The organism is Paraburkholderia caledonica (assembly GCF_000383275.1).
Lineage (GTDB): Bacteria > Pseudomonadota > Gammaproteobacteria > Burkholderiales > Burkholderiaceae > Paraburkholderia > Paraburkholderia caledonica.
In genome coordinates this window covers 1-115,343 of record NZ_KB911039.1, presented here as the reverse complement: position 1 = coordinate 115,343, position 115,343 = coordinate 1, and the positions used below count along the sequence as shown (strand labels likewise).

The window sequence follows — 115,343 nt, the reverse complement described above, 5'->3', positions numbered from 1 at the left end:
GAATGCACGAGACGCACGCGCCGGTGAGCACGTTCGCCACGTCGAACATCAGTTCTTTCTGGCTCACAGCTTCGTAAGCGGAGCGCGAATACGGGTCGCTGACCAGCGCGCACAGGTCCTCCACGCTGTCGCTGCGGCAAATCACCAGCGCCTCGCCCTTGATGTCGGAACGAAAGCCCTGGCGGACCGCGCTGACCCGGTCTTCAATACCGGTCATTTCCCGGAGCGCTTGCGCGGCCTCGCTGACGGCCACCACCCTCACGCGCGGCACCGATAATTCGATAAACGAATCGAGCAGCCGCGCGAGACGTGTCGCGGCTTGACCCATCGCCAGATTGGCGACCTCTTGCAGCGCGTCGCGCTGATCTTCGGTGAGGACTGGCTCAGACATACAACCCGTACTCCTTGAGGATGGGCAGTACCGCCTCCGGCGTCACGGGCTTGGCGATGAACGCCGCGGCGCCGAGCGTGCGTACGCGCGCCTGGGCCATCGGCTGGATATCGGCCGAGACGACGATGACGAAGGTGTTCAGATCCTCATGCTGCAGCGCCTCGAGTACCTGATAGCCGTTCATTTCCGGCATGGTCAGGTCGAGGAACATCACCGAGGCTTTCCCTTGACGATACAGAGCGACGGCTTCGCGCCCGTTCGACGCGTACGACACATCGACGTCCCAGTCCGGCGGCAATGCCTTGGTGAGCACCTTGCGGGCAAGCAATGAATCATCGGCGATCACGATTGGCAAAGGCATGGCGGGTCGAAAGACGGAATAAGCTCGTACGGGTTAACGGCGGATAGCGGAATTCCTTTAGGGCGGAGTCTGGCAAGCCGCGAACTGTGCGTTGCCTAGGTGGAAGGCTGCTTGCGGCCGCGCGGGGAGGTGGCGCGGCGACGCGCGTCTGGCGAAACCATGGCGCGCGCAAGACTGCGTGCGCTGGACGACGGTTATGACCGGCATGTGAGCCTACCCCGTAGATGAGGCGCGGCTGGTTGGATCGGCTGGTCCCGTGCCGCGCGCTTGTTTTCCGCGAACGCCGGCACTCACGCGTAAACGCATGATCCGATGCCCTCGCGGCGTATGCGTCCGAACATAGCGGACGCACTTTTTCTCATTGCGTCGATTCTCAAAGCAAACCAGTCGAAATGCAATACACGGTATTTTCGTCCTGATAACAATATCTTCCTTACACGGGCGTTATTCGAAAAAATACGCCCCGCATAATAATCGTTTCAATCCCGTTTATACTTTTGTGTACGTTTGCGCTTCTCGATTCTTCACTGTTTTAAAAGGGCAATGAATAGGTGTCGAAATGTCTGGCGCCCTCAATTACGGTAACTTCTACCGCCATTCTGCGACTATGCTTCTCGTATCCGCCGTGCCTCCCAGCCCCGAAGACCTGAGCGCTTAACAAATGACCCAAAACCGGTTCGACCCGCATCGAGCGAGCCGCCTTTCCGCTGATGGGCAGGACGAGGCCGTGTTTCCTGCGGTGCCGGAGCAGAACTTCCAGATCCGGCGAATGACGTTGATCGCGCTGCTGGTCGCCGCGATCGTGCTGCCATGCCTCTACGTCGCAATCATGGCGTTCAGCGACCTGCGAACCCGCGAAGCCGATGCCACCAATATGACGCTGCGCACCGTGCGAGTCGCTGAGGAGCATGCGCTGAAGGTCTTCGACATGAACGAGACGCTAGACACGCGCATCGTCGATCTGACGGAAGGCCTGGACGACGACGGGATTCGCGCGCGCGAGGCCGCCATCCACCGAAAAGTGCGGACAATGGGCGGCGGCTATCCGCAAGTGGCCGCCGTATCGATTTTCGGCCGCGACGGCGCGCTTCTCGTGAGTAGCCGCGTTTATCCGGCACCGCCGGTTTCCATCGGCGAGCGCGAGGATTTCGTCGGCCTTCGCGACGGCCACGATCTCGAACACGTGTCGAAGGTAATGACGGGGCATGTCGCCGGCGAACAGGTGTTCAACACCGGCGTCGAACGGCGCGCGCCCGACGGTACTTTCGCCGGCGTGGTGTCGGTCGCGCTGCGCCCGAGCTATTTCGACGCGTTCTATCGCGAACTGCTCGGCGGCAACGACGGCGCGCCGATGACCATGAGCCTCGTGCGCTCAGACGGCGCGGTGCTCGCGCACTATCCGCGTCGCCCGCGCGAACCGGCGGCCGTCGCGCCAGATTCGCCGTTCGCCGAGGCCATGAACCAGGGACGCCGCGCCGGCGTCGCGCGCATGCGTTCGAATCTCGACGGCGACAACATGATCGTCGCGTTCCGGCACGTCGGCTCTTATCCGGTCTACGTCATGTGCGGCTATCGTGCATCGGCGATGTGGGCCGCCTGGTATCGGCACCTGGCCGTGTTGATCCTGTCGATATTCACGCCGTCCGTGGCGCTATGGTGCGTGATCTGGCTGTCACTGCGGAGGCTCAGCGCCGAGGAAGAGGCATGGGAACGCTGGCAGGCGGAAGCGTCGATGCGCCGTTCGATCGAATCCGCGTACCGCCAGTCGCGCAAGATGGAAGCGCTCGGCACGCTGGTGGGCAGCGTCGCACACGACTTCAACAATCTGCTCATGATTCTTGCCGCCAACGTTCAGATCGCACGGCGGCGCGGCGCGCCCGGGCTGGACCGGGAATTGTCAGCCATGGAGCGGGCGCTGAAGAGCGGCCAGTCGCTCACGCGGCAGTTGCTGGGCGTCGCGCGTAAGCAGCCGCTGCGCAATGAAACCGTTGCGCTCGAACGTTGGCTGCCCGCATGCCGCGACCTGCTGCGCGCGTCCCTCGGCGCCAAGGTTTCGCTGGTGATGGACATCGGGGCCGGCGTCTGGCCGATGCGCGTGGACGTTGCCGAGCTCGAGCTCGCGCTCATCAACATCGCCGTCAATGCGCGCGACGCCATGCCCAACGGCGGGCGCTTCACCGTGCGTGCGACCAACATCACGTTCCGTCACGAAGATGGCTTTCCGCTGACAGGCGACTTCGTCCAGGTGTCGCTTGAGGACACCGGTGCGGGGATGGCGCCCGAGGTGCTCGCGCGCGCCTTCGAGCCGCTCTTTACGACCAAGGCAAAGGGCATGGGAACGGGACTCGGCCTGCCGCAGGTGTTTGCCTTCTGCGAGCGATCTGGCGGGCTTGCGGCAATCGACAGCGCGGTGGGTGCCGGCACTTCGGTGCGGCTGTATCTGCCGCGTGCGTCCGAAGAGTCGGCCGTCGACACGCCGGACGAAACGGACGCAGAGCACCAGGGCGCGCTGCACGGGCTGCGCATCCTGCTCGTCGAGGACAACGAGGAAGTGGCGGCAGGTACCGAAGCGTTGTTGCAGATGATGGGCCACCAGGTCACATGCGTGTTCAATGCGGACATGGCGCTGCGTCTGCTGCGCGACGCTTACACGCAGCGGGCGCGCACTGGTGAGCCCGTGCCGTTCGAACTCGTGCTGTCCGACATTCATATGCCGGGCGCCCTTAACGGCATCGATCTGGCCGAGGCGATAAGAACGCTCGATGTCACACTACCCGTGATTCTCGTCACCGGCTATGCGGAAGAACTCGATCGGGCACGGCATGTGAACGTGCGCGTGCTCTCCAAACCCTTCGATATCGCGCTGCTCGAAAGTCTTCTGCAGGGCATCCAGCGCGAACTCGCCCAGACCGGGCTCGATCCGGCCACGCATCACGCGCAATAGATCGACCGCAGGCAGCGGCTTTCAGGCGCTCCCATTCCCGTTTTTTGCTCAATTTGCGCGGGATTGTAAAAAGCGCGGCGGGCACGCTGCCGCGTCGTCGACGTGAAGCGCTTCGCGCAGCCCAGCGGGGCGGGCCGTGTGGCGCATGAATCAAGACTCCGGCATGAAGGTTGCGGCACCTGTTGGATAGCCGGGATGGCGCGCGCCGCGCTATCCGTCCTACCCAAAAACGGGAGACAGCCATGCGACATACCGTGATTGGTTTGTTCAATACCTATCCTGAGGCCGAAACCGCTCGGGAGACACTAGTACAGACCGGTTTCGCACGCGAGACAATTGAGTTGCAGGCCAACGCCGAACCGTCAGTCGGCTCCGCCGCCGAGGTCGCGGGTTCGGGAGTGCTCGCAAACATAGAGCGCTTCCTGTCGAGCCTCTTTGCCAGCGGTCCACGGGCGCCGGAGACCGCGCGTTACACCGAAGCCGTGCGGCGCGGCGCTGTGCTAGTCGTAATCGACGCTGCCAGCGAATCGCACGCGGAACTCGCTCGCAACACGCTGACGAGGCTCGGCGCGACCGATATCGGCGAGCGTTCGCCGGACTGGAGCACGCAGTCGGCCACGGAGGATGCCCGCGAGCATTCGTTACTCGACGAACTGGGAATCGGTGCGGTCACGCCGGGAACACCGCGCGGCCCCGAACCAGGAATGACGACTTCGACGGTCCGTGAAACGCCGACATCCGTCAGAACCGAGACCGCAGCGCCAGGCGGCGTCGGAACACCTGCGTCGCCTGGTTTCACTGGTTCTACGACGGCTGATCCGCTGTACACGACCTCGCCTCGCAGCACCGACGCGGAGCCGTTCGTTCCGCCGCCGCTCACCCGAAGCCGCGCGGCCGATCCGCTGAACGAGCCTCTGCCGGACCCGCTCGCGGCCGACGCGGGACGTAGCGCGATTGCGGCCGGTTCCGCGCCGGGCTCAGGCGCTGTGATGCAGCCGTCCGAAGTGGTTTCCGGGTCGGCCCAACCGACGGCCGGGCTGAGCGGCCAGATTCCGAACGAATATCTCGAGTACGAAGAAGATTTCCGCACGCATTACGACGAGCAGTACGCCGCCGACGACGCGCGCTACGAAGACTACGTTCCGGCCTACCGCTATGGTGCGGAAATCGGCAAGGACGTGCGTTATCGGGACCGGGCGTGGGACGACGTCGAGCCGGAAGCACGACGCCATTGGGAGACGACGTCGCCTGACAGCACCTGGGAACGCTTCAAGCTTGCCGTGCGTCACGGCTGGGAGCGCGTGACCGGGCATCACCACGTGTAAGCGAAAAAACGCGCATAGCGGTAGCGGCGGCGCACCGGGAGGTGCGGCGGCGCCACCGCCTTCAGGACGGTCGGAGCTACACAGTGTCAGGCAGCGGTATGCCGCTTGACCCACGTAACGTAGCGGTCGACGAAAGTCTGCAGGAACTTGCGCGTCCCATCGTTCAGAATTTCGCCCTTCTCATTGATAACCGCGGGATCGTGCTTGATGAACACCTCGGGCTGACCGAGCACCGCGACGTCGAGATAAGCCAGCACATTGCGCAGATGTTGCTGCGCGAGGGCCGAGCCGGTCGCGCCGACCGAGGTGCCGATAACCGCACCCGGTTTATTACCCCACGAATTAGTGCCCCACGGACGCGAGCCCCAGTCGAGTGCGTTCTTCAGTACGCCCGGAATCGAGCGGTTGTATTCCGGCGTGACGAACAGCAGGCCATCGGCGGCCTCGATCCGCTGTTTGAGTTGCTTGCCCGCTTCGGGATAATCCGCGTCGTAGTCCTGGCTGTAGAGCGGCAGCGAGCCGATGTCGATGAACTCGAATGTAAAGTCGGACGGCGCCAACGAGATGACCGCTTGCGCCAACTGACGGTTGAACGACTCGCGACGCAAACTGCCGACGACAACTGCAATGTGTAGGGCCATGATTCGCTTCCTTGAATAAGGCGCTCGACGCGCAAAGGGTACGGACTGTCATCATAGGCAAAAAGCCGGGCGCAGGGCGCCAGCCCGCACCGCTTTGGACAAAGTGGCGGAAAAGTACGGCGGTTTTGCGCTGATGCGGTGGATAACGCGGCAGGTGCACAAGTTATCCACAGTTTTACTGAATAACCTTGTGGATAAGTGCTACTTTTGCCTTGTCAATCAAGCCTGCCTCCGGCCTACGCTATTTGGAGGCAGCGGCAGTTTCTCGGTGATCAGTCGTGAGTGGTGACGATGTGCGGTTTATCGCACGTTCGAGCAGTCGTGGCGCGGATTCGTGCTGTGACCGCGCTGGTGGAAAACGCGTGGTCAGAGCGCAGGGATGTGCGGGTGGCGTAGGCAGCGGCGTGGATTTGTAACGGGCATCCGGCCCGTGATTGGTTTCGTTCTGACGTTGCTACGAAAAAAGGGCACCCATCTGGGCGCCCTTTTTTTCGCTTCGGAAGTTCGTCTCCGCGATTTCCGCGGTCAGCCGCTGGTGCCTGCATGGGTGCAGGCGGCCCGGAGCGGAGCTTAGTTGCCGAAAAACACGTTGCAGTACGACGCCGGGCCATTGCATTGTGCCGGGGCAGCAGCCTCGGCTGCGCCGGAAGCGGCGGCGAACAAAGCGACGGAAGCGATCAGGGCGGACAGAATGCGTTTCATGGTGCTACTCCTCGTGGTGTTTGGCTGGCGATCTCGTGCGATCGATGGCCGAAGAATAGCGATTCAGTGCCCACCCAAAAATGGGCTAAGCCGGAAGACTTCTTTTCACTAACTGAAATAATGCAAACGCAACGAATGCTTCGCGAACCCACTCCTTGACTGGCGTGCCTTTGGCGGGCGAGGAACGCCAGGTGCACGCGCCATGAACGTTAATTTCGTTTTCCGCAATAGTCGATTTCTGTTTGTCACAAGATGCCCGCCCCGCGCGACTAACGCCCACAAATCCCCGCGTTGGAGACCGCGTATGTCCAATATCAATTCGCTTGCGCCGCAAGCTGCGGCAGAATGGCGCTCGTGCCAGAACCCCGTGCGAGACAAACTCTCCGTTTATGAGCGACAACCATTCAGACGACCGCGCGCACGCTTCGCGGCGCGTGCAGCGGAGCCTACCGTGACGCAGGCGAGCGCCGGGACCCTCGGCGACCCTGTTTATCTGGCTCAACTGCGTCGAGACCTCGTGCGCTTCGCCCGTTTGCAATTGCGCGATGCCGCGGCTGCCGAAGATGCTGTCCAGGAAGCGCTCGCCGCAGCCTGGACGCAAGCCGACCGGTTTGTCGGACAGTCGGAACATAAGACGTGGGTGTTCGGCATCCTGCGGCACAAGCTCGTGGATACGCTGCGTGCCCGGCAACGCACTGTGAACCTCTCCGCCCTCGAGTCAGAACTCGACGGCGAAGCGCTACTCGATCGCGAGTTGTTCAAGGACAACGGCCACTGGTCGCAACAGACCAAGCCGCGCCCGTGGCCGACGCCCGAAACGGCGTTGCGTCAGCAGCAATTCTGGGCACTCTTCGAGGCGTGCCTAGAGCACCTGCCCGAGCATATTGGGCGCGTTTTCATGATGCGCGAATTCCTCGACCTCGACACCGATGCGATCTGCGCGGAACTGCAACTGACGGCCAACCATTGCAGCGTGCTGATTTATCGCGCGCGTCTTCGCTTGCGCACCTGTCTGAGCGAGAAGGGCTTATCCAGCGAGGATGCAAATGGGGAAATGTAAGCACATCACCCGGCTGCTGTCCGACGCTTTGGACCGTCCGTTGACGACTGGCGAATGGGTTGCCATCCGGCTGCATCTGCCGACTTGCAGCGGCTGCCGCAACTATCGCAAACAGATTCGTCTGCTGCGTGACGCCGCTCATACCATGAGCGGCATCTCGACGTCGGACGCGATGAACGGCGACGATTGATGGTGCGGTGCCGGTGGGCTTGCGGTGCTTGCCGTATTGCTCTTGGCGGCGACGCGATATGCCCGAAACGTCACCGTTCGCTGGGTGGCGTCGTGCGATAGCGCTCGAGGAATTCGGAGTGCGAGGCTTCGTCGATAGCAACGGCGGTTCTCTCGCTTCGGGCCGGGTGCTTTGCTAACTGAGCACGCGTGCGTATCGGTCGATGTGCGAAATTTCCGCCGCAGTTAGGGCACACGTTGCGCAGAGTGGTTAACGCGCACACTTCGCAGAAAGTGCATTCGTAGGTGCAAATCATCGCGTCGGACGCATTCGGCGGCAGCGACTTTCCACATCCTTCACAAGATGGGCGTAGTTCAAGCATTCGGACTCCGTTTTGTGTTTGTGAACGGCTCGCGGGGTGTGACGCGTCTGTTCCTGCTGCGCTAGCGTAGATCGTGTCGTGTATCAGGAAGAGACAGGTCTGCGTTAATTACTGCCAGTGCGGTGAGTTTGTTGGGCGCGTCGCTGTCCGCGGAAGGTTGCGCGACGCACGGCGCGATTGCCAACGTCGGTTGAAAGGAGTCGACGCTAGGGCGTTGGCTTATTTCCACCGACGTCGACTCACAGCCTCGATGAACTGTCATTGCAATTAGTTGAGCCGGTGCAACGCATGCGAGTGTTCGTCGGTGCGAGCCTGTTGCCCGAACGCAGGGGATCGACTAGAGGTTGAGATGAAGTGCAAATCATGCCAACACAGTTGCGCAAGTATATGGCGCTGGCCGTGGGCGTCTCGCCTTCAGAGCACATTGCGTAGGAGCTATGCCTTGCACTTCATTGCTGCGCTTCGGTGTGATGCTCGACGAACAAGCTCGCCACATTCTCGGGTGGACGGCCGATCACAGCACGCCCGTTTCGCACGACGATCGGCCGTTGCAGAAGTATCGGATGCGCAGCTAATGCTTCGTATAACTGAGCGTCGCTTAACGTGGGCTCCGATAAGCCTAGTGACTCGTATTCGGGCTCGGTGTCGCGGATCATAGCGCGCACCGGACAAGCCAGCTGCATGTTCAGCTGCTGCAATTCGGCGACGGTGAGCGGATGATCCAGATATTCGATGACCTCAACAATCTCTTTGCCGTCGCTATAGTTGCTGGTAATCAGATCGCAGGTCGCACGGGATTTGGAGCAGCGAGGGTTGTGGTAGATGGTGATCATGACGCGTTTGGTGGTTAAGAGGACAGAGGCTGGTACGTCGGGGACGTTGTTGTCGGATTTTATCCGCTATCGGCGGATGGCTTTGCTGCCCCCTGCCAGCCAATGCCGTCCGCGGCTGCCTCGGCGAATGACTGACGGCGCGCGTGGTTGCCATGGTGACGGCGGAGCTTGGTCGCCATGTCGTGTGTTAGGAACGCGCGTTGTGTCTCAGTTGCCTGCGAAGCGGCAGGTTGTTGACGCGAATGCCTTCGATGCGTACGGCCCGTCGCACGGCTGGAGCGGGGATCGAGCGGCAGCTTTATTGGCAGTTCCCAAAGCGGCGACCGAACCATTCTGAGAAGGCAGCGCACCGATTTGCTCTCCGTCGGCCCTTCTAATCGGGGCGGAGGAGACAGCAACTTTATGCGCATAAAGCCGGCGAAGTTGGTCCGGCTGAGCTTCCCGCAACCGCGGCGCGGGAACGGCTGGACGGTGGGGTCTGTGCCGGTTCTCCAACCACCCGTCCTCTTAGCAACCCGCGATTGCCCGAGGTCAGTATTGCCACCCTGTGGCCGAAGTCGCGATCCACTTGCCCATGTGAAGCAGCGAACAAAAATGAGCTGGCTAGAGGCAACGGTGGTTTATGCGCATAAACCGGTGGACCGCATATCGCCGACAAGCAGGCAGGGCTCACGATCCAATCGACATCGCGTTCCAACTAGGTCAGCGCATCGGACTAAGAAGCAGGACGTGCGCACTCTGCTCTGCGGTCAATCCGTGAGGCGCCATAAAGTTGCCGGGGTAGCCGCCGCGACGCGACTGGCATTACGCCAAACTGACCCGCTCACAAGCGTCGATCATCCGCCCGGCTACGCATGTGCACCTATGTCTCCGCCACGCCTGACTTCGCGTCGCACGCACCGCACCGCACCACAGGTCACGTCACGTCACGTCACGTCACGTCACGGCACGGCACGGCACGGCACGGCACGGCACGGCACGGCACGGCACGGCACGCACGGCAATTATCTTTATGCGCATAAACCTGGCTGAACGGCTAATTCCATCGAGACTCAAAAGAAACGATTGAAATACGAATTCTTCCAGGTAAAATCCATCTGCGCTTAAAAAAGAGAGGTGAACATTGGCAGCTGAAATCATCGCGGTAACTCAGCAAAAAGGTGGAGTCGGGAAGAGCACAATCGCGATGCATCTCGGGGCGGCTTTTCACGAGAAAGGAAAGCGAGTCCTGGTCGTGGATGCCGACGGTCAGAACACATTGATCCACTGGGCCAGTGCATCCTCCGACGGTGACACCGGCATACCGTTCCCCGTCGTCAATCTTTCCGAAGCCGGCAGCCAGATTCACCGAGAGATCAAGAAGTTCGTTGGCGACTACGACATCATCGTCGTCGATTGCCCACCTTCCATTACGGAAAAAGTCTCGGGCGTCGTACTGCTCGCGGCGAGCGTTGCGGTCATCCCGACGTCGTCGTCGCCCGCTGATTATTGGTCGAGCATTGGCTTAGTCAAACTCGTCCAGCAAGCGCAAGTCATGAACGAAGACCTGCGCGCAGTCTTCCTGCTCAACAAGACGGAAGAAAAGCGCATGCTGACGCGCGAGCTCAAGCGTGCGTTAGAAGAGCTCGGATTTCCTCTCCTCAAGACCCAGATTCCTACCCGTGAAGCCTACAAGCAGGCAATGGCATTGGGTCAAACAGTGCTACAGATGAGCGATCGCGGCGCCAAGCTCGCCGCCATCGAAGTACGGGCGTGCGCGAATGAGATCGCCGCCTTGCTCCCGTAAATTTATGCGCATAAAGGACCCTGAATGAAACCCTCCCAATTTGCCAAAGGCTTTCAAGCACGTCCTGATACGACCAGTAGCGAGAAGCGAACGGCGTTAGATCGACTGAACGCGATTGATGGGCTGGTCAAAAACAATGCTTCGAAGGCCCCCGACGGTTCCGTGCGACCGCTTCCGGGCATAGTCCCGCAAACCGATTCGGGCCTCGACACCGTTGATGCCGAAAACGAGTCCGCCGCCTACCGTGCATGGAGAATTGAACACGGATATCGCCCGGGTCAGGTCATCGAGCTTGCGCTGAAAACGATCAAGCCGAGCCCCTTCAATCCGCGGCACTTCTACGTGAAGTCATCGATTGCCGAACTCGCCGTGAATCTGGCGAAGCAAGGGCAACAGCAGGCGATCCACGTCATTCCTGACTATGACAATCCCGGCACCTACTTCGTCAGCGACGGCGGTAGACGTGTGCGGGCGTTGAAGGAAGCAAACAAGGAATCAGTGAAGGCGATCGTTATCGATCTGCCAATTGGAATTCAGAGCTACAAGCTCGGCTACGATCTCAACGTCCAGCGAGATTCGCAGACAGTCTTCGACAATGCGGTGGTCTGGAAACGCTTTCTGGACGACCGCCATTTCCAAAGTCAGAAGGAACTGGCTGAGCATCTTGGTTTGGACGAGTCGACGGTGGCCGTGGCGTTGTCGATTGCCAAGTTACCCGAAGCAGTCATGCATGAGATGGTTGCGCGGCCTGACCGTTTCGGCTCCAACATGGCGTATCAGGTCGGCCGCTATCACGCGGCTCGCGGTGCCGACGCGACGCTGCGTTTGATCAACAAGATCCTCTCTGACGACCTCAGCACGCGGCAGGTCGCCGACATCGTCAAGGGCAGAGCGACTGCGCAGGAAAGCACCAAGCCGGCAGGTCGCCAGCGCTATGCACAGCGGCTGGAAGTAAAGCTCGACGGAGTGTCGGTCGGCGACCTGAAGACCTACGGAGAGGACCGCATCGAATTGCGCCTCAAAGGTCTCACGCGCGAAAAGCGTGACGACATTCTTCGACAGATCGAAAAGATGTTGAAGTAATAGTCGCTCAATAAGCGGTCTGGCGGCGGCCGCCGTCAGATGCGCCGCCTCGTCCAGAATTGCCGGCAGCGTGCCGACTGATCAGGCAGCGCGCGACTGATTAAGTGTGAAAGCGAGCAGATCGCCGTCGGTCGGCTCGCCCCACGTCTTGCGAGCCAGCCAATCGAAGAACGCCGTCTCGACGATCTTCGAGTCGAGTCCCCGGCGACGCCAGTCGTCGCGCATATGAGCGCCGAGCCCCGGCAACTCTTCTTCCTCAAACGACTGCCGTGCGATGTCCCGTTCGGACACACCCTGCTCGTCGTAGAGCTCGCGTGCCTCCCTGCGACGATACGCGGAATACTCGCCCAACAGGCGCGCCTTCAGATCGTCCGCGGGAGCCGCGACGGCCTTAGCGCTACCACCGGATGCCACGGTCTCCACAGGCGGTGCGTACCCTTTCTTCAGCGCGTCCTTGAACAGCGCCGGCGCACTGCGGACCGGTGGCAACGACGTGCTACGCATGCGTTGCTCGGTCATCTGCAAAGCCGCACGGATGCGATTTTCCTCGCTGTCCGCGTAGAGCGTTTGCGCCTCTTTCAGCGGAATGCCGATCTTGACCATCCGATCCACGAGCGTGCTGTCGAACACGTTCGGATGCTCGTCGAGAGCCAGCATCGGCTGCTTGCGCTCGGTCACGCGAAACTGGATCTCGGCGACACGCCGGCCCTCGCGGTGCTCGATCAGCTCCACGAAGATATTTGTGACTGCATTCACCTCGGCGATTGCCGGCCGCAAATAATCGCGCTTGAAGTATTTGTATTCGCGCTTTGCTTCGTCGCCCGCTTCCGTGTCCGGCGTGCCGGAGAGGATAGGGCGCCACCATTCCCACGACTCGCGCATCGTCAGATGGCTTGGATTGGTCAGATAGCGCACGCAGATTTCGTACAGCGCGAGGCCGGCGCTGCTGCGCAACTGGCTTTGGAACTGCAGGCTCAGACGCGCATACTGAACCGGATCGAGCAGCTTCTTCTTGATCTTCGGAGCGAACGAAAATTCCACCCAGACCCGGCGCGTGGTCGGATCCTCGAGAATTTCCGCATCTGCGATCAGCGTGGAGATGCCCCACTTCCGGCCCGGCTTCTGGCTGGAGGTGCCAGTGCTCCATTCGACCTGAACCGAAACCATCCGGCGCAGGTGCTCTTTGACGAGAGCGGTGTCGTTGGAATCAAACGCAGAGTTGGCGACGATGTCCGATAGTAACGCGCGATAGGTATCGCCCGATTCGTCGGCTTGCTGCGCGACAGCGAGCAGCACATTGAACAGCTTGCGTGTCAGCAGCGTGATCTTGCCGCTCTTCGGCTGAATAGCGATCGCCTCGACGGCCTTGCGCAATTCCGCCGAGCTGGGGCTGACTACATCGGTTTTCTTGGCGCGCTTCGTGGCCATGCGTATGGTCAAGGGGGGATTTGGCGAGAGCATACCGACTGTGGTGATACCCGTCTATAGCGTGATTCTCACCATTGCGGGTGAAGCGAGTTTACGCGACGCGACTCACCTCCGCAGACTCCCGAAAACTCTCACCTTTCTCTTTCGGCGCCAGGTTCGGCAATCCTTTTGGTGTCGCGGGCTGCGGAAAATCGGGAGGTTTGGAGCGTCGGCTCCACGGCGAGCGCGATATCCCGAACCTCCTCACCTCAATATTTTTTTCGCCCTTTTACCTTAACGTGCATGCAGATCACAACGGCTGTGATCCCCTCGCCATATAGAGAGACCGGGGTGTGCGTGACCATGTGCGTTGGGCATCTTCGACAGAATTGCCGCGCAGAGGGGCCGAAATAGCGTCGTCAATCGCAACCCGCTTCGCGAGTCCCCGAAAAAGCTCACCTTAGCATCGGTTCAATGCTCCAAACGGCGCGGCTTCCCCCGTGGCGAAGCGATAAAAGTGCTTCAAAATCGTCCCGAAAAGCCTCACCTTGGAACACGGCACCATGTCCGCAAGTCTTCCACATGCACCTCCCGAAAAGCCTCACCTTTGCAGGAATAGCGATATTTGTGCTTTGTTTTCAATGGGTTATATCGAACAAAAATGGGTTCAACGTTGAACTTTGCCGGCGTAGCGGCTCCCGTAAAATCTCACCTTTAGGCCAGATTGCAATTTCCCTCGATGTGCGATGGTGGCCTGGACGCTCCCGAAAACTCTCACCTTCGGCATCCCAACGCCACCGCTCAACTACCGGCCAAAGTCCGCAGGTAGGACTTTTCCAGCCGATGAGCAGCCTGTTGCCCCCGAATTCCCTCACCTTTACCGTTAAAACCGCCCGAAACGCGCCCCGAAAACTCTCACCTTTCACGTCATCTCGGTCGACTTTGGAGATGATTGGTCGCCATGGCGACCAACTCCCGGATTTGCTCACCTTTACATCGCCGCTGCCTGACAATTTCACTGTCATGCGAAAAAACATGCGCCGGAAGCGGGAACAGCTCCCGCAAAAGCTCACCTTGGGTTTCAAATGCCTAAAATAAAGGCAAAACGGCCAGCCAAGCCCCGTAAAGCCTCACCTTTCATCTGCGTTTTCTCCCGTCTTCGCTCACCACGAGGTTTTTCGCGGCTCGAACAGGGTCATAAAGAGGGCGTCGCAACCCTCCCGAAAGTGCTCACCTCGATCCTGACGGCTTCACGCGTCGCTGGCGAGGCCTGCCGGGCGCTCCCGACCGAAGCGCTCCCGCAAAAACTCACCTTGGCCTGACGTCTCATTCAGTGTGGTCCCCTGAACCCGCTCACGATACCTCCCGGACCTGCTCACCACGCTTCCCGAACCCCATCACTCCCAATTCCCGCATAACCTCACCAACTCTCCCGGAAAGCTTCACCTTGCTGCTCGGAAAGCCCCGCCAGGTAAGGCTTTGCTTTGGCGTTAACGTTTTTAACTTGGGTTCAAAGGTGTTTACTTTTATTACTCTCTAGCCAAAAACCACGAGAGCTCTCGGATAGAAACAATCGTCGATCGCTTGTAGTGATGCGTATCGTGAAACAGTGCGCTATCAAACCGCGGCTAACAAACCATCTTTATTTACAATAAGTTATGCGCGGTTCTTAGTTTTGTTTCACGAAGAATTGCTGCACACGTGACTCTATGTCTGCAAAATAAGCCCTCCTCGACTAAGAACGGCCACCACACAGACCAACCTCACAAAAACGTATCGTTTGCTACGTAAATTGTTATTATTCGTCCAGTCAGCACAACAGTGAGCCCAAATATGAACGTGGACGACGAACGTCAAGCCATCCGCGAAGAGCTTGACGCCATGCGATCTCGCGGCAGCCGCCGCCAGGAATTGTCGCTGCATGCATGCAAGCGACTATTTTTCGATCTGGGCGTACGGCCGTCCATGGCTGCTGTACGCGATCTCACTCAGACGGGCAGCGCGAGCGACATACCCAAGGACATCGACCACTTCTGGGAACGCATTCGTAATGTGTCGCGCGTCAAAGTCCGCGCGGGTGCCATCCCGAAAGCTCTGGAAGAGCGCGCCGGCGAATTGCTAGGCGCGCTTTTCGAAGAAGCCGTCGCCCACGCGCGCACCACATTGGACGCCGAGCGGGAAGAGTCGCGCTCACAAATTGCCGCGGCGGAACAGCGCGCACGCGAGGCGGAAATCCGTCGCGACGCCTCGGAAGACGCAATCAAGCGCAGTGAACAACGGGCGGAAGCTGCATGGGAACGCGTTCGCGCGCTGGAGGCGGAGTTGTCCACCGTCACTACGCACGGCACTGCCCACCATGAAGGTCTGCAAACAACGGTGCGCAGGCTCGAACACGAAAACGAAACGCTCCGCCAACGCCTGGACACGGAACAGGCCACGAACGCGACGCTGCGCGATCGCATCGACGCGCTTCACGTGGAATTGCGCCAAAGCACCGAACACTACGCGCAGCAGATCAAAGATGCCGTCGCCGAGGCCGAGCGCCGGGTGAAGCCGATGCTTGTCGAACTGGATTCGCTGCGCAGCATGGCCGCGACCTATCAGTCCGGCGTGCGCGACGCGAGTCGAAAGGAATTCGAGTTCATTCAGCAACTTGCGGCAGCGAAGGCACGGGGCGACCGGCTCGACGCACAACTACGCGAGCAGTCGGACGAGGTCGACGCGCTGACAAAAGAACTTGCGGCTTTGCGCGGCCAGCAGGGCATCGACCCGGAAATCGGCAGTTTGCTGTGCTCGCTAGTTGAAGGCGGCCGGCTCTCGAGCGATGAATTGCGAACTATTGGAACCGCAGCGGACGGCCACGTGCGCTTGCCGCTGCGCTGCCCGAAGTGCGACGAAGGTGAGCCCGAACTCTCGCAGGTCGATCACCGGTTCGAACTGCAGTGTCCGGAGTGCGAGCATTCTTCGGGGCTCGGCGATTCGCGACTGGAAGCGGTAAGCCGATTCTTATCTAGCAACTCGCTTTCTGCACAGGCATGAAACGAAGGCGCCGCCTACGTCAAAGGTGAGGAAATTCGGGAGGCCAAACGTGAGAGGTTTCAGGACTCCGCCGCACCCGGCGTCCTCGTGAAACGCCCGTTCATGCGAGGTTCTGGCAACAGCGGCGCGGCAGGATCCGGTTCGAGTATGGCGTCTGGATTCTGCTGTTTCGTCCATGTTTGCCAGGCTCGATAGAGACGATTCGCAGACACGGCCTGCACAAATCCGAGCCATTGTCCGACGAGTTCCGCCTCTACTCCGCTTTCGAACAGATCAGCAGCGAACGTGTTGCGCAAGGTTTGCGGACTGGCGCGCGATGTACGCGACGCCGCAATGCCTGCCGCTTCGACGAGCGCATCCACGGCACGAAGCATGGTTGCCTTGTGCATTGGCCTGCCTGAAGGCGACGCAGGAAAAATCAGATCGCCGGCGAGGTCCGCGAGGCGCCGCTCGGCGAGCCATGCTTCGAGTATCGCCGACGCGAAAGGCGCTAGCCGAGTGCGCCGCATGAGCGCGGGGTTTGCCGGGTCAATCGTCAACCACGGCGAGCCGGGTGCCGCGCAACTAACCGCCAAGGCGGCGGCCTCGCCGGTTTTCAGTCCACCGCCGAGAAACACTGCGATCAATGCGCGGTCGCGCCGTTCTTTCCAGCGCTGCGCTTTAGACAGTCCCTGTAGCGGCGAAAACAGATGCGCGATCAATGCAGCCCGTTCGGCATGATGGAGAAAACCGGTCGGCTCGTTCTCGCGTGCGTTGCGCCACGCGGCTTCGCCATCCTGGGCGATGAAGCGAGCCGGATTGGCCGACGATGCTTCGACTTCACGCACATGATCCAGCACGCGCTCAATCAAACGTAGGTAACGCACACGCTGAGGCTTGCGAATATCCAGGCCAGCGACAAAGTTGGCGATGCTCTGCGTATCGACGGTAACCAGCGTCTTTTGACGCGTGGACAACCACTCGAGAAAAAGTCCCCACTGCGCCTGATAAACCTGCGCTGACGAACGCCTGAAATGCTGCTTCGCAAGCCACGCGTCGAACGCGATTTGTGGATCGCGACGCCAGTCTTCGCGTTGCTGATCGAAAAGATCGGTGGATGGATCCGGGCGCGTAACCGGATCGGATAAATGAGGAGGCGACATGCGCGATCGTTCAGTTAGTTGCGCACATTGTAGACTCGCCTGACCAGGCTGACGGTCAGTCGCCCCAAGCTCTTGCCCGTTTATGTGCGGCAGGTTGAGATGCGCGCGTCGCGGCGTTGCGAGCCGCCTGCTCATAAGCGGAGACTGCAAATGCAAACACCGCGGGCAGCGCGGTGGAGGTGCCGAAGTCCACGCCCTCGTCGGTTTCCGGATAAGGAAGATCCGACGGACGCTGAAACAGACCGAGCATGATCGCGTCATGGCGGCTGGCAAATCCAAGATCAGCCAGCGCCTCCGCCTCGATCGCATGCAGCAGGCGCCAGGTGAGCGGCACTTGCTGCGCGATATAGCGCGCAGCAATATTGCGGACGATATATTCGAGATCGCGCGCCGCGGTTTGATAACGCAGCGCGGCCAGAGCGCGGTCAGTTGTCTCGGTCGTCAGGTCGTTCATTCATCGGCTCCAATCGATACCCTATACTGTACAAATATACAGTGTTCGACGCAACCTTTCACACTTCCCGACTCAGCCGGCAACCCCCTCACGGTTGAAAAGATTCTGACGGTGAGTCAGCCGCTCAGCCGTGGATCACCACCAGCAGCGCTTTTGCCTCGCCCTTGCCCACATTGCGGATCGCGTGCGGCTCGTCCGCCACATAGCGCGCAGTGTCCGCAGCTTTCAGGCGCCTGGCGGTGCCGGCTGCCTCGATTTCAATCGATCCCTGCAGCACCGTCAGATGTTCACGCGTGCCGGGCTCGTGCGCATTGGACACCAGCGCCCCGCCCGGTTGAAGCGTCAACTCGTACCACTCGAATTTGCCGGCCAATTCGATCGGCCCCCACACCCGCAGTTGATACTTCGCATCGTGCCCGCTCAACGTGGGTATTTCGTGCGGACCGGCAACGGCGATCGCTTCCGGCGTCTTTTGCGGCGCGAACAGCGAATCGAGGCTCACTCCCAGCGCGTTCGTCAACCGCCAGGCCACCGCGATTGTCGGATTGGCCTTGTCGCGTTCAATCTCCGAAAGCATCGACTTCGATACGCCGGCCGCACGCGACAGATCGTCGAGCGTCATGCGCCGCTCTGCGCGCAAGCGCTGAATTTGTTCCCCGACGCGCGGCGGCGCCGCGATCGCGGGAGCCGCGACTGCATGGGGAGCGGACGCCGCGCCTGCCGCCGCACGGCGATTACCCGAGCTTGCCATTTCCAGATCCATCGTTTAGAGTTGTTCGACATACCGGATTTTAGTTCGGAAAAACGAAAAAATCCGATAAAACTGACAGCCGACTATAGCAGGTCGCTTCGTGGCCGCCCATGTCGCGCGTGCCCAAAGCGGTGGAAGTCCCGCACTCGCCTATCACCCATTCAGGAGCCCGGTTCATGCGTGAACAATATCTCGCCCATCTGCGCGGCACTTTGGAGCAGATCCGCGCCGACGGTTTTTACAAGAGCGAGCGCGTGATCGCCAGCCCGCAATCGGCCGACATTCGTCTTGCCAACGGCACAGGCGTGCTGAATTTTTGCGCGAACAACTATCTGGGACTCGCCGACGACGCACGGCTCATCGAGGCGGCGAAGCAAGGCCTGGACAACGACGGCTTCGGCATGGCGTCGGTGCGTTTCATTTGCGGCACTCAGACCGTGCACAAGCAACTCGAAAGCGCGCTCGCCGAATTTCTGCAAACCGACGACTGCATTCTCTATTCGAGTTGTTTCGATGCCAACGGCGGTCTCTTCGAAACGCTGCTCGACGAAAACGACGCCATTATCAGCGACGAGTTGAATCACGCGAGCATCATCGACGGCGTGCGGCTTTCGAAGGCGAAGCGCTTCCGCTACAAGAACAACGATCTCGCCGATCTCGAAGCGAAACTACAAGAGGCAGACGCCGCAGGCGCGCGCTACAAGCTGATCGCCACCGACGGCGTGTTTTCAATGGACGGCATCATCGCCGACCTCGCCGGCATATGCGATCTCGCGGACCGTTACGGCGCGCTCGTGATGGTCGACGACTCGCACGCCGTTGGGTTTGTCGGTGAACACGGGCGCGGCACACCAGAGCATTGCGGAGTGCTGTCGCGCGTCGACATCATTACCGGCACGCTCGGCAAGGCACTCGGCGGCGCTTCGGGCGGTTATGTCGCCGCGCGCAAAGAAATTGTGGACTTGCTGCGGCAGCGTTCGCGCCCCTATCTGTTCTCCAACACGCTGACGCCGAGCATCGCGGCGGCATCGCTGAAAGTGCTCGAACTACTCGCAAGCGACGAAGGCGCACAGCTACGCGAGCGCGTGCGCAAGAACGGCGCACACTTTCGCGACAAGATGAGCGCGCTTGGATTCACGCTCGTGCCCGGGGAACACCCAATCATTCCAGTGATGCTCGGCGACGCGCAACTCGCTTCGAAAATGGCCGATGCGTTGCTGAACGAAGGCGTCTACGTGATCGGCTTTTCGTTCCCGGTCGTACCGAAGGGCCGCGCGCGCATCCGAACGCAAATGAGCGCCGCGCATACAACAGAACAGATCGACCGCGCGGTGGATGCATTCGCGCGCGTCGGCCGCGAACTTGGTGTCATCTGAAACGGGACGCATATGAAAGCATTGGCAAAACTCGAGCGCGCGCCCGGTCTCACGCTCACTGACGTCAAAGTGCCCGAAGTCGGCCATAACGACGTGATGATTCGTATCAAGCGCACCGCTATTTGCGGCACCGACATTCATATCTGGAAGTGGGACGACTGGGCGCAGAAAACCATTCCTGTGCCAATGCATGTCGGTCATGAGTACGTCGGCGAGATCGTCGAAATGGGCGCGGAAGTGCGCGGCTTTTCGATTGGTGACCGCGTGTCGGGCGAAGGCCACATTACCTGCGGGTTCTGCCGCAACTGTCGCGCCGGGCGTCGGCATCTGTGTCGTAACACGGTGGGAGTCGGCGTAAATCGCGAGGGCGCATTCGCCGAGTATCTGGTGATTCCGGCGTTCAACGCGTTCAAGATTCCGCCCGAGATCTCCGACGACCTCGCGGCGATCTTCGATCCGTTCGGCAATGCCACGCACACCGCGCTATCGTTCAATCTGGTCGGCGAAGACGTGCTGATCACGGGTGCCGGGCCGATCGGCATCATGGCCGTGGCGATTGCGAAGCACGTGGGAGCGCGCAACGTCGTGATTACCGATATCAACGATTATCGGCTCGGACTCGCTCGTAAGATGGGCGCGACGCGTGCCGTGAACGTCTCTCGTGAATCGTTGCGCGACGTGATGGCCGATTTGCACATGGCCGAAGGTTTCGACGTTGGCCTCGAAATGTCCGGCGTTCCAGGCGCGTTCACCGGCATGCTCGAAGCAATGAACCACGGCGGCAAGATCGCGCTGCTCGGTATTCCGCCCGCTCAAACAGCGATCGACTGGAACCAGGTGATCTTCAAAGGCCTTGAAATCAAGGGCATTTACGGACGTGAGATGTTCGAGACCTGGTACAAGATGGTCGCGATGCTGCAAAGCGGTCTCGACCTGTCGCCGATCCTCACGCACCATTTCAAGGTCGACGACTATCAGCAAGCGTTCGCGACCATGCTGTCCGGCGAAAGCGGCAAGGTCATTCTCGACTGGACCTCGGCATAGCACACACGTGGCGCCATGCGCGCCGCGTCAGACACGCCCGCAGCGTGCTCAAGCGCCTGCGGGCGTTTTGTCGAACTCGGCCTGAATGCGCACGTGAATGTCGTCGCCGACCGCTGGATACCACGTCGCGAGCCCAAACTTCGCGCGGCTGATATGCCCTTCTGCGGAAAAACCCAGCGTGTCTTTTTTCGTTAGCGGGTCGGGTGCAAAACCGTTGAAGGTGACGTCGAGCGTGACGGGTTGCGTTACGCCATGAATGGTCAGATCGCCCGTCAAGGTGCCGCGAGCTTCGCCGGTGCGCTCGAATTTCGTACTCACGAAACGGATCTCCGGATAGCGCTCCACGTCTAGCAGGCTCGGGCTTTTCACCATTTTGTCGAGCAGCGGCACATTCGTGTCAATGCTCGCGGCGTCGATCGTAACAGACACGCTACTCTGCTCCAGCCCGCCTTCTTTCCAGTCCAACTGCCCCGTCTTGCGATCAAAGCGCATCGTAAAGCGCGAATACTTGAAGTGTTCGACGTCGAATGTGATGCTGCAATGGTCATGGTCGAGATCGTAGCGACCAACCGGCACGCGCGCCTCATTCTGGCTGACGGAATGTGTGAGCACTTGCAATGGCGTGCAAGCCGTTGCAAAGAGAAAGCTTGCAGCGAGCAACGCGCGCACGACAAAGGCGCGGGCGACAAATGTCTTCATCAAATAGCTTCCGGTTGACTCATCCCGATCAAGATAACAGTTAGCGGTAGCCGCACGCAAAATGGGAAAAACTTGACGAGGGAGAATGATCGTTCTACTCTTCGCACATGGCTACTCATACTCATGTTGAAGAAGTGGCGGCGCCTGGCCCACGTGAGCGACTGCTGGACGCCGCGGAAGCGTTGATCTACGCCGGAGGCATACACGCAACCGGCGTGGATGCGATCGTCAAGCAGTCAGGAACCGCGCGTAAAAGCTTCTATACACATTTCGAATCGAAAGACGCGCTCGTCGCGGCCGCGCTGGAACGACGCGACGAACGCTGGATGAACTGGTTCATCGCAGGCACGCAGCAGCGCGGCGGCACGAGCGCGCGCAAACGCCTGCTTGGCATGTTCGATGTATTGCGCGAATGGTTCGCGTCGGAGAACTTTCACGGCTGTGCGTTTTTGAACGCGGCCGGCGAAATTGCTTCGGCAGAAGACCCGATCCGTGTCGTCGCGCGGGAACACAAGGAACGTTTGCTTGCATTTGTGCGAACGCAATGCGAGCAGTTCGTCGCGCAAGAGAACGTGGATGCAAGGCGCGCCGCGCGTTTGTCGCGGCAATGGCTGGTGTTGCTCGATGGTGCGATCGCTGTTGCACTCGTAAGCGGCGAGCCTGATGCCGCGCTCGACGCGCAAGCCGTCGCTCAAACTTTGCTAGTCGCTGAATCAGGCGGCGAGCCCAAGACGTCCTCAAGCAGGAAAGCCTCACCTCGATCTGCAAGTAAGTCCCCGCCTTCCAGGCGGACCGCAATCTCACCGCAATCTGACCATTAGCGAGGAATCTCATGGCCGATCAAATCGAAAGCCGCCCGCCGCTGCCGCCTTTCACGCGCGAAACCGCGATCCAGAAAGTACGCGCCGCTGAAGACGGCTGGAACACCCGCGATCCCGAACGCGTGTCGCTCGCGTACACGCCGGACAGCGTGTGGCGCAACCGCGCCGAGTTCACGCATGGCCGCGCGGAAATCGTCGGGCTGTTGCGCCGCAAGTGGGCGAAGGAGCTGGACTATCGTTTGATCAAGGAGTTGTGGGCATTCACCGACAACCGCATTGCCGTGCGCTTTGCCTACGAATGGCATGACGACTCGAACAACTGGTTCCGCTCGTACGGCAACGAGAATTGGGAGTTCGACGAAAACGGATTGATGGCGCGCCGTCACGCCAGCATCAATGATCTTCCGATTCGTGAAGCGGACCGGCTGTATCACTGGCCGCTTGGCCGCCGTCCCGACGATCATCCCGGTCTCTCAGATCTCGGGCTCTAGACATTTCCACGCAACGTGAAGGCGGGCGCGTCGCCTTCACCGCTTTGCCATCAGTCCTCCGTTATGGTTGTGCTGCCGCTTTCCGGCACGTCTTGTGCCCGCAAGCCTGAGTGCGTCTTCAACATCGCATGAGTGGCTTGCGGTACAGTGCGCGACGGGCGGCACGCACAAAAACCAAACAGCATCACGCCGGCGCTCGACCGGTGGTGGAGAGGACATGCATCTTCGGCAGATCAGTAAGGACATCCGCAAGCACATCAGCCACACATTCTTCGCGCTCGTCGCGGGCCTCGCCGGGACATCGGCAGCGCACGCGGGCAGCTGGTGCGACGGCGGCGTTTGGGTCGACGCCATGCTCGGCTCGTATCACATCAATCCCGACCCGGACAAGCATTTCGAGCAGTTCAATCCGGGGCTTGGCGTCGAATGCTGGCTCAACAATCAATGGGCGCTGACGGCGGGCGGCTTTCGCAATTCGCTGCGCCGGCCGTCGTATTACGGCGGCGGCGTCTGGTCACCCGATTTCCTGCATTGGGGCATTGTGCGAATCGCGGCGATGGGCGGCATCATCTCCGGCTATAACTACGGCAACTGGGGACTCGGCCGCGACCATACGATTGGGCCAGTGCTCGCCCCGCTCGTCATGGTCGAGTACAAGCGCGTCGGTGCGAACTTCATCGTCATCCCGCCGATTCCATCCGACGACCTTCCGTTCACTATCGGCTTCCAGGTGAAGGTGAAGTTCTAGCCGCGACTCGTGCGATGTGAGGCTAGTGGCCGCCTCTCGTTGCCGTATCGAAGAACTCGACAAAACGCGTCAGCAAGCCGTTTTTGAGTGTCATGACGTGAATCCACTCGCTTTCAACGGCTTCGCCCGTCGATCGGATCGTGCCCTTCACGAAGCCTAGTGTGACGACATCGTCCCCCGCGTCGATATATTCGCGCGGTTCGAATACTGCGATGTCGTCGCTTTCCGCGAGCGACTTGAAGAACGCGGAGACCTCGTTCTTGTTGCGGCATTCTCTTGGAAACGGCAGCGACGCGGGTCCAACGACACGCCATTCAACGTCGTCCGCGATGACCTCGAGTATCGCGGGAATGTCGCCCCGCTGAAACGCCTCGTATGCACCTTTGACGACTGAGAGATTCGTGCTCATTGCTGTCTCCTTCAAAAAATCATATGAGCGGACCGGGCTGTTGTTCAGGGCGATCTGCGCCTGCGCTCAACCGCCGGCGTCGGCCAAGGCTGTGCACTAGCGGTCTCGGATCAGGCGTGCGGAGCTTATGAAAAGTCTGTTTGAAGTGCGCCGCAACTGGTTGCGGATTCGCTGGTGGCTCTATGAAAAATAGGCAAAGTTGTCAGCGAAGTGAAGCCTTATTCGCAAGGCCTTGGTAAGCCTTCTTTTGATTAAATGCACCACACACGCACGCCTCGGCAAAGCTGTATGACGTGCACTTCCAAGCATTGTTTGAGCGTCACGCAGGCAGTGCAGGAATAATTCTTCAGTGGAAATTTTCGCCGTTCCCAGTGATCACGTCGCCGCGTTTGCCGGCAGACCGCAACTGCCGTGATGAGCGCAAGGACGCGCGGGCAGCGGGCAGTTCGTCTGTTTGACAAAACGGCGAACGTCGAACGACAAGCGGCCCTGGCGGTCCACTTGCCCACCATGACGAGGACCCGCCACGGCTCTCCAGTATGATTGCAACCTTCCCATCACCCTCACCGCCCTGGAGCTCTTGTGACCGCGCGTCTGTTTCGCTCCGCGAAAGCCGATCGTAACCGTTTCATCGTGCTGTACGTCAGCATGGCCATTGGCTTGCTGGTCGCCGCCGGCCTCTTCGTGTATGAAGCGAGGATCATCGTTGCCGACGGTTTGCGCGACGAAGAAGCGTTTGCCGTGCTCGGCGCAGCCAACCGCGTGCTGCACGATCTGGAGAACGCGGAGACCGGTCAGCGCGGCTATCTGCTGACAGGCGACGAAAGTTACCTCGTACCTTACCGCGAGGGCATTCGTGATCTCGACGACACCGTGCTGCGCTTGCAGCAGGTGGCGGGCGGCGACGAGAGATCTCTCGAACTCGTGCGCCGGGTCGAGCACGCGAAGACCGACAAGGTGACGGAACTTGCGCGCACCATCGAGCTGGCTCGCAGCGGCAATCGTATCGCTGCCGTCGCACTCGTGCAGACGAACGAAGGCAAGCTTTACATGGACGGTCTGCGCCAGGACCTTAGTCTGTTGCTGAACGACTGGCGTGAAAGACGAAGGGTGGCGACAGAAGACGCTCACCAGCGCCTGATGTTCGGAAGCGCTGCGCTAGTTGCTATCGCTGTGCTGGTGTGCTGTCTGATGGGTTATACGGTCTATATACAGCGCCGCGCGTTCGCGAGGGTGCATGCGTATTCGAACGCACTCAATCAGCAGGCGGCGCAGGACACTTTGACGGGACTGCCGAACCGGCGCCGGCTGCTTTCCACCATCGACGCACTTTCGAACGATGCGGCCGCCGCCAAGCGCATCGCGCTGCTGTACCTCGACATAGACGGCTTCAAGAATGTGAATGACGCGATGGGCCACAGCGCCGGCGACGTACTGCTGCGTCGGCTCGCCGAATCGCTGCGCGCGGCGACGCGACAGAACGACATGCTCGCTCGTGTTGGCGGCGACGAGTTCGTTCTACTGGCAACGGATTGCGGTGACGACGCGAAGTTGAGGGAACTCGCCGACCGCCTGCTTTCAAGCGTTCGCGCTGTCGGTGACAAAGAGTATGGCGGTCGTTTTGCGATTGGCGTGAGCATCGGCATCGCCACCTTTCCCGACCGGGTTCAGACCATCGCCGGACTGCTAGACGTTGCGGACGCCGCCATGTATGTGGCCAAGCGCAGCGGCCGCTCCACTTACAGCTTCGGTTCCTCGCCGGGACCGGGGCTTTCGAACGTCGTCAAGCTGACGAGATAACGCGTCGCACGGCGGCAGCCTGTGTTGGCATACCGCCGTCAAAGGTGAGCAATTCCAGGATGGTGAGGAATTCCAGGAGAAGGCATCACCTTTGACCTTCTGCACACAAAGGTGAGACGTTCCAGGAGACGATGCCATGTCCGCAATGGTGAGTCGTCCCAGGATTTACGCCGCACCGTTGAGCGCCCCACGCGGCGTTGTCACCTGGCGTCGCGCGCAAAGGTGAGGAGTTCCAGGAGGTTGCCGCAAAGGTGAGCGATTCCAGGAGGTACCTGACTATCAGACTCGCCTATGTCCGATAGGTGAGGTAGGCGCGCCGCTGTTCGCACCTTTAGCGATGTGGTGAGGATATTCGGGAGAGCCCCAGACTCGATCCCGCCTTCCGCCTTTCGGTTTGATAAATGTCGACACGCGAACGCAACGGACGCCACCCAACGGCATAGCCGCCGAAAACTTGAGAAATAAAAAGTGCGGCTCCGAATGCGAAGTTAAGTCTGTAGTCATCGCTTAGTAACACGGGTCGGCAATACTCGGCAGCGCTGCAAGCAAGATCTCATGTCGCATAAAAAACGCGCTGCTCCAAACGAGGGCAGACGCGAAGGCCAGAACCCGGGGTTCACATGACTATCCGTCATCGCATTACGCTATTGGTTGTTTTAATGTTCGTCGCGTTGTCGGCGATCGGCGGTTACGCCGTCTATCAAACGCGCGGCAGCGCAGCCGAAGTGCGCAAGGTCACCGAAGGCGTAGTGCCCAGCGCGCTGGCTTCCGCCGACCTCGTATCTCAGGTCAAGGACGTTCAGCTCGCCACCATGACGCTTGTCTACGCGCCCGACGGTGCCGTTGTCGCGCAGGCGCAGGACGAACTGAAGAAGAAAAGAATCGCGCTCCAACAGGCGCTCGCCTTGCAGGCGAAAGACGCCGCGAGCCACGCGCAAAAGGGTCTCGTTACGCAGGCCAGCGACAGTCTCGCCAACTACTTCTCCGCGATTGCCGAGACGGCGAAAATGAAAGCCGACGGCAAGAATGAACTCGCGCAGGCCTATCTTTTTGCGAACGTCGCACAGTATCGGGACGAACTCGAAGGTATTGTCGAAACGCTGCGCGTGGAGAAGAACCGCGAGAAAGACGAAGCGATCACGACGCTGAACGCGACACTGGCGACCACGACGACGGCGATTGCTTTCGTGACCGGCATCGCGATTATTCTGCTGACTTCGATCGGCGCTTTGCTCTACCGTCAGATCACGCGGCCGCTCAGCCGCATGCAGGCCATGATGAGCGAGATCGCGTCCAGCCAGGACTTCACGCGCCGCGTGCCGGTGGGGCGGCTCGATGAGATCGGCCATTCGATTGTCGCCTTCAACGGCATGATCGAGAAGATCCAGGAAAGCTCGGCGCAACTCAAACAGAAAACCGCCGACATCCAGGCGATGTTGCAGAACATGCAACAGGGCATCCTGACGGTGATCGACGGCGCCGTGATCCACGCGGAGTACTCGGCGTATCTGGAAGACATCTTCGAGACGAAGGACATTGCCGGGCGCGAACTCATGGACCTCGTGTTCGCAGATACCGATCTGGGCGCCGACGCGTTGTCGCAAGTCGACGCCGCCGCGCATGCGTGCCTTGGCGAAGACTGCATCAACTTCGCGTTCAATCAGCATTTGCTGGTCGGCGAGATTTCGAAGCGCATGCCCGATGGCCGCATGAAAATACTCGACCTGAGCTGGTCGGCAATTACCGACGAAGACGACACCGTTGTTCGCTTGATGCTTTGCGTGCGCGACGTGACCGAATTGCGCAAGCTTGCTGCGGAAGCCAGCGAACAGCGCAGGCGCCTCGACATGATCGGCGAAATCCTGGCGGTCAGCGAAGAGAAGTTCCATCACTTCATCGAGAGTTCGGCTGGTTTTATTAGCGAGAACGAGCGCATCATCCGCAAGCATTCGGAGGCCGACCACGCCGCGATTGCAGAGCTGTTCCGCAATATGCACACCATCAAGGGCAATGCGCGCACGTACAACCTGCAGCATCTGACCGATGTCGTTCACGAAACGGAGCAGAGCTACCACGAGTTGCGCCAGCCCGACGCGGATCGCTCGTGGGATCAGGAGCATCTGATGCGGGAGTTGACGCGTGTGCGCGAGGCTATCGAAAGTTACGCGACTATCAACGAGCAGAGCCTTGGCCGCAAGGGCAAGGCGCAGCGAAACGACGCGGGCAACGCGGGCCGCTATGTCATGGTCGACAAGGAAGAGATGCAGCGCATCGTGAGTCTGCTCGACGAGACGAATGCAAGCGAACTGCACGAACTTCAGGCGATGCAAAAGACACTGCGCCGCAATTTGCTCGCGCTCGGCAGCGAAAGCGTCCGCTATGCGCTGTCGGGCGTGCTGGGCTCGCTGCCGTCGCTCGCGAGCGAATTGGGCAAGCCTGCGCCGTCCGTGCATATCGCCGACAACGGCTACCGGCTGCGTGGCAAGTCGGCCGGCACGCTGAACAACGTCTTCATGCACTTGCTGCGCAACTCGATGGATCACGGCATTGAATCCGCCGAAGCCCGCGCCGCAAAAGGCAAGACGCCGGCTGGCGCGATCTCGATCGAGGTCGGCGTGGATGGCGGCGCATTGCAGATCACGCTCAGCGACGACGGTCGCGGCCTCGCGCTGGAACGCATTCGCGGCATTGCGATGGAGCGCGGCTGGATCGGTCCCGACGAAACGCCGGGCGACGAAGCCATCGCCGAGCTGATCTTCCGTCCGGGCTTTTCGACCGCGGACACCGTCACCGCAGTGTCGGGCCGCGGCGTCGGCATGGATGCCGTGCGCGATTTCCTGAAGCGCGAAAACGGCAGCATCGAACTGCGCTTCACCGACGATCATAAAGGCGCGGCGTTTCGCCAATTCCAAACGATTGTGTGTCTGCCGGACAGCGCCGCCGTCGACACACTCGGCACCGAGTCGCGCAACGAAGACGGCGAAGTTCGCGTCGACGCAGTGACGCGCTGAGCATTTTTGCGCCGCACGCCGCGGCGTCACTCAAGGAATGGTTGTGATTCAACAGTATCTATTGGCGGCGCTGGCGGGCAGCGCCGCGACCGCGTTGCTCGGGGTGGCCACGCATCGGCTGTACGTTACGCGGCTGACCGCAAGGCTGCGTGCGGACGCGCAAGCCCAGATCAATTCGCTCAGGGCCGGGCACGTCGCGCTCGACGCCGCGGCACACGAGCGCGAGCGGGCCGAGCATGAGCTGCAAACGCAGACCGCCCAATTGCGCGCCGAATTGATGGAACGATCGGCAAGCGTCGACGAATTGCGCGCGACGCTCAAAAGCATTACCGAAGACAGGGACCAGTTGGCGCAGCAGGCGCGACAACTTGCCAGCGAAGCCGCGCGCCTGAAAAGCCTGGGCGCTGCGTTCGAGCGTTGGCACGAGCAAATGATCTCGCTGATGACGCAGAACCACGACATGCACGCGAAGAATCAGGAGCTCTCATCCATCGTGCGGCATGTGGTGATCGTGTCGCTGAACGCGTCGATCGAAGCGGCACGCGCGGGTCCCGCCGGCCGCGGCTTTGCGGTGGTGGCGAGCGAAGTGCGCTCGCTCGCCGCGCGTTCCGAGGAATTGTCGAAGAGCTATCGCGACAGCCTGCATCGCAACGACTTGACCACGACTTCCACGTTTCAGGACATTCAGGCCGGCGGCAAGATGATTGCGGCGTCGCTTGCCAGTGTGGAGTCGATGGCCAGTCAGTTTCATTCGAAGCTGGACGAGGTGTCCGCGTGATTACGGCCCACGCCAAGGACAGCTTCGAGCGCATATTTCGCAAGGCCGCGCAGGCGCGCTTGCCGCTGAGTCCAGACGACCAGTGCGAGATCGTCCCGATCGCGCAAGCCGACACAGGCACGGCACACGGCACACAGGTCGTCGTACTGACCATTTCGTCGATCGTGTTCAGGCTGCTGCTGATTCTTCATTTCGACGAAAACGACAGCAACCGCGCGTACTACCTGAAGGAAGCCGACGAGCGGCCGTTTCAGGACGCGTTTCTGGAAATCTGCAATTTGTGTTGCGGCGCGATCAATCAGGAACTGCTGCGCTACTTCCCGGACCTCGGCATGTCGACACCGTATGTGCTGAGCGCGCATTGCCTGCCGCATCTGCATGAGTTGAAGCCGGGGCTGCTGTCTTCGTATTCGGTGATGCTCGGCGGCACCGCGCGGCTTGGGGCGACGCTATGCGTTTGCGCTTATGCGCCTCTCGACTTTGTTGCGGACACGAGCGCCATTGAAGAAACCAGCGGCGAGCTGGAACTGTTTTGATCTCTGACGGATTGATGAAGGGAAAGATATGTCGAAAATTCTGGTAGTGGACGACTCAGGCACGGTGCGCGACGAAGTGGCCGGCTTTCTGAAGAAGAATGGTCTCGATGTGGACACCGCGGTGGACGGCAAAGACGGCCTCGCGAAACTGAAGGCTAGTCCAGGCATCAAGCTCGTGATCAGCGACGTCAACATGCCGAACATGGACGGTCTCACTATGGTCGAGAAGATTCGCGGCGAACTCGCGAACAAGACGGTCAACGTCATCATGTTGACAACGGAAAGCAGTCCGGCGATGAAAGAGCGCGGCAAGGCGGCGGGTGTCAAAGGCTGGATCGTGAAGCCGTTCAAAGGCGACGCGGTTCTCGAGACGTTCCGCAAGCTTGCGAGTTGATGCACGAGCGCGACGGGAAAGGTGAGGCTTTTCGGGAGCGAGTCGGCGGCGGCTCGAAACGCTCGGCTAGCTCCGCTTCTTGCTGCAAAAACCGCAAAAATTCGCTAGACGTCCAGCCGACGCGGTAATGCAAGAGAGCTCTTCGTCGCGTGTCGCCCGCGCAAAGGTGAGGGAATTCGGGAGTAGTTGGGACGTTGCATCGACCGTGAGCGGCCGAACTCAAACCGCCTCACCGTTCATGTAGTCGCACGATTCGCTGCCGACGACTCCTTCTCTATCGAATCGGGTACCGCGCCGTCTTACCTGGGTATCCAGATTGTTCGCGCATCCGAAAGGTGAGAGTTTTCGGGAATCGTCTGTTTCGGGCAACCGGTGCCCCGCCCAGTATGGCTTTGCAGCCTGTCCCTTACTGCGAAAGGTGAGTGTTTTCGGGAGTTCGGAAAACGGCGACACCTGCGAAGTGTTGATCGCTTCGTACCGAAGGTGAGGTTTTTCGGGAGTGCGAGCTTCGCCTCCGAATCGTCGGCAAGCAGCGAAGCAACGGGCAAGAATCCTCGAATAAAGAGCGTGATTCGCGCGATGACCCCGTCGCCAAGCCACGGGAATCATCGCCCCATGCACGCAAAGGTGAGGTTTTTCGGGAGCGACGATGCGCGCTACACGTCAAGCCGACTTCGCGATTTCGCGAATGTCGGCCACTGGCGTTTCACCGAATGCATCGCTAAGTGCGTAGTCGAGCAACTGAGCCGCGCATTGCTCGGGCGTGGAAAGCTGACCGGTGCGCTTGAGGTCCTCGAACTTCTCACGCATGGGGAATTGTTCGACGCCGGTTCCGCGAATCTCCGCCTGCATGTTCGTATCGATCACACCTGGTGCAAGACTGCAGATCCGCAACGCGCGGTTCGCGTCGAGCGAGACAGCGCGCGCATGGTGATCGAGCGCCGCCTTCGTCGCGCAGTAGATGCTCCAGCCGGCGTAAGCGTTGCGCGCCGCGCCGCTCGAAATATGCACGATGCGCCGATCGCTCGCGTGCGGACTCGCGGCGGCGAGTGCGCTCGTCAGCATCAACGGCGTTGCCACGTTGAGGCTGACGGCAGTCGCGATGTCCACCACGTCCTGCCCCTCGATCGGACCGATTGGCTGCACCATGCCCGCGTTGTTGATCAGCAGGACAGTGTCTGCGCCGCTGACGAATGCGCGCAAAGCATCGGTCGTCAGCCATTCAGCAACGCATGCTGTATCGGCGAGTGCGAGTTCGGTTTCTTCTAGAAGCGTGGGAAAGCGCTGTTTGAGCGATGCATGACGCGAGCGCGATAGACCGAGCACCGCGATATCGCGTGCAAGCAGTTGTTCAGCGAGCGCCGCGCCAAGGCCGCGTGTGTGTCCAGTGACGATCGCGCGAATCGGAGAAGAGGGGTTCATGTCGTTCCTTGAGCGTTGGCTTGAGCAGAGCGTTATCTTCTCACGCATGATTTGCGCGCGCAGCGGCGCCGCTCATCGACGGTGATCAGGTGGCCCGAAAGCGCTCACGATATTGCATCGGCGTTGCGCCGATTCTTTTCATGAAGACGATCCGCATGCGCTCGGCCGTGCCGAAACCGCAATCGTAGGCGATCGTCTTTAGCGCAGCGCCGCTGCTTTCCAGCAGCTTGCGCGCTGCATCCACACGCGCGCGCTCGACAAACTCATGCGGCGTCACGCCCGTTTCCTGCACGAACACGCGCGCGAAATTACGGGCGCTCATTCCGGCGACGTCGGCGAGTTCTTTGACCGTAAAGCCTTCGTGGATGCGCTCCATGACATGCGCCTGGACTTTTGCGACCGGCGATGTTTCGTCGGCGGGTGCCGTGAGGTACGGGCTGAATTGCGACTGACCGCCTTGCCGCTGCGCGAAAACGACAAGCCGCTTCGCCACTGCGAGTGCAATGTGCGAACCATGGTCTTCGGCGACGAGTGCGAGCGACAGATCGATGCCCGCAGTCACGCCCGCCGACGTCACGAGTTGGCCATCGCGCAAATAAATGCGGTCGTAATCGACGCGCGCTTTCGGAAACTGGGTGGCGAGTTGGGCCGCGTGTTGCCAATGTGTCGTGACGTTGCGTGCATCGAGCAGGCCCGCATGTCCAAGCGCGAAAGCGCCGGTGCAAATGGAACCGTAACGCGCGCATCGAGGCGCGACGTCGGTCAACCAGTCGAGCAGCGGTGCAGCGGGCGGCTCGCCTTCGGGCAGTGCAGGGCCGCCCGCGACCAACGCGAGATCGAACGGCTCGCGAGCGTGATCGAACGTGGCGTCGGCGATTAACGTCATGCCGTTCGACGCGCGCAGCGGCGCTTGCTTTGCGCTCAGCAGTGTGACCTCGTAGCGCTCCTCTGGCGTGACGAAGCGGTTCGCTTCCGAGAACACATCGACAGGCCCGGCAACGTCGAGCGCCTGCACGCCGGGGAAAATCGCTATCGCGACGGTGGGCATCGAATGATTCCTTTGACGATGGGCGAACTGCGAGAGCCTTGGCAGCCGACGCCGTGCGGTTGGCCGCGTTCGACCGGTCGCGGCGCTTATCGCAACAAGCGCGTTGGTGAATACTGAGGCCGAGGGAACGACCATGAGGCCCCGCGGAATGACCGGCGATCCAGCATACCAAACGCGCTTTAGCGCTGCACGGCAAGCGGCTCTGTTGATTCGCACAATCACAGACCCGACTCATGGCCATGAATGTCCGCGTTGCCGCTGGGCGATCTCACCACGATAATTCAGGGCTCGGGCTGCGCGGCCGCATATGGGATGATTAGCACTAACCGAACTGCCGGCGCCGCGCCATGGTGATCAAGAACCTTCTTCGTAAGCTCGACCTTACGACCCTTCAGCTGTTCCTTGCCGTCTACGAGGAAGGCACGCTCACGCGCGCCGCGGAGCGCGAGGCGATTGCCGTTTCGGCAGCGAGCAAGCGCCTGCTCGAATTGGAGCAGGCGGTCGGCGCCACGCTGTTCCAGCGCAACGCGCGCGGCATGACGCTCACGCCGGCCGGCGAAACGCTGCTGCATCACGCACGGCGCGTGATGCGCGACATCGAAAACATCGGCATTGAACTCGCGGGACACGCGAGCGGCGTGCGTGGTTACGTGCGAATGATGGCGAACCTGTCGGCGATCGTCGAATTCTTGCCCGAAGATTTACGCGCGTTCCAGCTGGAGCACGAGCGTGTGAAGCTCGATCTGGAAGAGCGGCCGAGCGGTGGCGTGGTCGAAGCGGTGGATGACAGCCTGGCCGATCTCGGCATATGTTCCGGCGACGCCGACACGCGCGACTTGCACGTCGAGCACTATCGGCACGATTCGCTCGTGCTCGTGATGCGGGACGATCATCCGTTGGCTACGCGCAAAAGCGTCGCGTTCGATGAAACGCTCGACGGAGATCACGTCGGCTTGCACGCCGCGAGTTCCATCAACGCGCGCACGCATATGGCCGCGCGCCAGGCCGGCAAGCCATTGCGGCTGCGAATCCATGTGCCGGGTTTCGACGCGGTTTGCCGGATGGTACAGGCAGGCATGGGCGTCGGCGTATTGCCGCAAAAGGTTTATGAACTCATGGGCCGCCCGCTTGGACTGGTCGGTGCGCCACTCGAAGACGAGTGGTCGGAACGCAGCCTCGTGCTGGTCGTGCGCGACGTCGATGCATTGTCGCCGGTGAGCCGTCTGCTGTTCGAGCATCTGCGTTCGGTGGAAGCGAAGGACAACGCGCGAACCGCGGCGACTTAATCCGCGCCTCGCGGGAGCGTTCGCCGTTCGCGAACGGTCGTTGGCGAATTGCGGTTGGACGCCGCCGCGGCATGCCTGCAAGCTGTCTCTCAACAGAAAACTGCTATGGAGACAGCACATGAGTGGACCCCTTCAGGGTATCCGCGTCGTCGAGATCGGAACTCTCATTGCTGCGCCGTTCGCCGCGCGCCTCATGGGCGAGTTCGGCGCCGACGTGGTCAAGATCGAAGCGCCTGAAACGGGCGATCCGCTTCGCAAATGGCGCAAGCTGCACGAGGGCACATCGCTCTGGTGGTATCTTCAGTCGCGCAACAAAAAATCGGTTTGCGTGAATCTCAAATCGGCCGATGGTGTCGAGATCGTGAAGCGGCTCGCGGCCGAGGCCGATGTCATCATCGAAAATCTGCGTCCGGGCGCGCTCGAAAAGCTCGGCATCGGCTGGGACGTGCTGCACGCGATCAACCCCAAGCTGACGATGGTCCGTATCTCCGGCTATGGACAGTCTGGTCCGTATCGCGACAGGCCGGGCTTTGGCGCAATCGGCGAGGCGATGGGCGGCATCCGCTACACGACGGGCGAAGTGGACGGCGCGCCGGCGCGCGTCGGCGTGAGTCTCGGCGATTCGCTCGCGTCGCTGCACGGCGTGATCGGCGCGTTGATGTCCTTGCTTCGCGTGAAGACGGGACAGGGCGAGGGCCAGGTGGTCGATGTGTCGCTCGTCGAAAGCGTTTTCAATCTGATGGAAAGCCTCGTGCCCGAGTACGACCTGCTCGGTCACGTTCGCGAGCGCAGCGGCGGCGCCTTGCCCGGCATTGCGCCGTCCAACACGTATCCCACCGAAGACGACGGTTACGTGGTGATTGCAGGCAACAGCGATCCGATTTTCCGGCGGCTGATGCAGGCGATCGGCCGCGCCGATCTCGCCGACGATCCAGCATTAGCTCACAACGACGGCCGCGCCAGGCATTGCGCGATGCTGGACGAGGCCATCGCCGCATGGACCTCTCACCATTCCACCAACGACGTGCTGGCCGCGCTGGAACGCGCCGAAGTGCCTGCGGGACGCATCTATTCAGTCGCGGACATCATGTCCGATCCGCACTACCAGGCGCGTGACATGTTGTTGCAGGCGCAACTGCCTGGCGGTGCATCGGTGAAGATGCCGGGCATCGTGCCGAAGCTGTCGGACACGCCGGGGGAAGTGCGCTGGCAAGGTCCCACGCTTGGCGAACATACCGGCAGCGTGCTGAGCGAACTCGGATTTGCAACCGAAGAAATCGAGCGGCTTCGCCGCGAAGGAGCCGTGCAATGAGCCGAGCATCGAACGGTGTCATGGACACCAAAACTGCCGACAAACTGATTGTCCAGGAAGTCGCGCCGCGCGACGGCTTGCAGATCGAACCCACTTGGGTCGATACCGCCGACAAGATCGCGTTGATCAACGCGCTTTCGACGGCGGGCTTCACGCGGATCGAGGCCGGTTCGTTCGTATCGCCGAAAGCGATTCCGGCGTTGCGTGATGGCGAGGCGGTATTTCAGCAGATCGAGCGCCATGCGGGCGTGATCTATGTCGCGCTGGTGCCCAACCTCAAGGGCGCCGAGCGCGCGCTGGCTGCGAAGGCGGATGAACTGAACCTCGTGATGTCGGCAAGTCAGACGCACAACCGCGCGAATATGCGCATGAGTTGCGAGTCGTCGCTGACGGCGTTTGGGGACATCGTGCGTCATGTGAAAGATTCGGGCGTATTGCTCAACGCTTCCGTAGCGACTGCGTTCGGCTGTCCATTCGAAGGCACGATCGACGAGGACCGCGTGGTCGGCATTGTCGATACATATCGCGAGATGGGCATACAGGGCATCACGCTCGCGGATACGACCGGCATGGCGAATCCGCGCCAGGTGACGCGGCTCGTAACGCGGGTGCTTGAACGCGTGACGCCTTCCGCGCTCACGCTCCACTTTCACAATACGCGCGGACTTGGGCTCGCCAACGTGCTGGCTGCGTATGAAGCCGGCGCACGTCGTTTCGACGCCGCGTTGGGCGGCCTTGGCGGTTGTCCGTTCGCGCCGGGTGCATCCGGCAACATCTGTACGGAAGACCTCGTGAATCTGTGCGACGGAATGGGCATCCCGACCGGCATCGATCTTGAGAAGCTGCTCGCGTTGTCGCGGGCACTGCCGGATCTGCTCGGCCATGACGTGCCCGGGCAGGTGGCGAAGGCCGGACGCAACAGCGACCTGCATCCCGTGCCGGACTACGTGCTGCAAATCTAACTTTCCTTGATCCACTAAACGACCGGACGGCAGCGCCGAATCCGGCATTGGAGACGAGCATGAGTGACCTGGGCGCAATCGCAACCGGCGGCCGCGAGCAAAGCGCGGACGGCGCGGCGGCCATTATCCGCAAAGTGGCATGGCGGCTGATGCCGCTCATCATGATCTGCTATCTGTTTGCGTTCTTCGATCGCATTAATATCAGCTTCGCCAAGTTTCAGTTGCAAAGCGATCTCGGGTTATCCGACACCGCGTATGGTCTTGGCGCGAGCCTGTTCGTGATCGGCTACGTATTGTTCGAAGTGCCAAGCAATCTGTTCCTGTACAAGGTCGGTGCGCGGCGCTGGATTGCACGGATCATGATTTCGTGGGGACTCGCCACGGCGGCGATGGTTTTCGTCAATACCGAATGGCAGTTTTACGGACTGCGTTTTCTGATCGGGGCAATGGAAGCGGGCTTCGCTCCCGGCGTGCTGTATTACCTCACGCTGTGGTTTCCGCCGAGCTATCGTGGGCGTATTACGTCGATGCTGTTTCTCGCGTCGGCATTTTCGGGGCTGGTCGGTGCGCCGCTTGCCGGCCTGGTTATCGGGCATATGAACGGCGTGCTCGGTATGCCCGGATGGCACTGGCTGTTCCTGCTCGGTGGCCTACCGTGCGTGCTGCTCGGCTATCTCGTGCTGAAGCTATTGAAGGACCGCATTGAGGACGCGAACTGGTTGTCTCCCGCCGAGAAGTCGTATCTGTCTGAGCAGATCGCGCAGCAAAGCCGTCATCCCGACACCGGGCATTCGCTGCTCGGGGCGATCAGGACGCCAGGCTTTCTGACGCTGGGTCTCGTGTACTTTCTGATTCAGGTTGCGTCGTATGGATTGAATTTCTGGACGCCGCATCTGATCCGCGTGGCCGGCACGCACAATCCGACGCTGATTGGTTTGCTCACGGCGGTGCCCTATGTATGCGGCGCGATCTGCATGGTGGTGGTGGGGCGCCTGTCCGACGCAACCGGCGAGCGGCGCAAGTTCGTTTTCGGGCTGCTCGTGATGTCGGCAATCGGCTTCTTTGCCGCGGGTTTCTTCGACAAGCAGACGGGCTTTCTGATCGTCGCGTTGGCCGTGATGGGCGCAGGCGTGGTGGCATCCATCCCGGCGTTCTGGGCACTGCCGCCTAAACTGGTGACTGGGGCGGGCGCGGCTGGCGGCATCGCGTTGATCAATACGCTGGGTCAGCTCGGGGGGATCGTGAGTCCGATCATGGTTGGACGCGTGCGGGATCTGACCGGCAGCACGACGCCCGCGTTGTATGTGATCGGTACGATGAGTGTGATTTGTGCGTTGATCGTGCTGCGCGGGTTGCCGGAGTCGCTGCGGCGGAAGGATGGAGTACGGTGAGGGGCTGTTTCCCAGCGATGCCGTCTCCGGCTGACTGTTGCGGAGACGGCGCGGGATTGCAGTGTGCCATCAAGTACTTGGTGTGGGTTTGCTGAGGTTGTCCACAGGGTTTTGAACAAAAACTGGGGATAAGTTTTCGCTTTGGCTGGCGCAGCGCGATTGAGCGTAAGACGTTTGCCGTCCCACTTAGCGTCGAACCTGCTCACCCGTTGGATCGCTGGTCGGTTGCGTCCCATGGTGGGACCCACTGGCAGCAGCGGCGCGATGATGAGCGCTATGTGACGTTCCCGGCTTTTCCAGATAGTTGCTAATGCCCGCCGCGTGCGGGCGTTTTTTCGTGCCTTTCCCTATCTTGCGGACGATCTGGTTCTGTACAGCGTCAGTCAATCCATTAGATGGCTATGCGTTAAACCTATCCCGATTTTGTTTTACAAAACTGCGACAGTTTCCATCTGTACGCCGGTCGGGATCGATTTGATAATGCAGAGGCCCGAGTCCTCAATGGAAAAGGGGGGGCCTCGTCGAGACATTTAGTAGGATTCCAAAATGTCTGCACAGCCAGCGGCATATGAAACATAACTTTTGGAGGGGGCTGACAATGTCGTGGCTTATCCAGCCGCGTACGCCGGACATGACCGGCGATGCGCGGACGCAATGGGCGGACGAGCCGCTTCCGACTGTTCCCCGACCCGCTGAAGCGAGGCAAACATGACCCGGTGGACGACCCAAACGCGCTCCCTCACGTTCAGCGGTGCCGCGCTTCCCGAAATCATCGGCGTCGATTACCGCAGCCGGCAATGCATCGAAACCCGGGAGCCGATGCTGACGGTCCGCAGTCTGCGCTTGCGCGCCAGCGCATAACCCGCGTCGGCACGCAAGACACACCCTCAAGCCTTCAACCCCGACCCCGCCGCTTCCTCCGTCGACTGCACCTGCAAGACCGCATCGCGCTTATCAAGCAGATGTTGCCGAAGAATCTGACTAAGCCTTTTACCGTCCCGCGCCTCGAGTGCCTTCAACATTTCGTCGTGGTCATGAATGGCGCTGTCCCACTTCGGGATCTGAAAATTGGACCGGAAACGCAGTGCCTGCAAGCGCCGATTCACCGAGATATAAGTCTGCCGAAGCGCTGAGTTCCGCGCGGCCTCATTGATCTTGTCGTGGATCGCCTGATTCCGGCTGTAGTACCCAGCCAGATCGTTTTGCGCGCGACAAGCGAGCATTGCGTAATGCAACGCCTTGATGTCGGCAAGCTCCGCCGCCGTCATCCGCTCGGCTGCCAGTTCGCCCGAAAAAGCCTCGAGACCGCTCATCAACTCGAACGTCTCGCGCAACTCCGCCTCCGACATCTTCCACACCGACGCGCCCCGGTTCGGCGAAATCTCAATCAGCCCCTCAGCGGCCAACACCTTGAGCGCCTCACGCAACGGCGTGCGCGAAATGCCGAGGGTTTCGCACAATTCTCGCTCGTTCAGCTTCTTGCCCGGCTCAAGTACGCCTTCGACGATGAACCGGCGAATGTGCTCCACAACCGTGTCATGCAAGCGCTGACGCTCCACTTTCGGCAACACGGCCGCCGTGGGCAGACTTGCCTCAAATTCCGAATTTTGCATACAAACTTCCTTATCCACATTGGATTCGATTTTATCGGATCGCCGCGCACAGCGAAACAGCGCGGGTAAACACCTGTGCGCAAAGGCGATTTTGGTCTTTCGCCTGTCCGAACTCGTCTGATATAGTTTTTTGCATGCAAAATTCAATCGGAGGAGCGCAATGTTGAAGTTAGATTTTCATCCCGCCGGCCGCCACTTTCTGCAGATTCCGGGGCCGAGCCCCGTGCCCGATCGCATCCTCCGGGCGATGAGCTACCCGACCATCGACCACCGCGGCCCTGAGTTCGGCGAACTGGGTCTGAAAGTGCTCGACGGGATTAAGAAGATCTTCAAGACACAGCATCCCGTGGTGATCTATCCGGCGTCCGGCACCGGCGCGTGGGAGGCGGCGCTCTCGAACACGTTGAGCCCCGGCGATCATGTGCTGATGTTCGAGACCGGGCACTTCGCAACGCTCTGGAAAAAGATGGCCGAAAGCCTGGGGCTCAAGCCTGAGTTTCTTGGCTTGCCCGGCATCGAGGGTTGGCGCCGCGGCGTTCAACCGCAAATGATCGAAGCGCGTCTGCGCGAAGACACGCAGCACTCCATCAAGGCTGTGTGCGTCGTGCACAACGAAACGTCCACGGGCGTGACGTCAGATATCGCCGCCGTGCGGCGCGCAATCGACGCCGCAGGACATCCCGCGCTATTGCTCGTCGACACGATCTCGGGCCTTGCCTGCGCCGATTATCGCCACGACGAGTGGGGCGTCGACGTCACCGTTTCAGGCTCGCAGAAGGGCCTGATGCTACCGCCGGGCATCAGCTTCAACGCGATTTCGCCGAAAGCCGTGGCCGCGAGCAAGCATGCAAAGTTGCCCCGCAGCTTCTGGGATTGGAGCGAAATCGTCGAGATGAACAAGACGGGCTACTGGCCCTACACGCCGAACACGAACCTGCTGTACGGGCTTCATGAAGCGCTCGAAATGATTCTCGGCGAAGGGCTCGACAACGTGTTCGCGCGTCACGAGCGTCTTGCCGAGGCGACTCGCCGCGCGGTGCGCGCCTGGGGCCTGGAAATCCAGTGCGCCGATCCGGCTGTATATAGCCCCGTGCTGACGGGCGTGATGATGCCCGACGGCGTCGATGCCGACGCGGTTCGCAAGCTGATCTACGAACGCTTCGACATGTCGCTTGGCACGGGTCTCGGCAAGATGAAAGGGCGCATGTTCCGCATCGGTCATCTGGGCGATTGCAACGACCTGATGCTGCTCGCGACGCTCGCAGGTTGCGAAATGGGCTTGCGGCTCGCGGGCGTCCCACTCAAGGGAAGCGGCTTGCCTGCCGCTATGGAGTGGTTGAGCGAGCCGACGCAAGCGTCCGGTTTGAAGGCGGCAGCCTGAACGAAGCGGCAGAACAAGCTGTGCTGGCCACGTCGCAAAACCGGGCCCGCTCAACAAGCCGCAGCAACGCATCGAAAACAGCAGGCCGCAACGAAAGCAGGCATCAACGAAGTCAGTTCCATCACGAAGCCGCGCGCAGAACGCGGCCCTGAACAATGCGATGTCCCGGCGGCGCCTACCGCCGGGCGACGACCAGGCGGGTCATGTCAGGCGCGCCGTCGACACATGCAAATGGAGAGAGACGATGAAGCGGTTTCGTTTGACCAGTGCGACCAGTATCGTTCTAGTGATGCTCTGCATCATGTACTTCATCACCTACCTGGACCGCGTCAACGTCAGTACAGCGGCCGCGGGGTTCGGCAAGGAATTCCATCTTTCGCATACGGAAGTCGGTTTGGTGTTCTCCGCTTTCGCATATCCGTATCTGCTGTTTCAGATTATCGGCGGCTGGGTTAGCGATCGTTTTGGCGCAAGACGTACGCTGCTCGCGTGCGGCGCGATCTGGGGCATCGCCACGTTGCTGACCGGTTTCGCCGGCGGGCTGATTTCGCTGCTGGCCGCGCGCGTGCTGCTCGGTTTCGGTGAAGGCGCAACCTTTCCCGCCGCGACATCCGCAATGGCGCGCTGGGTCGCGAAAGAGAAACGCGGTTTTGCGCAGGGGATCACGCACGCTGCGTCGCGCATCGGCAATGCGGTTGCGCCCGGCCTCATCGTGCTCGTCATGGCAAATTGGGGATGGCGCGAATCGTTCTATATCTGCGGCGCCTTCAGCCTGTTGTGGGTTGTCGTGTGGGCATTGACGTTCACCGAGCATCCGAAAGACCACCCGCGTATCACGACTGAAGAGCTCGAAGTATTGCCCGCGCCCAAAGCAAAGTCGGCGGGCGTGCCTTGGGGCAAGCTGTTTCGCCGCATGGCGCCCGTTACGATTGTGTACTTCTGCTATGGCTGGACACTGTGGCTGTTCCTGAGCTGGATTCCGCAATACTTCCTGCACAGCTATCACCTGGAACTGAAGAAGTCGGCGATCTTCGCATCGGTCGTGTTCCTCGCCGGCGTGGTGGGCGATACGCTTGGCGGCGTCGTGACCGACTTCATCTATACGCGAACCGGGAGCCTGAAGCGCGCACGCAGCTGGATGGTGTCGGTGTGCATGATGTTCTGCCTGCTGTCGCTGATTCCGATTATGTTCACGCACAACGTGTATCTGTCGATGGCGTGTCTCGCGTCGGGCTTCTTCTTCGCCGAAATGACGATTGGACCGATGTGGGCCATTCCGATGGACATCGCGCCGGAAGCCTCGGGCACGGCGAGCGGCATGATGAACACGGGCTCGGCGCTCGCGGCAATCATCTCACCCGTGATGGGCGGCTTCCTGATCGACTACTTCGGCAGCTGGGAGTTGCCGTTCGTCGGCAGTATGCTGTTGATGGCGATTGGTGTCGTGCTCGCGTTCCGCATGCAGCCGGAGAGCAAGTTTGCAGGCGATCCCGCGGACAAGGGGCAGGTCTCGCCCCGCATGGGCGTGTAAGCGATGCTTAAGTCCTCTCGCGCCGACGCCATGAAGCTGACCACGTTGCCTCTGAGCCGCTTGCTCGCCGATGCGCGCCGCGATCATGCGACGCTCGACAATCTTCCGCCCAATCTCGCGCCGACCGACGCCAATGCGGCGTATGCGGTCCAGCATGAGATCCTGGCGATCGCCGGCGCGCGCATCGGCGGCTGGAAGATCGGCGCCAAGTCGGACAGCGGGCCGATCCAGGGCGCGCCGTTGCCGGACGTCGACCGGTATCCCGACGGCGCCACTGTGCCGCGCGGGGCCTTCGCGCCATTGGGCCTGGAGCTGGAGATCGCGTTTCGTTTCGGTCGCAGTTTCGAGCCCAGCACAACGCCTTATAGCGAGGCCGACGTGCATGCCGCAATCGGTTCATTCGGCGCGACGATCGAAATCGTCGCGAGCCGTTTCGCCGCGTGGCCGGACGTCGACAAGCTCGCGCAACTCGCGGACTTGCAGAACCACGGCGCGCTCGTCGTCGGCGAATTCATGCCGTACGACGAGAGCTTCCCGTTTGTCTCGCCCGCGCTGCGTTTCGATTTCAACGGACGCGATGTCGTGGAATTGACGCCCGCCAATCCCGCCGGCGATCCGCGCCGGTTGCTCACGTGGCTCGTCAATCACGCGACGTCGCGTGGCGTCACCGTGACGCCGGAAATGGTCGTGACAACCGGTTCGTACACCGGCATGTTCTTCCCGCGAAGCGCGGGCACGGCACACGGACGCATCGAAGGACTGCCATCGGTAAGCGTCACGTTGTATTGACCGTTCGGGCGCTCGCGCGGTTTGCCGCGCTGCGCTGCGATTTCTGCGTATTGCAACAACACCGACGTTATGACGAATCCCACCTCCGCTTTGCTGGTCAAGCCGATTCATCTCGTGCCGTCCACGGCGCGTCTGATGACGCCGCTCGCGCAACATCTGCGTAAATCGTTGCGTGGTGACGTGCTGTTCGATGCAGCAAGCCGGGGACGTTATGCGACCGATGCCTCGATCTATCAGATCATGCCCGTCGGCGTTGTCGTGCCGCGCGACCAGGACGATCTGCGCATCGCACTCGACATTGCGCGCAGCGAGAAAGTGCCGCTGCTCGCGCGCGGCGCGGGCACGAGTCAATGCGGACAAACGGTCGGTGAAGCGCTCGTGATCGACACGAGCAAATGGCTGAACAATATCGTCGATTTCAACCTGGAGGCGCGCACGGTGACGGTCGAGCCGGGCGTCGTGCTGGATCATCTGAATGCATGGCTCAAGCCGCACGGTCTCTGGTTTCCGGTGGATGTGTCGACAGCGGCGCAATGCACGATCGGCGGCATGGCGGGCAACAATTCGTGCGGTTCGCGCTCGATTGAATACGGCAACATGGTGCACAACGTCGAAGCCATCGACGCAATTCTCGCCGACGGCACCGAAGCGCGTTTCGCTTCGTTGCGCGATGCGCCGCAAGGCGCGCGTTTGCAGCAGATATTCGAAGGCGTCAGGCAGATCGCGCAACGCGAGCGCGACGAAATCGTGGCGCGCGTGCCGAAAGTGTTGCGCCGCGTGGCCGGCTACAACATCGACCTGTTCGACTGTCAGAATCCGCGCGCTTATACCGACGACGGCGTGGCGAACCTCGCGCATCTGCTGGTCGGCTCGGAAGGCACGCTCGCATTCAGCCGTCAGTTGACGCTGAAGCTCGCGCCGTTGCCCGCGCATAAAACGCTGGGCGTGGTCAACTTTCCGACGTTCTGGCAGTCGATGGATCTGACCCAGCACATCGTCAAGCTGAAGCCGGTCGCGGTGGAGCTGGTCGACCGCACCATGATCGATCTGGCCATGAGCAACCCTGCGTTTCGTCCGGTTGTCGAAAAGGCGCTGGTCGGCGAGCCGCAAGCGGTGCTGCTCGTGGAATTCGCGGGCGAGTCGCGCGACGCGCAACTCGAGTCGCTCAGGCAGCTCTCCGAATTGATGGCCGATCTCGGCTTGCCTGGCTCGGTTGTGGAAATGCCGGACGCGAATGCGCAAAAGGCGCTGTGGGAAGTGCGCAAGGCCGGCCTCAACATCATGATGAGCATGAAGGGCGACGGCAAGCCGGTGTCTTTCATCGAAGACTGCGCGGTGCCGCTCGAACATCTCGCCGAGTACACGAGCCAGTTGACGGAGGTGTTTCATCGGCATGGCACCGAGGGCACCTGGTATGCCCATGCGAGCGTCGGCACGCTGCACGTGCGGCCGATTCTCGACATGCGCCGCGACGGCGCGGTGAAAATGCGCGCGATTGCCGAGCAAGCCGCTGCATTAGTGCGCGAATACAAGGGAGCTTATTCCGGAGAGCACGGCGACGGTTTGTGCCGCGGCGAATGGGTCGCGTGGCAATACGGTCCCAAACTCAATCAGGCGTTCAGTGAGATCAAGGCGCTGTTCGATCCGGACAACCGCTTCAATCCCGACAAGATGGTGCGTCCGCCGAAAATGGACGACCCGCGCTATTTCCGTTTCGCGCCCGGCTATCAGGAACGGCCCATTGAACCGGCGCTCGACTGGTCCGCATGGAACGTCGAACGCGATCCGCTGACTGGCCGCGAAACCGCGCCGGGCAGCGGCAACGACCTCGCAGGCGGTCTCGCGAAGGCCGTCGAGATGTGCAATAACAACGGTCACTGCCGAAAATTCGATGCAGGCACGATGTGCCCGAGCTACCGCGTGACGAAAGACGAACAGCATGTCACGCGCGGGCGTGCGAACACCTTGCGTCTTGCAATCTCCGGTCAGCTAGGCGAGGCCGGCCTTGCGAGCGACGAAGTAAAGGACACGCTCGATCTCTGCGTGTCATGCAAGGGCTGCAAGCGCGACTGCCCGACGGGCGTCGATATGGCGAAGTTCAAGATCGAAGCGCGCGCCGCGCGCGTCAAGCGACATGGCTTGACGCTGCGCGACAAGCTCGTCGCCTTCATGCCGCGCTACGCTGCCGCCGCGAGCCGCATGCCAGGCTTGATCGCAGTTGCCGACAATGTGCCGCTCGTGTCGTCCTTGTTCAAGCGCGCGGTCGGTTTCGCGAGCGAGCGGAGCTTGCCGCGTTTCAGGAAGTCGTTTCTGTCGAGCGCAAGTCCCACGGTGAACGCGCATGGCGCGACGCTGAAGGAAGTGCTGTTATTCGTCGACACCTTCAATAACAGCATGGAGCCCGAGAACGCCAGGGCGGCGCAGAAGGTACTGGAGGCGGCGGGCTACACCGTGCACTTCAACATGCGCGAAGGCGAGCGCCCGGTTTGCTGCGGCCGCACGTTTCTCGCGGCGGGCCTGGTTGACGAAGCGAAGCACGAAGCGAGGCGAATGCTCGATCTGTTCAACCCTTTCGTGGAACGCGGCGTGCCCATTGTCGGTCTGGAGCCGTCGTGCCTGCTGTCGCTGCGTGACGAGTTTTTGCACTATGGCTTCGGCGACGAAGCACAGCAGCTCGCCAAACAGGCGTTCCTCTTCGAAGAATTCCTGGTGCGCGAGGAAAAAGCGGGTCGCTTAGAGCTTGCGTTGAAGCCCTTGGATACGCCGCAGGCGCTCGTGCATGGCCATTGTCATCAGAAGGCGTTCGACGCCTTTACGCCTGTGCAAACCGTTCTGAAATGGATTCCTGAGCTGAAGGTATCGACGGTGGAATCGTCGTGCTGCGGAATGGCCGGCAGCTTCGGCTACGAAGCGGAGCACTATGCGACGTCGCAGGCCATGGCCGAGTTGTCGCTATTGCCGGCGGTGCGCAAGATCGACGGCAATACCGTCATGGTCGCGGACGGCACGAGTTGCCGTCATCAGATTCACGATGGCGCCGGTGTGGAGGCCATTCATGTGGCCCGTGTACTTGCAATGGCGCTGCAATGATGCGCTTAAGCCGGGAGAGCCTGCCGGTACGCGGTAGGCGACACGCCCACGCCTTCGCGGAAACGGTGGCTAAAGTGGCTTGCGTTTGCATAGCCGCATAGCTCGGCAATCCGCAGAAGCGGCAGTGAGGTGGTGCGCAACAGCATGCGCGCGCGTTCGAGCCGTTGCTGCGCGATCCACGCAGCGGGCGGCAATCCAAACGACGTGCGGAACATCCGCGCAAGATGAAACTCCGACAGCGCCGCCACGCCTGCAAGTTCACCGATGGTGAGCGGCTCTGCGAGATGGCTCTCGATGTAATCGCGCAGTCGCCGTCTGGTCGCGACCGACAAACCGCCCTTCAGCGCCAGGCCGGTGCGGCGCACGCCTTGCGAGCGCAACAGCAGGCTCAGCACTTCATGCGCGGTTTCGTTCGTGCGCAGCAAACCGTCCGGGTCGTCCCAACGTTCGTTCGCGAGCGACTGACACAGACTGGCAATGCGCGGGTCTTCGAAATAGGTGCGGTCGGCAAGCGTCAACTCGCGCGGCTCGCGGTCCAGTTCCTGCACAGCGCGTTGCGTGAAGTGCTCAGGCAGGAAATAAAGGTGCATGAAATGCATATGGCCGCGCACCCACCAGCGCGACTCATGATCGCCGGGTAGTGCGCATAAGCGCGACGGTGCGCCATAACGCCCCGGCATTTTCTGCCGCTCGGTGCGATAACCGCCATCCAGGTAGCACGAGAGGGTGTGGTGGCCCGGCCGATCGTAGACGGTCTCGGCGACTTCTGTGTCGCGCGTCCACACGGCAATCGCCAGACCGTCGCCGAGCCACGCAAACCGGTCCAAGTTCGCGTTCGAGCTGCCGAGCGTGTGACACACCGACTGAATGCCAAACGGCGTTTCAGTGGCGTCATTCACAGCGACGGGCGGGCTCGGCTTCACGGGACTGGTGTCGTTCTTGCGGGATATGAGCGTAAGTATACGGCTGGCCGCGCCGCGGCACCTATGCGCTCGCGGTTTGCCGCCGAAAATGCGCAATCCTGGACAAGTCCTGGCGCCTGCGTTGCCGCATAGTCGCACTCCCGTATCCGCTGTGCAGGCTTGACCATGAATCTGTCGCTTTATGCTGTTACCGTTCTGATCTGGGGCACCACCTGGATCGCGATCAAATGGCAGTTGGGCGAAGTGCCGCCGCCGGTTTCTATCGCCTGGCGTTTCTGGATTGCCGCATTGGTGCTGTTCGCGCTGTTGCGCATCATGCGCCGGCCGATGTGGCCGCCTCGCGCCGCGTGGCGATTTTTGTTCGCGCAAGGGCTCGCGCTGTTTTGCGTGAATTTTCTGTGCTTCTACTACGCCGAACAGGTGGTGCCGAGCGGCCTCGTGGCAGTGGTGTTCTCCACGGCGCCGCTTCTTAATTCGATCAACGGACGGCTTTTCATGGGGCGTCCGCTGCAGCCATCGGCGATTGCGGGCGCGATGCTCGGTCTCGTCGGTATTGTGTGTCTCTTCGTTCAGCAGATGAGCGGACATCTCGGCGACCACGCCGCATGGCTCGGGCTTGGCATCGCGTTTCTCGGCACATTGTGCTTTTCGGCTGGCAATCTGCTGTCGAGCCGCATGCAGTCGATGGGATTGCATCCGTTCGCGACCAATAGCTGGGCGATGTTGATCGGCGCGAGCGTGTTGACCGTAGGAAGCGCGCTCGCCGGCTTCCCGTTCGCTATCGAATCGTCCACACGCTATCTCGGCGCACTGGCGTATCTCGCGGTGTTTGGCTCGGTGATCGGCTTTACCGCATACCTGATGCTGGTCGGGCGCATCGGGCCCGAGCGCGCCGCCTATTCGACCGTGCTGTTTCCGATCGTGGCGCTAGCTGTGTCGACGGTATTCGAAGGCTATCAGTGGTCGGCATTGGCAGTGGTTGGCTTGCTGCTGGTGGTAGCCGGCAATCTGGTTGCGTTCGATATGACCCGGCGCATTTTCGGGCGACGCAGCCACGCCTGATAAACGCGGAGTTTATGCGCACAAAGTGCGCCTTTGCTGGGATGGATTCACAAATAGATTTGAAGAAAACGATATTGGCGACCTATTGACGCATCGTGATGAGATTGACTGTTTTTGTCACATAACACCGCGAGACCGCAGAAGAATCGGCACGCCACGCACTCCTATGCAAGCGGTATATTTGTTTTCTAAAATATTTACGGTCAATTTTTTTATCAATTAATTCACCTGTTTTCTATGCGAGGATGAAAGCGTCACTTGCAAGGGAACATCGTTGTGAAACTCCTTTCGCGCCTCGGCGCGGCAATCTTTTTTTGCCACTGTCTTCTTCCGCTTACTGGCTATGCGCAGTCGCAGCTCACCTACACCACCTCGTGGATCGGCAATAGCTTCGGTTTTGGCGACGGCAAGTGGATGCAGCAGGATATCCAGGCAATCGCGGTGGGCGCCGACGGTACCGTTTTCACGAACGCGCCGTGGGACGAGAGCGGCAGTGAAATAGCCGCGTATCGCGGGGGCGACAAGATTGCCGTCGCCGGTTTCACGCACGGTTGGGGCGCTGCGGGCGGCGATGCCGTCGCGGTCAACCACACGTATCTGTACGCGGCAATGTCGATCGGTAACGAGAACAACAAACTGGTCGGCGCAGACTATCCACCGGCCGGACAGACGTGGTTTGGCATCACGCGCCGCACGTTGGCGAACCTCTCGGCCGGCGTGCCGTTTAGTGCGGGCGTCGGCAATAGCGCGAACGCAACGAAAAACAGTTTCCTGCCCGTCGATACAGTAACGACCGGTACCGACGCGGCCATCCGCGGACTTGCCGCCACCGACAGCGAACTGTACCTCTCGGACACCTACGCGAACCGCATCGTTGTTCTGAACGCCAATACGATGCAGCCATTGCGCTCGTGGAGCGTCAGGTCACCAGGACGTATCGCGATCGACACCGATTCGACGCTCTGGGTGATAAGCGGCATATCGTCCGGAAACCTAACTATTTTGCACTTCAGCGCAGACGGCACCGCGCTCGCCGGCACGTTGCCGTTGCCCGCCAGCGCAGTTCCGACCGACATCGCCGTTACGCCGGCTGGACAGATTCTCGTCGCGGACAACGGGCCGTCGCAGCAGATTCTCGTCTTCAACAAGGACGCCAATGGTCAACCGCGAGCGGCCTCACCGCTCGGCACGCGCAACGGTATTTTTCATGCGGTCAAGGGCGTGCCGGGCAACTGGCGCTTTAACGGCATGACGGGAATCGCGCTCGACCCGGCGGGCAATCTATATGTCGCGCAAAACGGTGAAGGGCCGCGGCCGGTTGGCTCTGCATCGGTCGGTCAAGGTGCGGTGCTGGAAAGCTATGTGTTCAGCTCGCATGCGTTGAACTGGCGGCTGTATGGGCTGACGTTCGTGGACAGCGCCGCATTCGATCCAGCCACGCCGTCTTCGGTGTACACCGGTTCGAAGCGCTTCACGCTCGACTACAACCAGCCTGTGGGCCGCGAATGGTCGTATGCGGGGTTCACGCTGAATCGCTTCGATTATCCCGACGATCCCACGTTTCATCAGCCGCGCGGCGTGCGCGGCGAGCCGATGGTGCGAAGAATCGACGGCCGGCCGTTTCTCTATACGCTCGATCCGGGCGCGCATTATCTGAACGTCTACCGTTTCGACGCCGCACATGGCGAGACGGCAATTCCGTCGGGGCTGCTCGCGCAAAATCCGCTGCCGGGCACGTGGCCTTCGGGCCAGCCGGGCTATGGCGAATGGCTGTGGCGCGATGTCAATGGTAATGGCGTTGTGGATGCCAGCGAAATCAGCAGCAATCCGTCGACCGGCAGCACCGTGGGCAACGGCTTCTGGTGGGTGGACGCGCCGGGCAACGTCTGGCTTGCCACACCGCTGAGCGGCATCCGCGAAATGCCTTTGCAGGGGCTGGACCAAGCGGGCAATCCGATCTACACCTACGCGAGTTCCAGAATGTTTGCGATGCCGCAGCCTTTCACGCGACTGGCACGGCTTGTCTACATCGCGGAATCCGACACCATGTATCTGTCCGGTTTTACGAGCGCCGTTCCGTGGGACGCGACCCATTGGAAAGAGGCCGGCCCGGTGCTCGCGCGTTATGACAACTGGAGTTCGGCCGCGCCTACCCAGCAGTACGCGGTCGCGCTGCCGTGGAACACGCAGAGCAATCCGCAGACGACCACCGTAGGCGTCGCGGTGGCCGGCGACTATGTCTTCGTGGCCGAGTTGTACACGGCGAAGGTCGATGTGTACGACGCGCGCACAGGTCAGCCGGTCGGCTATATGACGCCCGGCGCGAGCGTGGGCAACACGAGCGGTTGGGTGGACGTCTATCTCGGCATCAGCGCGGCGAAACGTGACAACGGCGAGTACGTGGTACTGGTAGAAGACGACGCGCGCGCAAAAATTCTGATGTATCGGTGGACACCTTAGTCCAGGTCGTGTTCGCGCCGATCACGAATAGACGGCAACCCGCGATCGGTATATAACAACGTGAAAGGATCGCTCGTTTACCGCTTCATACGGGGAGACGCTTCATCATGACGCAAGACGTAACGCCTACGCCGCCCACCGGCGACCGGCCCAATCTGGAAAACCTCGACGCAGCGCTCAGTCACGTGGATCAGCAGGTATCGTCCGGCAGCATTGCGTCAGGTGCTGCAAAGGGGATTCTGTACAGCCTGATCGAAACGCTCGGCACGTTCGTCGGCGATCCTGACTTGCCCGAACACGCGCGTTCGGGATATGAAGGGCTGCTGGAAGCTGCGCGGGAACTGCGCGCGAAGCTGGAACACTGAACGTTGGTTGGGCCTTGACGCTTGCCATCAGCAATTGGCGTTTAGCGTTTTGCGCCTGACTTTACGGCTAACCCTTAACGACAGCGATCCCTCCTCGCGCCTCGTCGCCAAGTCAAGTGCTGGCCGAGTCGCCGTCTGTGATAAAAAGGCGCACTGTTCTCAACATTGCGCCTTTTCCATGTTCTCTGCGTCCGCTACCGCGTTGTTGGCCGTCGGCATTATCGTCGTGCTGATTACGCCGGGTCCGACTAATACATTGCTTGCGTCGGCAGGTTTGCGCCAAGGCCTGCAGCGGTCGCTACCGCTTATCGCCGCTGAACTCGCCGGCTACCTGGTTTCTATTTCCGTCTGGGGACGGTTCCTGGCGCAAGCCGCGCATGCGCTGCCATGGCTGCCCGCGTTGCTGCGCGTGGCGGCGGGTTTGTACATCGCGTGGCTGGCCATCGATATGTGGCGCGCGGCAGTCGCGCTACCCGACTCGACGCCGCGCGCGAGCGGCATGCGCACGCTGTTCATTGCGACGCTGCTCAATCCCAAAGCCTTGCTGTTCGCGGGCACTATTTTTCCCGCCGCCGCTTTCGCGCATTGGCCCGCTTATCTCTCGGCCATGCTGATCTTCGTGTGCCTGCTCGTGCCGATTGCGCTCGCATGGATCGCTTTCGGCGCGGCGCTGGGCAGCGGCAAGCTGCGTTGGCTCGATCCGGCGAAAATCCAGCGCGGCGCGTCGATCCTGCTCGGCGTCTTTTCGCTCTCGCTTGCATGGTCGGCGCTGCATTGACTGCACAGGACGGCGGCGCGCTTACTCTTCGACGCACTCATCAACGCTCAATGCGTCCTCCCATTCCGGCGACGCCCATGTGATTTGCAATTGCGGCGTGCCGTGCCAATCCGCGCACCGTTGCAACGCGCGCCGCAGGTCGCCAGCGAGCCGGGCGCTCGGACGCACGCCCGCTTCCATATGCACGGACTTCAGTTCGAAAATGCCTTGCGCGCGGTGCGCCTTCGCATCGACGCGGCCTACCAGCCGCCCGCGGCTCAGTAGCGGCAGCACGAAGTAACCGTATTTGCGCTTCGCCGCCGGCGTATAACACTCGATTGCATAGTCGAAGTCGAACAGCGCGGCGGCGCGTTTGCGGTCCCACACCACAGGATCGAACGGCGAAAGTACGGTCGTCACCGTCGAGGCGAGTTTGCCGCTCGCGGCGTCGTCGAGCATGGGCGCGAGGTCGCGGTGCACGAACGTGTCCTGCTTCCAGCCGACCACTTGCACGGGAATCAATTCGCCGCGCTCCGCGAGCGCATGAAGCTCGTCGCGATACGGGCGGCGCGGCAGACGGTAATAATCCGCCACCCAGTCGGCCCGCGCGACGCCGAGCGCCCGGCAAGTGCGGCGCAGCAGTTCATCGGTGACGACATGCGACGGTGGCAGATCGCGTGCGTCGTTCCAGTCCGGCAAGACGCGTTCGGTGACGTCGTAGACGCGCTGAAAATTGCGCCGCTCTGCCACCATGAGTTGACCGATGGCGAAGAGCACTTCCAGATGGCGCTTCTCCGGCTTCCAGTCCCACCAACCGTTGCCCTTGCCCGACTCGCGAGCGAAATCCGCCGAGCGCACCGGTCCCGTGGCGCGAATGTGCGCCAGTAGTTTCTCAATGTCTTCGCGATGCTTGTTGTGCCAGTCGGCCGCGTACTTCCAGCCCATGCCGCTCGGGTCCAGCATGCGATGACGCAGCAGGCCGTAGTCTTCGATCGGCACGAAGCACGCTTCATGCGACCAGTACTCGAACAGCTTGCCTTCGGCGAGATGTTCGTCGAGCCATTGCTGCGCATACGCGCCGAGCCGGCTGAAGAGCACGAGATATGGGCTGCGCGCGACAACGTGAATCGTGTCGATCTGCAATTGCGCCATGCGGCGGATCGCGTCGAGCACGTCGGCTTTCACGGCCTTGCGGCGCGGCGGTGTCAGCAGACCTTGTGCGGCCAGATGCAGCGTGCGGGCGGCGGAAAGCGGAAGAGTCTTCACGCGGAGATTGTTCAGTGAGTGACTGCGATGAGAAGGCGCGAGCCTGACCTGAATCAGCAGACGCTACTGTAGCGTGAATGCAAAGCGGAGGTTGATGCCAGCGCGCTGCGCATCAAAGGTGGTGCAACGACGAAGCGGCAGATGAGTCGTGGACTGGCCGAGACTGAGCCCGAAGTGGCCGCCAACCAAGCGGCAGGTGGTCGAGGCGGACGCTGGCGATGGCAAGCGAGTCGCAGGAGAAACGTCAAATGGGCCACCTGAAACTGCCTATGTCGGTGCACGAACGGCCGCGCCCGGATGCGCCGCGTCGTCAGCACCACAAACAGCGCAGCCAGGGCTCCGCGGCACGCGCTCAAAGCCTACCAGCCGCGCCCGTGATGCTTGTCCCAGCCGCGATGACGGCCATGATCGTGATGCCAGCGGTGGCCCCGGTAATAGTCGTCGCGGTAGCCGTAACCGTAGACGGGCTGAGGCGCATAGACGACCGGCGGCGGGGCGTACATGACTGGCGGCGCGGCGTAGATTGGGCCCGGCGTGTTGACGAACACGCCCACGTCGACGCGAGCAGAAGCGGCAGTCGATGCGCAGGCGGCGGCAAGTCCGAAGGCGGCGAAGAAGATCGCGCGTTTGTTCATGCTTCTCTCCTGTGTCCCAGCAAGACGATTGCTGTTTCCAACGATCGGCCATTCACTGTCGAATGGCTGACATGGATCTTACGAGACAGAAAGAAAAGCAGGTGCAACGAGTTGAAGGCGTGTGTAACAGAGCATTACCCGGCAGCCTGGCCGGCAGCTTTTGCTTTGGACCGCCCGTGTACGTGCGGCGGTCCTCGCCGAAAGTGAAGCTCAAACTCAAACTCAAGCTCAAGCCACGGATGCGACTGCTTCGTCCGCTGAAACCGCCAGTATCTGGTGAATCTGCGCGACCACCGCCGCGCCTTCGCCGACCGCCGCCGCCACGCGCTTAGTCGAGCCCGCGCGCGCGTCGCCGATCGCGTACACGCCCTTCACGGTCGTTGCGAGATCGCATGCCGACACGCCGTCCGCGCTGGTGCCCGTCAGCACAAAGCCCTTTTCGTCGAGTTCGACGCCGCATGTGCGCAGCCAGTCGGTGTTCGGGTCCGCCCCGGTGAACAGGAACAGATGCCGCGTGTCGATGTGGTCGGTGCCATCGGGCAAGGGCTTTTTCAGAGCGACCGACGCAAGCCCGCTTTCGTCCGCGACAAGGCGGCCGATCTCCGAATTCGGATGCACGACGACGTTCGGCAGCGAGCGGATGCGGTCGATCAGATAGCGCGACATGGTGGCTTCGAAGCCGCTGCGCCGGATCAGCACGTGGACCTTCGCTGCATGCGTCGCCAGATAGACGATCGCCTGGCCGGCCGAATTGCCGCCGCCGACCAGCACGACTTCCTGGCGCTTGCACAGCTTCGCCTCGACAGGCGACGCCCAGTAGTAGACGCCGCGTCCGTCGAAACGGTCGAGCCCTTCGAGCGCGGGGCGCCGGTACACCGCACCGCTCGCGATCACGATCGTGCGCGCGCTGATATGACCGCCGCACTTCAGTTCGAGCCGGTACGGCGCCTCCCCGCAATGCAGCGCTTTTACGTGGACGGGAATCGCCACGTGCGCGCCGAATTTCTGCGCCTGCACGAACGCGCGTCCGGCCAACGCTTGACCCGAAATGCCGGTCGGAAAGCCGAGGTAGTTTTCGATTCGCGAGCTTGCACCGGCCTGGCCACCCGGCGCGCGGCTATCGAGCACGATGACCGAGAGTCCTTCGGACGCCGCATACACTGCAGTGGCGAGTCCGGCCGGTCCTGCGCCCACGATTGCGACGTCATAGACCAGCGAGGCGTCCAGATCTGGCAGCAGGCCGAGCGAGGTCGCCAGTTCCGGCATGCTCGGATGACGCAGCACCGAGCCGTCCGGACAGATGACGAGCGGCATGTCTTCCTGCTGCGCGCCGAATTGCTCGACGAGACGCAACGCGTCCTCGTCGCATTCGTCGATCGTGGAATGCGGATGACCGTTGCGCGACAGAAAGCCTTGCAACATCACGAGGCGCGCGTCGGTGCTGCTGCCGATCAGGATCGGGCCGCCCGCGCCTTTTTCGATCAACGACACGCGCCGCAGAATCAGCGCGCGCATGATGCGCTCGCCCAATTCGGCTTCGGCCACGAGCAGTGCGCGCAGCTTCTCCGGCGGAATGAGCAACGCTCGCACCGCGCTGAGCGCCATACCGTTGACGAGCGCGTGGCGTCCCGACAATTGGCCGACCTCGGCAAGGAAATGCCCCGGCCCGTGTTCGCCGATCACCACTTCACGGCCGATGCCGTCGCGTTGATAGACCTTCACGCGCCCTTCGAGCAGCACGAACATGCCTGGACCGGTGTGGCCGGTCTCGAACAGCAGTTCGCCGGCTTCCCAGTGGCTCGGTTCACCAAACCGGCGCACGCGATCGATCTCCGCTTCGGTGAGCGCGGGGAACATCTGATGCATGCGCGTGGACAGATTCGAAAACGGGGCGTCGGCGACTACCGCTTCCGATTGTGTTTCGGGTTCTGAAACGGAAAGCATTGAACCGCTCCTTCAGTGTTCATTGATTGACTGAACGAAGGCGCAACGGCGCGCACGCAAAAGCGCGCAAGCGGAAGCGCCGCGGCGTCAAACCGCTTTCGGCGCGATGTGCTCGACTGCGGCCTCGGGCGGCGGCATGCCGGGCAAGGCCTCGACGGGCCTGCCGGAGTCGCGCCAGGCTTCCATGCCGCCGCGCAACGGCAGCACGTCGTCGAAGCCTGCTTCGTTCAACTGCTTGGCCATCCATGCGGCCGAAATTTCATTGGGACACGAACAATAAATCACGAGCTTCTGGTCGCGCGGATACGTGGCGACGATCTGATCGAGCTGCCGCTCGTCGGCGAATTGCGAGCCCGGAATCACGAACGGATCGAGCTTGCGCTTCTCGTGCGAACGGATGTCGAACAGCACCGGCGTCTTGCCCGCCTCGACCAGCGTGGCGAGTTCGTCGACTTCAATGCGAGCCGACGCCAGCTTGTTGATCAACTGACGACGCCGAATCCAGCGATACGCCGCATACAACAGCAACAGCGCAATAGCGACGACGCCCGCGGTGCGGCCGAGGCGCCCGGCGGCAGCGAACACCATGTCGATCTGATGCGCGAACAACGCGCCGACGATAAGCCCCGTGCCCGACCACAACGCGGCACCGATGCTGTCGTAGGTGAGGAACGTGCGGTAACGGGTGCCCATTGCGCCCGCCATTGGAATAGACACGATCGACAGGCCAGGAACGAACTTGGCGACGGCCAGCACGCGCACGCCCCAGCGCCCGAAAAATCGCTCGGTTTTCTTCACGCACGTGTCACGCGACAGCGACAGGCGGCAGATGGTTTTCAGCGTGTTGCCGCCATACAGACGGCCGGCCAGATACCACGCGCTGTCGCCGATCAGCGTTGCAAAGATGGACAGCACGAGTACCGGCAGCAGTTGCGTGCCGACGGAGCCGGGATGCATGGCGGCCATTGCGCCAAACAACACGAGCGACGGCATAGCCGGTACCGGCAGGCCGATAGAGGCCGCCAGCACGTTGGCAAAAATGAGCGCCGGTCCGTATTGCTCGACGAGATCATGTAGCATCGACTTACATCCGCGGCCTTTTCAGGCACGGTGCGCAGTAGGGAAGCAAAGGAGAATGGAGCGATTATGGACCATTTTCAAGGCGTGCAAAGCCCTTGAAAAACCCCGGTTATTCGGGGTTGGAAGCGTTACCGCCGCGCCTTCGGTCCGCGCGCTGCGCGCGCTGTGAATGTCAACCAGCGCGAGCCGAACAAAATGAAAGACGATTGAATCTCGCGCAGCCTGAACAGAGGTGGCGCGCGAAGATGCCGGTAATGGTGCGCGGCGCCTGCAGTGCCGCGCTTTCTACTGCGCACGCGGCGATCACGCTGATGCGCTGCGCCGCGCGATTACGTTATTGACGATGATTGTGCTGCTCGCCCGGCAACTCGGCGCCGTGCGCGCGGATTGCCGCGATCAGCTCGGCCGGCGTGATTTCATAGCGTACTTCCCGATGTATGCCGGGCTTGCGCTCATCGACCTCGATCAGAAGGATGCCTTTGCCGTCTTCTGTCGACTCGAGGCGCAGCGAACGCAGTTCGCGCCCGGTTGCGTCGTCGTATTCGGTGAGCAGGGCCATTGACCCGGAGGACCCGGTAGTGCGCATCGAAGTTGTCCTTAATCCGTTGTTGATCGAACCATTGTACGGGCAGCATGACGCGCCGTCTGTCGCGCAATGTTCACGCTTTGGCGATTGACCGTTGCGTGCGCCTGCTTGCCCGAACGCCGCCGTGCACCTAAGCCCGCGGGCCGCGAGCCCGGTGCGTGCAGTGGCGTTCACCTGTGGCAATGAGTTTAACGCGACTCGTTGCGACGACGGGCGCATTTTTCGTGCCCCGTGGCGGTGCAGTTCTTCTCCTGCAATGTCATGCTGCTGACGCGCAGTGTGGTTATGCGTCGCGGGAGGTCAGCGAACAGGCGATCGGCAAAAACGCCCGAAGCAATGCTCGGTAGGTCGCGCTCGCCGGACCATAGGCAACGTCCGGCCGTCGCTCCACTACAACGGTCGGTTGTGAGATTCGCGCACGCGTTCCAGGTCCAGCATCTCGGAGGCGCGCAACGGCGCATCGCCGTCGAGAAAGAACTCGTCCAGTTGTGGCGGCGCCGCGTCGGAGCCGCTCAACATCGCATGAACCTGCCCGCGATGATGGATCTGATGCACGAAGAGATGAGGCAGCACCTTGCCGATGCTCTCCCGTTGAACGCCGACAGACGGACCGCGGTCGATCTCCACCTCACGGTTCAAGTCGCTGCCCGTCAGCGACTCGCAAAAGGCCAGCAGGTCGCTATCGCTTCGCGCCTGGGCGTCCCACAGTTGAGTGGCGCGTGGAAAGGGCAATTCGTCGTCGAAAATCGTGAGGCCCTGGCCGCCGCCGACAAGCGCGTCGTAGTAGTAACGGTCCACGAGCAAAACGTGATTCAACGTGAGTTGCAACGAAGGAAAGAAGCTCACCCTGCGCGCGGCGAATGCTTCGTCGGTCAAGCTCAGGCACGCGCGGTAAAGGCGCAGGTTCGACCATGCGTTGTTGCGCGCCATGGCAGTCAGATGCAAAGACAACGGATCGCGTGAAGCGGCGCCTCGCGAGTTGGACTCGATCATCTGTGTCTCCGTCAGTAGCAAGCGGCATGATTCTGCGCGCAGGAAGGCGCGCATCGACGTGCGCGCTCCATCAGCATAGATCGCGCGAAAAAAACGGCCCGTCTGTTTGGGACGGGCCGCTCAACGCCGTTGTTACTCGGGTCAGTCTGTCCATACATCCATTGGGCAGCGACGCTTGCACGGTACGGCGTCAATATCCCGCTGTCGAGGTAGGAGTAATGCCGATCTATCGGATCAATGCGGCCTCAATGCAACGTCGATGCGTCATCAATGAACAACCGGGACCGCCTCGTCATGCTCCGCGGGATGAGCATCGTGCTGTCCATGCGCAAGCGTGGCTGCTGATGCTAGCTCGTGCGCCGCATTGGCTGGCGCGCGCTGACGCGTGCGAGCAACAACGCGCGACGCAGGCGCCGTGTCCGCAACCGTGAACAGACGGACGGCCTCGCTTAGCACGTCCGCCTGCGCGGCGAGACGCTGCGCCGTGGACGCCGCCTGTTCGACGAGCGCGGCGTTTTGCTGGGTCGCGCCATCGAGATGCGAAACAGCCTGGTTCACCTGGCGAATGCCCTCGGCCTGTTCGCTGCTCGCGTTCGCTACTTCGACAATGATCGACGACACCCGCTCGACCGCTTCGTCGATTGCACGCATTTGAGAGGTGGTGCGCGCCACCAAGTCGGTGCCCGCCGCGACTTCCGCCGCGCTTGCCTCGACCACGGATTTGATCTCCTTCGACGACGCCGCGCAACGTTGCGCAAGCATCCGCACCTCGCCCGCGACCACGGCGAACGAGCGGCCTGCTTCGCCCGCGCGCGCCGCTTCGACGGCGGCGTTCAGCGCCAGAATGTTGGTCTGGAAAGCGATGCCGTCAATCACTCCGGTAATGTCGGCAATGCGCCGCGATGCGGCCGTAATGCCCGCCATGGTCTGCTCGACCTGGCCGGCGATCTTGCCGCCTTCGGCCGCCGCGGCCTGCGCGTCTTTCGCGAGGTCGAGCGCGCGCACGCTGGCGTCCGCGTTCGCTTGCACGGTGGTGGTCAGCTCTTCCATCGTGGCGGCGGTTTCTTCAAGCGACGCGGCCTGCAGTTCCGTACGGCGAGCGAGGTCCACGTTGCCGCTTGAAATCTCCCGCGCGTTATCGAGCATGCCGTTGATCTGCTCGCGCACGTCATAGACGATCGCGGCCAGGTTGGCCTTCAACTGATTCAATGCTTGCAGCACATCGCCCAGGTCGTCGTGACGCGCGATCTCCAGATCGACAGTCAGATCTCCTGCGGCGAGCCGGGTCGCGAATCCGCTCATGTCGCGCACCGGCGCAGCCACATGCCGCGCGAGCAGACGCCATGAAACCAGACTGACGGCACTGGCCACGCCGAACGCGATCCAGAACGGCGTTGGCGGCGCGCCTTGCCACGCCGCGAGGCCGGCCGCCGCGAGCGCGAGCGGCGTGAGCGCATAGCCGAAAGCGGCGCGCGTCGCCACGGGCAGGCGTGTCAGTGCTTGCAGCCGACCAGGCAAACCCGTGCGCACGATCATGCCGCGACGCAGCTTTATCCCGCGCGCCTCGCCTGCCCGCATGCGGGAGTACAACGCTTCGGCAGCGCGCACAGCGTCACGCGCCGGCTTCACGCGCACGCTGAGATAGCCCACCACGGCACCTTTCTTGACCACCGGCGTGACGTTCGCATGAACCCAATAGTGGTCGCCGTTCTTGCGGCGGTTCTTGACGAGCGCAGTCCACGGACGTCCGTCGCGAATCGTTGCCCACATGTCCGCGAACGCTTCGCGCGGCATGTCCGGATGGCGGATCAGATTGTGCGGCTGGCCGACGAGCTCTTCATGGGTATAGCCGGAAACGGCGATAAAAGCCGGATTGCAATATTCGATGCGGCCGGTCAGGTCGGTCGCGGAAACAAGCATTTGCGACGACGGGAATTCGTACTCTTGCCCGGTGACAGGCTGGTTATTGCGCATGACTTTCCTTGCTGATGCTCACCCCGCACAGTGCGCGGTCTTACAGTGTTGCAAGGAATAACGGCATGAAGTGCGGGTGCCTTGAGGGTTTCCCACTAATCCACTCAGGTTCAAGCCCGTGGCGCCGTTAACGCAGGGTTCGGGAACGCCTTGGCGGCAGACCGCGTTAAAAGTGCCGGATGCATCGCGCGACACCGTCAAAGCGACTACACTGCGCCGATACAGGCCAGCAGACGCAGTCCGCTAAAGACCGCAGTGGTCTGCCTGCGCGAACCGCACGCACGTGATCTGATGCAGAAAATCCTTGATCGAAGTCAAGAGTCGCTCGAATACGCGTTCGCATCGCTCGCGAAGACTGCGAAGCGCCAGCAACGGGTCTATCTCGCGACAATCGGCTCATTGATGCTGATGGTGGCTGTTTTTGCGCTGGTCATCGCGGTCGTGGCTGCGTTCAAGCAGCTGGAATATCGCCGCACGTTCACGTCGCAGAATGCAACCGATCTGTCGTTGCTGCTGCATCGAGAAGAGTCCTTCCTGCGGCGCGCCGAATTTACCCTCGACTACTACTACGGCGCAACGGACGTGCGGCGCGCGCCCGAGGCGGTCGAGCAATCCATCGCACAGACGGGCGCGGCGCGCGGCACGGTGGACAGAGTCGACGCGGAGTTCGACGTCGTCATTGGGCAGTCCACTCGCGCCGCCTGGGGCGCCCGACTCGGCGACAAACTGGGGCGGCTTTATGAGTCGGCGCAATCCACGCTTGTCACGCAACAGGCGTTCGAACTCGAACAGCGGGCGACGCTGATCGGCGTCGATGAAGACTACGCCGTGATTCTTCCTTCGCTGGCGGGCTCTGCCGCCGGGCCGAACAGCGGGGCGGCGCGCTTCGCCACGTCTGCTCAGCAAGCGGCGCTCGCAGGTGTGCTGAGGGAGACGATCGAGCGCGAGCTCAAGTCGCAAACCGGCAAGCGCGTGCCCGGCAAGGGTGAGCGCCTGTGGGTCGGACCGTATCGAGATCCTCTGCAAAACACGCCGGTGATCTCGGCGGTAAGCGCGTATTACGAGGGCGACAAACCTGTCACGCTCATCAGCGCGAGCATTCCGCTCAATGTGCTCGCCGCGCGCATTGCGCCGCCCGGCAGCGCGGGCGCCACATTGCTGATGGCGCCCGATCGCCGCATTCTGGTGTCTTCCGCTGCGCTCGACGCGCAAACCGGCGCGATGCTGCAACGCGCAGTGGCCGCGACTCCGCCCCACGTTTTTCACTATGAGCGCGAAGGCGCGATCTTCTACGAGCCGCTCATGCCGGGCTTCGGCTCGCTCGTCGGCTATGTGCCCTGGGGCGGGTTGGCCGCGGCGCTGGGCTGGCAACTGGCAGTAATCGGTAGCCTCGCGTTTCTGGTCATGTTGGCCATTGCGCTGACCGCGCGTTTGTTCGGTCTGCGGCTTTTGCGCAGTGCGTTTGCCGAGACTTCGCGCGCGCTGGAAAGCGACACCCTCAACCACATTCTGGTAAGCGCGACGCCGATTGGACTGTGCATCGTGCGGCGAAGCGACTATTCGATATTGACGGCAAACGCGCTCGCCGCCGAACTGCTGCAAATCGAGCCCGGCACAAGCCGGTTGCCGCCGCATATCGCTGCCGGGTTTCTCCCTCGGGCACCCGAGCAGACCTCGGCCGCCGCGTTTGCACGGATCGCCGCTTTTGTCGCGCCGGCGCAGCCGCCATCTCAGCCTGCGACGCTAGTGCCCGCGAATGCCCAGGCAACTGCGGCGCCGGAAGCCGGCGCCGCACCCGCGCAATTCCTGCAAATCACCTACGCACCCGCCCGCTATGCCGGCGAGCACGTGTTGTTCTGCGCGATTCTCGATGTGACCGCGCAGCACGCGCTCGAACAACAGTTGCGGGACGCGCAGCAAGCGTCTGACGCGATGATGCGCGCACGCACCAACTTCTTTGCCGCAATGAGCCACGAAATTCGCACGCCTCTGAATGCGCTGCTCGGCAATCTCGAACTCTTCGCGCGCACGCCGGGGCTTGAAGCGCACGCGCAGCGGCTCGCCGCCCTGAATGTGGCGGGTGATGCGCTGCGCCGCGTCGTCAACGATATTCTCGACTTCTCCAAGATCGATGCCGGCGAAATGCTTCTGGTGCGCGAACCGTTTCCTCTACTCGAGGCATTCGAGAGCATTGCGCTTTCCTATGCGGCGATGGCCGGCGATCGCCCTGTCCGTTTCTTTTCACTGCTTTCGCCGGCGCTCGACCGAACGGTTGTCGGCGACAGAATGCGGATCGCGCAGGTCATCAACAATCTGTTGAGCAACGCATTCAAGTTCACGTCGAGCGGCAAGATCATGCTGCAAGCCGACCTTATCGACGATGCGCAAGGCCGTCCGATCCTCAATTGCCGCGTGTCGGATTCCGGGCCGGGCATGACTCAGGAACTGGTCACGCGGCTTTTCAAGCCGTTCGTGCAAGGCGAGGCTGGTGCGTCGCGCGGCGCGGAAAGTACCGGTCTCGGACTCGTGATCTGTGCGCGCCTCTGCCAGTTGATGGGCGGCACGATTTCGGCCGAGAGCGTGGTGAGCGTCGGCAGCGTATTCAACGTGTCGATTCCGCTCGCTGCCCCGCCGGATGAGAAGCCGGCGAGGCCGGCGCCCGTGGTGGAAAAGCGCGGAATGCTGCTCGCGCTGTGTCAGGATTCGCAGGTCGCCGAACTGTTCCGCCGATGGCTCGAGCACTTCGGCTGGAGCGCGCACGTGGTACCCGCACTCGCGGCCGCGCGCGCGTGGTTGCAAGTGAACCGCCCGACGGCGCTGATTGTTTCGGGCGCGTACGACCTCGACGTCATCGCCTCGTTGCGGGCGTTGCAGCCGGTGCCTGCCGTCTGGGTAACTCGAGCCGGTCCGCAACGACCGCAAATGCGCGCGGAAGGCGTACTCGAAGTGACGGAGTTCAGCGGAACGGCAGTCCGGACTGCGATCGAGCTGGCCGTCGAGGGCAAGCCGGTTGCCGCGCCGTGCGAGGTGCCGGCGGCACCGCGAATGGATTCGGCGGCGGCGCCTGTGCTGACGACGCATCCCGCGCTGCAAGGCCTCACCATTCTCGTTGCGGAAGACAATCCGCTGATTCAAACCTTGATCGCGGAACAGCTTGCCACGCTCGGATGCGCGCCGACCATCGCCGGTGACGGCAGAATGGCGCTCGGCTTTTTCGAACGGACGCATTTCGACGTCGTACTGACCGACATCCACATGCCGGCCATGGACGGCTTCGAGTTCCTCGCCGCACTGCGCAAGCTGGACGCCGACGTGCCCGTGCTTGCCTTCAGCGCGGTGGCCGAAAATCAGGAAGCGCAAAGCTGGCATGAGCGTGGTTTCAGCGGTTACGTCTCGAAGCCTGCTTCGTTGGGCGAACTTCAGGCTGCACTGCTCGCTGTGGCGCCTGCCGTGCCGGAAAAGGCCGCACCGGGTGCCGCTCCTGCGTCCGTCGCCGCAACGGGCGCCAGACTCGCCGCAGACGAGAAAGCGCGTTACACCGCCATGCTCAAGGAGCACTTGAAAAACGATTTGCCGCGGCTACTCGCCATTGTCGATGAAGAAGACCGGCAGGCGTTGGCCGGCTGGGCGCATAGCGCGAGCGGCGCGTTCGTGATCGTGCAGGAGCCGAGGTTCGTTGAAGAGTGTAGGCAACTACAACGGCTGTGCAACGACAGCGAAAGCTGGACGACCGAAATGGACGAGCGCGCCGTGTCGTTGCACGAGGCGCTGTGCGATCACTACGGCATGGACGAGCCGTCGACGCATTGACTGCATTGACCCCGCATCGACCGCATTGACCACGCGCACCGTTGCCGCTCAGCCCGGCCGTCGTGCGATGAAGTCGATTTCCACCAGTGCGTCGCGCGCCAGCGCGGTCACGCCGATGCAAGTGCGCGACGGCAGCGCGTCGGCGGGAAAGTACACGCGGTAGATTTCGTTCATCGCGGCGTAATCGCGCTTGAACTCCGTCAGGAAAATGCGTGCGGCGACCACGTGTTGCAGGCCGAGATCGAGACCCTTGAGAACCAGCACGAGGTTGTCCATCACGCGACGGGTCTGCGCGACTACGCCTTCGGGAAGCGGTGCGGCGTCGTCGGTGGGGGAGGTCGGCATCTGACCCGTGAGGAAAACCCAGCCGTCGGCTTCAGTGGCGTGGGAAAACGGGCCGACCGGCGTAGGAGCGCCGGGAATCATCCAGAAAGCGGGGGTTGAGCTCATTGGGAATGCCGGTCATGGCTTCGAATGTCGGGCTGACAAGATAACCGATCAAAACTCACGATGCCGGCGAGGCGGCCGGCATCGTCCCCTGCAAGCCCGCGCTTAAACGAGCCCGGTCGTGTAATAAACGGCGATCACGAAGAAAACAGCCAGCGTCTTGATGACCGTCACCGCGAAGATGTCGCGATAGGACTGACGGTGCGTCAATCCGGTCACCGCCAGCAGCGTGATGACCGCGCCGTTATGCGGCAGCGTGTCCATGCCGCCGCTGGCCATTGCGACCACGCGGTGCAGCACTTCCATCGGAATATGCGCGGCCTCTGCGCCCTTGATGAACACATCCGACATGGCCGCAAGCGCGATGCTCATGCCGCCGGACGCAGAACCCGTAATGCCCGCCAGCGAGCTGACCGACACGGCTGCGTTGACGAGCGGGTTCGGAATGCTTTTCAGCGCGTCGCTCACCACGAGGAAACCCGGCAACGCGGCGATGACACCGCCGAAGCCATATTCGGAAGCGGTATTCAGCGACGCCAGCAGCGCGCCCGCCACTGCCGCCTTGGTGCCGACTGCAAAGCGCTCGCGCACCCGGCCGAACGCTGTCAGCACGACCATGACGATGCCGAGCAAGAGCGCGCCTTCGACAGCCCAGATCGCCACGACTGTCTTGATCGTCGTGGTAAGCGGCGCGTGGACGCCCGGCAGGATGTCCGGCGCGACGGTATATGAAACGCCGTACGCCGTGGGAATCCAGCGAGTCAGCACGAAGTTCGCGACGCCGACCAGCACCAGCGGCGCGACCGCGAGCAACGGATGCGGCAGCTGCTTCGACTCGACGCGTTCCGGTTCGTTGACGAGTTCCGTGCCATAGCCTTCGCCGGTTGCCATCGCGGCGCGGCGGCGCCACTCGAGATAGCTGAGGCCGACCACGATAATGAACAGCGAGCCGATCACGCCGAGCGCGGGCGCGGCCCACGAGGTCGTTTTGAAGAACGTCGTCGGAATGATGTTCTGGATTTGCGGCGTGCCGGGCAGCGAGTCCATCGTGAACGAGAACGCGCCCAGTGCAATGGCGCCAGGCATCAGGCGCTTTGGAATATTGCTCTGGCGATACAACTCAGCGGCGAACGGATAGACCGCGAACACCACCACGAACAGCGATACGCCGCCATAGGTAAGCAGCGCGCACACAGCGACGATCACGGCGTTCGCGCGTGAGCGGCCAATGTAGCGAATCGCGGCGGCCACGATCGACTCGGAGAAACCGGATAGTTCGATGACCTTGCCGAACACGGCGCCCAGCAGGAATACGGGGAAGTAGAGCTTGACGAAGCCGACCATCTTCTCCATGAAGATGCCGGTGAAAACCGGTGCAACGGCGGCCGGATCGACCAGAAGGACGGCGCCGAGAGCGGCGATCGGTGCGAAGAGAATGACGCTGTAGCCGCGATAGGCGGCGAACATCAGAAACGCCAGCGCGGCAAGGACGATGACAAAGGACATTGAGTCTCCAGAAGCTTGGTTTGTTCTACGTGAACGCCGTCTTGGCTAGACACGACACGGCGCCCGCGAATGCAGGTTCCATGCCATGCGCCCGGTAACGGCTCGCGCGCCGATGCGCGGGGCCGTAGCGGACAAAACCATGAGACGTGTTGCCGCAGATTGTACCTAAACGTCTCCAAACGGGGACGTGAATCGCTCCGTCTAGACTTGCGTCATGGCGGGACCGTTGTTGTACAGGCTTGTCGGCGATCTCTTCGATGAGATAAGCTTGTCCACGAATGGAGACAAGCGACTAATAGAACGATAGCCGGAGACAGCGACAACATGATGAACGACTGGGCGGGGCTTCCCGCCACCTATAGCGACGTCCTGCGCCGCGCGATGGATTCGCTATTCCGCACTTTCGAGAATTTCAGCGAAGGCACGTTCATTGTCGACGCCGAGGCGCGCGTCGTCTGGATCAACAAGCGTTATGCGGCGCGGTTCGGCTTTGCGGATCCCGAGCAGGCCATTGGCCGGGATTGCGAAGCAGTGATTCCAAACAGCCTGATGCGCGAAGTCGTGAAGACGGGCAAGCCGATTCTGCTCGACATTCTGGAAACGGATCGCGAGCCGCTCGTCGTCACGCGTCTGCCGCTGAAAGACGACGCAGGCGAAACCGTGGGCGCCGTCGGTTTCGCGCTGTTTGACGAACTGAAGGCGCTTACACCGCTCTTTTCGCACTATTCGCGCGTGCAGGAAGAGTTAATCGCGACGCGCCAGTCGCTTGCGCAGGCGCGCCGGGCTAAGTACACCTTCGGCAGCTTTGTCGGCACGAGCGCGGCCAGCCTGGAGGTCAAGCGCCAGGCGCGCCGTGCGGCGCAACTCGAATCGCCGGTTCTTCTGCTGGGGGAGACCGGCACCGGCAAGGAGCTGCTCGCGCATGCAATCCACGGCGGCTCGGCGCGCGCGAACCAGCCACTCGTGACGGTGAACGTGGCGGCGATTCCGGATACGTTGCTCGAAGTCGAGTTCTTCGGCGCGGCGCCCGGCGCGTACACCGGCGCGGATCGCAAGGGCCGCGTCGGCAAGTTCGAACTGGCGAACGGCGGCACGCTTTTCCTCGACGAAATCGGCGATATGCCGCTGCCGTTGCAGGGCAAGCTGCTGCGAGTTTTGCAGGACAAGGAGTTCGAGCCGCTCGGTTCGAACCGGATCGTGCGCGCCGACGTGCGGATCATCGCGGCGACCTCTGCCGATTTGCCCGCGCTCGTGGCGGCGGGACGTTTCCGCGCGGACTTGTTCTATCGGCTGAACGTATTGACGATCCACGCACCGCCTTTGCGCGAACGCGCTTCTGACATTGAAGCGCTCGCCTACGCAATGCTCGAAGACCTGTCGACGCAGGCGCGCGGCGGCAGTCACTACGAACTGCAGGACGATGCATTGCGCTTGCTGTGCGCCTACGCATGGCCGGGCAATGTGCGCGAACTGCGCAATACGCTTGAGCGGGCCGTGATGTTGTCCGACAGCGAGCGGATCGATGCGCGTGCGCTTGCGCCGTTCGTCGGTTCGGGGCAGGGCGGCGCACTCAGCGCGAGCGCGGTACAAGGCGCGCCGCACGCCCAGCCGCCGGCTGTGGCCGAAGCGGGGAATCCGGAGATCGAGCCGCCGTCGTGGAACGACGCAATGGCGGCGTTCGAGAAGCGCTTTCTCAGCGATGCACTGCGCGCCAACGGCGGGCGCGTGATCGACACCGCCGCGCAGATCGGCATGGGGCGGGCAACGCTTTACAAAAAGATTGCGGCGCACGGCATCGAGATTTGACAAAGCCGGCCTTCACCGGGGCACGCAGCGCAATTGGCGCGTGGCACAATCGTGTGATCCAAAAACAAGACGTGATCGGGGTTTCACATGAACCGCAGCTTCTCTTTCTTCGCGCGCCGTGCCTCTGTGTTGGCAGTCGTTGTTGCGAGCACGGTACTGGGCGGTTGCAGCAGCAGCGCGCCGCTGTTTTTGCCTGACGGCCGTGTCACCACACTCGTTGAATGTCCAGCTGGCTCCGACTCCTGCTCGCAGCAGGCCGCCGCAGGCTGCGGCGGCGCGTTCGACGCGGTTCGCCAGTCCACGAACAATGGCACGCTCAGCCTGATCTACGCCTGCCGCGCAAAGTAATAGCGCTGCGGCCGCGCCCTTGCGGGTGAGGACCGAAGGCAGTGTTCGACTGCCTTTGGTCCAATAGTCTTGCCGGGACTGTGCCGCCCAATTTGTACGCCGGCCCCGCATAACTCGCTATTCAAAATGCTTACGGCCTTCAGCGGCGAACTATTGCGCCGAGGGCGCGCTTTCAGAAGTGCACGAACGTCATAAATATATGCGTCTAATGCGTGGGAGACAAAACCGTGTCTATGCCACTCGCATATTAATCAGCGACGTTGGTTTTTATTCCTAATGGATCGACATCCATAAAAAGTCACGGTATTTTTTCGCACTGAAGCGAAGTCGGTGCGGCAGGTAACGGAACATGAAATCCCGCGGCAGTATTCTGTTTTCACAGGTTCGCCAGCGCATGCGACCAGCAGCTTTTGCCGAATAAATAGACCACGCGGCAAAAGCGAGGAAGAAGTTGCCGACTAACGGAAGTAGACGTTAGGAACGGCACAGTTGTGCTTTTTCATTGCGTTTCGAATTAAGTCAACGAGTATTCCGGGGAAAAGAATGAATCATCACCAACTCGAAAAAGACATCCAACATCTCGAACACGTCATTTCGCACATTTCCGCCGAAGACCGCATACCGCTGTCGTATTGGCGTAACCGCATCGATTCGGTTTCCGGCTCGGTTCGCATGCCGACACAGGCCAGTCGCATCAAACGTCTTAATGCCGCACTCGCGGCGTTGGAAGAGCGCCAGAAGGCCTGACCAGCACTGCGCGCTGCAAACTCGCTGCCATCTCGTTATCGTCTTTAGACGACGCTTAAGCCAGGACACACTATCGACATGCAAGCAGCTGGATTTTCGTCAGCTCGGCTGACAGCCCTGACGCGCACCTTGCAGGGTTACGTGGACCGGGGCGATGTCGCCGGTGCGGTGGCGCTCGTCTGGCGCCGCGGCGAAACCGGCTACTTCGAGGCGCTCGGTCTGCGCGACGAAGCCGCGCAGTTGCCGATGGAGCGCGACACGCTGTTTCGCATCGCGTCGATGACCAAGCCGGTGACGAGCGCCGCCATTCTCATGCTGATCGAAGAAGATCGGCTCGCGCTCGACGCGCCCATCGCGCAGTGGTTGCCCGAACTGTCGTCGCCGCGCGTGTTGCGCGATCCCGGCGGTCCGCTCGATGCGACCGATCCTGTGCGCACGCCGCTTACCGTGCTGGATCTGTTGACGCATCGCGCGGGCTTCGCCTACCACTTCACCGCGACCGGCCCGCTGGCACAGGCGTACGCGACGGCTTTCAACGGCGTCGATGGGCACGGCGACGTGAACGCGTGGCTCGAGCGCATCGCCCAATTGCCGCTGATGTTTCAGCCGGGCTCGCGCTGGCATTACGGCATCGCCACCGACGTGCTCGGCGCGCTGATCGCGAGAGTGAGCGGCATGCCGCTGGGGGAGTTTTTCCGCACGCGCATTTTCGAGCCGCTGGGCATGCGCGACACCGCGTTCTGGGTGCCCGAGCCGCAGCTCGCCCGTCTGGCTACCGCATATGGCGTCGATCCGGAAACGCGGCGGCGCGTGGTCGAGGATCATGCGTCTGCGAGCCGCTGGGCCAATCCGGCGCGTTTTCAGAGCGGCGGCGGCGGGCTCGTCTCCACCGCTCAGGACTATCTGCAGTTCGCGCAGTTGCTTTTGCGGCGTGGACGTGTCGACGATGTGCGCTTGCTGTCGCATCGCTCGGTCGATCTGATGCGCTCGAATTTTCTGACTCGCGATCAACGCCGCCTCCCGGCGTTCGGTCATGTGATGTGGGCGGGCCAGGGCTTCGGCCTCGGTTTGTCGATCGTCGACGATCCGGCGCAGCAACTTCCGCAAGGCTATCGCTCAACCGGCTCCTTCGGTTGGCCGGGCGCTTTCGGCACGAGCTGGTTCGCCGATCCGGTCGAGGACATGATCGGCATCATGCTGATCCAGCGCCGTTCGATCGAGCCGTTTCCCATGGCAGTCGACTTCGAGCGCCGCGTGTACGATGCAATTGACGATTGAGTGCGCATGCTTCGGCGATGACCGGCCGCACTTTTAGCGCCGGACAATGAAGGGCTCTCTATCCGGCGTTTTATTTGTCTGATAGCGTCCGCACTTCGGTTCGCCACAATCAATGGGAGCATTCGCGATGGCCTCATACAAACAGTTGACCGCTCAGCTCGAAAAGCTTCATAAGGAAGTTGCGGCGGCTCGTGACAAGGAAGTCGCGCAAGCGATCGCCGACATCAAACAGAAGATCGCCGAGTACGACCTGACCGCCGAAGAGCTCGGTTTCGCGAATACACGCACCGTTGCGCGAAAAGCCGCTTCGGTCGCCAAGTATCGCAACCCGAAAACCGGCGAGACCTGGAGCGGCCGCGGGCGCTCGCCTGCGTGGCTCGCGGGCAAGAATCGCGAGCGTTTTCTTATCGAAGCGTAGGGTGCGGTTAGCAGGCTTCGTGTCGTCCGCATTGCTGAAGTGATGCTGCGCCCGGTTTTTTCTGCACCGCTGCCAGGCCCCGAAAACGCTCACCTTTAGGTCGAAACCTGGAGTCCGCACACTCGACCGGCGCCTCCGGTCCACATACTTCGGTGAGCCTGGCTTCTTCACCGGGCGCACCCAATCCGAGGTGAGTGCGAAGTAGGGACCGCGCCTCACCGACATGTCCGAAACCCGCGCCAGCCTTTGCTGGCGGGCGTTCCCAGGCTGTACGAAGAATCGTTCGCAAAGATAAAAACGCGGCTCTGCGTTCGCTTCGTCGATGCCGACGCGCAAGCAACGCCGCGTCGTTGGTGCAAGAACCTCTTCGCGCGTGCTCACCTTTCGCCGTCGTGCACGGCGCGACGTCGCCAGTCCCGAAAACCCTCACCTATGCGTGCGTTCCGCTTTGCGCGAACACGCCGCTTTCTCTATGCGGTCCGGACAAACCCGGAGTTGAGTTCGCCTCATACCCCGGATCAAAACTCATCGATACATGGTCGCGGATGCCGAACGCCACAATCGGTCATCCACTCAACTTGACGGAAAGACCATGAGCGTATCGACGGACAAACAGCTTTTTATCGGCGAAGGATTCGAAGGACCGGGCGTCAACCTCGCGCATATCAACGTGCTGGTCGGCCCGCGTAACGGCCCGGCGGGCCAGGCGTTCGCCACCGCGTTGGCGACGCCTTCCACGGGTCACGCACCGTTCGTCGTGATCGCGCGTCCGGGCGTGCCGACCAAGCCTTTGACGCTCTACGTGAACAAGGCGCAGATCGGCAGCGACTTCCATGGCAACGCAACCTGGGGCGCGTCGCAAGCCGGTATCGCGAAGGCGGTGGCCGAGTCGTTGGAGAACGGCACGCTGCCTCCGGAAGCGGAGAACGATTGGGTTGTCGTGTCCGCAAACTGGGTCAATCCATCGACCGACGATCTCGACGCCGTCTTCGACAACAACTACCGCGCGTGCAGAAACGCGATCCTTGCCGCGATGAAAGGCTTGCCGCATCGCGACGAAGTGTTCGCCGCCGCGCGCGACGTCTCCAACCCGTTCTACACCCCCAAACAACGCTGATCGCGGCCTCGATCGAAAGCAGCCGCACCTGATCTGCAAGGAGACACCTTTCATGGAATACATTCGCCTCGGCCAATCCGGCCTGAAGGTTTCGCGTCTGTGCCTCGGCACGATGAACATGGGCACGCCCCAGTGGAAGCCCTGGATTTTCGACGAGGCGCGCAGCGAGCCGATCGTTCGCCATGCGCTGGAAGCCGGCGTCAATTTCATCGACCTCGCCGATTTCTATTCCACAGGCGTCGGCGAAGAAGTCGTCGGCCGCATTCTGAAGCGCCTTGCGCGCCGCGAGGAGATCGTCGTGACGACCAAAGTCGGCTACGACATGGGCGCATACCAGAACGCTGGTGGTCATTCGCGCAAGCACATCATGGACGGCATCGACGGGTCGCTCACGCGCCTTGGTATGGATTACGTCGACATCTACATGCTGCATTTCTTCGACGTGAACACGCCGGTCGAGGAAACCATGGGCGCGCTGAACGACATCGTGCGTGCGGGCAAGGCGCGCTATATCGGCGTCTCCACGATGTACACGTGGCAGTTCGCGAAGATCATGCAGGTTTGCGAACGCAACGGCTGGCATAAGCCGATCAACATGCAGTTGCAGCTGAACCTCGCGTATCGCGAGGAAGAGCGCGAGATGATCCCGTATTGCAGGGATCAGGGCGTCGGTGTCTCCGTATTCAGCCCGCTTGCGCGCGGGTTGCTAACAAGCGACGCCAACTCGACGCGCAATCAGACCGACTTCTTCACCGCGCAAATGTATGGCGATGACGTGTCGCGGCAGATTGCGTCGTCGGTGGCGCGCGTGGCCGCCCGTCGCGGCGTGTCCGCGGCGCAGATCGCGCAGGCGTGGGTGCTGAGGCACGAAGGTGTGGCGAGCATGCTGGTCGGCGCGGACACGCCGGCGCAGTTCGACAGCGCGATAGCCGCGCTCGGCACGGCGCTGTCAGACGAAGAGATCTTCGAACTCGAACGCAATTACACGCCGTGCGATCTGATCAACGACTACACCGCTGGCAAGCGCATCGCGCGCGAGCCGAGGCTTGCGCAAGACGCGTTCGCTGAGAAGCTGGAGGAAGCGGCATGAACGAATTTCTCCGGACAGGGCATTACATCGGCGGCGAGTGGTACGAAGGCGCAAGCACTTATCCCGTGCTCAATCCCGCGACAGGCGAAGTGATCGCGCAAGTGGCTAAGGGCGGCGCGGTGGAGGCGACGCAAGCCATTGCCGCCGCGGAACGGGCGTTTCCCGCGTGGCGCTCGTTGACGGCTAAAGAGCGCAGCGCGCGCGTCAAGCGTTGGGGCGAGTTGATGCTCGAGCATCGCGATGCGCTTGCTGCGCTATTGACCCGCGAACAAGGTAAGCCGCTCGCCGAAGCGCGTGGCGAAGTCGGCTACGCGGCGAGCTTCTTCGAATGGTTCGCCGAAGAAGCGAAGCGCGCATATGGCGACGTGATTCCGAGTCCGAATCCGAACGCGAAGATCATCGTGACGCGCGAACCGGTCGGCGTGGTCGCGGCCATCACGCCGTGGAATTTTCCGCTCGCGATGATCACGCGCAAGGCGGGCCCCGCGCTGGCGGCCGGTTGCACGATGGTCCTCAAGCCGTCCGAGGAAACGCCGCTGTCCGCGTTGGCGCTGGCCGTGCTCGCAGAGAAGGCGGGCATTCCGCCGGGGGTGTTCAACGTGGTCTCCGGCGATGCCGTCGCAATTGGCGGCGCGCTCACCGAATCCGACGTAGTGCGCAAGCTCTCGTTCACGGGCTCCACGCGCGTGGGCAAGCTGCTCGCGAAGCAATCGGCGGATACGTTGAAGAAGCTCTCGCTGGAGTTGGGCGGCAACGCGCCGTTCATCGTGTTCGACGACGCGGATCTCGACGCCGCCGTGCAAGGCGCGATGGCGTCCAAGTTCCGCAACACGGGACAAACCTGCGTGTGCGTGAATCGCTTTTACGTCCAGGACGGCATTTACGATGCGTTCACGCTGGCGCTCGCGCAGGCGGCGCGCAAGATGCGCGTGGGCAATGCGTTGCAAGGCGACGTCGAACAAGGGCCGCTGATCAATCAGGCCGCGCTGACGAAGGTGGAGGCGCATGTGGCCGACGCGTTGCAAAAGGGCGCGAAGGTGCTGACCGGCGCAAAGCCGCATGCGCTTGGCGGCACCTTTTATGAGCCGACGGTTCTCGTCGATGCATCCAGTTCGATGCTGATTGCGCAGGAAGAGACCTTCGGACCGGTCGCCGCGTGTTTTCGCTTCAAGACCGAAGACGAAGCCGTGGCCGCGGCCAACGCGACGCCGTTCGGGCTGTCCGCGTACTTCTATACGCGCGATCTGGCGCGTGCATGGCGCGTGGGCGAGGCGCTCGAAAGCGGCATGGTCGGCATTAACGAAGGGATTCTGTCCACCGAAGTCGCGCCGTTTGGCGGCGTCAAGCAATCGGGCCTCGGCCGCGAAGGATCGAAGTATGGGCTCGATGAATACACCGAACTCAAATACATGATGATGGGCGGGCTCGGACGCTGATCGTCAGACCTCATACGGGCGGGAGCGCATCGCGTTCGCCGCCCGAAAAAGCCAATAAATCAAGGAGACAGCGTGAGTAATCAGGATGTCCAGGCGAGCCCTCTCGGCCTCGCCCCCACTTTCCCGGCTGCGGCGCCGTCCGCGAACCGCCCCATTTCCATCGACGACGTGCCGTTGAACGCGTTCCACGTGAAGATCGCCGGCCTCACGTTCGGCGCGCATTTCACCGAAGGTTTCGCGCTCGGCACGATCGGCTACGCGCTGGCCGCGATGAATCGTCAAATGCCACTCGACGCATTCTGGATGGGCATGATCGGCAGTTCGGCGCTGATGGGTATTTTCTTTGGAAGCCTCGTGTTCGGTTGGCTGTCGGATCGGCTCGGGCGGCAAAAAATCTTTCTGTTGAGCTTTGTCATCATCACCGTGGCCGCGTTTGCGCAGTTCTATGTGCACTCGCCTTTCGAACTCTGCTTGCTGCGCGTATTGATCGGCTTCGGCATGGGCGGCGATTTTGCGGTGGGACATGCGATTCTCGCGGAATTCTCGCCGCGTAAGCATCGCGGAACATTGCTCGGGTCGTTCAGCGTCGTGTGGACGATTGGTTACGTCGTGGCGAACGTGCTCGGCATGCATTACGCCGACGCCTCGCCCGATGCATGGCGCTGGCTGCTCGCCTCGGCGGGCGTTCCGGCGCTGATCGTGCTGGTGTTGCGCATGGGCACGCCCGAGTCGCCGCGCTGGCTGCTCGGCAAAGGCAGGATTGCGGAGGCGAGGTCGGTCGTGCTCAAGCACTTCGGCGAGAACGTCACGCTCGACGGCGCTCACGACCAGCACGCGCAAACGGCTGGCGGATTCATGCGTCTCTTCGAGAAAGACCTGATTCGCCGGACTATCTTTAACTGCGCGTTTTTTGTGTGCCTCGTGATTCCGTACTTTGCGGTCTACACGTTTCTGCCGACAATCCTGAAGGCTATTCATCTGAACAACGATTCAGGCGCGGATTTGCTGCTGAACGGCTTTCTCGTGCTTGGCGCGCTGATCGGTATCTGGCTCACGATCAAACTGCCGCGGCGCGTTTTCCTGATCGGCTCGTTCGCGGTGACGTGCGTGTCGCTGATCGCGCTCAGCTTGCTGCCGGAATCGGCGACGCTCGCCATGATTGTCGCGTTCGGCATTTTCACGCTGACCATGTCGGCATTCTCAAACCTGGTCGGCGTGTTCCCGCCCGAGTGTTTTCCCACCGAAGTACGCGCCTGCGGTGTCGGACTGGCCATTGCTTGCAGCCGTCTCGGCTCCGCAGTGGGGACGTTTCTGTTGCCGCTCGGCATCGCCACGCTCGGCTTTCACATCACAATGTTCGTGCTCGCGGCCGTGCTGCTGGTCGGCATGATCGTTTCGATTGCCTGGGCGCCGGAGACTAAACATTTGACGTTGACCGAAGCGAGCGGCGGCTAGTAGGACACGAAGCGTGCGGCCCGGCGGCGGCGCGGTTACGGGCTAAAGGTAGCCGCTTCACCGCCCGGCGAACGTTTCTGACAGTAGCGCCGGCCGGCCGCCCCTTGCGGGCGGCTTTCCCACGTCCGCCGTCCCGGCGTGTATCATTCGTTCCCTGCGCTGTTCTGCGCTGGCGATTATCCGTATTGTCGAACGCTCGTTCCCGACCTGTTTTCCGACGCGGCCCGGTTGCCATAGTGATGCGGGTTCCCGACCCGACTCCCGCAGCTCGACGCCGCCGCGCCACGCGTGGCAGCCCGGAGGCCACAAGCTTCCGAAGACCGCCGAACCCCTATCCGTGACCGCCAGACCCGATGTCAGTCTCCGAACTCAAACGCCGCCGCACCTTTGCGGTCATTTCCCACCCGGACGCGGGCAAAACCACGCTGACCGAAAAGCTGCTGCTGTTTTCGGGCGCGATTCAGATTGCGGGCACCGTTAAGGGCCGCAAGAGCAATCGCTACGCGACTTCCGACTGGATGGAAATCGAAAAGCAGCGCGGCATTTCCGTCGCGAGTTCGGTGATGCAGTTCGAGTACGGCGACGCGGTTATTAATCTGCTCGACACGCCGGGCCACGAAGACTTCTCCGAAGACACGTATCGCGTGCTCACGGCGGTGGATGCGGCCGTGATGGTGATCGACGGCGCGAACGGTGTCGAAGCGCAGACGCTGAAGCTGCTCGAAGTGTGCCGCAGCCGCAAGACGCCGATCGTCACCTTCATCAACAAGCTCGACCGTGAGGTGCGCGAGCCGCTCGAACTGCTCGACGAGATCGAGCAGCATCTCGGCGTCGCGGCGGTGCCGTTCACGTGGCCGATCGGCATGGGCAAGGAATTCCAGGGCGTCTACGACATCCAGCGCGATCAGGTTCGTGTGTTCCGGGCCGGTCAGGACACGGCCGGCGGCGCGGTTGAAACGCTGCAAGCGTTGAGCGATGAAGAAGGCGAGCGCCGTTTCGGCCACAGCTGGACCAAGGCAAAGGAAGAGATCGACCTGATCACCGGCGCAACGCCCGATTTCGACCGCGAGCAGTTTCTTGCGGGTCAGCAATCGCCGGTGCTGTTCGGCTCGGCGATCAACAACTTCGGCGTGAAGGAAATTCTCGACGCGCTGGTCGACCTGGCGCCGCCGCCGTCGATGCGCATGACGGTGCAGCGTCCGGTGATGCCGGACGAGCCGAAGTTCACCGGCGTCGTTTTCAAGGTGCAGGCGAACATGGATCTGGCGCACCGCGACCGCGTGGCGTTCATTCGTGTGTGTTCGGGGCGTTTCGAGCGCGGCATGGCCGTGAAGGTGACGCGTTCGAACAAGACTTTTCGCGCGAATAACGTTGTGACGTTCCTGTCGCAGCGGCGCGAGACGGTGAGTGAGGCGTATCCGGGCGACATTATCGGTATTCCGAATCACGGCACGCTGAGCCTCGGCGATACGCTGACCGAAGGCGAGGCGCTGCAGTTCGTCGGACTACCGTTCTTCGCGCCGGAAATTTTCCAGACCGTCGAGGTCGTCGACCCTATGCGCGCAAAGCAACTCGGCGAGGCGCTCAAGCAGCTTGGCGAGGAAGGCGCGATCCAGGTGTTCCGTCCCGAAGTGGGCGGTTTGATGATTCTGGGCGCGGTTGGCCAACTGCAGTTCGAAGTCGTATCGCACCGTCTGTCGACCGAATACAAGGTCGACGTGCGCATGGCGCCCGCGCGTTACCGCATGTCCCGCTGGGTGACGTGCGACGACCCTGCGGAACTGCGCCGCTTCACCGACTCATACGCTGCACGCATCGCGCTCGACGCATCCGACGCGCCCACGTATCTGGCCTCGCATGTGTCGGAGATCGAAGTTGCGCAGAAGGCATGGCCGAAAATCGTGTTCAACGAGTTGCGCGAGCATTCGGGCGCGCCGTTCAAGAAGGCAATGTGACGAGTTGAGCCCGTCCGCCAGCGCATGTGGCTGGCGGAGCCTGTTCAGATCAGAGAAAGCCGCGTGTCATGCACGCGGCTTTTTTATTTGGAGGCGCGCCTTCGGCTCGCCATTAGACGGAATAGCCGTTAGCCCATGTTCAGTACTTGTTCGCGCAACCATCCCGCGAACGCCTGCACATATTCGAGGGCGGCGTGCTGAGGCGCGACGTCCAGCCAGTAGCCGAACGGGCCGGCCACTTCGACATCGGAGAACTGCGCGAGGCTGCCATCCGCCAGTTCCTCGACGATCATATTTCTGTCGACGATAGCGAGGCCCGCGCCCTTGCGCGCGGCGCGGATCGCCTGTTCCAGCGTCGAGAATTCAATGCCGTTGTCCGCGTAACGCGCGGGCAACCCTGCTGTGGCGAGCCAGTTCGGCCACAGGTCGAGCCTCGCGTCGTTGTGCAGCACGTGCAGCGCGGGCATGTGTTCAAGCAGCCTGTCGAGCGGCTCGCCGAGCAGCATCGGCGCGCCCACCAGTGCGTGGCGCTCGGTCATCAGCAATTCGGAATGTGCGTCGGGCAATGCATGACGGCCGAAGCGGATCGTGCAGTGGCAGTCGGCGGTCGGCTCGGTGCGAATCGACAATTCGACGTCGGGCATCTCATCAGCGAGCGAACCTAGCCGTGGCGAGAACCATTGCGTCGCGAAGGTAGGCGGTACGGCCACCACCAGACGGCGCCGGCCCTTTGCCGCGGTGATTTGCCGGAAACCGCGCTCAATGGTGTCGAACGCGTCGGACAGGCAAGGCAGGAATTGCAGTCCCACGGGCGTCAGGCGAATGCCTTTGTGATCGCGCTCGAACAGCTTCGCGCCGAGCGATTCCTCGAGCAGTTTGATTTGCCGGCTAACGGCGCCTTGCGTCACGCATAGCGCGCTCGCCGCGCGGTTAAAGCTCATGTGGCGCGCTGTTTCCTCGAAAAAGCGCAACGCGATGAGCGATGGCAAGCGTCGCATACATCACCTTCTGTCTCTTGGATCGTGCGGGGCAGTGCGGCCGATGTGAAGGCGCGCGGATCGCCTGCAATTGTCGCATTGAAGCACTGCATTTTGCCTGCGCGCGCTAAAAAAATCCCAATGCGCGGTCGCGCCGGTCAACCTCCGATTGCCAGGGCTGTGGCTGGTGCGCGAGAAGCGCCGCGCGATGGCCGCTCTTCGCCTATGCTGAGGAACACGCGCGCGTCGACGTCCGAGCGGCGCGCCATTTTCATCTGCGGAGCGCCTGTGACCGTTCGCAATCTCGACGCGTTGTTCCGACCCAAATCTGTCGCCGTGATCGGCGCCTCCGAGCGGCCGGGCAGCACCGGCGCGATGGTCTGGGCGCGCTTGCTGGAAGGCGGCTTCGAGGGCCCGCTGTGGCCGGTCAATCCGGGATACGAAACGCTGAGCGGGCACCCGGTAATCGGCGATGTCGGCGACTTGCCGCAAGCGCCCACCGTGGCACTCATCTGCACGCCGGCAGCTAGCTGGCCTTCCATCATTCACAAACTCGGCGGTTTAGGGACGCGCGCGGCGATCATTGTCGGCGAGATGCGTTGCGAAGACGACAGGCTCGCGCTGCGGCATGCGCTGGCGGCGGCGCGGCCGCATCTGTTGCGAATCGTTGGACCGGGCAGTCTCGGCGTAGTGACGCCGGCGCTGCGCGCGCATTTCGGCGCGCCGTCGTGCACTGTGAAGGCGGGCGGCGTCGCGTGGGTCTCGCAGTCGAACGCGCTGACCAACGCGGTGCTCGGCTGGGCGCATGCACGCGGCCTCGGTTTTTCGCACGCGATAGCGCTCGGCGGCGAGGCGGATGTAGACGCGGGCGACGTGCTCGACTATCTGGCGAGCGACCCGGGCACGCGCGCGATCCTGCTCGAACTGGACAGCGTGAAGGCGGCGCGCAAATTCATGTCGGCGGCTCGCGCGGCGGCGCGCAACAAGCCCGTGCTTGCTCTGCGCTCGGGCCGCGCCGATCCCGCCGACGGGCTTTATACCGCCGCGTTTCGCCGCGCCGGCATGGTACGCGTCGACGCGCTCGACGACCTGCTCGACGAAATCGAAACGCTTGGCGTGGGACGCGTCGCAGCGGGTGCGACCGCGACGCTGATCACTAGCGACCGTGGCCTCGCGACGCTTGCGTGCGACGCCTTCGCCGCCGCTGGCGATACGCTCGCGCCGTGGCCGGAGCAAGCGTCGCAGGCGCTGCAGGAGGCGCTGCCGCATGCGGTAGGCGGCAACCCGCTGCAACTCGGCGACGACGCTCGTCCCGAGCACTTCGGCACGGCGCTGAAGCTGCTTGCCGAGCATCGCGGCACCGGCACGGCATTCGTCGTGCATGCCTCGACACATGGCGCGCCGGTCGGCGACGTGGCGCAGGCGCTGATCGAAAATCAGCGGTACGCGTATCGCGGACTGCTCGCATGCTTTTTTGGCGGACTTGACGCTGCTACGCGCGACGCGTTGCATGCGCAAGGAATTCCGGTTCACACGACGCCGCAGCGGCTCGCCCGCGCATTCGCGCGTCTCGTCGATTACCGGATGGGGCGCGAATTGCTGATGCAGACGCCGGAGGGCTTGCCAGCCCAAGTCCCCGACGCGATCGACGCCGCGCAAGCGCAGGCTCGCGCCGCGCTTGCTGCGGGGGAGCGCGAATTAACGGGTGAAGCGGCAGCGGACTTGTTGAAACGTTTCGGGCTCGACATAGAAACGGTGCCGACAGCGAATGCAGCGGGCGTGGGCGAGCGTCCCGACGCGGCGCAAAGTTCGCGCGAATCGGACTGCGCGGGAACTGACGCTGCGTCTGAGCGCAAGCCGGTAGTCGACATCGCCGTGGAGCTTCATGACGACGACAACTTCGGTCCTGTGTTCCGCTTCACGGCGCCGTCCGCCGATGGTGTTTCCGAGCCGCTGCGACTCTATGGTCTGCCGCCGCTCAATCCGACGCTCGCCCGCGACATCGTCACGCGGTCGCCGTATGCGCGGCTGATCGCGCCGGAGCCTGCGTTAGCCGCGTTGACGGCGCTCTCGCAAGCCGTCTGCGACGTCAGGGAAATCGTTGGTCTTACGCTCACGCTGCGCGTGTACCGCGATCATGTGACGGTTGTCGCACCCACGCTCCGTATCGCGCCGACGCGCAGCCGCCTCGCGATCATGCCGTATCCGCGCCGCTTCGAGGAGACACTCGACTGGCAAGGTCTGCGTATTACGGTGCGGCCGATTCGCCCCGAAGACGAGGCCGCGCATCACGACTTCGTCGAAGCGATGACGCCCGAGGATTTGCGGCTGCGGTTTTTCGGTGCAGTAGGCAGCTTCGATCATTCGCAGCTCGCGCGTATGACGCAGATCGATTACGACCGTGAAATGGCGCTGATCGCGACAGTGCAAAGCGACGAGGGCCTGGCGCGCACGCTCGGGGTGGTGCGCGCGGTGGCGGACCCGGATAACGAAACGGCGGAATTCGCAGTTGCCATTCGCTCGGATCAGAAAGGGCGACGGCTTGGCCGGTTGCTGACAGACCGAATCATCCGGTATGCGCGTGCGCGCGGTATACATTGGCTTGTCGGCGAGGCGTTGCGGGAGAACACTGCGATGATCGCGCTCGCGAGAGCGAGCGGCTTCACGATCACGCCAACGGAAGACCCGAGTGTGGTGGGCTTCCGGATGGCGCTGGAGAAAGAGCCGGAGCAGGAGAAGAGCGCCGCGACGATGCGCGGCGCGCGTTGATTCGAAGGTGCGAGCACCTCCGCAACAGCAGGCGATCAGGCCGGCAGCTTCGCAGCCGCTTCATCGACCTGCGCTCGCGTCACGGCCAACTCGTCCAGCCACGCATCCGCATACATCGCACCGGTTTCGCGTTCCAGCCGCGCAATGGTTGCCGCGCAGCGGCTCGAATCCTTCGGCGTCGCGATAAACGACTTCACCGACTGCCCCGCCTTGAATGCATCGAACAGCGGCACGCGGATATCGTCCGGCAACTGACGCGTCGTCCATTGATACGGCTTGCCGTTGAACGTGAACGAGGGTGGCAGCACGCGTTCTTTCTTGGCGGCGGGAATCAGGCCGTACGTGCGTGCGGCTTCACCAATCTGCTCCGGTGAAAACAGTTCGTCAGGGCTGATGTCGAATTGCTGGATGAAAGTCTCGATGCTCTTCATCGCTGCCGCACGGTCGTCACGCCGCTTTTGCGCATGAGCGACGATGTCGCGGAGTTCGTCGGCTTCTGCAGGCGTGATCGTGAAGCTCGATTGCTTCTGCTGGAGTTCGGAAAAACGCTGGAATTCGGAATCGGTCAGAAGTTTCGCCATTGCTTATCGAAGGGCGCGCATGAACGGATTCATGCGGCGACATTTTTGAGAGGGTCGCCATTCTAAACCATGCGCGCGAGCGGTCTGCATCGAGTCAGGCGGCCGCGCGTCAGACAACCTTCTCACTGAACATGGACAGCGCCTGAACCGTCTCGCGCAGCAGCGTGGTCGCGGCTGCGAGCGTAGGCGCGACGTATTCGTCGATGCGCTTCAGATAAGGGCACGTGAGCGCCGCGATTGCCTGGCCGGACGGGCCCAGAATCGGAAACGTCACGTCCGTCACGCCGAACGTCTGCTGGCTGTCCTTCTGCGAGAAGCCCGCCGCGCGAATCCGTTCGCACGCTGCTTCGAGTGCGTCGCGGTCAATCGTCACTTCGCCCTTCACCTTGGTGTGCTCGGCGAGCATCTGCGCGCGTTGCTCGATCGTCTGGAATGCGAGCATTACGCGGCCCGAGCCAGTGTCGATCAGGCCGACCCGCGATCCGAGCCGCACCGACATGCCCCAGGTGCCCGGTCCGTCCACTTGCGCGATGACAAGCAGATTGCCGCGGTCATACACGGCAAGGTGACACGACTGTTCGGCGGCATCCGCGAAACGTTGCATGAGCGGCAACGCCTCGGAGATGAGACGGTTCATCGGCGGATGACGATGGGCGAGCGCATACAGCTTGAGGCTCAGCGAGTAACGATCGCCGCTCGCAGAACGCACCACGTATTGCCGGGCGACCAGACGTTCGAGCATCCGGTACATCTCGCTCGCGTTGCGTCCAAGCAGCTTGGTGATCTCGGCGCGCGTGAGGCCTTGCTTCTGCTCTGCAAGCAACTCCAGGATGTCGAGACCTTTGTCGAGCGCAGGAGCGCGATAACGGTCGGCATCGTCTTTGTCTTCTGCGTCCATCATGCGGTAATTCCGTGAGCTGTTCGTACCTGGCGCTTGAGTGTAAGTGCGGCGGCCGATTCCTGCGAGCGGATGCGTCCAGGGAAAACACGGACCATTGGTGCAGTGCACTTCCCTTGACTTCGAAAAGTGCATATATGAATAATGCGTTCATTGGTGAATTTAGCATGTCCGCTCGCAGCATGCGTCGCCACGGTCTAACGGAGAACTCATTTGACCAGTCGCCCGCAAACGGATCCGCGTCTGATCCTGCTCAGTCCCGAGGACAATTGCCTGATCGCGGCGGCGCGGCTCGACGCCGGCACGCAACTGGAGATCGAAGGGGAGAGCGTGACTCTCACGCAAACCATCGAACTCGGGCACAAGGTAGCGCGCCGCGATCTCGCGAAGGACGACAAGGTGCTGCGCTACGGCGCAGTGATCGGCCATGTGACGCAAGCGGTGCAGCGCGGGGCGCATCTGCATACGCACAACCTCGAAAGCGATTACCTGCCGACCTATACGCACGACGCCGGTCATCAATTCGTACATCACTGATTCGCGCATAACGACGCAGCTTCGCGCTGCGGTGGAACGACCATGACTGAGACTTTGGTAGCAACTGCCTCCGCGCAGCAGCCCATGTTGCAAGGGTATCCGCGCAGCGACGGCCGCAAAGGCATTCGCAATGTCGTCGCGGTCGCGTATCTGGTCGAGTGCGCGCATCATGTGGCGCGCGAGATCGTTACAGAGTTTCGCGAGCCGCTCGACGCGTTCGGCGACACGTTTGCCGACGGATCTGCCGGGCGCGAGCCGCCGGTTCATCTGATCGGCTTTCCCGGCTGCTATCCGAATGAGTACGCGGAGAAAATGCTCGAGCGGCTCACAACGCATCCGAACGTCGGCGCGGTGCTGTTCGTCTCGCTGGGATGCGAGAGCATGAACAAGCACTATCTCGTCGACGTGGTCCGCGCGAGTGGCCGCCCCGTCGAAGTGCTGACGATCCAGGAAAAGGGCGGCACGCGCAGCACGATCCAATATGGCGTCGACTGGGTTCGCGGCGCGCGCAAGCAACTCGCCGCACAAGAGAAAGTGCCAATGGCGCTCAGCGAGCTGGTGATCGGTACGATCTGCGGAGGCTCGGACGGCACGAGCGGCATCACCGCGAATCCGGCGGTTGGCCGCGCGTTCGATCATCTGATCGACGCGGGCGCGACCTGCATCTTCGAAGAGACCGGCGAGCTGGTAGGCTGCGAATTTCATATGAAGACCCGCGCCGCGCGGCCGGAACTGGGCGACGCGATTGTCGCGTGCGTCGCGAAAGCGGCGCGCTATTACTCGATTCTCGGCCACGGTAGTTTTGCGGTCGGCAACGCGGACGGCGGCCTCACCACGCAGGAAGAGAAATCGCTAGGCGCGTATGCGAAGAGCGGCGCGTCGCCGATTGCGGGCATCGTGAAGCCGGGCGACATTCCACCGACCGGCGGCCTCTATCTGCTCGATGTGGTGCCGGACGGCGAGCCACGGTTCGGCTTTCCGAACATCAGCGACAACGCGGAAATCGGCGAACTGATAGCGTGCGGCGCGCATGTCATTCTGTTCACGACCGGACGCGGTTCGGTGGTCGGCTCGGCAATTTCGCCGGTCATCAAGATATGCGCCAATCCCGCCACGTATCGCAACCTGGCTGGGGACATGGACGTGGACGCAGGCCGTATTCTGGAAGGCCGCGGCACGCTCGACGAAGTGGGACGCGAAGTGTTCGAGCAGACGGTGGCGGTGTCGCAGGGTGCGCCTTCCAAGTCGGAAATGCTGGGTCATCAGGAATTCATTCTTACGTACAAGACGTTCGAGCCGGTCGGGCCGGCATGCTTGCCGTCGAACACCGTCGCGCCTCGACGCGTGGTTACCGTGGCGCCGCACTGAGCGTTGCCTTGCCGTGTGATAAAAAGAGCATGCAACAGCAACCACTTGCATGCGACTGGAGCAAGAAGGAGACACGCTCAATGACTGCAACGAACGGTTCGAAAATCCAGCAACGCCGCCGCGTTGGCCGCAGCGCATTGCAAGTAACCGGATTGAGCCTCGGCACCGCGCCGCTCGGCGGCCTCTACCGCGATCTGTCCGAAGAGGAAGCACACGCCACCGTCGCGGCCGCCTGGAACGCCGGCGTGCGCTATTTCGACACCGCGCCGCATTACGGCCACACCAAAGCGGAGCATCGTCTTGGCGACGCTTTGCGCCGCTATCCACGCAGCGAATATGTGTTGTCGACGAAAGTGGGCCGCCGTTTCGTACCGCGCACCAACCCCTACGACGGCAGCGAAGGCTGGCAGGATCCGCTGCCCTTCGAAGCGATTTACGACTACACGCACGACGGTATTCTGCGTTCGTTCGAAGACAGCCAGCAGCGCCTCGGCATCGTCGATATCGACATTCTGTTGGTCCACGACATTGGGCGAGTCACGCACGGCGAGAACAATACTCACTACTGGCGGCAACTGACCGAAGGCGGTGGTTTTCGCGCGCTCGACGAACTGCGCTCGGGCGGCGCGGTCAAGGCCGTGGGCCTCGGCGTCAATGAAGGCGCTGTAATACTCGACGCGATGGCCGAGTTCGATATCGATTGCGCGTTGCTCGCGGGCCGTTATACGCTTCTCGAACAGGCGACTCTCGACGACCTCTTGCCGGCGTGCGAAAAGCGCGGCGTCAGCATCCTGTTAGGCGGCGCGTTCAACTCGGGCATTTTGGCGCGCGGCGTCGAAGGCGATCTGAAATTCAATTACGGCGAGGCGCCGCGCGAAGTCATCGAGCGAGTGGCGCGACTGGAGACGGTTTGCCGAAACCTCGGCGTGCCGCTCGCCGCCGCAGCCTTGCAGTTTCCGTATGCGCATCCGGCGGTCGCCACCGTGCTGACCGGCGCGCGCAGTGCCGACGAATTGCGTGAGAACGCTGCGTCGTTCGAGTTGCCGATTCCCGGGGCCTTGTGGTCCGCGTTGCGCGAGGAAGGCTTGCTCGACCCTCGCGCGCCCGCGCCACAGAAATGAATGTGAAGATGCATATCGACGCTCATCAGCACTATTGGGACCCCGCTCGCGGCGACTATGAATGGCTTACGCCGGAGCTCGAAATTCTGTACCGCCCTTTCGGTCCCGCAGATCTGAAACCGTTGCGAGAGAGGGCGGGCATCGAGAGAACGGTCGTGGTGCAGGCGGCGCCGACCATCGACGAAACGCGTTATCTGCTCGGCATTGCGCGCGAGGAGCCGTCCATTGCCGGCGTGGTCGGCTGGGTGCCGCTCCTGCTGCCTACCGCCCCGGCTTTGATCGGCGCGCTCGCGCAAGAGCCCAAGTTCAAGGGCGTGCGGCCCATGCTGCAAGACCTGCCCGACGATGCATGGATTGCGAATCCCGATCTCGCGCCTGCCGTCGAAGCGCTGATCGCGCACGACCTTGCCTTTGACGCGCTGATCTACGCACGGCATGTCGACCATGTGGAAACGTTCGCGCGGCGTTTTCCGTCGCTGCGCATCGTGGTCGATCACGGCGCCAAGCCGCCCATCCGCTACGGTCAGGCCGGCTGGCAAACATGGGCCGATGCGATCGCGCGGCTCGCGAAGCTGCCGGGCGTGCACTGCAAGCTGTCGGGGCTCGCAACCGAGGCATCGCCGGGCTGGACCGAAGAGACACTACGGCCCTACGTCGAGCACCTGCTTGCTACGTTCGGCCCCGCGCGGCTGATGTGGGGCAGCGACTGGCCCGTGCTCGAACTGAACGGCGATTATCTGCTGTGGCATTCGGTGGCCAACACGCTGCTTGCGTCGCTTGACGACGGCGAGCGCGAAGCGGTTTTCGGCGGCAACGCCGCCGCGTTTTATCGACTGTGACGTGACGAACACGTTTAGCCCATTCAACTGGAGTCGTAGATGACACAAAGACTGGCCGGCAAGACAGCATTGATCACCGCGGCGGGACAGGGCATCGGCCTCGCAACCGCCGAAATGTTCGCGCGCGAAGGCGCGCGCGTGATCGCCACCGACATCCGCATTGACGGGCTCGCGGGCAAGCCCGTCGAGGCGCGCAAGCTGGACGTGCTCGATGGCGAGGCCATCAAGGCGCTGGCCGCAGAAGTCGGCCCGATCGACGTGCTGTTCAATTGCGCAGGCTTCGTGCACGCGGGCTCGATCCTGGAATGCAGCGAGGAAGACTGGGACTTTGCGTTCGACCTCAATGCGAAGGCAATGTACCGGATGATTCGCGCATTCCTGCCCGCCATGCTGGAGCGCGGCGGCGGGTCGATCATCAATATGTCGTCGGCGGCGTCGAGCGTGAAGGGCGTGCCGAATCGCTTTGCGTACAGCGCGTCGAAGGCGGCGGTGATCGGGCTGACCAAGTCGGTTGCCGCGGATTTCGTCACGCGTGGTGTACGCTGTAACGCGATCTGCCCGGGCACAGTGTCGTCGCCGTCGCTCGAACAGCGGATCGCGGCGCAGGCCGCGGCGCAAGGTGCGACGCTCGAAGCCGTGCAGGCGGCGTTCGTCGCGCGCCAGCCAATGGGCCGAATCGGCAAGGCCGAAGAGATTGCTGCGCTGGCGCTCTATCTCGCGTCGGACGAATCGGCGTTCACCACGGGCCACGCACATGTGATCGACGGCGGCTGGTCGAACTGACGCATAGACACAGGGCGTCGCAAGCCGGCGCACTGACGTATCAACCGAACACCACTGAACCCAGAGGAAAGTGCAACGATGAAACTGCTTCGTTATGGGCCGAAAGGCCAGGAAAAGCCGGGCTTGCTCGACGCGCAAGGCAAGATCCGCGATCTGTCCGGCGTAGTTGCCGACATCGACGGTGCGGCGCTGACCGACGAGGGCCTTGCCCAACTGCGTGCGCTCGACCCGGCTTCGCTGCCGGTTGTTGACGGCAATCCGCGCATGGGCCCGTGCGTCGGCAAGATCGGCAAGTTCATCTGCATCGGTTTGAACTACGCGGATCACGCGGCCGAGTCGAATCTGCCCGTGCCCGCTGAGCCGGTCATCTTCAACAAGTGGACGAGCGCGATCTCCGGTCCGAATGACGACGTGGAAATTCCGCGCGGCTCAAAGAAGACCGATTGGGAAGTGGAACTTGGCGTGGTGATCGGCAAACCGGCCAAGTATGTGGACGAAGCGAACGCGCTCGATTACGTCGCAGGCTATTGCGTGATCAACGACGTGTCGGAACGCGAATGGCAGATCGAACGCGGTGGCACCTGGGACAAGGGCAAGGGCTTCGATACGTTCGGCCCGATCGGCCCGTGGATGGTCACGCGCGACGAAGTCGCCGATCCGCAGAACCTCAGCCTGTGGCTCGAAGTGGACGGACGCCGCTATCAGAACGGCAGCACGAAGACGATGGTGTTCGGTGTTGCCAAGCTGGTCTCGTATGTGTCGCAGTGCATGAGCCTGCAACCGGGCGACGTCATTTCCACGGGCACGCCGCCGGGCGTCGGCATGGGCGTCAAGCCGAATCCGGTGTATCTGAAGCCCGGCCAGACGATCCGTCTCGGCATTGAAGGTCTCGGCGAACAAACGCAGAAGACTTACGCAGCGGAGTAAGCCACTGGGAGCCGGCGGCGAGCGTTTGAAGCTTTTGCGTTAATTCGCCGGTTCGTGATCGCCGTTCTCGCCGATCCGGTTGACCGTGCCTTGCGCAACCGCGACGAGTCTTTCGCGGTTGCCGTCCATCACAAAGATGTTGCATTGGCAGGTCGCCTGATGGCGGCCCGCATACACCACCTTCGCCCGCGCGATCAGCGTGCCGTTCACCGCGGGGCGCAAATAATTGATCTTGTATTCCCCCGTCACGACCTTGGGCCCGAGCGATAGTGCGCCGGCAAAGGTCAGCGCGTTGTCGGCCAGATAGCTGACTACGCCGCCATGCACGAAGCCGTGCTGCTGCCGCAACTCGTCGCGGATCGGCAGGCTCAGCGTCAGTTCGTCGGTGCCCGTGTGCATCAGCTCTGCGCCTAACAGCATGCTGAACGGCTGGGCGTGCAGTGCGCCGCGCGCCCGGTCGAGTAGGTCGGTCATTGTGATTCCTTCGAGGAAGGCCTGCGGTGGCAGTGCGCACTGGCGTACGCGCGTCAGTCCCTACCCACTCTAGGAAGCGCCAACGCGCGCCGTCAAGGTGAATCGGAAATATCTGCCCCGCATTGTTGCTTGCGACGGTAGGAATGCAGACGTTGGCCGACGTAAACGCGACGTAAGGCGATCTTTGGAGTTTTTGACCTTAAGCAAAGAATGGTGCTGCCGTTAACCCTGAGGTACTCCCCGTCATTCTCTGCCTTCAGGTGTTCACGATGTTCAGCAAGATCAAGGTCGCATCCGGCCTGTTGTGTGTTCTGGCCGCATTCTGCGTTTTCCAGCTTGTCACGGTAGGTCTCGGTTTCTGGTCGCTCACGCGTACCCATGACGACGTTGGCGACCTTTCAAACATCGCGCTCAAACAAGTGGATGCCGTCAACGAAACCACGCAGCATCTGATGGACGCCCGCATCAACCTGTCCCGTGCCGGTACGCGCATGGTGCGCGGCGGCGCGGAGCCGACCGAAATCGTTCAGCACGCGCGCGAGCAGCTGACGGCCGCCGAGCAATCGTTCAACGCGTTCATGAGCGCCCCGAAAACGAGCGACGAAAACGGCGCCCGTGCCGCAGCCCTCGCCGAGCGCTACAAGAAGCTGCATGGCGCGCTCACGGAACTGGCGCAGTTTCTGGACGCAAACAACATTCAGGCGTTTCTCGACCAGCCGACGCAATCGTTCCAGGACGGCTATCTGACCGAGTTGCATAACTTCACGCAGTTCGGCAATGCGGCGAGCCGCGCGTCGCTCGATTCCATCGACGCGCGCATGGCCGCGTTCCGGGTCGTCAGCATTGTGATTCTGCTGGCGCTGGTCGGCGGGACGTTCGCGGTGCATATGGCATTGCGCCGTGGCGTAGTCGCACCGCTGGAGGAAGCGGGCCGTCACTTCGACCGGATCGCACAAGGGCGTCTCGATCAGCCAATCGCCGCCCGCGGCACCAACGAAATCGGCCGGCTGTTCTCAGGCCTCGCCAAGATGCAGGCGAGCGTCGCGCGCACCGTGCAGACCGTTCGCGAGTCGGCCGATTCCATTCACCTCGGCGCCGATGAAATCGCGACCGGCAACGCCGATCTTTCCGCACGCACTGAAAACCAGGCCGCATCGCTCGAAGAAACGGCGTCGAGCATGGAAGAATTGACTGCCACAGTGCGTCAGAACGCCGATCACGCGCGCGAAGCAAACGCGCTCGCCGAAACGGCCCTCGAGGCAACCTCGCGCGGCAGCGAAGTGGTCGACAAGGTAGTGGACAAGATGCGCGGCATTGCGCAGAGCTCGGACAAGATCGCCGAGATTATTTCGGTGATCGACGGCATTGCGTTCCAGACCAATATTCTCGCGCTGAATGCGGCCGTCGAGGCGGCGCGCGCAGGCGAACAGGGCCGCGGCTTTGCAGTCGTGGCAGGCGAGGTTCGCGGACTGGCCCAGCGCAGCGCGCAGTCGGCCAAGGAAATCAAGACGTTGATCAGCGAATCGGTCGCGGAGATCCAGGGCGGATCGGCGCTCGTCGAGCATGCCGGCGAAGCGATGAGCAACGTGTCCGCCTCGATCTCGCGCGTGACGCAGATGATGGCTGAAATCAGCGCGTCCTCGCTCGAGCAAAGCACGGGCATCGAGCAGGTGAACCAGGCGGTTGTGCAAATGGACGAGATGACGCAGCAAAACGCGGCGCTCGTCGAGCAGGCTGCGGCAGCGGCGGCTTCGCTGCATCAACAGACTCAGCAATTGAAGCAGGCGGTTTCCGTGTTCGAAATTTCGGCGGCTGTGTTGCGCACACAACAGATCGACGAAATGCCGGCGGAATTCGGGCAATTTGCGGTGTCGGGAATGCGCGCGATTTAAACGGTTCGCGCTCAAAAATCGGGCAGCCAGAAAAGAAAAATGGCCCGCGGAAGCGGGCCATTCTTGTATTAGGCGCAAGCGCCTACGCGTGCCTCAATGTACCGTTGGTACTTAGGCCGGCGTGATGTTCGCAGCTTGCTTGCCCTTCGGGCCCTGCTTCACTTCGAACGACACTTTCTGGTTTTCCTGCAGGGACTTAAAGCCGCTGCCTTGAACTTCCGAAAAGTGTGCAAACAGGTCTTCGCCGCCGTCGTCCGGCGTGATGAAACCAAAGCCCTTTGCATCGTTAAACCACTTCACAGTACCTGTTGCCATTTTTGATCCAGTAAATGTTGTGTATTGCATTCGCGACCGCTATTTCTCAAATCGAGATCGAGCGCGAAGTACGAGTTGTATCACGTCTTTATGATGGACGCCAATCAACCAGTATTCGGGTATTCCCCGGCTTCGGCCTTTTCGAGGCGTCGAGGGCACAAAAAAGGACGTGCCTCCAGGTAGGGTAAACTGCTTGTATTACTCTTCCAGGAAAAACATTGACACATTATTTGCAAGAAGAACTTACGTCGTTCTGGAGCCGTTTGACCCCCTATCTCGCGGTATTGGAGTCTAAATCACCTCAAGACGACGCCCCGGACCCCGTCGGCCGAATCACCGTGGACGCCGACGACCGCCAGGCTTTTGCCCTCCACACCACCGACCGCAAGCCGCAAGGCGGCACGTCCGACACGCCTACTGGCCAAAGCGCAACATATATGCGGACCAGATCGGCCGGCGCCGATTGGGGCCCTTGGCAGCGCGAAGAGTATTGAGCGACTGGGCGGCGGGAGTGAGTCGCGCCGCGGCGAATGTTTGGCGGATCTCGACTGAGGGCGAGGCCGCTAAAAAGAGCGTTCGCCTCGCTTGTACATCAGCCTGCCGTGTCAGGCCGGCAACGCGTTGAAAGCCGTTGCGAGGTGATAAGGCGTGGTCGACGGCATGTCGGCGCGCGCTACTTCACCCGTTGAAGTTTTGCATTCGAACCAGCCTTGCGGCCGCAAGAAACGTTGCTGGAACAGTTCGATTTGCCGCGGCAGATCGGCCCGCACGACGGCTTCGTCGTGGCTCGCTAGTGCTCGCAAATACTCCGTTTGCGCCCAGATGCGCTGAGTCGGATCTTTGATCCGCCCGTTTTCATCGAGCGACGCACAGACGCCGCCCGTTTCCTGATCCACACCATTGCGTTGCGCAAAATCGAACGCGCGCGTGAGTGTTTCCATCAGATCTGATCCCTCGAATAGCGCGCCTGCCCGCTTGGCCAGCCAGAACCATTCGAACTGATGCCCCGGCTCGAGGCGATTGTCGTCGGTGCCAATCGGCAATTCGGCGATGCAGCCCGACGGCGCATGCACGAAGTGACGAGCGACCGCGCCGGCCAGGCGCCTTAGTGCGGCGTCGAAAGCGTTGTCGCGCGTAGCTTCGCGGGCCGCGAGCCAAGCCTCCGTTAAATGCATCAACGGGTTCTGAACCGGTGTGCCGGTTACTCCGGTGAAGTCGGCCGTGAGTGCAGCATTGAAGAGATTGTCTTCAGCGGAAAAATGCGACTGAATCAGCGCGGACGTGCGATGCACGATCTCCAGCGCGTCGCGATTGCCGGAGCGTCGGCCATATTCCGCACAGGCGAAGACGACGAACGCATGTGTGTACAGGTCTTTCGCGGTGTCGAGCGGAGCGCCTTGCTCATCGACGCTGTAGAACCAACCGCCGTGTTCCGTGTCCTGAAAAGTGTGCGTAAGGGAGTCGAACAGGACTTGCGCGTAGGCTGCGTCGCCGGCTTCGGAGAACACAAAGAGTTGGCGCGCGCAGGCCATTGCCCGATAGCGTTGCGCGGGCTCTGGAAGGTGATGTTCCGCGCTGAGCGCTTCGTACGGCAGTTTGAGCGCTCCGTTGAAACCGGGCCCGCGCCACATCGGCAGGATCACGTTGTTGAAGTGCTCGCGCAGTCCCGCGGCGAGCGCGATGGCCGGGGCGGCGTCAGGGTTCTTGCTGGGCATAGTTATGTTTCAAACGCGATGTTTCAAACGCGGTGTTTCAATGCGCTCGTGTCAGCGAGCGTACGTCAAGCGGTAGTGCAATTGCCGGCCGCACCGGCACACGTGCTGAGGTTGCAGACGCGGGGCACGCATGGGACAAGCGTGGGGCAGCGGCGGCCTGCGGCTTAGCATAATGGAAACCGAACGCATCCGGCGCCCAAAATCGACGAGGAAAACGCTCAAATAATTTCAAGAAGGAGAGAACGCGATGCTGGGTAACCTCGAACTCGTCTCCCGTTTGGTGTTGGCCGCGGCGCTCGGCAGCGTCATCGGCTTCGAGCGCGAACGTCTTTCGTGGGCGGCCGGATTGCGCACGCATATGCTGGTATGCGTGGGTTCGGCGCTGATCATGATCGTATCGGCGTATAGTTTCGCCGAAGTGCTCACAGGCGAGCATGTCGTGCTGGATCCCTCGCGGATGGCGGCTCAGGTTGTTTCGGGCATTGGCTTTCTCGGCGCCGGTTCGATCCTGCTGCGCGGCGAAATCGTCCGCGGCTGACGACGGCTGCGAGCCTGTGGTCGGTCGCCGCGATCGGGCTGGCGGTCGGCGGCGGGCTCTACACGGCGTCGATCGCGGCGACCATCATCATTCTGATCATCCTCGCGGGCATCAAGCCCCTTGAGCGGCGGTTCATCACGGTCAAGCAGCGACGCCAGGTGACCATGCTCGTCGAGCGCGGCGCCATGACGTTTCACTCGCTGCATGACGAGCTTGGCGCAGCGAGCCCGCGCGTCAAACAGTTCGTCATGCAGCAAAGCGACGAAACACCCGGATGCGACGAGGTCATGATTACGCTGAATCGCGTGTCGAATGTGGAGTACGAGGCGATCTGCACGCGCTTGCGCCAACTGCGCGGTGTCAGGGAGTTCAGGCAGGACGACGCGTCTTCTTGAAACCGGAAAAACGTCGGCGAATGGCTTCGGTGGCGGAGGGCGCCATGCGACAATGCGGTCTCGAAAAATTCCAATGGCATTGACGAGCGGTGCCGGCGCCCGCTCCCCACGACGACCGCTCTTTTCTCTATGGCAGATTCCGCAGTATCCACGCAATCCCGGCCTCGGCGCGACGCTTCCACGAAGAAGCGGCGCGAGGCCACGGTCTCGACCGAAACCGAAAAAAAGCTGGCGCGCGCCGCGCGCTCGGCACAACGCCTTGCACAACTGAGCGACGTCTCGCGCGACGACAGCACGCTCGACCTGTTCCCCGACGATCCGACGCGTGCCACGCTGGAAGCGATGAACATCGACGTTCGCCAAGGCACGCTGCACGGCTTCGAACTGCCCGATGTCGTGCTGGCCGCCGTGGGCGCGCTCGATACGCCGAGCGACAGCACGTCAGCCGACGCAAAAGCGGCGCGCCGTGCGCCTCGAGCAGCCCGGGCCGATGAACCGGCCCGGATAGACGCGCAATTGAGCGGTCTCGAAACCGAGCCCTCGACAGTGACCGGGCCAGACGCCGCGCATCCAGTGCCGGCTGCCGGTTTGAATGACCAGAATGACGCAGTAGTATCGCCGCGCGAGGCTATTCCTCCGCTGTCCCCCGCGATGGCCGCCGCGACGGTGGCGCGCAGTGTCACCGCGCTGCGTCAGGCAGCCGAGCGGGAGGTCGAGACGGTGGGATCCGCGGTGGGCAACCGGTTGGAGGCTGGCGGCAAATCTTCGCAGCGTTCGGCTTCGGGCAGGAAGATGGGAGCGGCGGTTGCAGATCAGGCGGACTTAGCAGAAGGGTCCGCCGCGAGCGCACAGGGTGAAGTCAGTGCATCGGCATCCGCGCGCAACGCGAACGAATCGGCCGAGGTGGACCGCTCAACCCGTGAGACGCCGGCCACTGCTTCACCCGCCGACGTGGGCTCAGCGTTTGCCGCTCCCTGGCAAGAAGCGCAACGAGCGGAAGCCGCTGCGACTGCCGCTGCCGTGCAACGCGCAGCCCCGGAACTCGATCGTGCGCGGGCAACGGCCTTTGCCGACACCGTCGACGCGCTGTACGGCGTGATCTCCGACCAGCGCCGTGCAGCGACGGACCATTCGCGTCGGATGAAATGGATGCTGTCGATCGTGGTCGGCGCGCTGCTCATGACGGTCGCGATCGGCATTACGCAGACCATGCTGCTGATGCGCCTCACCCGCGAAACCACCGCGCAACAGCATCGGATCGAACAGATGTTGCAAAGCCAGCAGACCGCGATGGCCAGCGTGCTCGACACACAAATGGCGATGGCCAATGCAGCCGCCCATGCCGCCCCGCCCACGCTCACACCGGCGCCCGCACCGCAGCAGGCGCTCATGGCTCCGGAATCCGCGAACGGCCAGCGCGCCATGCACGCGCGGCACATCAGAAAGCCGAAAACGGCGAATTCGCACTGACAACCTGCGAACGGCTGCCTGCCGTGCCGGCGAAACGCCGGCCGCGGCGGCAGCTTCCATCCCCTCGCCCCACGCGGTCCGCAGTGAGAGGCGTCCGAGCGCCTCGGGAATCCTCAAGAGCGCGCTAGCCGGGCGCCACGTAGCCATCTCGAAGCCAAGCTCCGCCCGCGTCCATGTCCATCGCCGCCCACTGAAGCCGTCGATAGAAACAGGGATGTTGTAATGCTGCAACGCAATATCACTGTCCAAAGGCCGCGACAGCGCGTCGCATCGAATTAATGTTGCATTGCACTAGCTTTTGCCTAGGGAAAACCCTATAATTCATCTTAAGGGAAAACCCTAGCAACTGCAGTACTAACCGGGAGTCGCCATGAGCTTCATCTTTGCATTGTTCCAAAAGGTCAGCGACCTCTTTGCGTCGCCCCACTTGCCGCTTGACTCGGACTATTCGTACGCAGCGCGTTCGCGGGAAGCTGAGCGTCAGCGCAAGGCGCAAGCCACGCTGTTCGGCATCAAGCTGTCCGACTAATACAGGTCTGAAAGCCGGGCGCGGTCGTCGCGCCGGGTGCGCATGTCAATGCGCGTGCGTCATTCAAGCCACGGTCTGCGAAAGCGCGCCGTGGCTTTGTTTCATCTTGGCATTCGTTCGGGCGTCGATATATCTTTGGCGACGCTGTTTTCGCCCCCGAATATTTCCGGGCCGAAATGAATGTAACGGCGCCTCACGTATCGGCAACCCGCAAGCCGAACGAATGGCCGCGAAAGTCTTATGCGGACGGACGCCGGAACAGAAATAACGGTTCCCCAATCCGTCCCTTTCTTTGAAATGTGCGCTTACAAGTGCTCACGTCTTCATGCGAGTTGCGTCGCTAAAGTTGGTTTCAAGCGCAGGGCGTCCTTGACGGGCCGGAACTTCGAAGCCCGATCTGCAAGGCGCTGGCTCGATTCAACCTTGACGGGAGAGAACTATGAAAGCCTTCAACAAAACATCGCGTTCGATCATTGCAGCTTTGCTCGCGGGCGGCGCCTTGCTGGCAGCCGGCAGCGCGTCGGCACAAGAACGCGTGATCGTGGAACGCGGTCCGGGTCCGGTCGTGTATGGCGAGCCGCACATGATGCCGGTGGGCGTGTCGATCAACATCGGCTGGCATGGCGACCGCTATTACGACGGTCACCGCTATTGGGATCACGACGACTGGATGCGCCACCATCCGCGCGACTATGATCCGCGTCACCACGGTCGTGACGAACATCGTCCGCCCCCGCGCTACTAATTCGCACATGACCGCGCCGCTTTGTGCGGCGTGACCCCGGCAAAGCCGGCTCTTCCTCGCGGAAGGCCGGCTTTGTCGCATTCGGCATTGTCGGATTGCGTACTGCGCTATCCTTTAACGCTTTCGTCGATGTCAGCAAGGGAGCGGTCGTGAGCAAGGCAGCGAATGCAGTAATAGGAGTTGTTGGGACGGGATTGATGGGCGTCGGCATCGCCACGCAAAGTGCATTGCACGGATACCGGACTGTCGTGCACGACGTGGACGCGGCGCGTCTTGCGAGCGTCGCGCCGAAAGCGGAAGCGGTGCTCGACGAATTGATCGACGCCGGCCGCATCGACTCGAACGCGAAAGAGGCTGCGCTCGCTCTGATCGAGACTCACGCGGAACTGGACGTCATGCGGTCGGCGGATTTCGTCATCGAAGCGATCCCCGAGGTGCTCGAGTTGAAGCACCGTCTGTATGAGAAGCTGACTGTGCTTCTCGCCCCAAACGCTATTCTCGCCAGCAATACGAGCGGCTTCCCGCCGGATCAGCTCGTCGCTCCGCTGGTTGCAAAGGAGCGTTTCGTGATCGCGCATTTCTGGAATCCGCCGCACATGATTCCGCTCGTCGAAGTGGTGCCCGGAAGCGCGACCGCGCCCGACGTCACGGCGAAGACTGCAGAATTGATGAGCGCAATCGGCATGGAACCGGTGGTTCTCACAAAAGCGATTCCTGGATTCGTCGGCAACCGCTTGCAGTTCGCGGTGTTGCGCGAGGCGCTCAATATCGTGCGCTCGGGCGCCGCAACGCCGGACGTGGTGGATCGCGTCATGAAAGCGTCGCTGGGCCGCCGGTGGGGAATAGTCGGGCCGCTGGAAGCCGCGGACATGGGCGGGCTGGATACTTTCCTCGACATCTCCACGCATCTGATGCCCGAACTGGCGAAGGACGAAAACGTGCTCGACCTGTTGCGCCAGCAGGTGCAGGCGGGGCGTGTCGGCGTGCGCAGCGGCGCGGGCTTCTATGACTGGGACGACGCACACCTCGCGCAAGTCAAGGCAGGCCGCAAGCGCGTCATTGCTCAAGGGTAGCGAGCGAGGGCTCGGCACTTGCACAAATGCCACGAGAGGGCGGGTGGCTGCCGTGGCGTCGTACGGCAGTCATCGCGGGTTTTCGATCGGCCCACTGTGCCGCCCGTCAGTCTGCGGTATAAATACCCGTCGCCTTTTTCACGCTCTGCTCCCATGTCCCATTACTTTTACGACCCCGCCGCCGGCCACAACCTTGCGCATGACCCGTTCAAAGCCATCGTCGCGCCACGGCTGATTGGCTGGATCTCCTCACGCGACACCGAAGGCACGCTGAACCTCGCGCCTTACAGCTTCTTCGGCGCGTTCGCGAGCTCCCCGCCGATCATCGGTTTTTGCAGCGAGGGCCGCAAAGACAGCGTTGCCAACATCGAAGCGACCGGCGAGTTCGTCTGGAACCTGGCAACGAAACCGCTCGCCGAGCAGATGAACCGTTCGTCAGCGCCCGTTCCGCCGCACGTCGACGAATTCCAACTCGCCGGGCTCACGCCAGCGCCTGGGCGCAACGTGCAGGTGCCGCATGTCGCAGAATCGCCGGCCGCACTCGAATGCAAACTGCTGCAGGTGGTGCGGCTGCATAGTCTCGACGGCAAGCCGATGGACAACTATCTGTCGCTCGGCCAGGTGGTCGGCGTGCACATCAACGAGGCGTATTTGAAGGACGGTCTGTTCGACACGCACGCCGCGCAGCCCATCATGCGCGCCGGTTATCGCGGGGACTACGCCGAGATAGGCAACATGTTTCAGATGTTCCGCCCGACCGCATAAACGGCGCCGCGTCCAGACCGCGCGTGCGAGCGGGCTTTCACCGCGCTGCGGGCGGCCGTCGACGCGATGCCCGCGGCTTCGCGGCCGAAGCGGCAGCGCTGCTTTCCCCCGAATCCTGCGCATTTGGTACAACCACCGCTTTCGCATCCAACTGTTCGACGGAATCCACCGCGGACGCAACTGGCGCCGCGGCCGTGAGTTCGGCGGCAACGGCCGCGGCGGCGGGCACCGGCCGGATCGTACGCGCATGCGAACTCACCAGCACGGCGCGAGGTTCGTTGTCGTAAATCACGGCCCGCACTCGCGGATAAATCTGCCGCTCCCAGCGCTGTCCGTTGAACACGCCGTAATGCCCGACACCGGTCTGCACATGATGTGTCTTCAGGTAAGGCCGCAACTTGTCGCACATGTCCTGTGCGGCGAGCGTTTGCCCGACCGCGCAGATGTCGTCCTTTTCGCCTTCAACGGTAAGCAACGCAGTACGGCGTATTGCTGACGGATCGACCGGCCGGCCCATCACCGTGAGTTCGCCTAACGGCAGCGCGTGCCGTTGAAAAACCGTATCGACGGTTTCCAGATAAAAATCGGCGGTCAGGTCCATCGTCGCGAAGTATTCTTCGTAGAACGAGAAGATCGTGTCGGCTTTCGCCGGATCTCCTTTGGCCCGTTCGTAATGCATGGTTTCGAACGAGTCGAGATGCCGGGTCAGATTCATCGACATGAACGCGCTCAGCTGCACGAATCCCGGATAGACGCGCCGATGCGCGCCTGCAAAGCCGAACGGTACCGCGCTAATCAGGTTTCTCTCGAACCACTCGATCGGTTTGCTTTTCGCCAGTTCGTTGACCCGCGTCGGATTGATGCGCGTGTCGATCGGACCCGCCATCAACGTCATGCTGGCGGGTTGCGCGGGATTGTCGTCAGCGGCCATTAGCGCGACGGCGGCTAACGCCGCAACGGTCGGTTGACAAACGGCGAGCAGATGCGCGCCAGGTCCGATCGTTTCGGTGAAGTCGATCACGTGCTGCACGAATTCGTCGAACCCGAAGCGGCCCTGACTCAGCGGTACGTCGCGCGGGTTATGCCAGTCGGTGATGTAGACGTCGTGCTCGGCGAGCATGGTGCGCACGGTGCCGCGCAGCAGCGTCGCGAAATGGCCCGACATCGGCGCGATCACGAGCACGCGTGGCTGCGGCGCCGGCACCGTCGTCTGCTTGCGAAAGTGCAGCAGTGAGCAGAACGGAGTGTGCGCCGCGACTTCCTCGACGACCGGAACAGGCTTGCCGTCCATCATCACGTTGTCGATTTCGAACGGTGGCCTTACGGGCGTGAGGCCCGCGAGCGTCAGCAGATCGCAAGCCGCGCGAAGCGACCGTCCATGCGAAGTCGCGCCGAACTCGGGCCACGTGTCGAGCGAACGGTTCATCAGCGCCGCGCCGTGACGCATGGGCAGCATCATGTCCGCGAACGCTTGATAGGTTGGATAGGCGAACAGGTTCATGCATCCGCGCGCGAGCGTTGAAATGAAGGAGCCCGAATAGAAGGCAAGTCACATGCCATTGCGTTTGCACGCAACAGCTGCGGCGGCACATTGGCATAGCATTTGCGCGCGTCGTGAAAGCGGTCCGGATTTGCCGCGCTTTGGTGCAACGGCGCACGGCAGCGTGCATGTGTACCGTCGGGCGTCGGTTGAACGCCTCATCAGGAGGGGATACGTATGGCGAATACCACGCTCACCATCAGCAGCAAGAATTATTCGTCGTGGTCGCTACGCGGCTGGCTGCTGACGCGGTTCAGCGGCTTGCCGTTCGAAGAGATCGTGATGCCCATCGACGACCCGGCGGCGCGCGCCGAACTGCTACTTCTGTCTCCGTCGATTCTCGTGCCTTGCCTGTTTCACGACGGCATCAAGATCTGGGACACACTCGCCATCGCCGAATATCTGAACGAAGTCAGGCCTAAAGCAGTATTACTGCCGGAAGACATTCGCGCGCGAGCGCATTGCCGCTCGATTTGCGGCGAGATGCATTCGGGTTTTGCTTCGCTGCGCTCCGCGCTGCCAATGAACCTCAAGGCGCACTTCCCCGACTTCAAGGTCTGGGCGCGCGCGCAGTCGGATATCGACCGGATCGTGACTATCTGGAACGAGTGTCTGGAACAGTACGGCGGTCCGTTCCTGTTCGGCGAGCGCACTGCTGCGGATGCCATGTATGCGCCGGTCGTGACGCGTTTCGTGACATACGACGTGAAGCTCGAACCGCATATCGCGGAATACGGGCAGCGCATCATGGCTCTGCCCGACATGCAGCAATGGATCGCGGACGCGCAGCAGGAAGCCGACGAGATCGACGAACTGGATGTCGAATTCTGACGGCCGACGCTTCTGCAACCCGACCGCGATCCGCGGCGACTCAGTCCCGCCCGCTTTCCAGTTTGAAGACGCTGACCACTTGCGCAAGACGCGCGGCGTGATCCCGTAGTTCGGCAGCCGCGTCTTCCGCTTCGCCGACAATCGTCGCGTTCTGCTGTGTGGCTTCGCCGATCTGCGTGACCGCGAGGTTCACCTGCTCGATTCCGCCCGATTGTTCGCGCGACGCAACGCTGATCTCGCCCATGATCGCGCGGACCTGGCCGACTTGCTGAACGATGCCTTGCATCGTCGTGCTGGCCTGCTCGGCAATCTGGAAGCCGCTTTGCACGGTCGCCGTCGATTCGGCGATCAGACCTTCGATCTCCTTGACCGAAGCCGCGCTGCGCTGAGCGAGCGCGCGTACTTCGGAGGCGACCACCGCAAAGCCTTTGCCGTGCTCGCCCGCGCGGGCGGCTTCGACGGCTGCGTTCAGCGCAAGAATATTGGTCTGGAACGCAATGCCTTCGATCACGCTCGTGATCTCCGCAATCTTTTGCGACGAGCGGCTGATCTCGCCCATCGTCGACACAACGCGTTCCACTGCACGGCCACCTTCGAGCGCCGCGTCCGCAGCGCGCGTGACGAGGTTGTTCGCTTGTGCCGCGTGGTCGGCGTTCTGCTGCACCGTCGATGTGATCTGCTCCATGCTCGCTGCCGTTTCTTCAAGGCTGCTCGCTTGCGTGGCGATGCGCGACGCAATGTTGCCGCTGCCCGTGGCGATCTTCTCGGTGCCGTGCGACATATCGGTGGACGCGCTGCGCACTTGCGAAACAATGCGTGCAAGTCCTTCGCCGATGCCGTCGATCGAGCGCATCAGGCGGCCAATCTCGTCGGCGCGGCTGCTCGCGCTTTTCGCCACGCGTACGCTCAGATCGCCCGAGGCGAAGCGCTCAGATGCCTTCGCGGCTTCATCGAGCGGCCGGCTGACGAGGCGCCGCACCGCAAACAGGAACACGACCGCGAACACGCCAACCAGCACGAAGCCGAGTACCAGGAAGCGATTGCGCGTGGCGGTGATATCGGCCATTACTTCGTCGCGCGGCGCGATGCCGCCTACCAGCCATTGCCACTCCGGCACCGTGATGAACGAAACGAACTTGCTGCGCCCGCCTTTCTCGCCGAGCGTGGCGTCGGCGGAACTGTATTCCAGCCGGCCTTCCTTCATGTCGAGCATCTGCTGATACGGCGCGTTCGCATTGTCCGCGGCCTGGCCGGCGGCGGCCGGATGCACGATCAGCTTGCCCCGATCCGGGCCCTTCGACGCGTTGAGCACGAAGTAATACCCGCTGTCGCCGATCTTCAGGTTGCGAATGCCGTCTTCGACCTGCTGGATTTCCTGATCGACGTTCACGCCGACAAACAGCGCGCCGATCACACGGCCGCTTGCATCGGTAACCGGCCGGTATTGCGTGATCCAGCGCTTGCCGAACAGCGCTGCGAGCCCCGTATAAGGTTTGTTCGCGACGAGAAGCGCGTAAGCCGGCCCTTTGCGGTCGAGCAGCGTGCCGATCGCGCGCGAGCCGTCCTGTTTCTTCAGCGATGTAGTCACGCGCACGAAGTCGTCGCCGGTGCGCGCGAAGATGGTCGCGACTGCGCCGCTGCGTTCGAGAAACTGGTCGGGAATGCTGAAATCCATGTTCAGGACTTTGTCGCCGGCCTTGAACGTGGGCGTGGCCACACCGTTTACGTCGATCTTCTGCGTTTCGTCGAGCGTGTAGGTAGTGGGCAGGAAGCTCGCGAACATCGACGTCGAGCGGTCGACTTCGGTAGACAACGCCTTGTCGAACAACGTGATCATCGCGGCGATCGAGCGGTCCTTTTCGGCGATGCGCTCGAGCACCTGGTCGCTGACCTGCTTGCCGGCGCTGCGCGTGAGCGCCCAAGTGAAGGAGGCGAAAATCAACGCCACCAGCACGCATGACAGAACGGCGAGCCGGGCGCCGACGCTGGCGCGGCGCAAAGAGAGAAATTCCATGGGCGTATGCGGAGTAAAGAGGGACAAACGAGGCACGGCTAGTGCGGAGGCACTCTCCGGCAACGTGTCTGGTTTACGGCCGCAATCGACGCTTTCTTTAGGAAAGTGGAAGCCTTCTGTAATAGTGAGGCGCTCGTGGCGAGCGCCTTGGCGTCAAACCTTCGCCCGCCACGTGCGCAACAACAGCGCATTCGTGACGACGCTGACACTGGAGAACGCCATTGCCGCGCCGGCCAGCATCGGGTTCAACAAGCCGAAAGCGGCGAGCGGAATGCCGATCAGGTTGTACACGAACGCCCAGAACAGGTTCTGCTGGATCTTGCGCCAGGTTTTGCAAGAAATATCGATCGCGTCGGCGACGAGCGCCGGGTCGCCACGCATCAATGTGATGCCTGCTGCATGCATGGCGACGTCGGTGCCGGTCGCCATGGCGATGCCGATGTCGGCGGCGGCCAGTGCGGGCGCGTCGTTGATGCCGTCGCCGGCCATCGCGACGATGCCCGCGCTGCGCATTTTCAGGTCGCGGATCACGCGGGCCTTGTCGTCCGGCAGCACTTCCGCATGAAATTCGTCGATGCCGAGCGCTTTTGCAACGCTCGCCGCACTGCCCCGGTTGTCGCCGGTGACGAGCACGCTTTTGACGCCCATTGCCCGGAGCCTGTCGATTGCGGCGCGCGCCGTCGGCTTTACCGTGTCGCCGAATGCGATGAGCGCGAGCGCGACGCCCGATTGTGAATCGCGCTGCATGAGCCAGGACACGGTATTGCCCGCGGCTTCGAGTTCGCGGGCGCGCGCCTCGGCTTCCGGCGACAGGCCGATGCCAAGTTCGCGAAGCCAGCGCGCGCTGCCGAGCGCTAGCGCGCGGCCTTCGACGTCCGCTTCGACGCCGCGACCGGCAACGGCCCGTGCGGCGCTCGCAGTAAGCACTCGCGCACCGGGCGCCGCCGCTTCATGTGCCTTGACGACGGCTCGCGCCAACGGATGATCGCTTTGACGCTGCACAGCGGCGGCGAGCGCCAGTGCTTCATCGCGGCCGATGTTGCCGACCGGTTCGAACGCTGTCACCGACGGTTGGCCGATCGTCAGCGTGCCGGTTTTGTCGAACGCAACAACATTTACTCGATGCGCGGTTTCCAGCGCCTCGGCGTCTTTAATGAGCACGCCGTGGCGCGCCGCGACGCCGGTTCCGGCCATGATCGCCGCGGGCGTCGCGAGTCCGAGCGCACAGGGGCAGGCGATCACCAGCACGGCGACCGCGTTCAGGATCGCCGTTTCGCCGCCGGCGCCGGCCAACAGCCAGCCGATCAGCGTGAGCGCGGCAATGGCCAGGATCGCCGGCACGAAAATCTCGCTGACGCGGTCGACGAGCCGCTGGATCGGCGCCTTCTCCGCCTGCGCACTCTCGACGAGGCGAATGATCCGCGCGAGCGTCGTTTCGGCGCCGATCGCGGTGGTCGTGACGGCAATGGCGCCTTCGCCGTTGATGGAGCCGGCGGTCACCGCGTCGCCCGTCTGTTTGGCCACCGGCATGCTCTCGCCGGTAATCAGCGATTCGTCAATGTGGGTGCGGCCTTCCAGCACCGCGCCATCCACCGGGACCCGTTCGCCCGGCCGCACGATCACGACGGTACCCACCTTGACTTGCGCGAGTGGCACTTCGCGCTCGTCCGCGCCGACGCGAATGCGGGCCCGGTCGGGACGCAGCGCCTGCAGCGCGCGGATTGCGTCGGTGGTTTGGCGCTTGGCGCGCGCTTCGAGCCATTTGCCGAAGCGCACCAGCGTGATGACGACGGCCGACGCTTCGAAGTAAAGATGCATCGCGTCTTCCGGATGAGTGGCTAATTGATACACGCTGATGCCATAGGCCGCCGACGTGCCGAGCGCCACCAGCAGGTCCATGTTGCCGGCGCCGGCGCGCACGGCGCGGTAAGCCGCGCGATAGAAGCGCGCGCCGAACACGAACTGCACGATCGACGCGAGGCCGAATTGCAGCCACGGCGGGAGCATCGCGTGCACGCCGAACCATTCGCCCAGCATCGGCACGATGAGCGGCAACGTCAGCAACGCGCAGACGAGCACGGCTACCAGTTCGCGACGCGTCTGGCTGCGTTTGCGCTCGGCGGCGGTAGGGACGGCGGCGCCAGCGGTCGTTTCGGGAGCGCTCGCAACGTCGGCATCGGCCAGTTCCGGCGCTGCATCCGGCGCTGCGTCCGGCGGTGCGAGCAGCGCGGCTTCATAGCCGGCTTTCTTGACGGCGGCGATCAGCGCGTCCGACGCGGCTGCTGCGGCTGCAGTCAGATTGACGCTCGCGGTCTCGGTGGCCAGATTCACGGATGCGGAGGCGACGCCCGGCACCTTCGCCAGCGCCTTCTCGACGCGCATCGCGCAAGAGGCGCAGGTCATCCCGCCGATTTCGAGTTCGGCGGTACGAGTCGGGGTGGCGTCGGCGTCGTGTGGAGCAGTGGCAAGTTCGGTCATGGTGGGCAGGCTGGCGACGGCATTGAGCGGCATGATGAAGCCTAGTATCGACCTTCCCATGATGGGAAGGTCAAGCTCATGCCTGAAACGCGACTTCGAGACGTTCCGGAACAGGGGCGAGCCGTCGTTACCGGAAATCGCGCCGCACTTCGGAAACAAAATGCTATTCACGCCTTTGCGCTTGCCTGAGAAGCGCGGATACGATACAACGCGATGTTGTCGGCGATGCGACGCGGACTGGCTGCGCTGGGTTTTGGGAGACCGCGCGAGCACCGTTGCGCTCGCGCCGGCGTCTCCCTTTGGACAGCATGTTCCGCCCACTGAACGAATGATAAAAAATCGCCGAGCACTGTTTTCGAATTACTGGACCTGCGCATCCGTCGCAGGCCTCGCATTCCTCACCGGTTGCGCGTCGACGCCTTCCACGACGCAAAAATCCACTGGCTGGATCAAGGACGAAGTCGCCGACTCATACGTGTTCGGCTATCCGTTGGTATTGATGGGCGTCGCACGCGACGCGGCAGTCGGCACCGACCCCGGCCGGGCGCCGCTCAATACGCTGCGCCATGCGCAGGCGCTGCCGCCCATCGGCGCGGCCAATCCGATGCAGCCGAGCCTCGATACGCTGGATTCGACCGGCTGGCTGGATGTCGGCGCGGAACCCGTGATCATTGCGCTGCCTGATTCGCATGGCCGCTACGTCGACGCTCGTGTGCTCGACATGTGGACCAACGTGGTCTGGTCGACGAGCGATCAGTTCGCCACCCGCGCGGCTGGCATCAAGGCTCAAGCCATCGCCTTCGTCGGACCGGGTTGGCAGGGCGATCTGCCGAAAAACGTGAAGCGCGTCGATGTGCCGACCCGCAACGCATGGGTGAGCGTGCGCATCCAGTCGAACGGCACGCGTGATCTGACCGCGGTTCGCAAGCTGCAACGGGCGATCCGCGTCGCGCCGCTTTCCGTCTATGCGGGCGACGCGCGTTCGGCGTCGATTACGCCGCCGCGTAGCAGTGCCGATGCGGCCGCGTCCGCGAATGCATCGGGCACGCCTGCCGCGCAAGTCGCCGCGCTCGACGCGAACGGCTTCTTCAGCCGGCTCGCGCAGGCGCTGGCCGACAACCCGCCGGAGCCTGCCGATCCGCATGCGCTGAAAATCCTCTCCGACCTTGGTGTGACGCCGGACCAGCCCGTCAAGCTGCCTGGCGCATCGGAGGCAATTGCAGCCGGGCTCGCCGATGGTCACGAACGCGTGGTCACGCCGCCGTCGAACTTGCTGACCGGCAATGGCTGGAGCTGGTTCGGCGATGGCGTGGGCAACTACGGCCCCGACTACGCACTGCGCGCATACGCCGCCTACGCGCAGCCCGGCATCGGCACCAAAGACGACGAAGTGCGAGCGGTCGTCACTCAGGACAGCGACGGTCACGCACTCAACGGCGCGAATCGCTACGTCATTCACTTTGAGCCGAATCAGTTGCCGCCGGTGCGCGGCTTCTGGTCGATCACCGCTTACACGAAAGACGGCGCCCTCGGCGAAAGTGCGCCGGCGCGTATTGCGGTGGGCGATCGCAACGGCGCGCGCCGCAATCGCGACGGATCGCTCGACGTGACCGTGTCGTCCACACGCGGCAAGGGCGGCAACTGGCTGCCGGCGCCGCGCGCGGATCTGCAACTGGTGCTGCGTTTGTACGCGCCGAAGCCTCAAGCCACCGACGGCACCTGGCAACCGCCGGCCGTCGTGCGTCAGTAATTCGCACGAGTCTGCTGCACGCTGGTCCGGGAGATTCGAAGGCCGATCAGCGCGTCCGTCACGGCAGCATATGAGTGACGGACGCGCGGCTCTATCGCGCGAGCAATTGTGTAAGCTCAGCTTACATTTATATCCCACGAAAGATTCACGACTTATACTGCCGCTTGCGGGATTTTCGTTTAGCGGCGGGCTTGCCGCCGCATTACCCAAAACCGAGCATGGCAAGCATCAATAAAGCATCATTCGCCTCTTCCATGCGGACCATGCGCGACGTCGCGCAATCGCGGCGCACACGGCGCGTCATTACAGGTCTGCTGATCTTCATCGTATTGTTCGGTCTGCTGGGCTTTTTCGCGGCGCCGCCGCTGATTCGCCACATCGCCGAACAGCAACTCAGCAAGCAGCTCGACCGGCCCGCAACTATCGGCCGCATTGCGCTTAATCCCTACACGCTCAAACTGGAAGCCGACCGCGTACATATCGGCGAACGCGGCGGTGCCGGCAATTTCGTGGATATCGAGCGGCTCATCGTGCAGCCGTCGTGGAGTTCGCTGTTTCGCGCAGCGCCGATTATTGACGAAGTTCAGCTCGACTCGCCGCGCTTCCATGTGGTTCGCTACGACGCGCAGCGCTTTAATTTCACCGATCTGATCGAAAAATTTTCGAAGCAGCCGAGCACGCCAGATACCAAGCCGACGCTCTTTTCTGTATCGAACATTCGTCTCGAGAACGGCCAGATCACATTCGACGACAAACTGCTCGGCGCCACTCACGTAATCGATCAATGGAAGCTCGGCATTCCGTTTATCGCCACGTTGCCTTCCAAAACCGATATTTTTGTCGAGCCGTTGCTGCGCGCGCGGATCGACGGCAGTCCGCTTGCCATCGACGGCAAGACGAAGCCGTTCTCTGCGTCGCGTGAGTCGGAGGTGTCGTTGCGCTTCGACGGGCTAGACGTGCCGCGCCTGATCTCGTACGTGCCGACAAAGCTGCCTGTGATCGTGCAGTCGGGCAAGCTGTCTACCGATCTGAAACTGAACTTCGTCATGTCGAACGACGCGCCGACGCTGCGCGTTGCCGGCACCGTCGATCTGAACGACGTGAATGTGCAGGACCCGAGCAAGGTGCCGTTTTTTGCTGCGCGCGCCGTGCATGTCGCCGCGCGCACGCTCGAACCGCTGAAAAGCCTCTACCAGTTCGACGACATTCGTATCGACGCGCCAAGCGCGAATCTCGCGCGTGACAGAAGCGGCGTGCTGAGCGTGGAGCGGATGTTCGCACCCGCGCCGGCCGCTGCAAAAGCGGTAGCTGAGTCGGCGAGCGCGCCGGCGGCGGCATCGAGCGCAAGCGATGCGAACAGTGCCGCAAAGACCGACGCCACGAAAGACGCCACGAAGCCTGCACCGCCGCTCGATCTCTCGATCAAACGTTTTGTGCTCAATGACGGTACGGTGAACGTGCGAGACGAAGCCGCGTCGCGCCCCGTCGACGTCGGTCTGGAAAAGCTCGCTGTCACGCTGACCGATTTTTCCACGCTGGCCACCGCGCCCGCGCATTACACGCTGAATACCGACTTGAAGCGCAGCGGCGGGTCTCTCGGCGTGGCGGGTGCATTGAGCCTCGCCGCTAAGACCGCGAGCGCGAAGCTCGACGTCAAGTCACTGAATTTGCCGCTGCTGCAACCGTATCTCGACGCCGCGACCACAGCGCAGGTGACGGACGGCGCGCTTTCCACGACGGCGAATATCGGCGCGAACTGGTCAAAGTCGCCGGCTGCCGTGATGATCGCGGATACGCAACTCGACATGCGTTCGTTGAAAGTGGCGGCGCGCGGCGGTAGAGAGCCGCTCATCGCGCTCGCCCAAGGCAGCGTGAAGGTCAAGCAGGTGGACCTGAATGCCCGCACGGCCGACGTCACGAGTGTCGACACAACAGGCCTCGCAGTCGACGTGCAACGCCTTAAAGACGGCAGCATCAACCTTGCGTCGCTCGGGGCGGCTCATGAAGCCGAGCCGACGCGCACGGCGATTCATGCGGCGAAGAAAGCACAAGCCGAAGGACCGGCGTGGCGCTACAAGATCGGCGAACTGAATGTCAAGGACGCCACAGCCAATTTCACCGACAACACCACGCCGCAGCCGGTGAAACTTGGCATCACGCCGCTGCAGTTGAAAGTGCAGCAGATCAGCAACGACCTCGGCCGCCCGCTGCCGGTCGAACTGCAAGCCACGCTGAATGGGAAAGGCACGCTCGACATCAAGGGCGACGTTACCGCAACGCCGCCGAAGGTCGCCGTCAAGGTGAACGCGAACCGGCTCGACGCCGCGGCTTTCGAACCGTATTTCGGCAGCAGGTTGAACGCTGCAATCGCGAGCGCGCTGCTCAATGCCAGCGGCGATCTTGCGTTGAGCCAGGCGAAGTCGTTGAAGGCGAGTTATCGCGGCGACGTTGCGCTTGTCGACGTTCGGATGCTCGACAAGGCAACCTCGGACCCGTTCGCGGGATGGCGGTCGCTCGCGCTGTCGAAGCTGAAAGCGGATTACGACGAGCACGGCACGTCGGTGGACGCGGAACGCGTCACCTTCACAAGGTTCTATGGCCGCGTGCTGCTCGACGCACAAGGCAAGCTGAATCTCACCGACGTGGTCGCGCACGAAAGCGGCGCGGCGCAGTCGCTCACGCGCGACAAGAACAACAAGGGCGGTGCCGAACCGGTGCCGTTGACGCCGCCCACGGCGTCGGCTGTCGTCAACTCGTCGGCGCCGGTGGTGGCCTCCGCGTCTGCGCCGGCTTCGTCCGCCGCGCCCGCGACAGTGACGGCTGCGACACCTCCGCAAAATCCGGTCAGGCTGCATTTCGGCCAACTCGTCTTGCAGCAAGGCCGTGTAACGTACACCGATAACTTCATCAAGCCGAACTACACCGCGAACCTGGTCGGCATTCAAGGCACAGTAGGCGCGTTCGGTACACAGTCAACCACGTCTGCGCCTGTCGAGATCGCGGCGAAGCTGGCGGCCAACGGTCCGCTGTCCATTCGCGGCACGGTCAATCCGCTGATTGCGAAGCCGGCGCTCGATCTGACCGCAAGCGCGCACGACATCGAACTGACTAATCTCACGCCGTATTCCGCGAAATATGCCGGATATCCGATCACCAAGGGCAAGTTGAACGTCGATTTGCATTACAAGCTCGAGAACGATCAGCTGAACGCGGACAACCATTTGTTCATTGATCAGCTGACGTTCGGCGATCACGTCGAAAACGACACGGCGACCAAACTGCCGGTGCGGCTCGCCATTTCGCTGCTGAAGAATTCGCGCGGCGAAATCGATGTGAATCTACCCGTGTCAGGCTCGTTGTCGAATCCCGAGTTCAGCATTGGCGGGCTGATCTGGCATGCGGTGCTCAATCTGCTGCAAAAGGCGGTCACCGCGCCGTTCTCACTGATTGCCCATGCGTTCGGCGGAAGTGGCGAAGAGTTGGGCTATGTGGAATTCGAACCGGGCTCGGCGCAACTCACGGAAGACGACAACAAGAAGCTCGACACGATTGTGAAGGCGCTCGGCTCCAAACCGTCGATCAAAATGGACCTGATTGGCCGCGTGGATCCGAAACTCGACGAGCCCGCATTGCGCGCGCGCTATGTGGATCGCCTCGTCAAACAGCAGAAAATCAAGGACGTAGTGGGCAACGGCCAGAGCGTGGACTTGTCGGGCGTCACTGTCGATCCGAAGGAATACGACAAGTACCTGACCAAGGCTTATAAATCCGCGGACTTCAAGAAGCCGCGCAATTTCGTCGGCCTGACGAAGAGCATGCCCGACGACGACATGAAGAGCGCGCTCGCGGCCAACGCGCCGATCGACGAGGCCAGTTTGCGGCAGCTCGCGCAACAGCGGGCGCAGAGCGTGCAGCAGTATCTGGACGGCAAGATCGACAGCAGCCGCGTGTTTATCGTCGCGCCGAAGCTGGACGCAGACGGCATCAACGACAAAGGTGCGACGACGCGAGTCGACTTTGGGCTGAAGTAAGCGACGCCTTCGCGCGCTCCTCCTGCATCGCCCTCAGGCCGCGCGCGTCGGCTTCTTCAGCGCCGTCTGCTCGATCACGCGCGCGAGCGTGTCGAACGCAGGTCCGATCTTTTCGTTCGGCACGCACGCGTAGCCGAGCAGCAGTCCGCGCATGGCGGGCGGATCGCTGCTGTAGTAGCTCGCGAGCGGCCGCACGATCACGCCGGCGTCGAACGCTGCCGCCGTAACCGCGCGATCGTCGGCATGATCGGGCAGTCCGAGCACGAGATGCAAACCGGCCTCGTCGCCCATAACGGGCAGTTCGGTGCCGAACCGCGCCGTTATCGCATCGATCAGAATCTGCCGGCGCTCACCATATAACGCTCGCATTCGCCGGACATGCGAGGTGAGATGACCGTCCATGATGAAGTCTGTCATTACCGCCTGCTGCATCAACTGACCTTCGCGATAAAGCTCGGCGATGCCCATGCGGAATGTGTCGACGAGATGCTCCGGCGCGATCATGTAGCCCATGCGCAAGCCGGGAAACAGCATCTTGCCGAGACTGCCGACGTAGATCACCTGACCTGCGTCGTCGAGACCCTGCAGCGACGCTAGGGGCCTGCTGCCGTAGCGAAACTCGCTGTCGTAGTCGTCTTCGATGATCCACACGTTGTGCTGGCGCGCGTATTCGAGCAGCGTGCGGCGGCGCGCGAGGCTCATCACCATTCCAAGCGGATATTGATGCGACGGCGTGACCAGCGCGAGACGCGGCGGCTGCTGCAAATCCTGCTCGCGCGGATTGAGGCCTTCTTCGTCGACCGGCACCGGAACGAGTGTGATTCCCGACGACTGCAGCACGCTGCGCGCGCCCCAATAGCACGGCTCCTCGACCCACGCGCGGTCGCCGACGTCGGTCAGCAATCGAACCGCGAGATCGATGGATTGGTGAATACCCGTAGTGATGATGATCTGGTCCGGCGTGCAATTCACCGAACGCGCGACCCGCAAATAGTCGGACAACGCGCGGCGCAGCGGCCGGTAGCCGCCGCCCGGCGCATAGGTCAGCAGATCGGGATTGGCTTCTTTCCACAAGCGCGCTTGCAGGCGGCTCCAGGTTCGAGCCGGAAATTCGGCGACATCGGGCACGCCGGGCATGAACGCGCCCCACTGTTTTGCAGACACGCCCGCCTGACCGATCAGGCGCCGGCCGCGATTGGACAGATCGTTCAGATCGCGCTTCGCCGTCTTGCCCGGAACCGCGACCGGCTTGCCTTCCGAGTCCACCGCCGTGACCGCTGGCTTGCGCCGCGCGTTGACGGCGGCTGTGTCCGGCTGCGTGTCCGCGACATACGTCCCGCTGCCCGTGGTCGAGATCACATAGCCTTCGGCGGTCAGCTGGTCGTACACGTGCAGCACCGTATTGCGCGCGATACCGAGGTCTTCGGCAAGCGTGCGCGAGCTTGGCAGCTTGGTGCCCGGCGGCAACTGGCCGGCGAGGATCGCCTGCTGCATCAACCGCAAAGTCTGCCGGTAGATCGGCTCGGCGGCCGCGCGATCAAGCCTGGCGGCGAGCCAATCCGACAAGATGATCGTATCCAAGTGGTTCTATCCGGAATAATGAAATGGTTCCATATTGTAGAACCGTAACGGTCTATAGTGGGCCACGCAATCGATGCAAGCCCGCTGCTTATTGAAGGCAGCCGGCCGGACAGGCAGAGGAGACTACGGCGATGAAAACGGATGAAGTGATCGTCAGCTTTCGAGGCGTGCGCAAGACGTACGACGGCGAAACGCTGGTCGTCAAACAACTGGATCTGGACATCTATCAGGGCGAATTCCTGACGCTGCTTGGGCCGTCGGGTTCCGGCAAAACAACCTGCCTGATGATGCTCGCGGGTTTCGAATTTCCCACCGGCGGCGAGATCTGGCTCGACGGCACGTTGCTCAATACCGTGCCGCCCCACAAGCGCAACATCGGCATGGTGTTTCAGAACTATGCGTTGTTTCCGCATCTGACAGTCGAGCAGAACGTTGCGTATCCGCTGACGGTGCGCAAGCTATCGGCTGACGAGCGTGCTCATCGCACCAATAACGCGCTGAAGATGGTGCGCATGGAAAGCTTCGCGAAGCGATATCCGGCGCAGCTTTCTGGCGGGCAGCAGCAGCGCATCGCGCTCGCGCGGGCGCTCGTGTTCGAGCCCAAGCTCGTGCTGATGGATGAACCGCTCGGCGCGCTCGACAAGCAGCTGCGCGAGCACATGCAATACGAACTGAAGTCGCTGCACGAGAAGCTCGGCGTGACGTTCGTGTATGTCACCCACGATCAGGGCGAGGCGCTGACCATGTCCGATCGCGTCGCCGTGTTCGACAAAGGCATCGTGCAGCAACTCGACACCGTGGACCGTCTGTACGAATCGCCGTGCAACGAGTTCGTCGCGAACTTCATCGGCGACAGCAACAAGCTGCGCGGCACGATCGCAAACGTGGACGGAGAGTATTGCGAGTTTCACCTCGTCGACGGTACGCGGCTGACTGGCCGCAACATCGGCGGCGCGCGAGCGGGCACGCCGGCAGTCGCGTGCATCCGTCCTGAACGCATGAAGCTCGCGAGTCACGGCAACGGCGCGGCACGGGCGGGCGCCAATGCGCTCAGCGGCGAAGCGCGTGGACTCATCTATTTTGGCGACCACGTGCGCATGCGTTGCGGCTTGCCGCAACAGGACGAGTGCTTCGTCAAGGTGCCGCTCGGCACCGATGCACTCAATACGTTCGCACCTGGCTCGCCCGTCGCGCTCGAGTTTGCGCCCGAGCATCTGCGGGTATTCGCGGGGGCGTGATTGCGTGAAACGCGCGCATGATTGCATGAGAAGAGCGGTCAGCAGCACATAAAAAAGTCGCATGAATGATGCTTGAAACCACCACCAAAGGAGAGCAACACACCATGAACAAGATCGGGAAATCGCGCTGCGCCGTCGCTGTCGGTGCTGTGGCGCTCGCGCTCGGCGCGGCGCAGGTCAATGCGGCCGAACTGACGGTCGTGAATTTCGGCGGCGCGAACGGGGACGCACAAAAGGCGGCCTTCAACCAGCCGTTCGAATCGCAGAGCGGCAGCAAGGTGACCGCTGTCGAATACAACGGTGAGCAGGCCAAGGTCAAGGCGATGGTCGAGGCCAAGCACGTGAACTGGGACGTGGTGGAGGTCGAATCGGGCGACATCGGCCGAGGTTGTGACGAAGGTTTGTACGAGAAGCTCGACTGGTCGAAGATCGGCAAGAAATCGGATCTGATTCCGGAGGCGCCGCAAACTTGTGGCGTCGGCTTTTTCGTGTGGTCGACGGCGCTCGCGTATAACGCCGACAAGCTGAAGACTGCGCCGTCAGGCTGGGCCGACTTCTGGGACGTGAAGAAGATCCCCGGCAAGCGCGCGATGCGCAAGGGCGCGCGTTACAACCTCGAATTTGCGTTGATGGCCGACGGTGTTGCACCGAAAGACGTGTACAAGGTGCTGGCGACCAAGGAAGGTCAGGACCGCGCATTCAAGAAGCTCGACGAGTTGAAGCCGAACATCCAGTGGTGGGAAGCGGGCGCGCAGCCGCCGCAATTCCTCGTGGCCGGAGACGTGGTGATGTCGACGGCGTACAACGGCCGGATCGATGCCGCGCAGAAAGAAGGCAAGAACCTGAAGGTCGTGTGGAATGGCAGCATTTATGACCTCGACTATTGGGGGATTCCGAAGGGCTCGCCGAACAAGGCGCTCGCCGAGAAGTACATCGCCTTTACGATTTCGTCGAAGCCGCAGCAGGACTACGCGCACCACATCGCCTATGGTCCGGTGAACGTGGCGGCGATCAAGGCGCTCGACGCGAAGACGCTTGCGAACCTGCCGAACTCGCCGGCCAACGGCAAGAACGCTGTTCTGCAGAATTTGTCGTTCTGGACGGATCATGGCGACGAACTGGAGCAGCGTTTTTCGTCGTGGGCTTCGAAGTAGGAAGCGGGTCATGTGAAGAAGCGCGCGCAAGGGCGGGTTCGGCGCGCGTGGGTTTCGAGGCATGGGACGGCAGTAAGTGCTAAAGCGCTAACTGCCGTCGACAGCTTTGCATGGGACGGCAGTAAGCGCTAAAGCGCTAACTGCCGTCGACAGCT

94 protein-coding genes and 1 pseudogene (1 of these 95 running past the window's edge) are annotated in these 115,343 nt (G+C 62.0%); 60 read left to right on the top strand and 35 right to left on the bottom strand.

Annotated features, from left to right (window positions below; translation table 11 throughout):
* On the bottom strand, positions 1-391 hold the 5' portion of the coding sequence (locus H281_RS0118575) for a chemotaxis protein CheC (RefSeq protein ID WP_020068654.1). It extends 233 nt beyond the left edge of the window; the window shows 391 of its 624 coding nt (coding positions 1-391); its start codon is at positions 389-391; its stop codon lies off the left edge, out of view.
* Complete coding sequence (locus tag H281_RS0118570; protein WP_020068653.1) at positions 384-752, bottom strand: response regulator; 369 nt, start codon at positions 750-752, stop codon at positions 384-386. The genes H281_RS0118575 and H281_RS0118570 overlap by 8 nt, the downstream gene beginning before the upstream one ends.
* 661 nt (positions 753-1,413) lie before the next feature.
* Between H281_RS0118570 and H281_RS0118565 the strand changes: the two genes are divergently transcribed.
* Positions 1,414-3,696 carry a hybrid sensor histidine kinase/response regulator gene (locus H281_RS0118565; RefSeq protein WP_020068652.1) on the top strand — a complete coding sequence of 761 codons (2,283 nt, stop codon included), beginning with the start codon at positions 1,414-1,416 and terminating at the stop codon, positions 3,694-3,696.
* A gap of 242 nt (positions 3,697-3,938) precedes the next feature.
* Positions 3,939-5,021, top strand: a complete 1,083-nt coding sequence (locus tag H281_RS0118560) for a hypothetical protein (RefSeq protein ID WP_020068651.1) — start codon at positions 3,939-3,941, stop codon at positions 5,019-5,021.
* Positions 5,022-5,107: 86 nt separating this feature from the next.
* On the opposite strand, the gene H281_RS0118555 is transcribed toward H281_RS0118560, so the two are convergent.
* A complete protein-coding gene (locus tag H281_RS0118555) occupies positions 5,108-5,662 on the bottom strand; it encodes an NADPH-dependent FMN reductase (RefSeq protein ID WP_020068650.1) in 555 nt (184 codons plus the stop codon).
* A gap of 570 nt (positions 5,663-6,232) precedes the next feature.
* Positions 6,233-6,364, bottom strand: coding sequence for a hypothetical protein (locus tag H281_RS37495; protein ID WP_020068649.1), 132 nt, complete (start codon positions 6,362-6,364; stop codon positions 6,233-6,235).
* Between the two features lie 304 nt (positions 6,365-6,668).
* Between H281_RS37495 and H281_RS0118545 the strand changes: the two genes are divergently transcribed.
* Positions 6,669-7,424 (top strand): RNA polymerase factor sigma-70, encoded by a 756-nt coding sequence (locus H281_RS0118545; RefSeq protein ID WP_020068648.1) that lies wholly within the window; start codon positions 6,669-6,671, stop codon positions 7,422-7,424.
* Positions 7,405-7,614, top strand: a complete 210-nt coding sequence (locus H281_RS0118540) for a zf-HC2 domain-containing protein (protein ID WP_179214142.1) — start codon at positions 7,405-7,407, stop codon at positions 7,612-7,614. Before H281_RS0118545 ends, H281_RS0118540 begins: the two co-directional genes overlap by 20 nt.
* A 70-nt stretch (positions 7,615-7,684) precedes the next feature.
* Here the strand turns inward: H281_RS0118540 and H281_RS36045 are convergent, their stop codons facing one another.
* Both H281_RS36045 and arsC read right to left on the bottom strand, forming a co-directional pair.
* Entirely contained in the window at positions 7,685-7,975 is a 291-nt protein-coding gene (locus H281_RS36045; protein WP_027804738.1) for a DUF1272 domain-containing protein, read from the bottom strand.
* Between the two features lie 449 nt (positions 7,976-8,424).
* Positions 8,425-8,808 (bottom strand): arsenate reductase (glutaredoxin), encoded by a 384-nt coding sequence (gene arsC, locus H281_RS0118530; RefSeq protein WP_020068646.1) that lies wholly within the window; start codon positions 8,806-8,808, stop codon positions 8,425-8,427.
* Positions 8,809-9,931: 1,123 nt separating this feature from the next.
* On the opposite strand from arsC, the gene parA reads away from it, so the two are divergent.
* The gene (gene parA, locus H281_RS0118520) at positions 9,932-10,594 is read left to right on the top strand and encodes a ParA family partition ATPase (RefSeq protein ID WP_027779030.1); all 663 of its coding nucleotides are present in this window, start codon (positions 9,932-9,934) and stop codon (positions 10,592-10,594) included.
* 24 nt (positions 10,595-10,618) lie between these two features.
* The gene (locus H281_RS0118515) at positions 10,619-11,677 is read left to right on the top strand and encodes a ParB/RepB/Spo0J family partition protein (RefSeq protein ID WP_020068643.1); all 1,059 of its coding nucleotides are present in this window, start codon (positions 10,619-10,621) and stop codon (positions 11,675-11,677) included.
* A gap of 81 nt (positions 11,678-11,758) precedes the next feature.
* Here the strand turns inward: H281_RS0118515 and H281_RS0118510 are convergent, their stop codons facing one another.
* A complete protein-coding gene (locus H281_RS0118510; protein ID WP_020068642.1) occupies positions 11,759-13,105 on the bottom strand; it encodes a replication initiation protein in 1,347 nt (448 codons plus the stop codon).
* A gap of 1,812 nt (positions 13,106-14,917) precedes the next feature.
* Between H281_RS0118510 and H281_RS0118505 the strand changes: the two genes are divergently transcribed.
* Positions 14,918-16,123: a DNA-binding protein gene (locus H281_RS0118505; RefSeq protein ID WP_020068641.1), complete on the top strand. Its 1,206-nt coding sequence runs from the start codon at positions 14,918-14,920 to the stop codon at positions 16,121-16,123.
* A gap of 59 nt (positions 16,124-16,182) precedes the next feature.
* Here H281_RS0118505 and H281_RS0118500 read toward each other — a convergent pair whose 3' ends face one another.
* The 3 genes from H281_RS0118500 to H281_RS0118490 form a co-directional block, all read right to left on the bottom strand.
* Positions 16,183-17,265: a tyrosine-type recombinase/integrase gene (locus H281_RS0118500; RefSeq protein ID WP_020068640.1), complete on the bottom strand. Its 1,083-nt coding sequence runs from the start codon at positions 17,263-17,265 to the stop codon at positions 16,183-16,185.
* 55 nt (positions 17,266-17,320) lie between these two features.
* Positions 17,321-17,719, bottom strand: a complete 399-nt coding sequence (locus H281_RS0118495; protein ID WP_020068639.1) for a DUF2471 family protein — start codon at positions 17,717-17,719, stop codon at positions 17,321-17,323.
* A gap of 124 nt (positions 17,720-17,843) precedes the next feature.
* Positions 17,844-18,482 (bottom strand): helix-turn-helix domain-containing protein, encoded by a 639-nt coding sequence (locus H281_RS0118490; RefSeq protein ID WP_020068638.1) that lies wholly within the window; start codon positions 18,480-18,482, stop codon positions 17,844-17,846.
* 164 nt (positions 18,483-18,646) lie between these two features.
* Here H281_RS0118490 and H281_RS0118485 point away from each other — a divergent pair, with 164 nt between their 5' ends.
* Complete coding sequence (locus tag H281_RS0118485) at positions 18,647-19,846, top strand: glycine C-acetyltransferase (protein WP_020068637.1); 1,200 nt, start codon at positions 18,647-18,649, stop codon at positions 19,844-19,846.
* A 12-nt stretch (positions 19,847-19,858) separates the two neighbouring features.
* Positions 19,859-20,890: an L-threonine 3-dehydrogenase gene (gene tdh, locus H281_RS0118480; RefSeq protein WP_020068636.1), complete on the top strand. Its 1,032-nt coding sequence runs from the start codon at positions 19,859-19,861 to the stop codon at positions 20,888-20,890.
* Between the two features lie 48 nt (positions 20,891-20,938).
* Here tdh and H281_RS0118475 read toward each other — a convergent pair whose 3' ends face one another.
* Positions 20,939-21,589 (bottom strand): YceI family protein, encoded by a 651-nt coding sequence (locus H281_RS0118475; RefSeq protein WP_020068635.1) that lies wholly within the window; start codon positions 21,587-21,589, stop codon positions 20,939-20,941.
* 107 nt (positions 21,590-21,696) lie between these two features.
* Between H281_RS0118475 and H281_RS0118470 the strand changes: the two genes are divergently transcribed.
* From H281_RS0118470 to H281_RS0118460, 3 genes are all read left to right on the top strand, one after another.
* Positions 21,697-22,410, top strand: coding sequence for a TetR/AcrR family transcriptional regulator (locus tag H281_RS0118470; RefSeq protein WP_020068634.1), 714 nt, complete (start codon positions 21,697-21,699; stop codon positions 22,408-22,410).
* 11 nt (positions 22,411-22,421) lie between these two features.
* Complete coding sequence (locus H281_RS0118465) at positions 22,422-22,901, top strand: nuclear transport factor 2 family protein (RefSeq protein ID WP_020068633.1); 480 nt, start codon at positions 22,422-22,424, stop codon at positions 22,899-22,901.
* Positions 22,902-23,118: 217 nt separating this feature from the next.
* Positions 23,119-23,649 (top strand): hypothetical protein, encoded by a 531-nt coding sequence (locus H281_RS0118460; protein ID WP_020068632.1) that lies wholly within the window; start codon positions 23,119-23,121, stop codon positions 23,647-23,649.
* A 22-nt stretch (positions 23,650-23,671) separates the two neighbouring features.
* Here H281_RS0118460 and H281_RS0118455 read toward each other — a convergent pair whose 3' ends face one another.
* Positions 23,672-24,058 (bottom strand): nuclear transport factor 2 family protein, encoded by a 387-nt coding sequence (locus H281_RS0118455; protein WP_020068631.1) that lies wholly within the window; start codon positions 24,056-24,058, stop codon positions 23,672-23,674.
* A gap of 582 nt (positions 24,059-24,640) precedes the next feature.
* On the opposite strand from H281_RS0118455, the gene H281_RS0118445 reads away from it, so the two are divergent.
* From H281_RS0118445 to H281_RS0118425, 5 genes are all read left to right on the top strand, one after another.
* On the top strand, positions 24,641-25,858 hold the full coding sequence (locus H281_RS0118445) for a diguanylate cyclase domain-containing protein (protein ID WP_020068629.1): 1,218 nt from the start codon (positions 24,641-24,643) through the stop codon (positions 25,856-25,858).
* 620 nt (positions 25,859-26,478) lie between these two features.
* Positions 26,479-28,869: a HAMP domain-containing protein gene (locus H281_RS0118440; RefSeq protein WP_027804737.1), complete on the top strand. Its 2,391-nt coding sequence runs from the start codon at positions 26,479-26,481 to the stop codon at positions 28,867-28,869.
* 43 nt (positions 28,870-28,912) lie between these two features.
* Positions 28,913-29,647, top strand: a complete 735-nt coding sequence (locus tag H281_RS0118435; protein ID WP_027804736.1) for a methyl-accepting chemotaxis protein — start codon at positions 28,913-28,915, stop codon at positions 29,645-29,647.
* Positions 29,644-30,183: a hypothetical protein gene (locus H281_RS0118430; protein ID WP_020068626.1), complete on the top strand. Its 540-nt coding sequence runs from the start codon at positions 29,644-29,646 to the stop codon at positions 30,181-30,183. The genes H281_RS0118435 and H281_RS0118430 overlap by 4 nt, the downstream gene beginning before the upstream one ends.
* Before the next feature lie 28 nt (positions 30,184-30,211).
* Positions 30,212-30,577, top strand: a complete 366-nt coding sequence (locus H281_RS0118425) for a response regulator (RefSeq protein WP_020068625.1) — start codon at positions 30,212-30,214, stop codon at positions 30,575-30,577.
* Positions 30,578-31,240: 663 nt separating this feature from the next.
* Here the strand turns inward: H281_RS0118425 and H281_RS0118420 are convergent.
* Both H281_RS0118420 and H281_RS0118415 read right to left on the bottom strand, forming a co-directional pair.
* Positions 31,241-31,999, bottom strand: a complete 759-nt coding sequence (locus H281_RS0118420) for an SDR family oxidoreductase (protein WP_020068624.1) — start codon at positions 31,997-31,999, stop codon at positions 31,241-31,243.
* A gap of 85 nt (positions 32,000-32,084) precedes the next feature.
* Entirely contained in the window at positions 32,085-33,047 is a 963-nt protein-coding gene (locus tag H281_RS0118415) for a GlxA family transcriptional regulator (protein WP_020068623.1), read from the bottom strand.
* A 347-nt stretch (positions 33,048-33,394) separates the two neighbouring features.
* Here H281_RS0118415 and H281_RS0118405 point away from each other — a divergent pair, with 347 nt between their 5' ends.
* The 5 genes from H281_RS0118405 to H281_RS36895 all read left to right on the top strand — a co-directional run bounded on the left by H281_RS0118405 (position 33,395) and on the right by H281_RS36895 (position 38,859).
* Positions 33,395-34,333 carry a LysR family transcriptional regulator gene (locus H281_RS0118405; protein WP_020068621.1) on the top strand — a complete coding sequence of 313 codons (939 nt, stop codon included), beginning with the start codon at positions 33,395-33,397 and terminating at the stop codon, positions 34,331-34,333.
* Between the two features lie 118 nt (positions 34,334-34,451).
* Positions 34,452-35,645 carry a CaiB/BaiF CoA transferase family protein gene (locus H281_RS0118400; RefSeq protein ID WP_020068620.1) on the top strand — a complete coding sequence of 398 codons (1,194 nt, stop codon included), beginning with the start codon at positions 34,452-34,454 and terminating at the stop codon, positions 35,643-35,645.
* 20 nt (positions 35,646-35,665) lie between these two features.
* Entirely contained in the window at positions 35,666-36,607 is a 942-nt protein-coding gene (locus tag H281_RS0118395) for a hydroxymethylglutaryl-CoA lyase (RefSeq protein ID WP_033379619.1), read from the top strand.
* Between the two features lie 59 nt (positions 36,608-36,666).
* Complete coding sequence (locus H281_RS0118390) at positions 36,667-37,998, top strand: MFS transporter (protein WP_020068618.1); 1,332 nt, start codon at positions 36,667-36,669, stop codon at positions 37,996-37,998.
* 708 nt (positions 37,999-38,706) lie between these two features.
* A complete protein-coding gene (locus tag H281_RS36895) occupies positions 38,707-38,859 on the top strand; it encodes a hypothetical protein (protein WP_020068617.1) in 153 nt (50 codons plus the stop codon).
* Positions 38,860-38,885: 26 nt separating this feature from the next.
* Here the strand turns inward: H281_RS36895 and H281_RS0118380 are convergent, their stop codons facing one another.
* The gene (locus H281_RS0118380; protein ID WP_020068616.1) at positions 38,886-39,611 is read right to left on the bottom strand and encodes a GntR family transcriptional regulator; all 726 of its coding nucleotides are present in this window, start codon (positions 39,609-39,611) and stop codon (positions 38,886-38,888) included.
* Positions 39,612-39,771: 160 nt separating this feature from the next.
* Between H281_RS0118380 and H281_RS0118375 the strand changes: the two genes are divergently transcribed.
* From H281_RS0118375 to H281_RS0118360, 4 genes are all read left to right on the top strand, one after another.
* On the top strand, positions 39,772-40,992 hold the full coding sequence (locus tag H281_RS0118375) for a pyridoxal-phosphate-dependent aminotransferase family protein (protein WP_020068615.1): 1,221 nt from the start codon (positions 39,772-39,774) through the stop codon (positions 40,990-40,992).
* Positions 40,993-41,236: 244 nt separating this feature from the next.
* Positions 41,237-42,523: an MFS transporter gene (locus tag H281_RS0118370; protein ID WP_020068614.1), complete on the top strand. Its 1,287-nt coding sequence runs from the start codon at positions 41,237-41,239 to the stop codon at positions 42,521-42,523.
* A gap of 3 nt (positions 42,524-42,526) precedes the next feature.
* Entirely contained in the window at positions 42,527-43,312 is a 786-nt protein-coding gene (locus tag H281_RS0118365) for a 2-keto-4-pentenoate hydratase (RefSeq protein WP_051121012.1), read from the top strand.
* A 69-nt stretch (positions 43,313-43,381) separates the two neighbouring features.
* Positions 43,382-46,402, top strand: a complete 3,021-nt coding sequence (locus H281_RS0118360) for an FAD-binding and (Fe-S)-binding domain-containing protein (RefSeq protein ID WP_020068612.1) — start codon at positions 43,382-43,384, stop codon at positions 46,400-46,402.
* A gap of 5 nt (positions 46,403-46,407) precedes the next feature.
* On the opposite strand, the gene H281_RS0118355 is transcribed toward H281_RS0118360, so the two are convergent.
* Entirely contained in the window at positions 46,408-47,325 is a 918-nt protein-coding gene (locus H281_RS0118355; RefSeq protein ID WP_051121010.1) for an AraC family transcriptional regulator, read from the bottom strand.
* Between the two features lie 165 nt (positions 47,326-47,490).
* Between H281_RS0118355 and H281_RS0118350 the strand changes: the two genes are divergently transcribed.
* From H281_RS0118350 to H281_RS0118335, 4 genes are all read left to right on the top strand, one after another.
* Positions 47,491-48,387 carry a DMT family transporter gene (locus H281_RS0118350; RefSeq protein WP_020068610.1) on the top strand — a complete coding sequence of 299 codons (897 nt, stop codon included), beginning with the start codon at positions 47,491-47,493 and terminating at the stop codon, positions 48,385-48,387.
* 276 nt (positions 48,388-48,663) lie between these two features.
* Entirely contained in the window at positions 48,664-50,847 is a 2,184-nt protein-coding gene (locus H281_RS0118345; RefSeq protein WP_027804734.1) for an NHL repeat-containing protein, read from the top strand.
* 107 nt (positions 50,848-50,954) lie between these two features.
* Positions 50,955-51,212: a hypothetical protein gene (locus tag H281_RS0118340; protein ID WP_020068608.1), complete on the top strand. Its 258-nt coding sequence runs from the start codon at positions 50,955-50,957 to the stop codon at positions 51,210-51,212.
* A 178-nt stretch (positions 51,213-51,390) separates the two neighbouring features.
* Positions 51,391-51,990 carry a LysE family translocator gene (locus tag H281_RS0118335; protein ID WP_020068607.1) on the top strand — a complete coding sequence of 200 codons (600 nt, stop codon included), beginning with the start codon at positions 51,391-51,393 and terminating at the stop codon, positions 51,988-51,990.
* 21 nt (positions 51,991-52,011) lie between these two features.
* Here the strand turns inward: H281_RS0118335 and H281_RS0118330 are convergent, their stop codons facing one another.
* The 7 genes from H281_RS0118330 to H281_RS0118295 form a co-directional block, all read right to left on the bottom strand.
* Positions 52,012-53,235, bottom strand: a complete 1,224-nt coding sequence (locus H281_RS0118330; protein ID WP_020068606.1) for a winged helix-turn-helix domain-containing protein — start codon at positions 53,233-53,235, stop codon at positions 52,012-52,014.
* A gap of 359 nt (positions 53,236-53,594) precedes the next feature.
* Positions 53,595-53,870, bottom strand: coding sequence for a hypothetical protein (locus tag H281_RS0118325; RefSeq protein ID WP_020068605.1), 276 nt, complete (start codon positions 53,868-53,870; stop codon positions 53,595-53,597).
* A 228-nt stretch (positions 53,871-54,098) separates the two neighbouring features.
* Positions 54,099-55,814: an FAD-dependent oxidoreductase gene (locus H281_RS0118320; protein WP_020068604.1), complete on the bottom strand. Its 1,716-nt coding sequence runs from the start codon at positions 55,812-55,814 to the stop codon at positions 54,099-54,101.
* Positions 55,815-55,901: 87 nt separating this feature from the next.
* Entirely contained in the window at positions 55,902-56,894 is a 993-nt protein-coding gene (locus H281_RS0118315) for a DedA family protein/thiosulfate sulfurtransferase GlpE (RefSeq protein ID WP_020068603.1), read from the bottom strand.
* A gap of 334 nt (positions 56,895-57,228) precedes the next feature.
* Entirely contained in the window at positions 57,229-57,480 is a 252-nt protein-coding gene (locus H281_RS0118305; RefSeq protein ID WP_027804733.1) for a hypothetical protein, read from the bottom strand.
* 390 nt (positions 57,481-57,870) lie between these two features.
* Positions 57,871-58,473 carry a DinB family protein gene (locus H281_RS0118300; protein WP_020068600.1) on the bottom strand — a complete coding sequence of 201 codons (603 nt, stop codon included), beginning with the start codon at positions 58,471-58,473 and terminating at the stop codon, positions 57,871-57,873.
* 267 nt (positions 58,474-58,740) lie between these two features.
* Positions 58,741-60,447: a methyl-accepting chemotaxis protein gene (locus H281_RS0118295; RefSeq protein WP_020068599.1), complete on the bottom strand. Its 1,707-nt coding sequence runs from the start codon at positions 60,445-60,447 to the stop codon at positions 58,741-58,743.
* 291 nt (positions 60,448-60,738) lie between these two features.
* Here H281_RS0118295 and H281_RS0118290 point away from each other — a divergent pair, with 291 nt between their 5' ends.
* Positions 60,739-64,257, top strand: coding sequence for a response regulator (locus H281_RS0118290; RefSeq protein ID WP_027804732.1), 3,519 nt, complete (start codon positions 60,739-60,741; stop codon positions 64,255-64,257).
* A gap of 48 nt (positions 64,258-64,305) precedes the next feature.
* Here H281_RS0118290 and H281_RS0118285 read toward each other — a convergent pair whose 3' ends face one another.
* Positions 64,306-64,707, bottom strand: a complete 402-nt coding sequence (locus H281_RS0118285) for a RidA family protein (RefSeq protein ID WP_027804731.1) — start codon at positions 64,705-64,707, stop codon at positions 64,306-64,308.
* Positions 64,708-64,809: 102 nt separating this feature from the next.
* The gene (locus tag H281_RS0118280) at positions 64,810-66,210 is read right to left on the bottom strand and encodes a GntP family permease (protein ID WP_020068596.1); all 1,401 of its coding nucleotides are present in this window, start codon (positions 66,208-66,210) and stop codon (positions 64,810-64,812) included.
* 324 nt (positions 66,211-66,534) lie between these two features.
* Between H281_RS0118280 and H281_RS0118275 the strand changes: the two genes are divergently transcribed.
* From H281_RS0118275 to H281_RS0118230, 10 genes are all read left to right on the top strand, one after another.
* Positions 66,535-68,016: a sigma-54 interaction domain-containing protein gene (locus tag H281_RS0118275; protein WP_020068595.1), complete on the top strand. Its 1,482-nt coding sequence runs from the start codon at positions 66,535-66,537 to the stop codon at positions 68,014-68,016.
* Positions 68,017-68,103: 87 nt separating this feature from the next.
* Positions 68,104-68,364, top strand: coding sequence for a hypothetical protein (locus tag H281_RS37330; RefSeq protein WP_020068594.1), 261 nt, complete (start codon positions 68,104-68,106; stop codon positions 68,362-68,364).
* Positions 68,365-68,907: 543 nt separating this feature from the next.
* Positions 68,908-69,111 (top strand): hypothetical protein, encoded by a 204-nt coding sequence (locus tag H281_RS0118265; RefSeq protein WP_020068593.1) that lies wholly within the window; start codon positions 68,908-68,910, stop codon positions 69,109-69,111.
* A 78-nt stretch (positions 69,112-69,189) separates the two neighbouring features.
* The gene (locus H281_RS0118260) at positions 69,190-70,389 is read left to right on the top strand and encodes a serine hydrolase domain-containing protein (RefSeq protein WP_020068592.1); all 1,200 of its coding nucleotides are present in this window, start codon (positions 69,190-69,192) and stop codon (positions 70,387-70,389) included.
* 127 nt (positions 70,390-70,516) lie between these two features.
* A complete protein-coding gene (locus H281_RS0118255; protein WP_020068591.1) occupies positions 70,517-70,807 on the top strand; it encodes an H-NS histone family protein in 291 nt (96 codons plus the stop codon).
* A 592-nt stretch (positions 70,808-71,399) separates the two neighbouring features.
* The gene (gene fae / locus H281_RS0118250; RefSeq protein WP_020068590.1) at positions 71,400-71,924 is read left to right on the top strand and encodes a formaldehyde-activating enzyme; all 525 of its coding nucleotides are present in this window, start codon (positions 71,400-71,402) and stop codon (positions 71,922-71,924) included.
* 52 nt (positions 71,925-71,976) lie between these two features.
* Positions 71,977-73,014 carry an aldo/keto reductase gene (locus H281_RS0118245; RefSeq protein WP_020068589.1) on the top strand — a complete coding sequence of 346 codons (1,038 nt, stop codon included), beginning with the start codon at positions 71,977-71,979 and terminating at the stop codon, positions 73,012-73,014.
* Positions 73,011-74,450 (top strand): NAD-dependent succinate-semialdehyde dehydrogenase, encoded by a 1,440-nt coding sequence (locus tag H281_RS0118240; RefSeq protein ID WP_020068588.1) that lies wholly within the window; start codon positions 73,011-73,013, stop codon positions 74,448-74,450. Before H281_RS0118245 ends, H281_RS0118240 begins: the two co-directional genes overlap by 4 nt.
* A gap of 72 nt (positions 74,451-74,522) precedes the next feature.
* On the top strand, positions 74,523-75,905 hold the full coding sequence (locus H281_RS0118235) for an MFS transporter (protein ID WP_020068587.1): 1,383 nt from the start codon (positions 74,523-74,525) through the stop codon (positions 75,903-75,905).
* 353 nt (positions 75,906-76,258) lie between these two features.
* Positions 76,259-77,860, top strand: coding sequence for a peptide chain release factor 3 (locus tag H281_RS0118230; RefSeq protein ID WP_020068586.1), 1,602 nt, complete (start codon positions 76,259-76,261; stop codon positions 77,858-77,860).
* Positions 77,861-77,988: 128 nt separating this feature from the next.
* On the opposite strand, the gene H281_RS0118225 is transcribed toward H281_RS0118230, so the two are convergent.
* Complete coding sequence (locus H281_RS0118225; protein WP_027779974.1) at positions 77,989-78,858, bottom strand: LysR substrate-binding domain-containing protein; 870 nt, start codon at positions 78,856-78,858, stop codon at positions 77,989-77,991.
* A gap of 267 nt (positions 78,859-79,125) precedes the next feature.
* Here H281_RS0118225 and H281_RS0118220 point away from each other — a divergent pair, with 267 nt between their 5' ends.
* A complete protein-coding gene (locus tag H281_RS0118220) occupies positions 79,126-81,606 on the top strand; it encodes a bifunctional acetate--CoA ligase family protein/GNAT family N-acetyltransferase (protein WP_027804730.1) in 2,481 nt (826 codons plus the stop codon).
* A gap of 35 nt (positions 81,607-81,641) precedes the next feature.
* On the opposite strand, the gene H281_RS0118215 is transcribed toward H281_RS0118220, so the two are convergent.
* Positions 81,642-82,187: a hypothetical protein gene (locus H281_RS0118215; RefSeq protein WP_020068583.1), complete on the bottom strand. Its 546-nt coding sequence runs from the start codon at positions 82,185-82,187 to the stop codon at positions 81,642-81,644.
* 109 nt (positions 82,188-82,296) lie between these two features.
* Entirely contained in the window at positions 82,297-83,085 is a 789-nt protein-coding gene (locus H281_RS0118210; RefSeq protein ID WP_027804729.1) for an IclR family transcriptional regulator, read from the bottom strand.
* Positions 83,086-83,298: 213 nt separating this feature from the next.
* On the opposite strand from H281_RS0118210, the gene H281_RS0118205 reads away from it, so the two are divergent.
* From H281_RS0118205 to H281_RS0118180, 6 genes are all read left to right on the top strand, one after another.
* Positions 83,299-83,622, top strand: a complete 324-nt coding sequence (locus tag H281_RS0118205) for a UxaA family hydrolase (RefSeq protein ID WP_020068581.1) — start codon at positions 83,299-83,301, stop codon at positions 83,620-83,622.
* A gap of 42 nt (positions 83,623-83,664) precedes the next feature.
* Complete coding sequence (locus H281_RS0118200; protein ID WP_027804728.1) at positions 83,665-84,990, top strand: UxaA family hydrolase; 1,326 nt, start codon at positions 83,665-83,667, stop codon at positions 84,988-84,990.
* Positions 84,991-85,070: 80 nt separating this feature from the next.
* Complete coding sequence (locus H281_RS0118195; protein ID WP_020068579.1) at positions 85,071-86,111, top strand: aldo/keto reductase; 1,041 nt, start codon at positions 85,071-85,073, stop codon at positions 86,109-86,111.
* 8 nt (positions 86,112-86,119) lie between these two features.
* Positions 86,120-86,950: an amidohydrolase family protein gene (locus tag H281_RS0118190; protein ID WP_027804727.1), complete on the top strand. Its 831-nt coding sequence runs from the start codon at positions 86,120-86,122 to the stop codon at positions 86,948-86,950.
* A gap of 39 nt (positions 86,951-86,989) precedes the next feature.
* Complete coding sequence (locus tag H281_RS0118185; protein WP_020068577.1) at positions 86,990-87,733, top strand: SDR family oxidoreductase; 744 nt, start codon at positions 86,990-86,992, stop codon at positions 87,731-87,733.
* A 78-nt stretch (positions 87,734-87,811) separates the two neighbouring features.
* Positions 87,812-88,660, top strand: a complete 849-nt coding sequence (locus tag H281_RS0118180; RefSeq protein WP_020068576.1) for an ureidoglycolate lyase — start codon at positions 87,812-87,814, stop codon at positions 88,658-88,660.
* A gap of 39 nt (positions 88,661-88,699) precedes the next feature.
* Here the strand turns inward: H281_RS0118180 and H281_RS0118175 are convergent, their stop codons facing one another.
* Entirely contained in the window at positions 88,700-89,134 is a 435-nt protein-coding gene (locus H281_RS0118175; protein ID WP_020068575.1) for a PaaI family thioesterase, read from the bottom strand.
* Between the two features lie 269 nt (positions 89,135-89,403).
* On the opposite strand from H281_RS0118175, the gene H281_RS0118170 reads away from it, so the two are divergent.
* Positions 89,404-91,026, top strand: coding sequence for a methyl-accepting chemotaxis protein (locus H281_RS0118170; protein ID WP_027804726.1), 1,623 nt, complete (start codon positions 89,404-89,406; stop codon positions 91,024-91,026).
* Positions 91,027-91,137: 111 nt separating this feature from the next.
* Here the strand turns inward: H281_RS0118170 and H281_RS0118165 are convergent, their stop codons facing one another.
* Together H281_RS0118165 and H281_RS0118155 are read right to left on the bottom strand one after the other, a co-directional pair.
* Positions 91,138-91,341, bottom strand: coding sequence for a cold-shock protein (locus H281_RS0118165; RefSeq protein WP_006047528.1), 204 nt, complete (start codon positions 91,339-91,341; stop codon positions 91,138-91,140).
* A gap of 605 nt (positions 91,342-91,946) precedes the next feature.
* Positions 91,947-93,056 carry an AGE family epimerase/isomerase gene (locus H281_RS0118155; RefSeq protein WP_020068572.1) on the bottom strand — a complete coding sequence of 370 codons (1,110 nt, stop codon included), beginning with the start codon at positions 93,054-93,056 and terminating at the stop codon, positions 91,947-91,949.
* A gap of 247 nt (positions 93,057-93,303) precedes the next feature.
* Here H281_RS0118155 and H281_RS35435 point away from each other — a divergent pair.
* The 6 genes and pseudogenes from H281_RS35435 (at position 93,304) to H281_RS0118120 (ending at position 98,571) form a co-directional block, all read left to right on the top strand.
* A pseudogene (locus H281_RS35435) lies at positions 93,304-93,989 on the top strand (MgtC/SapB family protein).
* Positions 93,990-94,118: 129 nt separating this feature from the next.
* Complete coding sequence (locus H281_RS0118145; protein WP_020068570.1) at positions 94,119-95,459, top strand: hypothetical protein; 1,341 nt, start codon at positions 94,119-94,121, stop codon at positions 95,457-95,459.
* A gap of 370 nt (positions 95,460-95,829) precedes the next feature.
* Positions 95,830-95,988, top strand: a complete 159-nt coding sequence (locus H281_RS36890) for a hypothetical protein (protein WP_020068569.1) — start codon at positions 95,830-95,832, stop codon at positions 95,986-95,988.
* 439 nt (positions 95,989-96,427) lie between these two features.
* Positions 96,428-96,733 carry a hypothetical protein gene (locus tag H281_RS0118130; protein ID WP_020068568.1) on the top strand — a complete coding sequence of 102 codons (306 nt, stop codon included), beginning with the start codon at positions 96,428-96,430 and terminating at the stop codon, positions 96,731-96,733.
* Between the two features lie 149 nt (positions 96,734-96,882).
* A complete protein-coding gene (locus H281_RS0118125; protein ID WP_027804725.1) occupies positions 96,883-97,806 on the top strand; it encodes a 3-hydroxyacyl-CoA dehydrogenase family protein in 924 nt (307 codons plus the stop codon).
* 153 nt (positions 97,807-97,959) lie between these two features.
* Entirely contained in the window at positions 97,960-98,571 is a 612-nt protein-coding gene (locus H281_RS0118120; RefSeq protein WP_020068566.1) for a flavin reductase family protein, read from the top strand.
* A gap of 37 nt (positions 98,572-98,608) precedes the next feature.
* On the opposite strand, the gene H281_RS0118115 is transcribed toward H281_RS0118120, so the two are convergent.
* Positions 98,609-100,072: a polyhydroxyalkanoate depolymerase gene (locus H281_RS0118115; protein WP_020068565.1), complete on the bottom strand. Its 1,464-nt coding sequence runs from the start codon at positions 100,070-100,072 to the stop codon at positions 98,609-98,611.
* Between the two features lie 216 nt (positions 100,073-100,288).
* Between H281_RS0118115 and H281_RS0118110 the strand changes: the two genes are divergently transcribed.
* On the top strand, positions 100,289-100,942 hold the full coding sequence (locus H281_RS0118110; protein ID WP_020068564.1) for a glutathione S-transferase family protein: 654 nt from the start codon (positions 100,289-100,291) through the stop codon (positions 100,940-100,942).
* Positions 100,943-100,982: 40 nt separating this feature from the next.
* Here the strand turns inward: H281_RS0118110 and H281_RS0118105 are convergent, their stop codons facing one another.
* Both H281_RS0118105 and H281_RS0118100 read right to left on the bottom strand, forming a co-directional pair.
* Positions 100,983-102,956, bottom strand: a complete 1,974-nt coding sequence (locus H281_RS0118105; RefSeq protein ID WP_020068563.1) for a methyl-accepting chemotaxis protein — start codon at positions 102,954-102,956, stop codon at positions 100,983-100,985.
* Between the two features lie 153 nt (positions 102,957-103,109).
* Entirely contained in the window at positions 103,110-105,434 is a 2,325-nt protein-coding gene (locus H281_RS0118100; RefSeq protein WP_123282696.1) for a heavy metal translocating P-type ATPase, read from the bottom strand.
* Between the two features lie 328 nt (positions 105,435-105,762).
* Here H281_RS0118100 and H281_RS0118095 point away from each other — a divergent pair, with 328 nt between their 5' ends.
* Together H281_RS0118095 and H281_RS0118090 are read left to right on the top strand one after the other, a co-directional pair.
* The gene (locus H281_RS0118095; RefSeq protein ID WP_020068561.1) at positions 105,763-107,184 is read left to right on the top strand and encodes a DUF1254 domain-containing protein; all 1,422 of its coding nucleotides are present in this window, start codon (positions 105,763-105,765) and stop codon (positions 107,182-107,184) included.
* Between the two features lie 218 nt (positions 107,185-107,402).
* A complete protein-coding gene (locus H281_RS0118090; RefSeq protein WP_027804722.1) occupies positions 107,403-111,215 on the top strand; it encodes a DUF748 domain-containing protein in 3,813 nt (1,270 codons plus the stop codon).
* Between the two features lie 33 nt (positions 111,216-111,248).
* On the opposite strand, the gene pdxR is transcribed toward H281_RS0118090, so the two are convergent.
* Positions 111,249-112,796: a MocR-like pyridoxine biosynthesis transcription factor PdxR gene (pdxR, locus tag H281_RS0118085; RefSeq protein ID WP_020068559.1), complete on the bottom strand. Its 1,548-nt coding sequence runs from the start codon at positions 112,794-112,796 to the stop codon at positions 111,249-111,251.
* A gap of 131 nt (positions 112,797-112,927) precedes the next feature.
* Here pdxR and H281_RS0118080 point away from each other — a divergent pair, with 131 nt between their 5' ends.
* Positions 112,928-114,034 carry an ABC transporter ATP-binding protein gene (locus H281_RS0118080; RefSeq protein ID WP_020068558.1) on the top strand — a complete coding sequence of 369 codons (1,107 nt, stop codon included), beginning with the start codon at positions 112,928-112,930 and terminating at the stop codon, positions 114,032-114,034.
* A 104-nt stretch (positions 114,035-114,138) separates the two neighbouring features.
* Positions 114,139-115,188: an ABC transporter substrate-binding protein gene (locus H281_RS0118075; RefSeq protein WP_020068557.1), complete on the top strand. Its 1,050-nt coding sequence runs from the start codon at positions 114,139-114,141 to the stop codon at positions 115,186-115,188.
* Positions 115,189-115,343: the final 155 nt, after the last annotated feature.

Excerpts from the sequence above, each read along its gene's own strand:
- H281_RS0118570 (WP_020068653.1), bottom strand. The coding sequence starts at position 752 with ATGCCTTTGCCAATCGTGATCGCCGATGATTCATTGCTTGCCCGCAAG.
- H281_RS0118565 (WP_020068652.1), top strand. The coding sequence starts at position 1,414 with ATGACCCAAAACCGGTTCGACCCGCATCGAGCGAGCCGCCTTTCCGCT.
- H281_RS0118560 (WP_020068651.1), top strand. The coding sequence starts at position 3,939 with ATGCGACATACCGTGATTGGTTTGTTCAATACCTATCCTGAGGCCGAA.
- H281_RS0118555 (WP_020068650.1), bottom strand. The coding sequence starts at position 5,662 with ATGGCCCTACACATTGCAGTTGTCGTCGGCAGTTTGCGTCGCGAGTCG.
- H281_RS37495 (WP_020068649.1), bottom strand. The coding sequence starts at position 6,364 with ATGAAACGCATTCTGTCCGCCCTGATCGCTTCCGTCGCTTTGTTCGCC.
- H281_RS0118545 (WP_020068648.1), top strand. The coding sequence starts at position 6,669 with ATGTCCAATATCAATTCGCTTGCGCCGCAAGCTGCGGCAGAATGGCGC.
- H281_RS0118540 (WP_179214142.1), top strand. The coding sequence starts at position 7,405 with ATGCAAATGGGGAAATGTAAGCACATCACCCGGCTGCTGTCCGACGCT.
- H281_RS36045 (WP_027804738.1), bottom strand. The coding sequence starts at position 7,975 with ATGCTTGAACTACGCCCATCTTGTGAAGGATGTGGAAAGTCGCTGCCG.
- arsC (WP_020068646.1), bottom strand. The coding sequence starts at position 8,808 with ATGATCACCATCTACCACAACCCTCGCTGCTCCAAATCCCGTGCGACC.
- H281_RS0118515 (WP_020068643.1), top strand. The coding sequence starts at position 10,619 with ATGAAACCCTCCCAATTTGCCAAAGGCTTTCAAGCACGTCCTGATACG.
- H281_RS0118510 (WP_020068642.1), bottom strand. The coding sequence starts at position 13,105 with ATGGCCACGAAGCGCGCCAAGAAAACCGATGTAGTCAGCCCCAGCTCG.
- H281_RS0118505 (WP_020068641.1), top strand. The coding sequence starts at position 14,918 with ATGAACGTGGACGACGAACGTCAAGCCATCCGCGAAGAGCTTGACGCC.
- H281_RS0118500 (WP_020068640.1), bottom strand. The coding sequence starts at position 17,265 with ATGTCGCCTCCTCATTTATCCGATCCGGTTACGCGCCCGGATCCATCC.
- H281_RS0118495 (WP_020068639.1), bottom strand. The coding sequence starts at position 17,719 with ATGAACGACCTGACGACCGAGACAACTGACCGCGCTCTGGCCGCGCTG.
- H281_RS0118490 (WP_020068638.1), bottom strand. The coding sequence starts at position 18,482 with ATGGATCTGGAAATGGCAAGCTCGGGTAATCGCCGTGCGGCGGCAGGC.
- H281_RS0118485 (WP_020068637.1), top strand. The coding sequence starts at position 18,647 with ATGCGTGAACAATATCTCGCCCATCTGCGCGGCACTTTGGAGCAGATC.
- tdh (WP_020068636.1), top strand. The coding sequence starts at position 19,859 with ATGAAAGCATTGGCAAAACTCGAGCGCGCGCCCGGTCTCACGCTCACT.
- H281_RS0118475 (WP_020068635.1), bottom strand. The coding sequence starts at position 21,589 with ATGAAGACATTTGTCGCCCGCGCCTTTGTCGTGCGCGCGTTGCTCGCT.
- H281_RS0118470 (WP_020068634.1), top strand. The coding sequence starts at position 21,697 with ATGGCTACTCATACTCATGTTGAAGAAGTGGCGGCGCCTGGCCCACGT.
- H281_RS0118465 (WP_020068633.1), top strand. The coding sequence starts at position 22,422 with ATGGCCGATCAAATCGAAAGCCGCCCGCCGCTGCCGCCTTTCACGCGC.
- H281_RS0118460 (WP_020068632.1), top strand. The coding sequence starts at position 23,119 with ATGCATCTTCGGCAGATCAGTAAGGACATCCGCAAGCACATCAGCCAC.
- H281_RS0118455 (WP_020068631.1), bottom strand. The coding sequence starts at position 24,058 with ATGAGCACGAATCTCTCAGTCGTCAAAGGTGCATACGAGGCGTTTCAG.
- H281_RS0118440 (WP_027804737.1), top strand. The coding sequence starts at position 26,479 with ATGACTATCCGTCATCGCATTACGCTATTGGTTGTTTTAATGTTCGTC.
- H281_RS0118425 (WP_020068625.1), top strand. The coding sequence starts at position 30,212 with ATGTCGAAAATTCTGGTAGTGGACGACTCAGGCACGGTGCGCGACGAA.
- H281_RS0118420 (WP_020068624.1), bottom strand. The coding sequence starts at position 31,999 with ATGAACCCCTCTTCTCCGATTCGCGCGATCGTCACTGGACACACACGC.
- H281_RS0118415 (WP_020068623.1), bottom strand. The coding sequence starts at position 33,047 with ATGCCCACCGTCGCGATAGCGATTTTCCCCGGCGTGCAGGCGCTCGAC.
- H281_RS0118405 (WP_020068621.1), top strand. The coding sequence starts at position 33,395 with ATGGTGATCAAGAACCTTCTTCGTAAGCTCGACCTTACGACCCTTCAG.
- H281_RS0118400 (WP_020068620.1), top strand. The coding sequence starts at position 34,452 with ATGAGTGGACCCCTTCAGGGTATCCGCGTCGTCGAGATCGGAACTCTC.
- H281_RS0118395 (WP_033379619.1), top strand. The coding sequence starts at position 35,666 with ATGGACACCAAAACTGCCGACAAACTGATTGTCCAGGAAGTCGCGCCG.
- H281_RS0118390 (WP_020068618.1), top strand. The coding sequence starts at position 36,667 with ATGAGTGACCTGGGCGCAATCGCAACCGGCGGCCGCGAGCAAAGCGCG.
- H281_RS36895 (WP_020068617.1), top strand. The coding sequence starts at position 38,707 with ATGACCCGGTGGACGACCCAAACGCGCTCCCTCACGTTCAGCGGTGCC.
- H281_RS0118380 (WP_020068616.1), bottom strand. The coding sequence starts at position 39,611 with ATGCAAAATTCGGAATTTGAGGCAAGTCTGCCCACGGCGGCCGTGTTG.
- H281_RS0118375 (WP_020068615.1), top strand. The coding sequence starts at position 39,772 with ATGTTGAAGTTAGATTTTCATCCCGCCGGCCGCCACTTTCTGCAGATT.
- H281_RS0118370 (WP_020068614.1), top strand. The coding sequence starts at position 41,237 with ATGAAGCGGTTTCGTTTGACCAGTGCGACCAGTATCGTTCTAGTGATG.
- H281_RS0118365 (WP_051121012.1), top strand. The coding sequence starts at position 42,527 with ATGCTTAAGTCCTCTCGCGCCGACGCCATGAAGCTGACCACGTTGCCT.
- H281_RS0118360 (WP_020068612.1), top strand. The coding sequence starts at position 43,382 with ATGACGAATCCCACCTCCGCTTTGCTGGTCAAGCCGATTCATCTCGTG.
- H281_RS0118350 (WP_020068610.1), top strand. The coding sequence starts at position 47,491 with ATGAATCTGTCGCTTTATGCTGTTACCGTTCTGATCTGGGGCACCACC.
- H281_RS0118340 (WP_020068608.1), top strand. The coding sequence starts at position 50,955 with ATGACGCAAGACGTAACGCCTACGCCGCCCACCGGCGACCGGCCCAAT.
- H281_RS0118335 (WP_020068607.1), top strand. The coding sequence starts at position 51,391 with ATGTTCTCTGCGTCCGCTACCGCGTTGTTGGCCGTCGGCATTATCGTC.
- H281_RS0118325 (WP_020068605.1), bottom strand. The coding sequence starts at position 53,870 with ATGAACAAACGCGCGATCTTCTTCGCCGCCTTCGGACTTGCCGCCGCC.
- H281_RS0118320 (WP_020068604.1), bottom strand. The coding sequence starts at position 55,814 with ATGCTTTCCGTTTCAGAACCCGAAACACAATCGGAAGCGGTAGTCGCC.
- H281_RS0118315 (WP_020068603.1), bottom strand. The coding sequence starts at position 56,894 with ATGCTACATGATCTCGTCGAGCAATACGGACCGGCGCTCATTTTTGCC.
- H281_RS0118305 (WP_027804733.1), bottom strand. The coding sequence starts at position 57,480 with ATGCGCACTACCGGGTCCTCCGGGTCAATGGCCCTGCTCACCGAATAC.
- H281_RS0118300 (WP_020068600.1), bottom strand. The coding sequence starts at position 58,473 with ATGATCGAGTCCAACTCGCGAGGCGCCGCTTCACGCGATCCGTTGTCT.
- H281_RS0118295 (WP_020068599.1), bottom strand. The coding sequence starts at position 60,447 with ATGCGCAATAACCAGCCTGTCACCGGGCAAGAGTACGAATTCCCGTCG.
- H281_RS0118290 (WP_027804732.1), top strand. The coding sequence starts at position 60,739 with ATGCAGAAAATCCTTGATCGAAGTCAAGAGTCGCTCGAATACGCGTTC.
- H281_RS0118285 (WP_027804731.1), bottom strand. The coding sequence starts at position 64,707 with ATGAGCTCAACCCCCGCTTTCTGGATGATTCCCGGCGCTCCTACGCCG.
- H281_RS0118280 (WP_020068596.1), bottom strand. The coding sequence starts at position 66,210 with ATGTCCTTTGTCATCGTCCTTGCCGCGCTGGCGTTTCTGATGTTCGCC.
- H281_RS0118275 (WP_020068595.1), top strand. The coding sequence starts at position 66,535 with ATGATGAACGACTGGGCGGGGCTTCCCGCCACCTATAGCGACGTCCTG.
- H281_RS37330 (WP_020068594.1), top strand. The coding sequence starts at position 68,104 with ATGAACCGCAGCTTCTCTTTCTTCGCGCGCCGTGCCTCTGTGTTGGCA.
- H281_RS0118265 (WP_020068593.1), top strand. The coding sequence starts at position 68,908 with ATGAATCATCACCAACTCGAAAAAGACATCCAACATCTCGAACACGTC.
- H281_RS0118260 (WP_020068592.1), top strand. The coding sequence starts at position 69,190 with ATGCAAGCAGCTGGATTTTCGTCAGCTCGGCTGACAGCCCTGACGCGC.
- H281_RS0118255 (WP_020068591.1), top strand. The coding sequence starts at position 70,517 with ATGGCCTCATACAAACAGTTGACCGCTCAGCTCGAAAAGCTTCATAAG.
- fae (WP_020068590.1), top strand. The coding sequence starts at position 71,400 with ATGAGCGTATCGACGGACAAACAGCTTTTTATCGGCGAAGGATTCGAA.
- H281_RS0118245 (WP_020068589.1), top strand. The coding sequence starts at position 71,977 with ATGGAATACATTCGCCTCGGCCAATCCGGCCTGAAGGTTTCGCGTCTG.
- H281_RS0118240 (WP_020068588.1), top strand. The coding sequence starts at position 73,011 with ATGAACGAATTTCTCCGGACAGGGCATTACATCGGCGGCGAGTGGTAC.
- H281_RS0118230 (WP_020068586.1), top strand. The coding sequence starts at position 76,259 with ATGTCAGTCTCCGAACTCAAACGCCGCCGCACCTTTGCGGTCATTTCC.
- H281_RS0118225 (WP_027779974.1), bottom strand. The coding sequence starts at position 78,858 with ATGCGACGCTTGCCATCGCTCATCGCGTTGCGCTTTTTCGAGGAAACA.
- H281_RS0118215 (WP_020068583.1), bottom strand. The coding sequence starts at position 82,187 with ATGGCGAAACTTCTGACCGATTCCGAATTCCAGCGTTTTTCCGAACTC.
- H281_RS0118210 (WP_027804729.1), bottom strand. The coding sequence starts at position 83,085 with ATGGACGCAGAAGACAAAGACGATGCCGACCGTTATCGCGCTCCTGCG.
- H281_RS0118200 (WP_027804728.1), top strand. The coding sequence starts at position 83,665 with ATGACTGAGACTTTGGTAGCAACTGCCTCCGCGCAGCAGCCCATGTTG.
- H281_RS0118195 (WP_020068579.1), top strand. The coding sequence starts at position 85,071 with ATGACTGCAACGAACGGTTCGAAAATCCAGCAACGCCGCCGCGTTGGC.
- H281_RS0118190 (WP_027804727.1), top strand. The coding sequence starts at position 86,120 with ATGCATATCGACGCTCATCAGCACTATTGGGACCCCGCTCGCGGCGAC.
- H281_RS0118185 (WP_020068577.1), top strand. The coding sequence starts at position 86,990 with ATGACACAAAGACTGGCCGGCAAGACAGCATTGATCACCGCGGCGGGA.
- H281_RS0118180 (WP_020068576.1), top strand. The coding sequence starts at position 87,812 with ATGAAACTGCTTCGTTATGGGCCGAAAGGCCAGGAAAAGCCGGGCTTG.
- H281_RS0118175 (WP_020068575.1), bottom strand. The coding sequence starts at position 89,134 with ATGACCGACCTACTCGACCGGGCGCGCGGCGCACTGCACGCCCAGCCG.
- H281_RS0118170 (WP_027804726.1), top strand. The coding sequence starts at position 89,404 with ATGTTCAGCAAGATCAAGGTCGCATCCGGCCTGTTGTGTGTTCTGGCC.
- H281_RS0118165 (WP_006047528.1), bottom strand. The coding sequence starts at position 91,341 with ATGGCAACAGGTACTGTGAAGTGGTTTAACGATGCAAAGGGCTTTGGT.
- H281_RS0118155 (WP_020068572.1), bottom strand. The coding sequence starts at position 93,056 with ATGCCCAGCAAGAACCCTGACGCCGCCCCGGCCATCGCGCTCGCCGCG.
- H281_RS0118145 (WP_020068570.1), top strand. The coding sequence starts at position 94,119 with ATGGCAGATTCCGCAGTATCCACGCAATCCCGGCCTCGGCGCGACGCT.
- H281_RS36890 (WP_020068569.1), top strand. The coding sequence starts at position 95,830 with ATGAGCTTCATCTTTGCATTGTTCCAAAAGGTCAGCGACCTCTTTGCG.
- H281_RS0118130 (WP_020068568.1), top strand. The coding sequence starts at position 96,428 with ATGAAAGCCTTCAACAAAACATCGCGTTCGATCATTGCAGCTTTGCTC.
- H281_RS0118120 (WP_020068566.1), top strand. The coding sequence starts at position 97,960 with ATGTCCCATTACTTTTACGACCCCGCCGCCGGCCACAACCTTGCGCAT.
- H281_RS0118115 (WP_020068565.1), bottom strand. The coding sequence starts at position 100,072 with ATGAACCTGTTCGCCTATCCAACCTATCAAGCGTTCGCGGACATGATG.
- H281_RS0118110 (WP_020068564.1), top strand. The coding sequence starts at position 100,289 with ATGGCGAATACCACGCTCACCATCAGCAGCAAGAATTATTCGTCGTGG.
- H281_RS0118105 (WP_020068563.1), bottom strand. The coding sequence starts at position 102,956 with ATGGAATTTCTCTCTTTGCGCCGCGCCAGCGTCGGCGCCCGGCTCGCC.
- H281_RS0118100 (WP_123282696.1), bottom strand. The coding sequence starts at position 105,434 with ATGACCGAACTTGCCACTGCTCCACACGACGCCGACGCCACCCCGACT.
- H281_RS0118095 (WP_020068561.1), top strand. The coding sequence starts at position 105,763 with ATGATAAAAAATCGCCGAGCACTGTTTTCGAATTACTGGACCTGCGCA.
- H281_RS0118090 (WP_027804722.1), top strand. The coding sequence starts at position 107,403 with ATGGCAAGCATCAATAAAGCATCATTCGCCTCTTCCATGCGGACCATG.
- H281_RS0118080 (WP_020068558.1), top strand. The coding sequence starts at position 112,928 with ATGAAAACGGATGAAGTGATCGTCAGCTTTCGAGGCGTGCGCAAGACG.
- H281_RS0118075 (WP_020068557.1), top strand. The coding sequence starts at position 114,139 with ATGAACAAGATCGGGAAATCGCGCTGCGCCGTCGCTGTCGGTGCTGTG.